The 106,784-nt window shown below is 69.4% G+C and carries 94 protein-coding genes, 1 tRNA gene and 1 pseudogene; 34 read left to right on the top strand and 62 right to left on the bottom strand.

Translation table 11 applies throughout. From position 1 onward, the window contains the following. Positions 1-502: 502 nt before the first annotated feature. The 3 genes from rdgB to ACYVDG_RS19675 form a co-directional block, all read right to left on the bottom strand. Complete coding sequence (rdgB, locus tag ACYVDG_RS19685; RefSeq protein WP_460755028.1) at positions 503-1,108, bottom strand: RdgB/HAM1 family non-canonical purine NTP pyrophosphatase; 606 nt, start codon at positions 1,106-1,108, stop codon at positions 503-505. A 77-nt stretch (positions 1,109-1,185) separates the two neighbouring features. Continuing rightward, on the bottom strand, positions 1,186-1,911 hold the full coding sequence (gene rph, locus ACYVDG_RS19680; protein ID WP_460755006.1) for a ribonuclease PH: 726 nt from the start codon (positions 1,909-1,911) through the stop codon (positions 1,186-1,188). A gap of 151 nt (positions 1,912-2,062) precedes the next feature. Further along, entirely contained in the window at positions 2,063-2,815 is a 753-nt protein-coding gene (locus ACYVDG_RS19675; RefSeq protein WP_460755003.1) for an MBL fold metallo-hydrolase, read from the bottom strand. 289 nt (positions 2,816-3,104) lie between these two features. Here ACYVDG_RS19675 and ACYVDG_RS19670 point away from each other — a divergent pair, with 289 nt between their 5' ends. Next, positions 3,105-4,145, top strand: a complete 1,041-nt coding sequence (locus ACYVDG_RS19670) for a hypothetical protein (RefSeq protein WP_460755000.1) — start codon at positions 3,105-3,107, stop codon at positions 4,143-4,145. Positions 4,146-4,296: 151 nt separating this feature from the next. Here ACYVDG_RS19670 and ACYVDG_RS19665 read toward each other — a convergent pair whose 3' ends face one another. The 3 genes from ACYVDG_RS19665 to ACYVDG_RS19655 form a co-directional block, all read right to left on the bottom strand. Continuing rightward, the gene (locus ACYVDG_RS19665; protein ID WP_460754997.1) at positions 4,297-5,244 is read right to left on the bottom strand and encodes a PLP-dependent cysteine synthase family protein; all 948 of its coding nucleotides are present in this window, start codon (positions 5,242-5,244) and stop codon (positions 4,297-4,299) included. A gap of 45 nt (positions 5,245-5,289) precedes the next feature. After that, entirely contained in the window at positions 5,290-5,568 is a 279-nt protein-coding gene (locus tag ACYVDG_RS19660; protein ID WP_460754993.1) for a MoaD family protein, read from the bottom strand. Between the two features lie 226 nt (positions 5,569-5,794). Next, entirely contained in the window at positions 5,795-6,217 is a 423-nt protein-coding gene (locus ACYVDG_RS19655; RefSeq protein WP_460754990.1) for a M67 family metallopeptidase, read from the bottom strand. A gap of 189 nt (positions 6,218-6,406) precedes the next feature. Between ACYVDG_RS19655 and ACYVDG_RS19650 the strand changes: the two genes are divergently transcribed. Together ACYVDG_RS19650 and ACYVDG_RS19645 are read left to right on the top strand one after the other, a co-directional pair. After that, positions 6,407-7,744 (top strand): nicotinate phosphoribosyltransferase, encoded by a 1,338-nt coding sequence (locus tag ACYVDG_RS19650; protein ID WP_460754987.1) that lies wholly within the window; start codon positions 6,407-6,409, stop codon positions 7,742-7,744. Positions 7,745-7,859: 115 nt separating this feature from the next. After that, positions 7,860-8,438 carry an isochorismatase family protein gene (locus ACYVDG_RS19645; protein WP_460754984.1) on the top strand — a complete coding sequence of 193 codons (579 nt, stop codon included), beginning with the start codon at positions 7,860-7,862 and terminating at the stop codon, positions 8,436-8,438. Positions 8,439-8,595: 157 nt separating this feature from the next. On the opposite strand, the gene ACYVDG_RS19640 is transcribed toward ACYVDG_RS19645, so the two are convergent. From ACYVDG_RS19640 to ACYVDG_RS19605, 8 genes are all read right to left on the bottom strand, one after another. Beyond that, the gene (locus ACYVDG_RS19640) at positions 8,596-9,603 is read right to left on the bottom strand and encodes a tryptophan--tRNA ligase (protein WP_460754980.1); all 1,008 of its coding nucleotides are present in this window, start codon (positions 9,601-9,603) and stop codon (positions 8,596-8,598) included. A gap of 701 nt (positions 9,604-10,304) precedes the next feature. Continuing rightward, positions 10,305-11,261 (bottom strand): zinc metalloprotease, encoded by a 957-nt coding sequence (locus ACYVDG_RS19635; RefSeq protein WP_460754975.1) that lies wholly within the window; start codon positions 11,259-11,261, stop codon positions 10,305-10,307. A 76-nt stretch (positions 11,262-11,337) separates the two neighbouring features. Then, positions 11,338-13,059, bottom strand: coding sequence for a DEAD/DEAH box helicase (locus ACYVDG_RS19630; protein ID WP_460754971.1), 1,722 nt, complete (start codon positions 13,057-13,059; stop codon positions 11,338-11,340). 168 nt (positions 13,060-13,227) lie between these two features. Then, on the bottom strand, positions 13,228-13,458 hold the full coding sequence (locus ACYVDG_RS19625; protein WP_460754968.1) for a hypothetical protein: 231 nt from the start codon (positions 13,456-13,458) through the stop codon (positions 13,228-13,230). Between the two features lie 16 nt (positions 13,459-13,474). Further along, on the bottom strand, positions 13,475-14,263 hold the full coding sequence (locus ACYVDG_RS19620) for a class E sortase (protein WP_460754963.1): 789 nt from the start codon (positions 14,261-14,263) through the stop codon (positions 13,475-13,477). A 39-nt stretch (positions 14,264-14,302) separates the two neighbouring features. Continuing rightward, positions 14,303-15,217: a heme ABC transporter ATP-binding protein gene (locus ACYVDG_RS19615; protein ID WP_460754958.1), complete on the bottom strand. Its 915-nt coding sequence runs from the start codon at positions 15,215-15,217 to the stop codon at positions 14,303-14,305. Next, positions 15,214-16,323: a FecCD family ABC transporter permease gene (locus ACYVDG_RS19610; RefSeq protein ID WP_460754952.1), complete on the bottom strand. Its 1,110-nt coding sequence runs from the start codon at positions 16,321-16,323 to the stop codon at positions 15,214-15,216. The genes ACYVDG_RS19615 and ACYVDG_RS19610 overlap by 4 nt, the downstream gene beginning before the upstream one ends. Beyond that, a complete protein-coding gene (locus ACYVDG_RS19605) occupies positions 16,320-17,447 on the bottom strand; it encodes a heme/hemin ABC transporter substrate-binding protein (protein ID WP_460754948.1) in 1,128 nt (375 codons plus the stop codon). Before ACYVDG_RS19605 ends, ACYVDG_RS19610 begins: the two co-directional genes overlap by 4 nt. Positions 17,448-17,685: 238 nt before the next feature. Here ACYVDG_RS19605 and ACYVDG_RS19600 point away from each other — a divergent pair, with 238 nt between their 5' ends. Together ACYVDG_RS19600 and ACYVDG_RS19595 are read left to right on the top strand one after the other, a co-directional pair. Continuing rightward, the gene (locus ACYVDG_RS19600; RefSeq protein WP_460754944.1) at positions 17,686-19,179 is read left to right on the top strand and encodes a cell wall protein; all 1,494 of its coding nucleotides are present in this window, start codon (positions 17,686-17,688) and stop codon (positions 19,177-19,179) included. A gap of 107 nt (positions 19,180-19,286) precedes the next feature. Then, positions 19,287-21,221 carry an HtaA domain-containing protein gene (locus ACYVDG_RS19595; protein ID WP_460754941.1) on the top strand — a complete coding sequence of 645 codons (1,935 nt, stop codon included), beginning with the start codon at positions 19,287-19,289 and terminating at the stop codon, positions 21,219-21,221. An 88-nt stretch (positions 21,222-21,309) separates the two neighbouring features. Here the strand turns inward: ACYVDG_RS19595 and ACYVDG_RS19590 are convergent, their stop codons facing one another. The 7 genes from ACYVDG_RS19590 to ACYVDG_RS19560 all read right to left on the bottom strand — a co-directional run bounded on the left by ACYVDG_RS19590 (position 21,310) and on the right by ACYVDG_RS19560 (position 28,571). Beyond that, the gene (locus tag ACYVDG_RS19590) at positions 21,310-21,552 is read right to left on the bottom strand and encodes a DUF3039 domain-containing protein (protein ID WP_460754936.1); all 243 of its coding nucleotides are present in this window, start codon (positions 21,550-21,552) and stop codon (positions 21,310-21,312) included. A 73-nt stretch (positions 21,553-21,625) separates the two neighbouring features. Then, complete coding sequence (locus tag ACYVDG_RS19585) at positions 21,626-22,207, bottom strand: YqgE/AlgH family protein (protein WP_460754933.1); 582 nt, start codon at positions 22,205-22,207, stop codon at positions 21,626-21,628. A gap of 52 nt (positions 22,208-22,259) precedes the next feature. Further along, a complete protein-coding gene (locus ACYVDG_RS19580) occupies positions 22,260-23,657 on the bottom strand; it encodes a malic enzyme-like NAD(P)-binding protein (protein ID WP_460754930.1) in 1,398 nt (465 codons plus the stop codon). A gap of 379 nt (positions 23,658-24,036) precedes the next feature. Further along, positions 24,037-24,771, bottom strand: coding sequence for a cytidylate kinase-like family protein (locus ACYVDG_RS19575; protein ID WP_460754927.1), 735 nt, complete (start codon positions 24,769-24,771; stop codon positions 24,037-24,039). 259 nt (positions 24,772-25,030) lie between these two features. Next, positions 25,031-25,978 (bottom strand): co-chaperone YbbN, encoded by a 948-nt coding sequence (locus ACYVDG_RS19570; protein ID WP_460754924.1) that lies wholly within the window; start codon positions 25,976-25,978, stop codon positions 25,031-25,033. Positions 25,979-26,204: 226 nt separating this feature from the next. After that, positions 26,205-27,929: an acyl-CoA mutase large subunit family protein gene (locus ACYVDG_RS19565; protein WP_460754920.1), complete on the bottom strand. Its 1,725-nt coding sequence runs from the start codon at positions 27,927-27,929 to the stop codon at positions 26,205-26,207. Between the two features lie 111 nt (positions 27,930-28,040). Further along, positions 28,041-28,571 (bottom strand): MarR family winged helix-turn-helix transcriptional regulator, encoded by a 531-nt coding sequence (locus ACYVDG_RS19560; RefSeq protein ID WP_460755025.1) that lies wholly within the window; start codon positions 28,569-28,571, stop codon positions 28,041-28,043. A 335-nt stretch (positions 28,572-28,906) separates the two neighbouring features. Here ACYVDG_RS19560 and ACYVDG_RS19555 point away from each other — a divergent pair, with 335 nt between their 5' ends. Next, the gene (locus tag ACYVDG_RS19555; RefSeq protein ID WP_460754917.1) at positions 28,907-30,586 is read left to right on the top strand and encodes a glycosyl hydrolase family 18 protein; all 1,680 of its coding nucleotides are present in this window, start codon (positions 28,907-28,909) and stop codon (positions 30,584-30,586) included. 196 nt (positions 30,587-30,782) lie between these two features. On the opposite strand, the gene meaB is transcribed toward ACYVDG_RS19555, so the two are convergent. Both meaB and ACYVDG_RS19545 read right to left on the bottom strand, forming a co-directional pair. Beyond that, complete coding sequence (gene meaB / locus ACYVDG_RS19550) at positions 30,783-31,751, bottom strand: methylmalonyl Co-A mutase-associated GTPase MeaB (RefSeq protein ID WP_460754914.1); 969 nt, start codon at positions 31,749-31,751, stop codon at positions 30,783-30,785. Positions 31,752-31,864: 113 nt separating this feature from the next. Then, entirely contained in the window at positions 31,865-33,055 is a 1,191-nt protein-coding gene (locus ACYVDG_RS19545) for an acetyl-CoA C-acetyltransferase (RefSeq protein WP_460754911.1), read from the bottom strand. 86 nt (positions 33,056-33,141) lie between these two features. Here ACYVDG_RS19545 and mce point away from each other — a divergent pair, with 86 nt between their 5' ends. Next, a complete protein-coding gene (gene mce, locus ACYVDG_RS19540; RefSeq protein WP_460754909.1) occupies positions 33,142-33,600 on the top strand; it encodes a methylmalonyl-CoA epimerase in 459 nt (152 codons plus the stop codon). A 421-nt stretch (positions 33,601-34,021) separates the two neighbouring features. Continuing rightward, a complete protein-coding gene (locus ACYVDG_RS19535) occupies positions 34,022-35,326 on the top strand; it encodes a DivIVA domain-containing protein (protein WP_460754905.1) in 1,305 nt (434 codons plus the stop codon). A 144-nt stretch (positions 35,327-35,470) separates the two neighbouring features. Here ACYVDG_RS19535 and ACYVDG_RS19530 read toward each other — a convergent pair whose 3' ends face one another. The 4 genes from ACYVDG_RS19530 to ACYVDG_RS19515 form a co-directional block, all read right to left on the bottom strand. Next, the gene (locus tag ACYVDG_RS19530) at positions 35,471-36,202 is read right to left on the bottom strand and encodes an alpha/beta hydrolase (protein WP_460754902.1); all 732 of its coding nucleotides are present in this window, start codon (positions 36,200-36,202) and stop codon (positions 35,471-35,473) included. 39 nt (positions 36,203-36,241) lie between these two features. Beyond that, entirely contained in the window at positions 36,242-36,487 is a 246-nt protein-coding gene (locus tag ACYVDG_RS19525) for a hypothetical protein (RefSeq protein WP_460754899.1), read from the bottom strand. 202 nt (positions 36,488-36,689) lie between these two features. After that, a complete protein-coding gene (locus tag ACYVDG_RS19520) occupies positions 36,690-37,907 on the bottom strand; it encodes a 3-hydroxyacyl-CoA dehydrogenase (RefSeq protein WP_460754897.1) in 1,218 nt (405 codons plus the stop codon). 56 nt (positions 37,908-37,963) lie between these two features. After that, complete coding sequence (locus ACYVDG_RS19515; protein WP_460754892.1) at positions 37,964-39,235, bottom strand: MFS transporter; 1,272 nt, start codon at positions 39,233-39,235, stop codon at positions 37,964-37,966. A 104-nt stretch (positions 39,236-39,339) separates the two neighbouring features. Between ACYVDG_RS19515 and nucS the strand changes: the two genes are divergently transcribed. From nucS to ACYVDG_RS19470, 9 genes are all read left to right on the top strand, one after another. Continuing rightward, complete coding sequence (gene nucS / locus ACYVDG_RS19510; protein ID WP_460754889.1) at positions 39,340-40,017, top strand: endonuclease NucS; 678 nt, start codon at positions 39,340-39,342, stop codon at positions 40,015-40,017. A 116-nt stretch (positions 40,018-40,133) separates the two neighbouring features. Continuing rightward, positions 40,134-41,027 carry an ABC transporter ATP-binding protein gene (locus ACYVDG_RS19505; RefSeq protein WP_460754884.1) on the top strand — a complete coding sequence of 298 codons (894 nt, stop codon included), beginning with the start codon at positions 40,134-40,136 and terminating at the stop codon, positions 41,025-41,027. After that, entirely contained in the window at positions 41,024-41,899 is an 876-nt protein-coding gene (locus tag ACYVDG_RS19500) for an ABC transporter permease (RefSeq protein ID WP_460754881.1), read from the top strand. The genes ACYVDG_RS19505 and ACYVDG_RS19500 overlap by 4 nt, the downstream gene beginning before the upstream one ends. Continuing rightward, a complete protein-coding gene (locus ACYVDG_RS19495) occupies positions 41,899-43,215 on the top strand; it encodes a sensor histidine kinase (RefSeq protein WP_460754878.1) in 1,317 nt (438 codons plus the stop codon). Before ACYVDG_RS19500 ends, ACYVDG_RS19495 begins: the two co-directional genes overlap by 1 nt. After that, positions 43,212-43,847, top strand: coding sequence for a response regulator (locus ACYVDG_RS19490; protein WP_460754875.1), 636 nt, complete (start codon positions 43,212-43,214; stop codon positions 43,845-43,847). The genes ACYVDG_RS19495 and ACYVDG_RS19490 overlap by 4 nt, the downstream gene beginning before the upstream one ends. A gap of 104 nt (positions 43,848-43,951) precedes the next feature. Beyond that, positions 43,952-44,635, top strand: coding sequence for a DUF1707 SHOCT-like domain-containing protein (locus tag ACYVDG_RS19485; protein WP_460754872.1), 684 nt, complete (start codon positions 43,952-43,954; stop codon positions 44,633-44,635). 222 nt (positions 44,636-44,857) lie between these two features. Continuing rightward, positions 44,858-46,399, top strand: coding sequence for a M20/M25/M40 family metallo-hydrolase (locus tag ACYVDG_RS19480; RefSeq protein WP_460754868.1), 1,542 nt, complete (start codon positions 44,858-44,860; stop codon positions 46,397-46,399). A 337-nt stretch (positions 46,400-46,736) separates the two neighbouring features. Beyond that, positions 46,737-47,333, top strand: coding sequence for a cob(I)yrinic acid a,c-diamide adenosyltransferase (locus ACYVDG_RS19475; protein WP_460754865.1), 597 nt, complete (start codon positions 46,737-46,739; stop codon positions 47,331-47,333). A 154-nt stretch (positions 47,334-47,487) separates the two neighbouring features. Further along, a complete protein-coding gene (locus ACYVDG_RS19470) occupies positions 47,488-47,952 on the top strand; it encodes a hypothetical protein (protein WP_460754862.1) in 465 nt (154 codons plus the stop codon). A 45-nt stretch (positions 47,953-47,997) separates the two neighbouring features. On the opposite strand, the gene ACYVDG_RS19465 is transcribed toward ACYVDG_RS19470, so the two are convergent. The 25 genes from ACYVDG_RS19465 to ACYVDG_RS19345 all read right to left on the bottom strand — a co-directional run bounded on the left by ACYVDG_RS19465 (position 47,998) and on the right by ACYVDG_RS19345 (position 73,181). After that, positions 47,998-48,303, bottom strand: a complete 306-nt coding sequence (locus ACYVDG_RS19465; RefSeq protein ID WP_460754859.1) for an MTH1187 family thiamine-binding protein — start codon at positions 48,301-48,303, stop codon at positions 47,998-48,000. Positions 48,304-48,393: 90 nt separating this feature from the next. After that, positions 48,394-48,846 carry a DUF2550 domain-containing protein gene (locus ACYVDG_RS19460; protein WP_460755022.1) on the bottom strand — a complete coding sequence of 151 codons (453 nt, stop codon included), beginning with the start codon at positions 48,844-48,846 and terminating at the stop codon, positions 48,394-48,396. Positions 48,847-48,902: 56 nt separating this feature from the next. Continuing rightward, the gene (locus tag ACYVDG_RS19455; protein ID WP_460754856.1) at positions 48,903-49,292 is read right to left on the bottom strand and encodes a F0F1 ATP synthase subunit epsilon; all 390 of its coding nucleotides are present in this window, start codon (positions 49,290-49,292) and stop codon (positions 48,903-48,905) included. Positions 49,293-49,431: 139 nt separating this feature from the next. After that, entirely contained in the window at positions 49,432-50,877 is a 1,446-nt protein-coding gene (gene atpD / locus ACYVDG_RS19450; protein ID WP_460754853.1) for a F0F1 ATP synthase subunit beta, read from the bottom strand. Between the two features lie 6 nt (positions 50,878-50,883). After that, positions 50,884-51,804: a F0F1 ATP synthase subunit gamma gene (locus ACYVDG_RS19445; RefSeq protein ID WP_460754850.1), complete on the bottom strand. Its 921-nt coding sequence runs from the start codon at positions 51,802-51,804 to the stop codon at positions 50,884-50,886. 3 nt (positions 51,805-51,807) lie between these two features. After that, complete coding sequence (gene atpA / locus ACYVDG_RS19440) at positions 51,808-53,448, bottom strand: F0F1 ATP synthase subunit alpha (RefSeq protein WP_460754845.1); 1,641 nt, start codon at positions 53,446-53,448, stop codon at positions 51,808-51,810. A gap of 74 nt (positions 53,449-53,522) precedes the next feature. Continuing rightward, positions 53,523-54,344, bottom strand: a complete 822-nt coding sequence (locus tag ACYVDG_RS19435; protein WP_460754841.1) for a F0F1 ATP synthase subunit delta — start codon at positions 54,342-54,344, stop codon at positions 53,523-53,525. Then, positions 54,344-54,883, bottom strand: coding sequence for a F0F1 ATP synthase subunit B (gene atpF / locus ACYVDG_RS19430; RefSeq protein WP_460755018.1), 540 nt, complete (start codon positions 54,881-54,883; stop codon positions 54,344-54,346). Before atpF ends, ACYVDG_RS19435 begins: the two co-directional genes overlap by 1 nt. Before the next feature lie 55 nt (positions 54,884-54,938). Further along, complete coding sequence (atpE, locus tag ACYVDG_RS19425; RefSeq protein ID WP_460754837.1) at positions 54,939-55,160, bottom strand: ATP synthase F0 subunit C; 222 nt, start codon at positions 55,158-55,160, stop codon at positions 54,939-54,941. Positions 55,161-55,282: 122 nt separating this feature from the next. Continuing rightward, complete coding sequence (atpB, locus tag ACYVDG_RS19420; protein WP_460755015.1) at positions 55,283-56,116, bottom strand: F0F1 ATP synthase subunit A; 834 nt, start codon at positions 56,114-56,116, stop codon at positions 55,283-55,285. Between the two features lie 111 nt (positions 56,117-56,227). Next, on the bottom strand, positions 56,228-56,458 hold the full coding sequence (locus tag ACYVDG_RS19415; protein ID WP_460754832.1) for an AtpZ/AtpI family protein: 231 nt from the start codon (positions 56,456-56,458) through the stop codon (positions 56,228-56,230). A gap of 105 nt (positions 56,459-56,563) precedes the next feature. After that, entirely contained in the window at positions 56,564-56,986 is a 423-nt protein-coding gene (locus ACYVDG_RS19410; protein ID WP_460754828.1) for a hypothetical protein, read from the bottom strand. A 225-nt stretch (positions 56,987-57,211) separates the two neighbouring features. Continuing rightward, entirely contained in the window at positions 57,212-58,378 is a 1,167-nt protein-coding gene (locus ACYVDG_RS19405; RefSeq protein WP_460754823.1) for a glycosyltransferase family 4 protein, read from the bottom strand. Positions 58,379-58,390: 12 nt separating this feature from the next. Next, the gene (locus tag ACYVDG_RS19400; protein ID WP_460754819.1) at positions 58,391-59,335 is read right to left on the bottom strand and encodes an L-threonylcarbamoyladenylate synthase; all 945 of its coding nucleotides are present in this window, start codon (positions 59,333-59,335) and stop codon (positions 58,391-58,393) included. A 105-nt stretch (positions 59,336-59,440) separates the two neighbouring features. Then, entirely contained in the window at positions 59,441-60,304 is an 864-nt protein-coding gene (prmC, locus tag ACYVDG_RS19395; protein WP_460754815.1) for a peptide chain release factor N(5)-glutamine methyltransferase, read from the bottom strand. Beyond that, entirely contained in the window at positions 60,301-61,371 is a 1,071-nt protein-coding gene (gene prfA / locus ACYVDG_RS19390) for a peptide chain release factor 1 (protein ID WP_460754812.1), read from the bottom strand. Before prfA ends, prmC begins: the two co-directional genes overlap by 4 nt. Positions 61,372-61,480: 109 nt before the next feature. Further along, entirely contained in the window at positions 61,481-61,690 is a 210-nt protein-coding gene (gene rpmE, locus ACYVDG_RS19385) for a 50S ribosomal protein L31 (protein ID WP_460754809.1), read from the bottom strand. Positions 61,691-61,889: 199 nt separating this feature from the next. Next, a complete protein-coding gene (locus ACYVDG_RS19380; RefSeq protein ID WP_460754805.1) occupies positions 61,890-63,716 on the bottom strand; it encodes an L-lactate permease in 1,827 nt (608 codons plus the stop codon). Positions 63,717-64,000: 284 nt separating this feature from the next. After that, the gene (gene rho, locus ACYVDG_RS19375) at positions 64,001-65,992 is read right to left on the bottom strand and encodes a transcription termination factor Rho (protein WP_460754802.1); all 1,992 of its coding nucleotides are present in this window, start codon (positions 65,990-65,992) and stop codon (positions 64,001-64,003) included. A gap of 440 nt (positions 65,993-66,432) precedes the next feature. Continuing rightward, on the bottom strand, positions 66,433-67,371 hold the full coding sequence (thrB, locus tag ACYVDG_RS19370) for a homoserine kinase (RefSeq protein ID WP_460755012.1): 939 nt from the start codon (positions 67,369-67,371) through the stop codon (positions 66,433-66,435). Between the two features lie 115 nt (positions 67,372-67,486). After that, positions 67,487-68,545 (bottom strand): threonine synthase, encoded by a 1,059-nt coding sequence (gene thrC / locus ACYVDG_RS19365; RefSeq protein WP_460755009.1) that lies wholly within the window; start codon positions 68,543-68,545, stop codon positions 67,487-67,489. Positions 68,546-68,740: 195 nt separating this feature from the next. Next, positions 68,741-70,027, bottom strand: a complete 1,287-nt coding sequence (locus ACYVDG_RS19360; RefSeq protein WP_460754799.1) for a homoserine dehydrogenase — start codon at positions 70,025-70,027, stop codon at positions 68,741-68,743. A gap of 71 nt (positions 70,028-70,098) precedes the next feature. Then, positions 70,099-71,484 carry a diaminopimelate decarboxylase gene (lysA, locus tag ACYVDG_RS19355; RefSeq protein WP_460754792.1) on the bottom strand — a complete coding sequence of 462 codons (1,386 nt, stop codon included), beginning with the start codon at positions 71,482-71,484 and terminating at the stop codon, positions 70,099-70,101. A gap of 189 nt (positions 71,485-71,673) precedes the next feature. Continuing rightward, complete coding sequence (locus ACYVDG_RS19350; protein WP_460754787.1) at positions 71,674-72,786, bottom strand: DALR anticodon-binding domain-containing protein; 1,113 nt, start codon at positions 72,784-72,786, stop codon at positions 71,674-71,676. Next, positions 72,783-73,181, bottom strand: coding sequence for a response regulator transcription factor (locus ACYVDG_RS19345; protein WP_460754781.1), 399 nt, complete (start codon positions 73,179-73,181; stop codon positions 72,783-72,785). The genes ACYVDG_RS19350 and ACYVDG_RS19345 overlap by 4 nt, the downstream gene beginning before the upstream one ends. Before the next feature lie 130 nt (positions 73,182-73,311). Between ACYVDG_RS19345 and ACYVDG_RS19340 the strand changes: the two genes are divergently transcribed. The 10 genes from ACYVDG_RS19340 (at position 73,312) to ACYVDG_RS19295 (ending at position 83,293) form a co-directional block, all read left to right on the top strand. Next, a tRNA-Arg gene (locus ACYVDG_RS19340) sits at positions 73,312-73,383 on the top strand. Between the two features lie 426 nt (positions 73,384-73,809). Beyond that, a complete protein-coding gene (locus ACYVDG_RS19335; RefSeq protein ID WP_460754776.1) occupies positions 73,810-74,550 on the top strand; it encodes an alpha/beta fold hydrolase in 741 nt (246 codons plus the stop codon). Further along, positions 74,547-75,944: a TrkH family potassium uptake protein gene (locus ACYVDG_RS19330; protein ID WP_460754771.1), complete on the top strand. Its 1,398-nt coding sequence runs from the start codon at positions 74,547-74,549 to the stop codon at positions 75,942-75,944. The genes ACYVDG_RS19335 and ACYVDG_RS19330 overlap by 4 nt, the downstream gene beginning before the upstream one ends. Before the next feature lie 28 nt (positions 75,945-75,972). Next, entirely contained in the window at positions 75,973-76,647 is a 675-nt protein-coding gene (locus tag ACYVDG_RS19325; protein ID WP_460754766.1) for a potassium channel family protein, read from the top strand. Positions 76,648-76,763: 116 nt separating this feature from the next. Next, a complete protein-coding gene (locus ACYVDG_RS19320; RefSeq protein ID WP_460754761.1) occupies positions 76,764-77,351 on the top strand; it encodes a TetR family transcriptional regulator in 588 nt (195 codons plus the stop codon). Continuing rightward, entirely contained in the window at positions 77,344-78,222 is an 879-nt protein-coding gene (locus ACYVDG_RS19315; protein ID WP_460754756.1) for an ABC transporter ATP-binding protein, read from the top strand. Before ACYVDG_RS19320 ends, ACYVDG_RS19315 begins: the two co-directional genes overlap by 8 nt. Then, positions 78,219-79,790 (top strand): fluoroquinolone export ABC transporter permease subunit, encoded by a 1,572-nt coding sequence (locus ACYVDG_RS19310; protein WP_460754751.1) that lies wholly within the window; start codon positions 78,219-78,221, stop codon positions 79,788-79,790. Before ACYVDG_RS19315 ends, ACYVDG_RS19310 begins: the two co-directional genes overlap by 4 nt. Before the next feature lie 364 nt (positions 79,791-80,154). Continuing rightward, complete coding sequence (locus tag ACYVDG_RS19305) at positions 80,155-81,324, top strand: cytochrome P450 family protein (protein ID WP_460754747.1); 1,170 nt, start codon at positions 80,155-80,157, stop codon at positions 81,322-81,324. Between the two features lie 56 nt (positions 81,325-81,380). Further along, entirely contained in the window at positions 81,381-82,004 is a 624-nt protein-coding gene (locus ACYVDG_RS19300; RefSeq protein ID WP_460754745.1) for a TetR/AcrR family transcriptional regulator, read from the top strand. Further along, positions 82,001-83,293, top strand: coding sequence for a nucleotide disphospho-sugar-binding domain-containing protein (locus ACYVDG_RS19295; protein WP_460754740.1), 1,293 nt, complete (start codon positions 82,001-82,003; stop codon positions 83,291-83,293). Before ACYVDG_RS19300 ends, ACYVDG_RS19295 begins: the two co-directional genes overlap by 4 nt. A gap of 27 nt (positions 83,294-83,320) precedes the next feature. On the opposite strand, the gene ACYVDG_RS19290 is transcribed toward ACYVDG_RS19295, so the two are convergent. Genes ACYVDG_RS19290 through ACYVDG_RS19280 form a run of 3 tightly spaced genes read right to left on the bottom strand, consistent with a single transcriptional unit; the run spans position 83,321 to position 86,591 of the window. Beyond that, positions 83,321-84,979: an ABC transporter permease gene (locus tag ACYVDG_RS19290; RefSeq protein WP_460754735.1), complete on the bottom strand. Its 1,659-nt coding sequence runs from the start codon at positions 84,977-84,979 to the stop codon at positions 83,321-83,323. After that, positions 84,976-85,902 (bottom strand): ABC transporter ATP-binding protein, encoded by a 927-nt coding sequence (locus tag ACYVDG_RS19285; RefSeq protein ID WP_460754729.1) that lies wholly within the window; start codon positions 85,900-85,902, stop codon positions 84,976-84,978. The genes ACYVDG_RS19290 and ACYVDG_RS19285 overlap by 4 nt, the downstream gene beginning before the upstream one ends. Further along, on the bottom strand, positions 85,899-86,591 hold the full coding sequence (locus tag ACYVDG_RS19280; RefSeq protein WP_460754724.1) for a TetR/AcrR family transcriptional regulator: 693 nt from the start codon (positions 86,589-86,591) through the stop codon (positions 85,899-85,901). Before ACYVDG_RS19280 ends, ACYVDG_RS19285 begins: the two co-directional genes overlap by 4 nt. A gap of 215 nt (positions 86,592-86,806) precedes the next feature. Between ACYVDG_RS19280 and ACYVDG_RS19275 the strand changes: the two genes are divergently transcribed. Both ACYVDG_RS19275 and ACYVDG_RS19270 read left to right on the top strand, forming a co-directional pair. Continuing rightward, on the top strand, positions 86,807-89,269 hold the full coding sequence (locus ACYVDG_RS19275; protein ID WP_460754721.1) for a PEP/pyruvate-binding domain-containing protein: 2,463 nt from the start codon (positions 86,807-86,809) through the stop codon (positions 89,267-89,269). Positions 89,270-89,289: 20 nt separating this feature from the next. Continuing rightward, positions 89,290-90,204: an SDR family NAD(P)-dependent oxidoreductase gene (locus ACYVDG_RS19270; protein ID WP_460754717.1), complete on the top strand. Its 915-nt coding sequence runs from the start codon at positions 89,290-89,292 to the stop codon at positions 90,202-90,204. Between the two features lie 39 nt (positions 90,205-90,243). Here ACYVDG_RS19270 and ACYVDG_RS19265 read toward each other — a convergent pair whose 3' ends face one another. The 5 genes from ACYVDG_RS19265 to ACYVDG_RS19245 form a co-directional block, all read right to left on the bottom strand. After that, positions 90,244-91,521, bottom strand: coding sequence for an FAD-dependent oxidoreductase (locus tag ACYVDG_RS19265; protein ID WP_460754714.1), 1,278 nt, complete (start codon positions 91,519-91,521; stop codon positions 90,244-90,246). Positions 91,522-91,694: 173 nt separating this feature from the next. Further along, positions 91,695-92,861 (bottom strand): NAD-dependent formate dehydrogenase, encoded by a 1,167-nt coding sequence (locus ACYVDG_RS19260; protein WP_460754711.1) that lies wholly within the window; start codon positions 92,859-92,861, stop codon positions 91,695-91,697. A gap of 102 nt (positions 92,862-92,963) precedes the next feature. Further along, positions 92,964-93,986, bottom strand: a complete 1,023-nt coding sequence (locus ACYVDG_RS19255) for a LysR family transcriptional regulator (protein WP_460754708.1) — start codon at positions 93,984-93,986, stop codon at positions 92,964-92,966. Between the two features lie 4 nt (positions 93,987-93,990). Then, on the bottom strand, positions 93,991-94,677 hold the full coding sequence (locus ACYVDG_RS19250) for a GntR family transcriptional regulator (RefSeq protein WP_460754706.1): 687 nt from the start codon (positions 94,675-94,677) through the stop codon (positions 93,991-93,993). A gap of 71 nt (positions 94,678-94,748) precedes the next feature. Further along, positions 94,749-95,966 carry a molybdopterin molybdotransferase MoeA gene (locus ACYVDG_RS19245; RefSeq protein ID WP_460754703.1) on the bottom strand — a complete coding sequence of 406 codons (1,218 nt, stop codon included), beginning with the start codon at positions 95,964-95,966 and terminating at the stop codon, positions 94,749-94,751. Between the two features lie 79 nt (positions 95,967-96,045). Here ACYVDG_RS19245 and ACYVDG_RS19240 point away from each other — a divergent pair, with 79 nt between their 5' ends. The 5 genes from ACYVDG_RS19240 to fdhD all read left to right on the top strand — a co-directional run bounded on the left by ACYVDG_RS19240 (position 96,046) and on the right by fdhD (position 103,311). After that, positions 96,046-97,068, top strand: coding sequence for a 2-dehydropantoate 2-reductase (locus ACYVDG_RS19240; protein ID WP_460754700.1), 1,023 nt, complete (start codon positions 96,046-96,048; stop codon positions 97,066-97,068). Positions 97,069-97,224: 156 nt separating this feature from the next. Then, a complete protein-coding gene (locus tag ACYVDG_RS19235; protein WP_460754697.1) occupies positions 97,225-99,174 on the top strand; it encodes a molybdopterin oxidoreductase family protein in 1,950 nt (649 codons plus the stop codon). Positions 99,175-99,495: 321 nt separating this feature from the next. Next, positions 99,496-101,487 (top strand): NAD(P)H-dependent oxidoreductase subunit E, encoded by a 1,992-nt coding sequence (locus tag ACYVDG_RS19230; RefSeq protein WP_460754694.1) that lies wholly within the window; start codon positions 99,496-99,498, stop codon positions 101,485-101,487. Beyond that, on the top strand, positions 101,484-102,425 hold the full coding sequence (locus ACYVDG_RS19225; protein WP_460754690.1) for a 2Fe-2S iron-sulfur cluster-binding protein: 942 nt from the start codon (positions 101,484-101,486) through the stop codon (positions 102,423-102,425). Before ACYVDG_RS19230 ends, ACYVDG_RS19225 begins: the two co-directional genes overlap by 4 nt. Positions 102,426-102,429: 4 nt before the next feature. Further along, positions 102,430-103,311 carry a formate dehydrogenase accessory sulfurtransferase FdhD gene (fdhD, locus tag ACYVDG_RS19220; RefSeq protein ID WP_460754686.1) on the top strand — a complete coding sequence of 294 codons (882 nt, stop codon included), beginning with the start codon at positions 102,430-102,432 and terminating at the stop codon, positions 103,309-103,311. A 1,717-nt stretch (positions 103,312-105,028) separates the two neighbouring features. Here fdhD and ACYVDG_RS19215 read toward each other — a convergent pair. Further along, complete coding sequence (locus ACYVDG_RS19215) at positions 105,029-106,576, bottom strand: aldehyde dehydrogenase family protein (RefSeq protein ID WP_460754684.1); 1,548 nt, start codon at positions 106,574-106,576, stop codon at positions 105,029-105,031. After that, a pseudogene (locus tag ACYVDG_RS19210) lies at positions 106,573-106,784 on the bottom strand (succinate--CoA ligase subunit alpha); the annotation flags it as partial. The gene ACYVDG_RS19215 and the pseudogene ACYVDG_RS19210, both read right to left, overlap by 4 nt.

Raw genomic sequence — 106,784 nt, 5'->3', positions numbered from 1 at the left:
TCCGAGCTTACATGCTCCGGGCAGTGCCCGAACCATCTCGGCTCAGCGGAGAAAGAGTGTGTCTGTGATCGCGGCCCGGTGCTGAGCCAGACCCCCAGGGGATCCGCTCGCCGTCCCGCAGCGACTCGGTGAGTCTAGGCAACTGGTTCAGAGACGTCAAATCCGCCCGGACCTTGGGGAGATCCCCGACCTGTCCGGACGTCCCGCGTTGCCTTGGAGCCCCCATCGTGCTGGGTTCCCGCCCTGGTCCGCGGTGTAACGCCCCGGTTCCGCTCGCCCTGCATGGAGGGCGGTGCTTCTCGTGGCTTGCTTGTCAGGCACAGGCAATCCTGCCCTGGCCCTCACTCTGGCAAACACGCACACCCGAAGATTCTTTGCGGAACCTGTGAGACGAGGAGGGGCGGGGGTGGCTATCCGTTTGGGCACCGCTCCCGCCCCGTCCTGCGACTAGTTCGCGACCAGTCCTCGCTCGGGCCGCACTCAGCCCGCAGTCAGGCCGAGCTCAGGCCATGTCAGCCAGCTCGCTGGCAAGCTTCCGGAAGGCGATCCCCCGGTGGCTGATCGCGTTCTTCTCGTCCGCGGACAGCTCCGCGGCGGTGCGGTTCTCCCCCTCGGGGACGAAGACCGGGTCGTAGCCGAACCCGTTCTCTCCTCTGCGCTCCCCCGCGAGACGGCCACGAAGCACCCCTTCGGCGACAGCCTCGATCCCGTCCGGCATCACCAGGACGGCGGCACAGACGAACTGTGCCCCCCTGCGCTCGGCCGGGGTGTCGGACAGCTGGTCGAGCACCAGGTCCAGGTTGGCCCGGTCCTGGTCGCCATCACCGAACCGGCCCGCCCAACGGGCGGAGAGCACCCCGGGCATCCCCCGTAGTTCGTCCACGGCCAAGCCGGAGTCGTCCGCGACCGCCGGCAACCCCGTGTGGGCAGCGATCGCCCGAGCCTTGAGCAGGGCGTTGCCGATGAACGTGGGTTCGGTCTCGGGCACCTCGGGTGCATCCGGGAACGAGTCCAAAGCCAGGACCTCCGCCTCCACCCCCGCTTCGGCGAGGATGGCACGCATCTCCGGCACCTTCTTCGCGTTGCGCGTGGCAAGGACGAGTTTCACCGTTCCTCCTCCACCGGGAACGCCGCCGATCCGAGCACCGATACCGGGCCTGGTACCCACGACGCCGTTCTCGGTACTCACTCCGACAGGGCCTTCTTCTGGATGGCCGTCAGTTCATCGCACCCGGTGGTGGCCAGGTCGAGCAGCTTGTTGAGCAGTTCGCGGTCGAAGGCCGCGTCCTGGCCCTCAGCGGTGCCCTGCACCTCGACGAACTTGCCGCCACCGGTCATCACGATGTTCATGTCGGTGTCGGCGACCGAGTCCTCGAGGTAGTTCAGGTCCAGCCGGGGCTGGCCCTGAACCACACCGACACTGACTGCGGAGAGGGAGTCGGTCAGCGGGTTGTTCTTGAGCTTGCGGCGCTTGCGCAGGTGCTTCATGGCGTCAGCCAGGGCCACGTAGGCACCGGTGATCGCCGCGGTACGGGTACCTCCGTCGGCCTGCAACACGTCGCAGTCCAGGGTGATGGTGTGCTCACCCATCGCCTTGAAGTCCACGACGGCACGCAGGGAACGGCCGATGAGGCGGGAGATCTCGTGGGTGCGCCCGCCGAGCTTGCCGCGCACGGACTCACGGGCACCACGGGTGTCCGTGGCGCGCGGGAGCATGGCGTACTCGGCGGTGACCCACCCTTCACCGGTGCCCCGGCGCCAGCGGGGCACACCGTCCTCGACGCTGGCGGCGCAGAGCACGCGCGTGTCTCCGAACTCGATGAGCACGGAGCCTTCCGCGTGGCGGAGCCAGTTGCGGTGGATGTTCACAGGGCGGAGTTGGGTCGGAACGCGTCCGTCAGGTCGGGCCATGGACACGAGCGTATATCCGGACGGTGCCGATCGGGACTGGACTCGGGACGCACCTGCCCCGATGGGACCCGTGCCACACCGGTACCGCACCGACAGGGCGCCGCGGGCCGAATGGGCCACATGCAGCAGGCCCACTGGCCGCTGGTGGTCCTCAGGCGCCGACCTCGTGGACCTGTCCGCCTCGGGCCAGCTCGATGTCGCCGCCGAAGGTGGAGCGCGCCTCGTCCATCGTGATCGTGTCGTCGTTCCACGGGACCAGGTGGGTGAGCAGGAGCTTGCGGGCCCGGGCACGGGTGGCGTGGTCGCCCGCCTCGCTACCGGTGAGGTGCATGTCCTTGGGGTGCTCGACGTGGTCGTGGAACGCCGCCTCGCACAGGAACAGGTCGGTGTCCCGGGCCAGCTCGATGAGCGAGTCGCAGGATCCGGTGTCGCCGGAATAGGTGAGGCTGACGCCCTCGTGCTCCAGACGGATACCGAAGGCGTCGACCGGGTGGTTGACCCGGTCGACCCGGGCGGTCATCGGACCGATCTGGAACTCACCGGGTGAGAGCTCGTGGAAGTCGAAGACCTCGGTCATCCCGGGATCCGGGTCCAGCCCGTAGATCTCGGCGAGGCGAGCAGCGACACCCTCGGGTCCGTAGACGGGGATGGGCGGTTTCGCACCGCCGGGCGAGTACATGCGGGCGACCCAGTAGGCACACATATCGGCACAGTGGTCCGTGTGCAGGTGGCTGAGGAAGACGGCGTCGACGGAGTAGAGGTCGGCGTAGCGCTGGAGGGCACCGAGAGCGCCGTTGCCGAGGTCGAGCAGGAGGCGGTAACCGCCGGCCTCGACCAGGTAACAGGAAGCCGGACTGTCCGGCCCGGGAAAGCTCCCGGAGGACCCGATAATCGTGAGTCGCACGTCGTCGTCGCCTTTTCGATCGGCCGCACTGTCTCCGTGGCCCCTGGGTGACGTGTGCGGGGAGCGCGGTGAGCGGCTGGTTCTGCGGATGTCCCGTAGTTACGGGTGTACCCCAATGGCCGCCTTGGTGGTACAAAATGTGTCCCGCATCTCAGGCGACGTGTATCACGTGTGAATTTTTCACACCGATTGACCAGTTATGCCTGGTTCTGGCCATCAGGGTTCGGGACACCGACTCTCTCAGGGCACAGGCACTGCCAGGACGACGGGGTCGGTCTACGGTGTGGCCATGGTAGACACCGATTCCCCGGATGGCCGCGTCCCGCTGCTGGGCCAACTGGCCGGCGAGGGCTGGTTCATGGACATGGGCGAGGTCGCAGCAACCACATCACTGACCTGGTTGGCGTCCGATCCAGGGCTCCGCTCCGCCATACTCACGCACCTCGGGAGACGGGCCGACACGGACCTCACCAGCGTGCAACAGTTCGTTCCCGAATCAGTGCAGGACGACCGGGCCCGGCCCGACATCGAGATGCGCGATGCGGACGGTCACACCATCGCCCTTGTCGAGGCCAAGTTCGGCGCACACCTGACCGAGGAGCAGGTAGCTGCCTATCTCCGCGTCCTCGACCGGCGTTCCGGCCCCCACCGCGGTGCCTTGTTCGTGCTCGTCCCGCGAAGCAGGGTGGACGAGGCGCAGCAGATCCTCGACCGAGCGATCAAGGCCCGGTCTGAGGTGACGGCACACGCTGTCGTCACCTGGGACGAGTGGCTCGATGTGTGGGACGCCGTCGCCGAGGAGTCCGCCGATACCCGACTCGCCAGCGACCTGCAGCAGGTGACGGCCATGTGCCAAACGCTGGGCGGGCACGTGATACCGCCGCTCGCTGGTACTGCCACCGGCCGGGACTGGCAGGAGCGGGCAAGCGACCTCCGCGCGACCGTGGACGTCGTCACGGGGCGGTTTCTGGGATCCTTGGGGCGCCGTGACCTGCCGGTGCAGGGAAACCTGGGTCCGGAGAAGCCGTACAGATACCGGTACCTACCGGAGATCAGCCGGACGACCTGGGTGCAGGTCGGGGTCTGGGGCTGGCTCGCGGACGAGGGGCTGACCCCGTTCTGGCTGATGCTCCACAAGGACGACGAGGGATCCGGCGGATTCCAGGCGGCCCTGCAGCGACTCATGGCTTCGGCATTGTCCCGCAAGGTCCGGCGCGACGGTCACCACGCGTGGGTGCCGCTGGAAGTGCCCGGCGACGCCAACGGGCCGCAGTTGGCCGATGCCCTCGAAGCGGAAGTGAGCGCCGTGCTGAGGATCCTGAAGCCGTAGTTACCCCTCCGCCGGCGTCGGCCCCGCTGATCGGCGCGAGCACCGCCGGGGCCGTGTGCCCCCCTTGGTCCGGCACCGGATGGAATCGGCGGAGGCCGGTCACCCGCGTGGGGTGACCGGCCTCCGCGACGGTTCCGGCGAGCCGAGGGGCTCACGCCCAGAGCTGACCGTCCAGGCGTTCCTCGGCCTCCTCGAGGGTGCCCTCGTAGGCACCCGTGGAGAGGTACTTCCATCCGGCGTCGGCGATGACGAACGCGATGTCTGCGCTCCGCCCCTCCCGTTCGGCCTTGCGGGCCATACCGAGGGCGGCGTGCAGGGCGCCACCGGTGGAGATACCCGCGAAGATGCCCTCCTTCTCCAGGAGTTCCCTGGTCCGCTTGAGCGCGGCGTCGGCGGGCACGGAGAACCTGGTGGAGAGAACGGACTCGTCGTAGAGCTCGGGAACGAACCCCTCATCGATGTTGCGCAGCCCGTAGACCAGCTCGCCGTACCGCGGCTCGGCGGCGACGATCTGCACATCGGACTTGTGCTCGCGCAGGTAGCGGCCCACCCCCATGAGCGTGCCTGTGGTCCCCAAGCCCGCCACGAAGTGCGTGATCTCGGGCAGGTCGGCCAGCAGTTCGGGCCCGGTGGTCTCGTAGTGGGCCCGAGCATTGGCCGGGTTGCCGTACTGGTACAGCATCACCCAGTCCGGGTGGGCCGCAGCCATCTCCTTCGCGACCCGGACGGCCTCGTTGGAACCGCCCGCCGCGTCGGAGAAGTGGACCTCGGCACCCCACATGGCGAGCAGCTGCTTGCGCTCGTCGGAGGTGTTCTCCGGCATGACGCAGACCATGTGGTAGCCGCGCAGCTTGGCGACCATGGCCAGCGAGATGCCGGTGTTCCCCGACGTCGGCTCCAGGATGGTGCAGCCCGGTGACAGCAGCCCGTCCTTCTCGGCCTGCTCGATCATGAAGAACGCGGCGCGGTCCTTGATCGAGCCGGTGGGGTTGCGGTCCTCCAGCTTCGCCCACAGCCGGACGTCCGGCGAGGGCGACAGTCGGGGCAGGCCGACCAGCGGTGTACCGCCGAGGGAGTCGAGTAGGGAGTCGTAGCGCATGGCGTCCTTACGGCCTCGCGGCCTAGGGAGTGTTCTTGACGCGGCCTAGCGGGAGCCGCCGGCCACGGCGGGCAGCACGGTCACGTTGTCACCGTCGGAGAGCTCGGCCTCGAGCCCGCCGACGAAACGGACGTCCTCGTCGTTGAGGTACACGTTGATGAAGCGGCGCAGCTTGCCACCTTCCACCAAGCGCTCGGCGATGCCGGGGTGCCGGCTGTCCAGGTCGGTGATCAGCTCGCTGATGGTGCTGCCGGACCCTTCGACGACCTTCGCGTCGTCCGTCAGGTTGCGCAGAATGGTGGGGATGCGGACCTCGATGGCCATGAAGGTGACTCCGTAAACGTTCGTTGTTGTGCGTTCATTTCCAACAGGCGACTCACCGCTCTCATTCCGGCCGACGCTTCGGAACGGTGCTCCCGGCCCCGGCCTCTGAGCGGTGACCACGGCGGACCCCGTCGGGGCCCTGGAGGTCACGGAGCCTGTCGGTCGCTGTGCCTGTCGGTACTCGGCGGTGCCTGGTCGTGCTTACCAGCTACTGGACACCGCTGTTCTACTGGACACCGCTGGTTTCGGTGACCTCCACCGGTTCCTCGGTGACCTCGCCGTCGATGATCCGGTAGGAGCGGAACTCCACACTGTCGGCCTCGCGTGTGGAGACGAGGACGTAGTGGGCGCCGGGTTCCGACGCGTAGGAGATGTCTGTACGCGACGGGTAGGCCTCGGTCGCGGTGTGGGAGTGGTAGACCACAACGGGTTCCTCGTCGCGATCGTCCATCTCGCGCCAGACCTTGAGCTGTTCGAGCGAGTCGAAACGGTAGAAGGTCGGCGACCGTTCGGCGTTGATCATCTCAATGAACCGCTCCGGGCGGTCGGAGCCCTCCGGGCCGGCGACGACACCGCACGCCTCATCGGGGTGGTCGCGGCGGGCGTGGGCGACGATCTGGTCGTAGATCGAACGGTCAATCCTCAGCATGGGTCCCAGGGTACCCAAGAACTTATCTCTACCAACCAGGTGGGTATTAAAGTGTGGGCGGGGTTGTGGGTGGGACGGGAGTGCACGCTGGGTCGACAGGCTCAACGGGGCGGCGTCGCAAGGCTCACCCCTGGTAGGGAGCCCCACCCGGCATCCCGAGGCGTCGGTGCAACGCATAGGCTCATTCCTATGAGCGAGGACAGCAGCAGCGCGCTGCTCACCGACCACTACGAACTGACGATGCTCCAAGGCGCCCTGCACAGCGGGGCAGCCGCACGCCGGTCGGTGTTCGAGATGTTCGCCCGAAGCCTGCCCGCCGGCCGCCGGTACGGGGTCGTCGCGGGGACCGGTCGGTTCCTGGAGCTGCTGGAGCGGTTCCGCTTCGGCACGGAGGAACTCGACTTCCTGTCCGACAACCGCGTCGTCGACGAACCCACCCTGAACTGGCTCTCGGAATACCGCTTCTCCGGCAACGTGTGGGGATACGGAGAGGGCGAGGCGTACTTCCCGGGGTCGCCGATCCTGGTGGTCGAAGGGAGCTTCGGCGAAGCTGTGATCCTGGAGACGCTCGCGCTGTCCGTGTACAACCACGACAGCGCGATCGCCTCCGCCGCCAGCCGGATGTCGGTGGCCGCAGGCGACCGCCCCCTGATCGAGATGGGGTCACGCCGCACCCAGGAGCGCTCTGCCGTTGCCGCCGCCAGGGCCGCCTACATCGCCGGGTTCGCGACCTCCTCCAACTTGGAGGCGGGCCGGAGCTTCGGGGTACCGACCGGCGGAACCGCCGCGCACGCCTTCACCCTTCTGCACGACAGCGAACAGCACGCCTTCAAGGCACAGCTGGAATCCATGGGGACCGGGACCACACTGCTCGTCGACACCTTCGACGTCGAACGCGCGGTGCGTCACGCCGTGGAGTTGGCCGGGCCGAAGCTCGGCGCGGTACGGCTCGACTCCGGGGACCTGGCGGCGACCGCTACCCGGGTCCGCGCCCAGCTCGACGGCCTTGGTGCGACTGAGACGCGTGTCGTGGTCACCGGGGACCTGGACGAACACTCCATCCAGGCCCTGGCGGTGGCCCCCGTGGACGGCTACGGAGTGGGTACGTCACTGGTGACGGGGTCCGGGTCCCCGACCGTGTCGCTGGTGTACAAGCTGGTGGCGCGCGCCCGCGGCTTGGAGCCCGGCACTCCCATGGGGCACGGCGCTTCCATGGATCGCAACGCACCCCTGGAGCCGGTCGCCAAGCGCTCGGTAGGCAAACCCAGCCGGGGCGGCCGCAAGTGGGGAGTTCGGCGACTGGACGACAAGGGGTTGGCCGTGTCCGAGGAAGTGTTCCCCCACGAACCGATCGACCTGGTCGGGGCCCGACCGCTTCTGCGTCCCCTGGTGGTGGAGGGCGAGGTCGTGGGGCACGAGAGCGTGCACGAGGCCCGCGAACGCCATCGGGCGACCGTGGTAGAACTCCCCGAACAGGCGCTGAGGATGTCGCGGGGGGAAGCGGCCCTGCCGACGGTTTTCCACTGAGCCGCTGAGCCGCGGTATTCGGTCTCCACCCGCTGAGGTCACCGCATAGCCAGATCACCGCTCTCCCACAGACCAGCACTGACCACTTCCGAACAGCGAGGAAAGAGGTGCCGACATGACGCGGGCACTCATCGTGGTTGACGTACAGAACGACTTCTGCGAAGGCGGAAGCATGGGCGTGGTCGGCGGCGCGAGCACCGCTGCGGCGGTCACGGCGTACGCGCGCGCCACAGAGAACGAGTACGACCACGTGGTGGCCACCCGGGACTACCACATCGACCCTGGGGCGCACTTCTCCGAGACGCCCGATTTCGTCGACAGCTGGCCGCGCCACTGTGAGGTGGGAACCCCCGGCGCGGAGTTCCACCCCGAATTCGACGCGTCGGTGGCCGAGGAGGTCTTCAGCAAGGGCGAGTACACGGCGGCCTACAGCGGCTTCGAGGGAGCGGCCAAGGACGGGAAGACCAACCTGGTCACCTGGCTGCGGGACCGGAACGTGGACGAGGTGGACGTGGTGGGCATCGCCACCGACCACTGTGTTCGGGCGACCGCCTTGGACGCCAGGAGCGAGGGCTTCCGGACACGGGTGCTGCTCAACCTGACCGCCGGGGTAGCCAAACCCACGGTGGACTCCGCTTTGGCGGAGCTGGGGGAGGCCGGTGTAACGCTGGAAGGTGAGCCGCTGGTTGGCTGAGGGTCCCTGGGATTCGTACCTGGGATTCAGAGAGAACACACGGAGCGGCCGTGACCTTGAGGGGTCACGGCCGCTCCGTGTGTTCGGGTGCTTGTTCGTGCCTGGGCCTTGAGTGGGCCCGAGCTTTGAGCAGCTCCGATCCCTACAGGCCCGATCGCTAGTCGATGCCGATGGCGGCCCGGACGTTGCTCAGGACGCGGCGAGCGCGCTCGCGGGCACGCTCGTAACCCGACTCGAGGATGTCGTCGAGCTCGGTTTCGGAGGCCATGAGCTCCTCGTAGCGCTCGCGCTTGGGGCCGAGTTCGGTGTTGACCGCCTCGAAGAGCTCCTTCTTGAGGTCGCCCCAGCCCATGCCCCCCGCCTCCAGGCGCTTGCGCACGTCGGCCACCTTGTCGTCGCCGGCGAAGTGGAGGAGCAGTTGGAACGGGATCGAGGAGTCCGGGGCCTTCGGGTCCTCGACCGGGGTGGAGTCGGTGGGGATCCGGTTGATGGCCTTGCGGAGCTTCTTCTCCGACAGGAAGAGCGGGATGTGGTTGTCGTACGACTTGCTCATCTTGCGGCCGTCGGTACCCGGCAGGATGCTCGCGTCGCTGTCGTCGATCACGCCCTTGGGGAGCGGGAAGGTGTAACCGTCCCCGTACCGGTGGTTGAAGTACCCCGCGATGTCGGCCGTGTACTCGATGTGCTGGGACTGGTCCCGCCCAACGGGGACGCGCTCGCCCTCCATGATGAGGATGTCGGCCGCCATGAGGACGGGGTAGTTGTACAGCCCCATGTTGATTCCGGCGTCGAGCTCGGTGATCCCCGCCTCGTTGTTGCGGTCGCGCGCGGCCTTGTAGGCGTGCGCGCGGTTCATGAGGCCCTTGGGGGTGAGGGTGTTCAGGATGGTGGTGAGCTCGAAGGTCTCAGGGATGCTGGACTGCCGGTAGAAGACCGTTCGGTCCGGGTCGAGCCCGCAGGCCAGCCAGGTGGCAGCGCCCGACCGGATGCTTTGACGGAGCTCGTCAGCGTCCTTGATGATGTTGAGCGCGTGGTAGTCCGCGATGAAGTAGAAGGTGTCGTAGACCTCGGAGGCCGCAAGGGCGGGCTTGATCGCGCCGATGTAGTTGCCCAGGTGGAAGTCACCGGTGGGCTTGATCCCGGTCAGATAGGTGTTCGCTGCCATGGGGCCAGCTTAACGGCGGGCAGTACCCGTTTTCCGCTGTGGTGGGCGTGGGAGTTGGGGTGGGAGTACGGGAGGTGGTGGGTGGCGGTGTGCGGGACACCCTCCTGTGGTTGGGCGACTTCCCGTGGGTCTGGTTGGACGTGCTTCGAAGGAGCTCCGGTGCGGCGTGCATGGCGGATCTGACCTCTTCGGCTCATGCGTTACACCGGCGAATGGTTGCTCGTGTTGCCAACGGTGACCCCTGAACTCTGCGGATAGCCGGGGCTGCCTGGGCCGGCTGGTTTTGGCGGGCGTGGGAGCCTACGCGTCCGTGGGACCTCGCCGTTGGAAAAGGGCGACCGCGCCTCCCACCATTCAGGACGCGCGAACAGAGGTGCACGACTGGCAGGTCAAAGCCAGGTACTCGGCGCTTCTCAAACAGCGCATGGTACGGACGTGTTCGAGAAGAACGGGTCCCCCCGGGCTGGCGAAGACCCCCTGTGGCTGGACGCCAGCCACCGCCCTACTGCCAACCCGCGCTCCCGTGGGCGGCCACCGGGTCCCTACGTTTTGAGACCCCCTGGGGCGCAGGTGCTCTGCGCCGTGCGGCCTACTGCGGCGGGTGGATGGGGTTCTTCCAAGGGTGCGGTTGGAGTGCGTGTTCTTTGCTGCCTGGAGTGGCGGTCACAGCAGGGTTGTGGCTGCTGCGGCTGGAGTGGCGGTCACCCGCGGGGGTTGGAGCGGAAGGCGGCCCAGTGTTCGACCATGCGTTCGGCCTGGCCCGGGGTGAAGTGGGTCATGCAGGCGTCGTCGCTGTAGTTCATGAAGTTGGTGACGGGGTCCCTGCCTGGGCGTTCCGGGCAGGTGTTTCGCCCGATGGGGCACCCGCTGGCCGCTTCGCGTTCGTAAGGGGTGTCGTCGACGTAGTCGCCGGGGCTCTGGCAGCCGTTCTGGAAGGTGTGGAACAGGCCCAGCCAGTGGCCGACCTCGTGGGTTGCCGTTTGGCCCTCGTTGAAGCGGTCCCGGTCTCCTCCGGGGAGGGTGTTGTGGTCGACCACCACACCGTCCTGGTCGGAGTAGTCCTGCGGGAACGTGGAGAATCCGAGCAGGCCGGAGTCGAGTTCGGCGGTGTAGATGTTGAGGGTTTCGGGGCCGCCTTGGCGGAGGCTGGATCTGATGGTCCCACTGTGCTGGTTGAAGTCGTTGAACCAGGTGTCGTCGGTGGTGCGTTCTACGGAGGAGAGCTGGAAGCGGAAGCCGGTGTCCGTGCCCTCGGAGCCGGTCGCGAAGTCGCCTCGGTAGGCGCGGTTGAGGACGTCGAGCTGTTCGTCGACGCGGCTGTCGCTGATGGCGCCGGTGCCGTCCTCAGCGGAGATCACGTGGACCACCACGGGGACCGTGTGGGGTGCGGAGAACTCGTGGCCGCGCAGGGGCACCAGGGCTTCACGGAGTTCTTCGTCGTACTCGGCCGCCTGTTCCGGGGTGACCTCCGTTGCTTCGGCCACACCGGGGTCGGCGACCCGTGCCGCACCGGGTGGACAGTACTCGGTTGACGCTTCCCGGACGGGCTCGGTGGGCGCAGGAGAGGCGCCCATCACGAGGCCGGTCAGTGCGAGTGAGCACGCGGCCAGGCCGGACCAGGTCGCGGTTGAGCCTCCGCGAGGGCTTCGTCCCATCATCTGACGGACTGTAGTTACGCGATTGCACAAGGACGGGTTGCCTTGCGTGGGCTTGCCTAGTTTTTGCCGGTTGTGGCTATTTCTTCCCCACGGCCCAGGCTCTGAGTTTGGCGATGCGTTCGCGGATCTGGGGCGGGGATGCCTGGGCTACCGAGGGGCCTCCGCAAGCTCTGCGGAGCTCGTTGTGGATGACGCCGTGCGGCTTTCCCGTGCGGTGGTGCCAGGCGCCCACCAGGCCGCTGAGCTCCTTGCGCAGTTCGGCGAGGACCTCGTGGGTCGGCCCCGACTCCTCCTCGGGTCCGGATTTGCCCTTCGCCTTGAGCTCCGTTGCCTTCAGGTCGGCCTTGCGCTTGCGCAGCAGCTGGGAGACCTGGTCGGGGTCCAGTAGGCCGGGGAGGCCGAGGAAGTCCTCCTCCTCGCTGGAGCCCGGTGCGCCGCTGTACTCGGTGCCGTCGTAGAGCGCCCGGTCGAACTCGGCCGCGGACTCCATCGTCTCGAAGGGGAGCTCCTCCCCCGCGTCGGGCGTGTCCTTCTTCTTGTTGGCCTCCTTGAGGAGGTCCTCCTCCGGGTACTCGTCGTCCGAGGGTGTCTTGTCGAGGACGTGGTCGCGTTCGCGCTCCATCTCGCCCGCGTACTCCAGGAGGGTGGGTACCGACGGCAGGAACACGGAGGCCACCTCGCCGCGCTGGCGCACGCGGACGAAGCGGCCGATGGCCTGGGCGAAGAACAGCGCGGTGCTGGTGGAGGTCGCGTACACGCCCACCATCAGGCGGGGAACGTCCACGCCCTCGGAGACCATGCGGACCGCGACCATCCAGCGGTCGTCGCCCTGGGCGAAGCGGGAGATCTTCTTGGAAGCCGTGGGGTCGTCGGAGAGCACCACGGTGGCGCCCTTGCCGGTGATCTGCCGCAGGATGCGGGAGTAGGCGCGGGCGTTCTCGTGGTCGCTGGCGATGACCAGGCCGCCCGCGTCCGGGTGGGTCTTGCGCACCTCGGTCAGGCGCCGGTCGGCGGCGTGCAGGACCTTCTTGATCCAGTCGCCCTTCGGGTCGAGGGCGGCCCGCCAGGCCTGGGCCAGCGCGTCCTGGGTGAGGGGCTCGCCGAGGTGGGCGGCGAGCTCGTCGCCCGCCCTGGTACGCCAGCGCATCTCGCCCGAATAAGCCATGAAGATGACCGGCCGCACCACCCCGTCCTCCAGGGCGGGCGCGTACCCGTAGCTGTAGTCCCAGGAGCAGCGGCGCACCCCGGCGGCGTCCTGGACGTAGTCCACGAACGGGATGGGGTTGACGTCGGAGCGGAACGGGGTTCCGGTCAGCGCCAGGCGGCGCGTGGCCGGGTCGAAGGCCTCGCGGACCGCCTCGCCCCAGGACAGGGCGTCGCCCGCGTGGTGGACCTCGTCGAAGATGACGAGGGTCTTGCGCGCCTCGGTGCGGTTGCGGTGCAGCATCGGGTGCGCCGCGATCTGGGCGTAGGTGGTGGCCGCGCCGACGTACTGGCGGCCGAGCGCCCCCTGGCCGTTCTTGAAGTCGGGGTCGATGGCGATGCCGAACCGGGCCGCCGCCTCGGCCCACTGCTTCTTGAGGTGCTCGGTGGGGCAGACGATGGTGATGGCGCGTACCGCGTGCCGCTGCAGGAGCTCGCTGGCCAAGGTGAGGGCGAAAGTGGTCTTGCCCGCACCCGGGGTGGCCACCGCGAGGAAGTCGCGTGGCTGCCGTCGGAAGTACTCCTCGAAGGCCTCCCGCTGCCAAGCCCGCAGGCCGCGCACGCGATCCTCGGGTGTGGTCTGCGTCACCGTCATTCGTTCCGTCCCCCGTTGCTCACCTGCTAGAGGTTAGCGTCCACCGGCCCCCCAACTGGGAGTCCCGGCAGTGGTGCCGCGCACAACGGACCACTCTGCCGCCACCCCACGACAAACGGCACGGTGCTCCCCACACCGCGCCGCGCCGCCTTCGAACCGACTGTGTTCCTAAGCTCCCTCGTCGGGGATCTCTTCCTCGTCCGGGACCGCTTCCTCCGGAACCTCTTCACCGCCGATACCCGTGGTGTCGACGGCTCCGTCGTTGAAGGGCATGTGCGGGGAGATCGCCGGGAAGGCGAAGAACCACAGCAGCGCCGCCCCTCCCGCCAGCAAGCCCACCGCCATGATGAACTTCGACGCCCAGGGACCGGGCAGGATGCGCCAGATCAGACCGTACATTCGTGTGTCCCTTCCCCTACGCGTCCGGCGCCATGTGTTCGATGCTCTCGGGCATGCCGTCGGACTTGGGCGTGGTCTCGGCCAGCTCTCCCCAGACGATGAGCCGGTGGGTGTTGTTGAGCTTGGGGGCACACGTGGTGAGCGTGAGCAGGGCCCGCTCGGGGTCCTCTTCCGAGGCCTCGTCGAAGGGGTCGGGGTTGACCACCCAGAAGTCCTCGGGCAGGACCGTCTCCTCGCGGAAGACTTCGTACGTGTAGAAGTTCTCGCCGTCCTCCAGGACCATGACGTCGCCGTCGTCCAGCAGGTCCATGTCCCAGAAGAGGCCGGGTGTGCGGTGCGCGGCGACGGCGTAGTTGCCGAGTTCGCCGGCGTCGCTCTCGTACTGGGTGTAGCGGCCGGGACTGTACAGGATGTCGTCGGGCTCGGTGCCGTTGACCACCACCCAGTCCAGGTCGAGGCTGGGGATGTAGAGGCGCGTGTCCGCGGCCCCGGGGAGGGGTTCGGAGTCCGGCCCCTGTTCCGCCCCCTCGTCGACGGCGGCCCACGCATCGTCGAGGCCGTCGGCCAGGTCCTGCTGCTCCCGGTCGGTCTCCCAAGCGGAGCCGTACACCTCGTAGGCGGCGTAGAAGAGCATCAGGAGCCCCGCGGTCAGCAGGATCTCCCCGAAGAAGCGTACGAATCCGCGCACGACGTCTCCCGGTGTGGTGCGGGGTTTGCGTGCACGGCGCCGACGCCCTCGTGGGGACCTGCCCCTCTCCTCGGAGGGGTGCTCATCGTACGACTGCCGTTCAGTTGTGGACACCAATACGACCTACTCCTGTGGACGCTTTCGTGTGCACCCGGGTTACCGGAGGGGGACGACGAGCGGGACCCCTGTACGCGGATGCGGCAGGACTTCGACCTCGTGCTGGTAGACGGAGCTGAGCAGCGACGCGGTGAACACGTCGTTGGGGGTTCCCTGCGCGGCGACCCGTCCCTCGGAGAGTACCGCCACACGATGGGCGTACGCGGCGGCAAGACCCAAATCGTGCAGGACCACGATAACCGCCCCACCATGGGACGCCAGCGTACGCGCGAGGGACAGTACGAGTTCCTGGTGCCTGATGTCCAGAGCGGCGGTGGGTTCGTCCAAGAGCAGCAGGTCCGTGTCCTGCGCCAGCACGCGCGCGAGCATCACCCTGGCCCGTTCTCCTCCGGACAGGGTGGGGAATCGGCGCTCCGCGAGGTGCGTGATCCCGGTGCGTTCCATGGCGGAGCTGATCCGGGTTCCGTCCTCGTCCGGCGAGGTCAGCCCGGCCCAGGGCGCCCTGCCCATGGCGACGAGTTCGGTGACGGAGAAGGGGAAGCTGACCGCGGCCTCCTGTGGCAGGACGGCGCGGCGCAGGGCGAGTTCGGGCGGGGTCCAGTCCCCGAGCTGCCGGTCGAAGAGGTGCACCGTGCCCGCGTCGCTCTCCCCTTTGGCGGCGCCCGTGACGTCCCCCGAGAGGGACGAGAGCAGGGTGGACTTGCCCGCTCCGTTCGGCCCGACCAGAGCGAGGAGTTCGCCCGCGCGCACGGTGAGGTCGGCCCCGTCGAGCAGGGCGCGCCCGCCCCTGCGCACGGTGACGCCCTCGGCCCGGACGACGGCTGAGCCGGGTTCGACGGCCAGGGGCCGGACCGGCACGCGGGCGAGGGGTGGGAGGGCGGCCGCGAGGCGCCGGCGCAGTGTTGTTTGTGTGGACGGTGTGGCCCCTGTGGTCTTGACGGCCCCTGCGGTCATGACCAGCCTCCTTGCTTGGCGCGGGTGCGGTGCAGCAGGTAGAAGAAGAACGGCCCGCCGATCGCGGCGGTGACGACACCGAGCGGGATCTCCGCCGGCGCGGCGACGGTCCGGGCCAGCAGGTCGGCGGCGAGGAGCAGGAGGCCGCCGCCCAGCGCGGAGGCGGGTAGCAGGACGCGGTGGCCGGGTCCGGCCACCATCCGGACGATGTGCGGGACGACCAGGCCCACGAAGGCGACGATCCCGGCGAAGGCGACCGCCGCGGAGGTCAGCAGCGCCATCGCGCCGATGAGCACCAGGCGCATGCGCTCGACGTCCACTCCCAGGTGGCGGGCGGGCCCCTCCCCCAGGGCGAGCAGGTCCAGGCGGCGGGCGTAGACGGGGATGACCGCAAGGCCCAGGAGCAGGCACGGCGCGATCGCGGCGACCTTGGACCAGGTGGCGGTGGAGACACTGCCGAGCTGCCAGAAGGTGATGGTCTGGATCTCGGCGTCCTGGGAGAAGTTGGTCATCAGGCCGATCGCGGCGCCCGCGACGGCGTTGACCGCGATACCGGTGAGCAGGAGGGTGACGACCTCGGTGCGGCCGCGCGAACGCGCGAAGACGTACACGAACAGGGTCGTGGCCAGTCCGAACACGAACGACGAGGCGATGATCGTCCAGTGGCCGAAAGCGGTCAGTCCGGTGAAGATGATGACGATCGCGCCCACGGCTGCCCCGGAGGAGACACCGATGACGCCTGGTTCGGCGAGCGGGTTGCCGAAGATCCCCTGCATCATGGCGCCCGCGCTGCCGAGGGCGGCGCCGACCATGACGGCGAGGACGACGCGGGGCAAGCGGACGTCCCACAGGACGGTCTGGGCGACCTGGTCGGGGACGGTTCCTGCCTCGAAGCCGACCGCGTGCAGGATCGAGGCGGCGACCTGGCTCGCCGGGATGGGGTAGGCGCCGATGCCCGCGGCCACGACCGCCACCACGGCCAGTCCGACCGAGAGGCCCCCGAGGAGGAGGCCCGAGCGCAGGCGGCGCAGGACGCGCCCGCCCGCTTGGTGGGGAGCGGGTTCGGCGCCGGGTGCCGGCGTGGGCCGCTCGGAGAGGGCGGTCACTCAGCGCCCTCCGTGTCCTCTACGGCCCGCAGTTCTTCGGCCATGGCGGTGATCACCTGCGGGGTGCGGGGGCCGAAGTTGAGCAGGACCCCGTCTTCGAAGTCGATGACGGCGCGGTCGCGTCCGGCCGGGGTCTGGGCGACCCCGGGGATGTCGGCCAGGCCGTCGATACCGCCGACCGACTCCAGGCCGCCGGTCATGACGAGCAGGACGTCCGGCTGGGCTTCGATGAGCGCCTCGGTGGTGATGGGTGTGAAGGGGGTGGTCAGCCCCATCTCGACGCCGGCGTCGCGGGCCCCGATCTCTTCGAGCATGGCGTCGGCGCCGGAGCCGGGGCCGCCGAGGAGGTACACCCCGGCGGTGCCGCGCAGGTAGAGGAAGGCGACGAGGGTGTCTCCGGCGGTCCCGGTCGAGTCCTCGCGGACCTCGGCCATCTGCTCCTGTGTGCGTTCGGTGAGCTGCTCGCCGGCCGCGGGAACACCGAGGGCCTCCGCGACGCGTTCGAAGCGCGGATACATCTCGTCGATGGACCAGGCCTCTTCAACGATGACGAGGGGGATGCCGCTGCCCTGGATCTGTTCGATGGCCTCCGTGGGGCCGGTCTGGGTGTCGGCGAGGATCACCGTCGGGTCGAGGGCGAGGGCGCTCTCCGCGGAGATCTCGTGTCCCTCACTGATGACGGGCAGGTCTTCCGCCTCGTCGAAGGTGGCCGCCACGTCGCGACCGACGACCTGGTCGCCGAGGCCGAGGGTGAAGACGATCTCGGCGAGGCTTCCGGTGAGCGGGAGGATGCGGCTCGTGTCGACGACCTCGACGTCCTCGTACTCCAAGGGGTCGTCACTGGTGCGGTAGGGGTCGGAGACGACCGACGGGACCGAGACCGGGAGCTCGGGGTCCGGGGTTTCGGACAGGACCTGGAGGCGGTTCTCGGAGAATTCGGGAATGCCGTCGGTGCCGGCTGACTCGTCCACGGGGGTGACGGCGCCGGTGCAGGCGGTCAGGGTGAGGACGCAGGCGGCACCGAGCAGGGCGGCGGTGCGGCCGAGAGGGTGTCCCGACCGGCCTGGTTTCGACTGGCCGGGCCTCGGATGGCCGGGGCGGGCGCGGGGGCCGACGTGGGGCATGGCGGTCGCTTTCGGTTGATCCGTGTGCCGGGGTGTCGCCGGGGAGCGGGGGCGCGACACGGTATTTATACGACATGTTGTCATTATCTTGACAACCGTCGCGGTCCAGTGGTCAACTGTTCCGGCGCGGGATCAACTTAGGTAAGGCTCACTTCGCCAAGGTAAGCATAACCTAAATTATTTTCCCCACACCTCGCGGGTGCCGGACCTCCGGCCCGCACGAGCACGAAGGCCCCTGATGCACACAGCGGATTCCCTCCGTGGACCCCTCCCACCCCTGGCGGCCGTCGCCGCCGCCACGGTCCTCGTCGCCACCGCGCCCGCGGCTGCGTTCGCCGACGGGGAAACCACCCACCCTCGGACCACCACCGTGAACCGCACCGACGGGCTCGACCCCGAGGGCGACACCGTCACGGTCTCCGGGATCGGACACGCCCCGGGCACCCGGATCGAGATCACCACCCGGGCCCTCCCCCACGCGACGGCCGGCACCGAGGACGCCGACGAGGCAGCGGTGCTGGACGACGACAACGCGGTCTCCACGGACGTGGACGCGACCGGCCGCTTCACCGTCGAGCTCGACACGGGCGCGGATTTCGCCGCCGACGCCGGCCTGGATCCGGCGGAGGACCCCTTCGAGATCGTCCTGCTCGATAGCGAGGGCGCCGAAGAACCCGCCGACGAACCCACCCGGTCTCCTTGGCCCGCCGAGGACGAGGACGGCGGCGAGGGCGGGGACTCGGAGGGCCACGATGACGGCCCTGCGTCCTCCGAAGGCTCCGAGGACCCGGGGAGCCCGGATGAGAGCGGTTCCGACCGCTCCGATGCCGCGGTCGCCTCCTCCCCCGGCCCGGGCATGAGCGCCCCCGTCACCGCACCCGCGGCGCACCGCACCGCACCCGTCGTCGGTGCGGTCCCGGTGAGCTTCGCCGCTCCGGCCGCGGACACCCCTCAGAGCCTCCCCCAGCCCCAGGCACAGCCCCAAGCGCAGACGCCGCAGACAACGCCCCGGACCACGGGGGAGCAGGAACTCAGCGTCTCCAAGACCGGCGGGATCGACCCCGACGGCGAGACCCTCACCGTCACCGGTACCGGCTACGACACCGCGAAGGGCATCTACGTCGCCCTGTGCGACACCGCCAGCGCGAGCTCCTCTCAAGCCCCCGGTCCGTGCATCGGCGGCGTGGACATGGAAGGCGAGGGCGGTGCCTCAGTCTGGGTCTCCAGCAACCCGCCGCCCTACGGCGAAGGCCTCACCACTCCGTACACGGGCAGCGGCACCAACGGCGGTTTCACCGTCGAACTGAGCGTCCAGGCCGCGGACGACAGCACCGACTGCCTCTCCGACACCACCGAATGCGCGGTGGTCAGCCGGAACGACCACACCCGCTTCAGCGACCGGGGCCAGGACGTCTTCGTCCCGGTCACCTTCGCCGGGCAGGCCGGGGATCAGGACGACCAGGGTGACTCAGACGGCTCGGACAGCTCGGGCGACCCGGACGGCTCCGGTAGCGGATCTGGCAGCGAGACCGGCTCCGGCGACGGCTCCTCCGGCGGGAGCGGCGCGGACGGTTCCGGCGGCGCGGGAGGGGGCGGCGGCAACGGCCCCCTCGCCACGACCGGCACGGCCCTGACCGGACTGGTCCTAGCCGCCCTCGTGGCCGCCCTGACCGGCCTCACAGCACTCTTGGCCACCCGCCGCCGAACCACCTCCGACGCCCATCCGGCCTGAACTCCGCGTCCGCTCCCCTTCCCCGACTCAGGCCCGCTCCCTGGACCAGGCCCTCTCCCTGGGCGACCCCACACCCATCCCCCGACATGATTGGAACCACCAGTCCCATGAGCACCATCGCAACCCGTGCGGGCGGGATCCCGGGCAGAGCCCGCCGATCCCTGCGCGCCTTCACCGCCTACGCGGGTGCGGCCGCCCTCGGCGCCTCACTCACCGTGTCCGCCGCACCGGCCCACGCCGACGAGGCGCCCGTCTCCGTCTCCGGCGGCTCGGCCACCTGGGGGATCAAGGAGTCCTTCCGCAACTACGCCTCCGGTCCGATCGCCGGCGGCGGGTACGAAGCGACCGACGGCGCCTCGGCCACCGAGGACGGCACTCTCGACTTCCCGACCGCCGGAGGATCGGTCTCCAAGGAGGACGCCTCCGGGGAGGTGAGCTTCTCCGGCGGTGTGGTCTTCACCGGGCACGACTACGGCGAGGGCCCGGCCCTGGAGGTCCGGGTCGAGGACCCGCGCGTGGCATTCGACGGCGACGGGTCGGCCACGGTCCACGCCGACGTCACCAGCCGCGAGTTCGGCGGCGCCGACCCCGACCTGCCACCCGGCGAACTCATCGAGTACGGCGAGGTCGCGGTGGCTGAGCTGACCGGTGCCGAGGTGTCGGTCGACGGCGACGAGCTCTCCTTCACCTCCGAGGCGGGCACCCTCCACGCCGACGCGGTGGAGCCCTTCGCGAGCTTCTACACGGAGGGCGACCCCATGGACCCGGTCAGCTTCACCACGGAGACCGAAGAGGTCACCGACCCCGAGGAGCCCGCGCCGCACGACCCGGAAGTCACCGTCACCCCCAGCAGCGGCCTGGACCCCGAAGGCGACACCGTCACCGTCGACGGCACCGGTTTCCGTCCCGGCGCAGGCGTGTACGTGGCCTTCACCGGCATCGCCCAGTCGGAGGGCTCCCACCCCGAGGACTGGTACGGCAGCGGCGAGTGGCTGAGCGGCGGCTCGGCGCCCGACGAAGACGGTGCGTTCAGCACCGAACTCGAGGTGGTGGGTGCCTTCGAGGACGGCGCCGGCTACGACTGCGTCGAGTCCGAGTGCTACGTCGCGGTGTTCAACGACCACCGGGACCTCGACAACCGCGACCAGGACGTGTGGACCCCCGTCTCCTTCGCCACGGAAGACGATGACGAAGACGAGAACGGGGACGGCAACGGGGACGGCCCCGGCAACGGCGGAGAGGAGACCCCCGAGGGCGACCTGACCGTGCACAACGGCCGCGCCGACTGGGGTGTCAAGGAGTCCTTCCGGACCTACATCGAGGGCAGCATCGCCCAGGGCGAGATCAGCACGAGCGACGGCGCCAGCCCGAACGACGACGGCACCTTCGCCTTCACCGGCGCCAGCGGCAGCGTGAACCTGGAGGAAGCCGCCGCCGAACTGGACTTCGGGGGCACCGTGCTCTTCGAGGGCCACGTCTACGGCGACGCGGACCCGCTCCTGTACATGACGGTCACCGACCCGCGTGTCGAGATCGAAGGCGCCGGGGGCACCCTGCACGCCGACGTGGTCAGCAAGTCCCTCACCGAAGAAGAGCTCGTCAGCTACGACGACGTCGCCCTCGCCGACCTGGACCTGTCCGGCGTGGAGTACGAGCTGGACGGGGGCGTCCTGAGCTGGGACCCGATCCCGGCCACCCTGACCGCCGACGGCGTGCCCGCCTTCGCGGACTTCTACGGCGCCGGTGAGGAGATCGACCCGATCACCCTCACCGTGAGCGTGGACGAGGACGTCCAGGTACCCGGCGGCGGCTCCGGTGGCCCCGGTGACGGCCACGAAGACGGAGACGGCGACGGCGACGGAGACGGCAAGCCCGGCCCCGGTGACGGGGACGGCAAGCCAGGCCTGCCCAACACCGGCACGGCCCTGACCGGACTGGTCGCCGCGGCCGCAGCCGCCGTGGTCGCGGGCGGAACCGCCCTGGCCGCCGCCCGCAAGCGCCGAGGCGCAGCGCATGGCGCAGAGGACCCGGCCGAGGCTTAGGCCCGCCTCGCAGGGCCCGGACAGCACGAAGGCCTTGGCTCACCCACGAGGGTGCGTCAAGGCCTTCCGTGCACGGCCAAAGGGACCGTCACTTAGTCATTTCCTCGTAGGTCCGCTTGCAGTCGGGGCACACGGGGAACTTCTTGGGGTCCCGGTTGGGGACCCAGACCTTGCCGCAGAGTGCGATAACCGGGTCTCCGGTCACCGCGCTCTGGGTGATCTTCTCCTTCTGCACGTAGTGGGCGAACCGTTCCCGGTCACCGTCGTCGTGCGAGATGTCCGGCTTGGTCTCACTGTCCGGCAGAACCTTGTTCAGGACATCCATCGACATCGTCCTCACACCTTTCAACGTCCGTGTACCACGGTATAGGGTGCCGCGGCCCACCCCACCTCGTGTGGGCCGCTCAGTTCATGGTGGGATCGTCAGGATAGGTCGACAACAGGGCCAGATCACCGCCCTGACGGCGCAGTACCCGTGACCAGAGCCCCTCGGGGTCACCGCCGAAGAGGTCGTCGGCGAAGGCGTCGACCACGTACCAGGCGCCCTCCTCGATCTCCCCCGTCAACTGCCCGGAACTCCACCCGGCGTAACCCGCGAACACGCGCAGGGCCGCCAGGGAGGAGCCGAGGACCTCGGTGGGCGCGTCCAAGTCCACCACGCCGACCTTCGCCAGCCCGAGGCCGGGATCGGCCCCCTCCAGCGGAGCCCAGCCGAGCGGCTCCTCATCGGTGGCGGCGGTGCCGAGCGCGATCCCGGAGTCGGTACCCACGGGACCACCCGAGAACATCACCGCTGGCGCGCTGGCGTAGTCGCCCCAGTCCGTCACCACGTCGTCCACCGGCAACTCCAGCGGACGGTTGAGGATCACCCCCAAGGTGCCGTCGGCGGCGTCGTCCACGACGAAGACCACCGAACGGCGGAAGGAGTCCTCCTGAAGAATGGGGGCGGCCACCAGCAGGCGCCCGGTCAGAGTCGACTGGTCCATGGTCCACCTTTACCCGCAAATTCGACCTGGTGGACGCCCCGCGCCGAATCGGCTAACCGGCCTGGCCGCGCTGAGCCACATCGCGCACCGCGGTGGCCACGTGGGCCGACAGCTCCGGGTGGAAGACGCTCGGGATGATGTAGTTCGGCCCCAGCTCGTCCTCGGTGACCACGTCAGCGAGGGCTTCGGCCGCGGCGACCATCATGTCCGAGGTGACATCGTGGCTCTGGGCGTCCAGCAGACCGCGGAAGAAACCCGGGAAGACCAGGACGTTGTTGATCTGGTTCGGGTAGTCGCTGCGCCCGGTGGCCACGACGCCCGCGTGCAAGTGCGCGATGTCGGGGTCGACCTCGGGGTCGGGGTTGGCCAGCGCGAAGATGATGGAGTCCTCGTTCATCTCGGCGATGTCCTCACCGCCGAGCAGGTCCGGCGCGGAGACGCCGATGAAGACGTCGGCACCGGCCACGGAACCCTTGAGGTCACCGCTGTAACCCGCGGGGTTGGTGTTCTCCGCGATCCAGCGCAGATTGTCGTCCAGGTCGTCCCGGCCCGCGTGCACGGCCCCGTGGACGTCGCTGACGATGATGTCCTGCGCACCGGCGTGCATGAGCAGCTTGAGGATGGCTGTGCCGGCCGCGCCCGCACCGGACATGATGATGCGGGACTCGGAGAGCTTCTTGTTGACCACGCGCAGGGCGTTGCGCAGGGCGGCGAGCACGACGATCGCGGTGCCGTGCTGGTCGTCGTGGAAGACGGGGACGTCCAGGAGCTCGCGCAGGCGGGCCTCGACCTCGAAGCAGCGCGGGGCGGAGATGTCCTCCAGGTTGATGCCGCCGAAGCCGGGGGCGAGGAGCTGGACGGTGCGGACGATCTCGTCCACGTCCTGGGTGTCCAAGGCGATGGGCCACGCGTCGATGTCGGCGAAGCGTTTGAACAGTGCCGCTTTACCCTCCATGACGGGCATGGCCGCCTCGGGGCCGATGTTGCCCAGGCCCAGGACGGCGGAGCCGTCGGTGACCACGGCGACGCTGTTGCGCTTGATGGTCAGGCGTCGGGCGTCGTCCTTGTTCGCGGCGATGGCCTGGGAGACACGCGCCACACCCGGGGTGTAGGCCATGGAGAGCTCGTCACGGTTGCGCAGCGGCACCTTGGACTTCATCTCGATCTTGCCGCCGAGGTGCATGAGGAAGGTGCGGTCACTGACCTTGTGCACCACAACGCCGTCGACCGCCCCGAGGGCGTCGACGATCGCCTGGGCGTGGTCGGTGTCGCGGGCGGCGCAGGTGACGTCGATACGGATGCGTTCGTGCCCAGCGGCCGCCACGTCCAAGGCGGTGATCATACCGCCGACCTGCTCCACCGCGTTGGTGAGGCTGCCGACCGCGCTGCCTCCGGCGTCCAGTTCGAGACGGACGGTGATGGAGTACGAAACGCTGGGAAGGGTGGCCACGTATTGCTCCTTGGCTTTGCTGATGTCATGCGTCCGCGGGGCACACCGGCGGCCCCTCCCGTGGACATACGGACCGACGCCGGGGACCTCCACCGGGGTCGGACGAACGGCCCTGCACTCCGTGGCCTGGCCCGGTGAAACCTCGTCGGCGCCTGCGCGCCGACCGGGCTCCGGGCCCGTGGCGGTTGCGCGTCCCGCCGTTGGACACCCGATCATCGGTTGTCCTTCGAACAGGTCTCAGTTGGTGGCCGGGGGCTGACCGAGAACCCACAACCGAGTCGCCTCACCTTACCCGAGTCAAGCGGGTAACGTCAGCACAAGGTGACAATTAACGCTTTCGGAAAAAATCGCATTAATTCATGGTGTATTGGCGGCCTTCTCAGCCCGGCCGTGCCGCCCCCGCTTCCCGGTCGGCGGCGGCGCGCGCCACCACGTCTGCGCAGGCGTCGGTGGAAAGAACCGTGGAGTCGATCACCAACTGGTACTGGTCGGGGTCGGCTGGGTCGACCCGGTAGAAGCGGCGCACGTAGGCGGCCCGGGCCCGGTCGTTCTCGTCCAACAGCCTGAGTGTGGGCGGACTGGCACCCCAGCCGTGTCCACCGCACTCGTCCCGGTCACCGGCGTCCCAGAGACGGCGCGCCCTCCTGAGCCGTGCCTCCCGGTCCCCGTCCAAGCGGACGTGGAGTGCGTTCGGGTGGTCGGCCAGGACCACGGCCGCGGCGCGCCCCAGGATCACGCCGCCGACCCGGGCGACCTCCCGGATCACGCCTTCGGTCCGCTCGACGAACTCGTGGTCGTAGAGGAGGCGGCCCGCGTCGTTGGTGGTGCCGATGAAGGCGGTGTCCACGCTGCCGAGCGTGACGGTGGGCAGCCGAGCCGCGCTGGAGAGCAGCCGTTCCAGGCCACCGGGTGCGCGGTCGTCGCGCTGGAGTGCCTCGTCCAGCGAGCAGCCGATCTCCGCGGCGACCGCGCTGGGTACCGCACGGTTGAGGAAGGGGACGTTGAGCCGGGCGGCAACGGCCGGACCGACCACGCTTCCGCCCGCCCCGAAGGTCGCCGAGATCGTGACGACGGGGCCGCCTTCGTGGGCGCCTGGTGCGTCGTTCGTGGCCATAGGGCACCTGCCGGGTCTGCCGCGCGGTCCGGTTTCCACGGACCGCTGTCGCCGGTCTCCTACCCGGTGCGCGAGGCCCTATCCCAGCGTTCTCCACTCTGGTAAATACGTGCTGTTTTGCCACGTCCTGCCGTGATTGGGTATCCGAAAAAAATGTGCCGGCGCCGGAGGAGACCTCCGACACCGGCACCGGGTGTCACCGCGGACCAGCGTTCCGTAGTCCTCGGTCAGTAATCCTCGACGGTGTTCAGAAGAACGTCTAGAACAGCGCCGAGGTGAGCTTGCGGCGGGCCGCCCCCACGCGGGGGTCGCCCGGGGGCAGCAGGTCGAAGAGGGAGACCAGGTGCTCCCGGACCCGGTCCCGGTCCTCGTCCCTGGTCTGCTTGACCGTCTCGATGAGGCGGTCGAAGGCCTCGTCGAACTTGCCCCCGTACATGTCGATGTCGGAGACGGTGATCTGCGCGTCGACGTCCGCGGGGTTGTCGGCGGCGGCTTGGCGCACAGCGGGGCCGTCCACGTCCTGGAGGCGGCCGATCAGCCGTACCTGGGCGAGCTTGGCCTTGAGCTCGGTGTTCTTGGAGTCGGCGCCGAGCGCCTTTTCGAACACGGCCGCGGCACCCTCGAAGTCACCGCGTTCCAGGGCGGCCTGGGCCTCGGCGGTCACCGGGTCGCCCTCGGGCTCGGCTTCGGCCTCCTCCTCGGGCATGTCCGCGGGGTCGCCCTCCACGGTGCCGGGATGGCCCTGGGGCAGCATGCCCTTCTGGGCGAGCGCCCCGAAGACCTGGGTCAGTCCGTCGCGCAGCTGCTCCTCGGTGGCGGGCCCCTGCATGAGGGGCATGACCTGCCCCTGGACCGCGATGATGATCATCGGGGTACCGGAGACCTGGAGCGCCTGCACCAGTTGCGGGCTGGCGTCGCTGTCGATCTTCCCGAGGAGCCAGTTGCCGCCCGAGCGCTTGGAGAGCTTGTCGAGTACCGCCTCGACCTGCTTGGACTGCTCGGACCAGCTCGCCAGGACGGCCAGCACGACCGGGGCGGCCATGGACCGTTCCAGTACCTGCTGGAAGTTGGCTTCGTCGACGTTGACGGCGTAGGGGTTGGTTCGACCGGCCGACTCATCGGCGCGCTGCTTGGCCTCACGCTCCAAGGCCGCCTTGCGCGCCCCGAGATCAACCGCACTGTTCGGTGAAAAGTCCGAAGGCTGCATGCTCTCTATCCTGCCGTATCCCGGAGCAGTACGGAGACTGACCCGGGACCGCAATGGGCACCCTCCCGCGAAGGGCAACCACAGGGGGTGCCCGTTCGAGCGCCGGAGAGCCTGGGTTGCAGCAAGCACAGCGCAAGAGGAGTCAAGCCGCTAGCCCTGGCAAAGACCGCGCCGTAGGCGTCCGTTGAGGGTTGGTGGTGGGCGACGGGCGGGCGGAGGCCCAAAACTAGAACTGCGGGGCCTCCGTGTAGGTGCCGAATTCCTCTCCCATGGTGGCGCAGATCTCGCCGAGGGTGGCTTCCGCGCGGGCCGCGTCCATGATGAGCGGGATCAGATTGCCGTCGCTGGCCCGGACGCCCTCCAGTAGTCGGGCCAAGGCCTTGTCGACGACCGCCTTGTCGCGCTGGGAGCGCCGTTCGGTGAGGGCGCGCTTCTGCTCGCGCTCGATCTCGTGGCTGATCTTGAGGACGTCCAGCTCGCCCGAAACGGTGTCCGTGTGGCAGTTGACGCCGACGATGCGCTTGTCGCCCTTCTCCAGGGCCTGCTGGTACTGGAAGGCGGACTCGGCGATCTCGGAGCTGAAGTAGCCGTTGTCGATCCCGGCGAGGATGCCGGAGGTCATCGGGCCGATGGTGTGCTCGGCGTCCTCTCCCCCGCCCATGCGCATGATGTGCGCGAAGATCCGTTCGGCTTCGGCCTCGATCTCGTCGGTGAGTGCCTCCACGTACCAGGAGCCGCCGAGCGGGTCGGCGACGTTGACCACGCCGGTCTCCTCCATGAGGACCTGCTGTGTGCGGAGCGCGATCTCGGCGGACTGCTCCGTGGGCAGGGCGAGGGTCTCGTCGAGGGCGTTGGTGTGCAGCGAGTTGGTGCCGCCGAGCACGGCGGACAGGGCCTCGACCGCGGTGCGGACCACGTTGTTGTAGGGCTGCTGGGCGGTGAGGGACACCCCCGCGGTCTGGGTGTGGAACCGCAGCCATTGCGCCTTCTCGGTCTTCGCGCCGTAGGTGTCGCGGATCCAGCGGGCCCAGATGCGGCGCGCGGCGCGGAACTTGGCGATCTCCTCGAAGAAGTCGATGTGGGCGTCGAAGAAGAAGGACAGCCCGGGGGCGAAGCGATCGATGTCCAGGCCTCTGGACAGGCCGAGTTCCACGTAGCCGAACCCGTCGGCCAGGGTGTAGGCCAGCTCCTGCGCGGCCGTGGCTCCGGCCTCGCGGATGTGGTAGCCGGATACCGACAGCGGTTTGAAGGCGGGGATGTGCTCCGCGCAGTACTCCATCAGGTCACCGATGAGGCGCAGGTGGGGTTCGGGCGGGTACAGCCACTCCTTCTGGGCGATGTACTCCTTGAAGATGTCGGTCTGGAGCGTGCCGTTGAGGCCCCCGATGTCGACGCCTTGGCGTTCCGCGGCCACCAGGTACATGCAGAAGGCCGGGATGGCGGGCCCGCTGATGGTCATGGACGTGGTGGTCTGGCCGAGGGGGATGCCGTCGAAGAGCAGGTCCATGTCGGCGACCGAGTCGATCGCCACCCCGCAGTGGCCGACCTCGCCGAGTGCGTGCGCCGAGTCGGAGTCGTAGCCCATGAGGGTGGGCATGTCGAAGGCCACCGAGAGCCCGCCCCCGCCCTGGGCGAGGATCATCTTGTAGCGCTCGTTGGTCTGCCGGGCGTTGCCGAACCCGGCGAACTGGCGGATGGTCCAGGCGCGGCCGCGGTAGCCGGTGGGGTAGAGCCCTCGGGTGTAGGGGTACTCGCCGGGCCAGCCGATCCGTTCGAAGTCGGGGACCTCGGCACCGGGACGGGGCCCGTAGACGGGTTCGAGGGGCCGTCCGGACAGTGAGGTGAAATCGGCGTCGCGCTTGCGTGCGGAGTCGTAGCGGCGCTGCCAGCGGTCGCGCCCTGCCTCGATGTCGCGTACCCGGCTGGTGGGATCGCCTGTGGAGTTCGCCATACCAAAATAGTAGGACGTCCAACTATATATGTACAGGCCGGGAACTCCTGGCGGCCGCGCACCCGGAGCGTGCCTGGTCAGCGCGGGTGCCTCTGCCGCCCGCGCCTCGGGTCAGCGCCCTTCGGCCACCTCGGCGGCCTCGGAAGCCCGCGCGGGGAAGTCACCGAAGTCCACCCTGAGCCGGGTGAACATCTCGTGCATGCGCCAGCGCTCCTCTTCGGAGTAGCAGCCCAAGCCGAAGTCCATACCGAGGAGTGCCTGGCTGGCCTCCTCGGTGACCTCGCGCCCGGCTTCGGTGATCTCCGCCAGGACACCCCTGCCGTCACTCGGGTTGGGGCGGCGGAGCACCAGGCCCTGCCCCTCCAACCGGTCGATGGTGTTGGTGACGCTCGTGGGGTGCACCATGAGGCGCTCACCGATCTTGCCCAGCGGCAGCGCCCCGGAGGCACTGAAGGTGAGCAGGACCAGCGCCTCGTATCGGGCGAAGGTCAGGCCGAACGGCTTGAGGGCGCCGTCGAGCTCGCCGATGAGGATCTGCTGTGCGCGCATGAGAGAGGTGACCGCCGCCATGGCGGGCGAGGCACCCCATCTCTGACTCCAGTTGTCGTGTGCGCTCTCGATTGGGTCGAACGAAAGGTTCAATGGGTTTCCCACGCCGTCACTCTAGGGTGTCGGCGCTGGCACCCCATCCCACTTCCCGGCGCCCGCAACCCGCGTGGATGCGAAGGCCAGCGGACGCCAGTGGCCGCTTGGGGCCAGCCGGCCCCGGAACCTACTGGTCCGGCCCCCAACGCCACCCATGCGCCGAGGGGACAGCGCCTCGCGCCGCGGCGGCGCAGGGGGAGGCCGCCCGCCCCAGAAATTTCGGTACGGGCATTGACGCCCTCCGGAATTATTAGTTAAGTTTCCTAATAATTTCCTCCCAGGGGCTCCGGCCCCGGGCTCCCTGACCGACCCCCATCAGGAGACCTCCCGACGTGAGCTCACGACGACTGAGAAACCGACTCGCGGTGGTGGCCGCCGCAGTGCTGGTGACACCGCTCGCACTGTTCGTGTCCCCCGTGACCGCTGAGGAGGCCGACGCCTCCGATATCACGGTGACCTACGTGGAATCCGCCCGCTGGGACACCGGCTACACGGGCGAGTTCACCGTCCACAACGCCTCCGGGACGGACCTCACCGACTGGGACATCGAGTTCGAGCTCCCCGAGGGCAGCAAGATCCACGAGCTGTGGAACGCCGCCCTCGAAGGAACGGCGGAGGACGGCTACACCGTGACCCCGCCGCACTGGGGCGCCGTGGTGCCCGCCGGCGGAACCTACGAGTTCGGCTACAACGGCATCCACACCGACGGCAACAGCCACCTGGTCGACTGCACCGTCAACGGCTCGCCCTGCGCCGGTGAGCCGGGCGAAGGACCCCAGCACGACAGCCTCAACGTCGCCTACTTCACCCAGTGGGGTGTCGAGGAGCGCGACTACCATGTCCGAGACCTCATCGAATCGGGCGCCGCGGAGCAGCTCACCCACATCAACTACGCGTTCGGCAACGTCGGTGCCGACGGCGAGTGCTTCATGACCAACGAGCCCGAAGAGGGCGACGCCGAGGCGGACTACGGCCGGGCCACCCCCGCCGAGGAAAGTGTCGACGGTGCCGCCGACGGGCCGGACCAGCCCCTGCGCGGCAACTTCAACCAGCTCCGCAAACTCAAGGAGCTGTACCCGCACCTGGACATCAGCGTCTCACTGGGCGGCTGGAACTGGTCGAAGCACTTCTCGGACGCCGTACTCACGCCCGAGTCGCGCGAGAACCTGGTCAGCTCCTGCGTCGACCTGTACCTCAAGGGCGACCTGCCCGAGATCGACGGCGCGGGCGGCGAGGGTGTCGGCTACGGCATCTTCGACGGCATCGACCTCGACTGGGAGTGGCCCGGCTCCGAGGGCAACCCGCACAACGTCGTCCGCCCCGAAGACCGGGAGAACTTCACCGCCCTCGTCCAGGAGTTCCGCGACCAGCTCGACGAGCTCGGCGAGGAGACCGGCCGCCACTTCGAGCTCAGCTCGTTCATGCCCGCGGGCGCCTGGCGCGTCGACGCAGGCTACGAGCTGGACGAGATCATGCCCAACTTCGACTTCATCACGGTCCAGGGCTACGACTACAACGGTTCCTGGGACGAGTCCACCAACCACCAGTCCAACCTGGTCGCGGACCCGGACAGCCCCGGCTACCCGGACGAGGTGATCACCACCGAGGGCAACGTCGAGGCCTACCTGGAGCGCGGCGTCGACCCCGAGAAGATCGTTCTGGGCGTCCCGTTCTACAGCCAGGGCTGGACGGGAGTGGAACCCGGCCCCGAGGGTGACGGCCTCTTCCAGCCCGCCGAAGGCCCGGCACCGGGAAGCTTCGAGGACGGCACCGAGGACTGGAAGGTGCTGAAGGAGCTGTCCGGCTTCGACCTGTACCGAGACGACGACCTCGGTACGGCCTGGCTCTACGACGGCGAGACCTTCTGGACCTACGACGACGAGGTCTCCATGACCCAGAAGACCGACTGGGCCAACGAGAACGGCCTCGGCGGCGTCATGATCTGGTCCATCGACGGCGACGACTCCGAAGGCAGTCTGCTGACCGCCATCGACGCGGCGCTCGGACGATAGGACCACAGACCCCCGGGCCGCCTACGGGCGCTCGGGAACGGGCGGCGTCGGTGCTCTGATCCGGGGAGCACCGCCGCCAAGGCCGGGGCGGACCGACGTGCGACGGTCCGCCCCGGCTCCCATTTCGCAGCCGAACCCCCGATGATCTTGCCCCTGTCTCCACCCTCGGCGGCCGAGGGTTGAGCCAGGGGCAAGATCATTCCGGTTGGGGGGTAGCGTCCGCGCCGAGTTCCTTCAGCAGCAGGTCCGCGGCGGCGTAGGGGTCCCGCTCCCCCGCCGCGACCTCGCGGGCCAGGCCGTCCAGTCCGCTGTCGGACCCCACCCCGCCCATACGGGCGCGAAGCAGGTCCACCACGATCGCCTGCACCTCGTCCCGGGCCCGATCACGGCGCCGCGACGCCAGCTCGCCGGACCCCTCCATGTGGGCGAAGTGCTCCTCGACCCGCCCCCAGAGCTCGTCGGTCCCCTCGTCCTTGGCCGCCACCATCATCGTGATCGGCGGCTTCCACTCCTCGTCGGCGCGGTCCTTCATCGCGATCATCTGACGCAGCTCGCGCAGGGTCACCTTGGCGCCGTCCCGGTCCGCCTTGTTCACCGCGAACACGTCGGCGACCTCCAGCACGCCAGCCTTGGCCGCCTGCACCGAATCACCCATGCCGGGCGCGCACAGCACGACGGTCGTGTCGGCCTGCCCCGCGATCTCCACCTCGGCCTGGCCCACCCCGACCGTCTCCACGAGGATCACGTCGAACCCCGCGGCGTCCAGCACCCGCAGCGCGTGCGGGGTCGCCCAGGACAGACCGCCCAGGTGCCCCCGGTTGGCCATCGACCGGATGAACACGCCCGTGTCAGTGGCGTGCTCCTGCATACGGACCCGGTCACCGAGCAGGGCGCCGCCGGTGAAGGGCGACGAGGGGTCCACCGCCAGGACCGCGACCGAAAGCCCACGCGCGCGCACCGCGCGCACCACCGCGTTCGTGGTGGTGGACTTGCCCACCCCCGGGGAACCGGTGAACCCGACCACGCGGGCCCTTCCGGTGTGGGGGGCCAGTCCCGCCATGATCTCGCGTAGTTCGTCGGCACCGTTCTCGACCAGGGTGATCGCGCGGGCCAGCGCCCTGCGGTCACCCCCGCGAACCCGTTCGACCAGCTGGGCGGCGTTCATGGGACTCCTCGATTGTGACGAGCAGAAGGATGAGGGCGGGAACTTGTGGTTCCCGCCCGTACGCTCTCACCTCACCCTGATCCGCATACGGACCGGGGCGGTGCCCGCGTCCGCTACTCGGCGGCGGGGACCGTGAACAGCAGGGCGTCGCCCTGGCCGCCGCCACCGCACAGGGCGGCCGCACCGAGGCCGCCGCCGCGGCGGCGCAGCTCATGGACCAGGTGCAGGGCGATGCGGGCGCCGGAGGCCCCGATCGGGTGACCGATCGCGATGGCGCCACCGTTGACGTTGACGATCTCCTCGGAGACCCCCAGGTCCTTGGTGGACTGGATACCGACCGCGGCGAAGGCCTCGTTGATCTCCACGAGCTCCAGGTCCTCGACGCTCTTGCCCGCCTTGTCCAGGGCGTGCTTGATCGCGTTGGAGGGCTGGGAGTGCAGCGAGTTGTCCGGGCCGGCCACGTTGCCGTGGGCGCCGATCTCAGCGAGGACCGGGGCACCGAGTTCCTCGGCCTTGGCGCGGCTCATCACGACCACCGCTGCGGCGCCGTCGGAGATCTGCGAAGAGGATCCGGCGGTGATGGTGCCGTCGCGGTCGAACGCCGGGCGCAGCTTGCCCAGGCTCTCCGCGGTGGTGCCCGGACGGACGCCCTCGTCGGCGTCGAAGACGACCGGGTCGCCCTTGCGCTGGGGGACCTCGACCGGGACGATCTCCTCGTCGAAGCGCCCCTCGGCGGCAGCGGCGGCGGCCCGCTGGTGGGAGCGGGCGGCGAAGGCGTCCTGTTCGGGGCGCTCGATGCCGGTCTTGGCGTTGTGGCGCTCGGTGGAGGCGCCCATCGAGTCGCCCTCGAAGGCGTCGGTGAGGCCGTCGTGCGCGGTGGCGTCCAGCACCTCGACGGAGCCGTACTTGTAGCCCTTGCGCGCGTTCGGCATCAGGTGCGGGGCGTTGGTCATGGACTCCATGCCGCCGGCGACCACGATGTCGAACTCTCCGGCGCGGATGAGCTGGTCGGCCAGGGCGATGGCATCGAGGCCCGACAGGCAGACCTTGTTGATGGTCACGGACGGGACGTCCATGGGGATACCGCCCTTGACCGCGGCCTGGCGCGACGGGATCTGCCCTGCACCGGCCTGCAGAACCTGTCCCATGACCACGTATCCGACCTGGTCACCGCTGACCCCGGCGCGCTCCAGCGCCGCCTTGATCGCGAAGCCGCCCAGATCTGCGGCGGAGAACCCGGCGAGGGAGCCGAGGAGTCGGCCGGTGGGGGTCCGAGCCCCACCGACGATGACGGAACCGGGCATCTTAACTGGCCTCCAAGTGATGGGTGACGCACCTGGTCTGCAACGATACCCACACAGATCACACCGACGTCCGAGAGGTTCGCCCAGTGAGTGACGCACCCAGCCCCACCGGCCCGTTCTCCGGTCTGACCCGCTTGGACCACGTCGGGATCGCGTGCCGCGACCTCGACGCGTCCATCGAGTTCTACCGGACCACGTACGGCTTCGAGGTGGAGCACGAGGAGGTGAACGAGGAGCAGGGGGTCCGCGAGGCCATGCTCCGAATCAACGGCACCGACGATGGCGGCGCCACTTATCTGCAACTCCTCGAACCGACCCGTGCGGACTCTCCCGTGGCCAAGTTCCTTGACCGGAACGGAGAGGGCGTGCACCACATCGCCTTCGGGACGGCGGACGTCGCGGCGAGCGCCGCGGGGGTGGGCGCGGAAGGCGTTAGGGTTCTGGGTGACGGGCCCCGGACCGGAACGGCCGGATCCCAGATCGTTTTCCTGCACCCGAAGGACTGTGGCGGCGTTCTCACCGAGTTGGTACAAAGCAGCCACTAAGGACACGCCGAGAGCATGATCAGGCCGGAAAACGTCACGGGGACGTTCCGGACACATCACAGCTTGAGTTCCTCAGGCGTGGATGACCTCCGACCCCACCGGAAGTTACCCGAAACCCCCTTCCCAGAGGTTCCACGCTTGATAAAGTCTGCTAGTTGCCGGATGTGCTTTTTCTTCCGGCGTTGGTCCATGTCTTGCAGTCCGGTACGTGAGCCGGGTCGGCCGTTCCCGCTGCGGCACCGCACCGGGTCGGCCGTCGGAGGCGGTCAGGGTCACCAGAACCCGTCACACCGGTCCGCCTGCACCTTTGGCTCGCTCACCCCGGAAAACAACCCGTCCACCGGGGGTACAGCAGCCGCCCTCCTGCCACCCCCGGCAGTTTTGCAAGTAGCCGTCTCGCACCCGTTCAGGATTCCGCCACATGTCGTCAAACAACATTGACACCCAGCTCAACAACATCTTCGACGAAGACAACACTCCGCCCGAATTCGACGTAGTGCTGCGTGGCTATGACCGCACCCAGGTGACGGACTACCTGGAGGGCCTGCGCAACGAGGTCAAGCAGTCCACCAAGGAGATCGACAAGGTCAAGTCGGAGCTGTCCGCGAAGAGCCAGCAGCTGCAGGAGCGCGAGCGCCCCTCCTACTCCGGTCTCGGTTCGCGGATCGAGGAGCTGCTGCGCCTCGCCGAGGAGCAGGCCAACGAGCTGGTCCAGAGCGCGCAGATCGACGCCAACGACATCCGGTCGGCCTCCAAGATCGAGGCTGCCGAGATGCGTGCTGCCGCCGAATCGGAAGCCACCGAGGTCCGTACGCTGGCCCAGCGCGAGGCCGACGAGCAGCGGCAGAGCGCCGAGACCGAGGCCGAGGAGATCAGCACCACCGCCCGCCGCGAGGCCGACGAGCTGGCGTCCACCACCGAGCGCGAGGTGCAGAAGAAGCGCTCCGCCGTCGACCACGAGATCGCCGAGAAGCGCGCCACCTTCGAGGGTGAGATCGGGAAACTGCGCACCACCACCGAGCGGGAGTGCGCCCAGGCCCGCGCCGCCGCCAAGCGCGAGCGCGACGAGACCATCCAGTCGGCCAAGAGCCAGGCCGAGGAGCTGCGCAAGAACGCCGAGCGGGCCTTCGCCGAGTCCGAGGCGCGCCGTACCGAGACCGAGGACCAGTTCGAGCTGCAGCTGGCCGACCGCCGTGCCGAGGCCGAGCGCCAGGACGCCGAGCGCCTGGCCGGTGCGCAGGCCGCCACGCAGAAGATGGTCAACGAGGCCGAGGAGCGTGCCGCCAGCGCCGAGCAGCGCGCCACCAACGCCAGCCAGCAGGCTGAGCAGACCCGCCGCGACGCCGAGAACCACGCCAAGCAGCTGGTCAGCAACGCCAAGAAGAACGCCGGTCAGATCGAGGCCGAGGCCAAGGCGAAGGCCGACCACCAGCTGAGCGACGCCAAGTCCGAGGCCAACCGGGTCATGACGGCCGCCAACAAGGAGGTCGACGAGCTCAACCGCCAGCGGGACAGCATCCAGTCGCACCTCCAGCAGCTGCGTCAGCTGCTCGGTGGCGGCGGTGCCGCGGCCGCCCCGGCCGCTGGTGCGCCCGCCGCGATCCCGGAGTCCGGTCAGGCCGCCGCCGCAGCACCCGCCGCTCCGGCCGCGCCCGCCGCCGAGGAGCCCAAGCAGCCGGCCGCCGCCGGTAAGGGCGCCGACGACGAGGACTGGTGGCAGGAGTAGCGGTCAGCCGCCGCTGAACGCGGCCGAACGCGGCTGAGCCGTCCTGAGCACGGCGAAGGGCCCGGTTCCCGAGTTATCTATCGGGCCGGGCCCTTCGCCGTGTTCGGTGAGCAATGAGCACAAGGTCACCGAGCACAAGTCGAGCTACACGGTGTCCTTCTCCCAGGGGCCGTCCCACTCGGTGGGCAGGGGGTGGGCCGCCGGATTGACCTGTTTGACGACCTCGTTGAGGACCCGGCGCACGTAGGGCTCACCCACCCACAGGTGCTTGGCGCCGTCGACGCCGATGATCTCGGCCTGGGTGAGCGGCGCGAAGCGTTCGCGGGCCTCGTCGGGCTGCAGGAAGTCGTCGTGCTCGGGGACGAGCGCCACCACGGGCTTGCCCGAGTCCGCCCACACCTTCATGTCGGCCTCGTCGGCCCGGTGCAGGGGCGGGGACAGCAGCAGCGCGCCCTGGACCTGGGGGTCGCAGCCCCATTTCAAGGCGAGTTCGGTCCCGAAGGACCAGCCCAGCAGCCAAGGTTGCGGGAGCTCCTCGAACTCGGTGAACTCGATGGCGGCGAACACGTCGTGCTTCTCGGTCTCGCCCTCGCCGAACTCTCCCTCGCTGGTGCCGTGGCGCGAGGTCGTCCCGCGCGTGTTGAAGCGCAGGACGGCGATGTTGGCGAGCGCGGGCAGCCGGAAGGAGGCCTTGCGCATGACGTGGCTGTCCATCATGCCCTCAGCGGTGGGCAGCGGGTGCAGGCACACGAGCGTGGCCGCGGGTTCGCCGCCCTCCGGGAGGGCCAGCTCGCCGATCAGTTCGAGGCCGTCACCGGTGTGCAGGGTGATGGGTCGGCGCACGGCGGGAAGCACCGTGGTGGCTCGGATCTCCATGGCTCCTCATAAGTTGTTGGGTGGCCCGGCAGCTCCGGGTCAGTATCTGGGGGCCCTGGGCGAGCGCTGAGTACGCCGGTCCCAGCAGGAGGAGTGCCAGTGCCGCCGGTCCCCGCCGTCGCCGTACGGGCGCCATGCCACGACGTGGGCCATACCGACCGGGATCTCCTGCGCGCAGCCGGGACACCGGTAGGACTTGGTAGCGGCCGCACCGGGGATCCGGCGCGTCACCCACTCCCCGTCCGGTCCGGTCTCTCGGCGCTGCCCGCCGGTGACGCGCAGCATGAGGGCGTCCTCGTCAGGGGGGCCACTGGGGGCGTTCCGACCCCGGGAGGTCTTACGGCGGGGGCTGTTACGGCGCGGACTCACCCTTCAAGGGTAGGAGAAAAACGACTGTGGCCGCCGTCACACCACGGGAGGGTGTGACGGCGGCCAGGTGACCGCGTCCGGGGTCACTTCGGGTCGGCTGCCGCTCGGCGGTGGGCCTTCAGTGGCTGCCGCAGGCGCAGCCGCCGCCCTGCGGGGCGGCCTCGTCTGCGTCGGGCAGCAGGTCCATGAGCAGCGGGGCGGGCACCGCGATGGTGGTGAGGCTGTACTCCGACATCGCCACCAGGGTGGTGATGACGGACTCGGCCCCGCGCTCGTCGAGGAGCTCGGTCGGGCCCTTCGGGTAGCCGCAGCCGAAGCGCATGGCGGTGTCGATGTCCTTGGCGGAGGCGTAGCCGTCGCCGATCATGCGCAGGGCGTCGTCGATCTGCGGCGCGATGAGCATCTCGCCCAGGTCGAGGGTCTCCTCGTCCCGCACCATCTCGGCGAAGCGGCCGGAGCGCTTGGGCTCCGCCGGGTCGTCCTTGCCCTTGTAGAAGCCCTGGCCGGACTTGCGGCCCAGGTGGCCGGCGGCGACCAGTCGGCGCAGCAGCGGCGCCGCGACGTAGCGCGGGTCGCGGAACTCGTCCCACAGGACGTCCATGACGGCCAGGCAGACGTCCAGGCCGACCATGTCCGCGAGGGTGAGCGGGCCCATGGGAAGGTCGGCGGCCTTCTTGACGGACTCGTCGATCTCCTCGCGGGTGGCGATGCGGCGCTCGTAGAGGCGGATCGCGTCGTTGATGTAGGGCACCAGCAGCGCGTTGGCCACGAAGCCGCTGCGGTCCCCGACCGTGATCGGGCTCTTGCCGATGCGCTTGGCGACCTCGGTGACGATGTTGACGGTCTCCTCGCCGGTGGAGACCGTGGTGATGACCTCGGCCAGCTTCATGACCGGGGCCGGGTTGAAGAAGTGCAGACCGACGACCTTCTCGGGGCGGCCGGTCAGCGCCGCGATCTCGGTGACCGACAGCGAGGAGGTGTTGGTCGCCAGGATCGTGCCGGGCGCGCAGATCCGGTCCAGGTCGCCGAACACGTCACGCTTGATGTCCATGCGCTCGGGGACGGCCTCGACGACGAAGTCCGCGTCCGCGAGGTCCTCGCGGGACGTGGAGAACGTGAGGCGGGCGTCGATCCCAGCGCGCTCCTCCTCGGTGAGTTTGCCCTTGCTGACCGCACGCGAGAGGGACTTGTCCACGTGACCACGGCCGCGGTCGAGGGCGGCCTGGTCGATCTCGACCCCGACGACGTTGAACCCGGCTCGGGCGAACACCTCAGCGATGCCCGCACCCATCGTGCCCAGTCCTACGACGCCGACCTTGTCAAATTCCTGCACCATGGGCCCCACCTTAGACGCCCTTCGGACCCTGGTCGTGCGCGGGGACCAGAACTTTACTACTGACCAGTAGGGCCGCGTCGTCCTGCTCCGCTCCCGGTAGGCCCTGTTCCGCGCCCGGTCGGTACCAGGGCGATGGCCAGCGCGGAGAACACCGCGCCCACCGCGAACACCGCGGGCAGGCCCGCGAGCGTGATCACCGCCGCCATCAGCACGGGGGTCAGCGTCGTGCTGACCCCTTGGAGCCAGTTCTGCACGGCCAGGGCCCGGCCGGCCCACGCGGTCCCGGCGATCTCCGCCACGGAGACGAAGGTCAGCCCGTTGTGCCACATCGTCATGACCAGGCAGGTCAGGAGCAGCGGTACCGCCGTCCACTCCCAGGCCTCCGGCAGGAAGGTGAGCAGGACCAGCGCGACGCCGGACACCACAGCGAGCCACCGCACCGGCCGCATCCGGTCTCCGGTCCGGTCCGACCGGGCGCCGAGTAGGAGCCGACCTGCGGCTCCGGGGATCTGGGCCGCCGCGACCACCGCACCGGCCGCGGGTGAACTCCACCCCTGTTCCTGAACCAGGTAGATCACGGCGTAGACCATCAGTGTGACTTGCGGGACGCCGAGGAGCATGCTCACCCCGTGCACCCGCCAGATGGCCCACCGCCGGTACGGGGAGCCGCTGAGGGCTGACGGCTGCGCTTCCGGGTTCCCCGCTGGGCCCCGGTCACCGGTGACCGCTCGCTTGGCTTCCCCCTTGGCCTCCGAGGCGGTACCCGAGGGTGGTGCGGTGGCCATCGCGAGCACGAGCGGAACGGCGAGGAGGGATAGGACCCCCGGGAGCGTCATCGCTCCCACGAACCCCCACGCGTCGGCGGCCCAGGGCAACGCCAGAGCTGAGACCCCCACGCCCAGCGGCAGCGCGGACTGCCGGACCCCCATGGCCAGTCCGCGCTCCCCGCGCGCGAACCAGATCAGGACCAGGCGCCCGCTCGCCGCGTTGACGGGGCCGCCGACCGCTCCCAGGAGCAACAGGACCACCGCCACGCTCCACAGCTCCGACACCGTCCAGAGCAGTCCCAGCGCGCCCGCCGTCAGGGTCAGGCTCAGCGCCATCGTGGAGCGCTCCCCCACGCGGTCGATCACCACACCCCACGCAAGGAGCGTCAGCAGCAGCCCGAACGAGGGCAGCCCCGCCAGCACCCCGGCCTGAGCCGTGGTGACACCGAAGGCCTCGCGCAACTGCGGTAGGACGATCGGCACCCCGAACATCGCCGAGACACTGGCCACCTGCGCCACCATGCTGACGGTCAGGATCATCCAACGATTACGCACGACCATCCCGACAGCCTAGAGAGACGCCCGCAGACGCGTTGCCCCGGCTCGGCCCGGGATCACCCCGAACCGACCTCAGCCGCACCCGGAAGGCGGTAACGTGACGTCCCGTGCGTCTCGTCATCGCGCGGTGCAGCGTCGACTACGTCGGCCGACTCACCGCCCACCTGCCCATGGCTCCCCGGCTGATCCTCATCAAGGCCGACGGGAGCGTGTCCATCCATGCCGACGACCGGGCGTTCAAGCCGTTGAACTGGATGAACCCGCCGTGCAAGGTCCGCGAGGAGACGGTAGAGGACGGCCCCGACGTGTGGACGGTCACCCACAGCAAGTCCGGGGAGAAGCTCGTGCTGACGTTGGAAGAGATCATGCACGACTCCTCCCACGAGCTGGGCAAGGACCCCGGGCTCCAGAAGGACGGCGTCGAGGCCCACCTCCAGGAGCTGCTCGCCGAGCACATCACCACCCTCGGCGATGGCTACTCGCTCATCCGCCGCGAGTACCCCACCGCCATCGGCCCCGTGGACATCCTGTGCCGCGACGGCGAGAGCAACACCGTGGCGGTCGAGCTCAAGCGCCGGGGCGACATCGACGGCGTCGAGCAGCTCACCCGCTACCTCGAACTCCTCAACAGGGACCCCGCACTGGCCCCGGTGACCGGTGTGTTCGCCGCCCAGGAGATCAAGCCGCAGGCCAAGGTCCTCGCCGAGGACCGCGGCATCAGCTGCGTCGTCCTGGACTACGACGAGCTGCGCGGTATCGAGCCCGACACCCTGCGCCTGTTCTGACCCGCACCCTGAGATCCGTGCCCTCCCGACCCTGAACCCGTGTCCTCCACTCGGAGGACACGGGTCCGTCTTCGAGGCGGATACCCCCGGAACCCGTGCCACGGGACGCTCGGGGTATGAGCACACCAGTCATCGAGGCCAGCGGCCTCCGGAAGCGGTACGGCGACACCCAAGCCGTCGCCGGGGTCGACCTCCGCATCGAACAGGGCGAGATCTTCTCGTTCCTCGGCCCCAACGGCGCCGGGAAGAGCACCACCGTCGAGATCCTGGAGGGCTTCCGCCACCGGGACGGCGGATCCGCCCGGGTCCTGGGCGAGGACCCCGGCAAGGCGGGCCGCGCCTGGCGCGCCCGCGTGGGCATCGTCTGGCAGAAGGAGACGATGGTCCCCAAGCTGCCGGTGCGCGACCTCGTCCGGCACTTCGCGGGCTACTACCCGCTCGCCCACGACCCCGACGAGATCATCGCGTTGGTCGGGCTGGAGCACAAGGCGAAGCAGCAGGCCGAGTCCCTCTCCGGCGGGCAGCGGCGCCGCCTGGACGTGGCCTTGGGCATCGTCGGCCAGCCCGAACTCCTCTTCCTTGACGAGCCGACCACGGGGTTCGACCCCAAGGCCCGGCGCGAGTTCTGGGCCCTCATCCGGGACCTCTCCGACCGGGGCACCACCATCGTCCTCACCACCCACTACCTGGAGGAGGCCGAGGAACTGGCCGACCGCGTGTGCGTGATCGCGCAAGGCCGGATCCGGGCCGTCGACACCCCCGCGGCGCTCGACGGACGCGCCTCCGCCCAGGCGACGGTCGGCTGGCTGGAGGACGGCCGGCGCCGCGAGGTCCGCACCGACGAACCCACCCGGGTGGTCTCGGAACTGACCGGGCGCTTCACCGGCGAGGTCCCCGAGCTGAGCGTGCACCGCCCCACCCTGGAGGAGACCTACCTCAGGATGATCGACGACGGGGCCGACGACCAGAACGACAAGCACGGCGACGACCGGAAGGAAGGCCGGGTATGAGCACCCCCACCGCCGCACCCGACAACACAGTGGCGGCTTCCCCGCGCGCCAACGTCCCCAACGGCTCCCGGGGGCGGCCCCCCGGGCCGGTCCGCGTCGGCCTCTCCAGGGGATGGATGGAGGTCCGCACCTTCGTCCGCGAGTGGGAGAGCGTGGTCTTCACCTTCTCCCTGCCCACGCTCATCCTGGTCCTGTTCGCCTCGATCTTCGACGACCTGATCGACGTGGGTATGCCCGCGGTCGACTACTACCTGCCCGGTCTGATCGCCATGGGCCTGATGTCGGTGAGTTTCCAGAACCTGGGCACGGTGATCGCCACCGATCGCGAGTACGGCGGTCTGCGCCGCCTGCGCGGCACGCCGATGCCCGCCAGCGCCTACTTCATCGGCAAGACGATCCTGGTGCTGTTCCTCGCCCTGGGCCAGGTAGCGGTACTGCTGAGTGTGGCCTACCTGTTCTTCGACGCCACCCTGCCCACCACCATGGAGGCGTGGGCCACCATCGCCTGGGTGCTCGTTCTCGGCACCATCGGCTGTTCCCTCCTCGGTATCGCGGTCAGCTCACTGGCCAGAACCGCCCAGGCGGCCTCGGCCGTGGTCGTCGTCCCGTTCCTCGTCCTCCAGTTCACCTCCGGTATCTTCGTGCCGATCAGCGTTCTGCCAGAGTGGGTCCTCAACGGTGCCTCGCTCTTCCCGCTCCTGTGGATGGCCCAGGGCATGCGCGCCGGGTTCTTCCCCGAGGAGATGGCCCAGTTCGAACCGTCCGGGGCCTGGGACCTGCACCTGGTCGCGCTGGCACTCGGCGCCTGGTGCGTGGTGGGCCTGGTACTGACCCTGCTGACGTTCCGCTGGAAGACACGCAAGGACGGGTAATGACCGAGTCGAAGCGGGCCCCGGACGCGAACACCACCGGCAGCAGCTCGGGGCCCGTCCCGCAGACCCCTCGCGCCCTCAGGGCGCTACCCACCGAACAGCACGCCTGGGATCTGGGATGGGGCTGGGAGGTCTACTTCGTCGCGGTGATGGTGCTGGTCTCCCTGATCGGTCTGCTGTCACCGGGCACCCCTTGGCTCAGCGCCGCGCTTCCCGGCGCCCTGTTGGCCCTGTACCTCATGGCCGGCCGCCGCCTGGTGAAGTCGGACGACTGGGAGCGCGGCAACCGGCTGCTGTTCGTCGCCCTGGTGGTGCTGATGCTGCTCCCGGCCATCACCCTCGACGGGAACGTCCAGTTCATCCTGGTCGCCGTCGCGCCGCTGCTGTTCATGGTCACCGGGCTGAGGTACGCCGTCGCCGCGATGGCGCTGATCCTCCTCGTCCCCGCACCGGTGCGCGGGCTCCTGGGGTGGCAGGACTGGACGGGTGTCGGTCTCAACCTGCTCATCCACTCCGTGATCCTGGCCTACGCCATGTGGTTCGGCACCTGGATGTACCGGATCGTTGAGCAGAGCTACGAGAGGTACGCACTCATCGAGGAACTGCAGCACACCCGGGAGGAAGCCGACCGCCTGTCCCAGGAGGCCGGTGCCGTGGCCGAGCGCGAACACCTGGCCCGGGAGATGCACGACACCCTCGCCCAAGGGTTCACCAGCATCATCACCCTCACCCAGGCAGTGGAGTCCGAACTGGACAGCGAACCCGAGACCGCCCGCCGCCACCTGGCGCTCATGCGCGAGACCGCGGCGGAGAACCTCGCGGAGACCCGCGCCATGGTCGCCGCCCGCCAACAGATCCGGGTGGCCGACGAAAGCCTGGACGCCTCGGTCCGGCGGATCGCCGAACGCCTCGGACAGGAGCTGGGCATCTCCGTGACGGCTGACGTCACCGGAACCCCCGAGGAACTCCCGAACCACCACCAGGTCTGCCTCCTGCGCACCGCCCAAGAGGCGCTGGCCAACCTCCGCAAGCACGCCGGCGCCGACGGCGCCCGGGTCACCCTGGCCTACACCGACGTGGGTGTGCGCCTCACTGTGGCGGACGACGGGAACGGCTTCGACCCGGCACGGCCCGCGAACGGCAACGGCCTGGCGAACATGCGCCACCGGGCCGAGAGCGTCGGCGGTCTGCTGGAGGTCGACTCCGTCCCCGGCACCGGCACCACCGTCCGCCTGTCACTGCCCCACGACGAAACCGAGGCCGATGCCGATCCCGGAAGCGGGACCGACGAGCGGCGAGAGGAACCCGCACCATGATCCGTGTCCTGTTGGTGGACGACCACCCCGTGGTCCGCGAGGGCATCCGCGGCATGCTCAGCGCCGAGGCCGACCTCGACGTCGTCGGCGACGCGGGATCCGGCCCGGAGGCCCTGGTACGGGTCGCCGAGCTGTCCCCCGACGTGGTCCTGATGGACCTGCGCATGCCCGGCGGCGACGGGGCCGAGGCCACCGAGCGCATCCGCGCCGGGCACCCGGACGTGCACGTCCTGGTCCTCACCACCTACGACACCGACTCCGACATCCTGCGCGCGGTCGAGGCGGGGGCCACCGGCTACCTGCTCAAGGACACCCCGCGCGCGGAGCTGGCCAACGCCGTCCGCTCGGCGGCCCGGGGCGAGACCGTGCTCACCGGGCGCTTGGCGGGCAAGCTGCTGACCGGCGTGCGCCAGCGCTCCGAACCGGAGGGCCCCGCGCTGTCCCCGCGCGAGGTCGAGGTGCTGCGTCTGGCCGCCGACGGACGCACCAACGCCGCGATCGGCCGGACCCTGCACATCAGCGCGACCACGGTGAAGACCCACCTGATGCGGGTCTACGAGAAGCTCGGGGTCGGCGACCGGACCTCCGCGGTGTCGCAGGCGCTGCGCAGGGGCCTGCTCCCCGAGCAGTAACGCCCCGGGCTGCCCGCGCCCCCGAGCCGGGCAGCCCGGAGTTCAGGGGAGACTCAGGGGCCGCCCCCGATGCCGCACCCTGCCGCGCGGAGAAGAATCGGAATATGCTGGAACAGATGAGCCAACTCACCCCCCACGAGGACGGGAACGGCCGGATGCGCGCCTCCGACGCCGACCGTGACGCCGTCGCGCACCTGCTCCGGGAAGCCCTGGCCGAGGGCCGTCTGGATCCCGACGAACACAGCGACCGGTTGGACGCGGTATACCGCGCCAAGACCGTCGGCGAACTCGTCCCCATCACCAAGGACCTCCCCGGCACCGTCCAGGACGGCGCGGTCCCGGCACGTGCCCCCTCCGACTTCCGTTCTCCCCGTCCGGTGTACGGCGCGGGCCGGATCATCGACCAGCCCGCCACCAGCCACAGCGCTCTCGTCGTCATGGGCGGCGCCGACCGGTCCGGCGACTGGGTCGTTCCGGGCACGTTCGTCGCTGCCGCGGTGATGGGCGGCATCGAGCTCGACCTGCGCGAGGCCCGGTTCACCCAGCGCGAGACCACCATCTGGATCTGCGCGGTCATGGGCGGCATCGGGGTCGTCGTGCCCGACGACATCCAGGTGCGCGTGCACGGCCTGCCGATCATGGGCGGTTTCGGGATCGAGGGGAACACACCCAGCGTGGTGGAGCCGGACGCCCCGATCGTGCACATCCGCGGTATCGCGGTGATGGGCGGCGCCGGGGTCGAGTACCGGGCACGCAAGCACCAGGAAGACGACGAGGACGACGAGTAGCCCCGCAACCCCTCGCACCAAGACGATTTGTGCTTTTTGGGCCGTCTATGAAACCACATTGCCTACCCGCTGCGTAAGGTCTGTGGCTGAATGTGGCAATGTCCCGCGGCATGCCTTGCCTCCGCCCCGGGCTGATGCGACGCTTCTCCGGAACCTCGCCCACCCCAGGTGTCCATCCCCCGCACCACGGAGCGATGGACCCCCGTGCACCGGAGGAAGATCGTGCATCCAAGCCACCCCGGGCAGCCGCTCCACGGAGCGGACGCCCCCGCATCCCCCTCCCCATCCCCCGCTTCCCGACGGCGGCTGAGCGTCACGGCCGGAGCCGCGGCCCTGCTGATGACCGCGGGCACCCTGGGTGCCTCACCGGCACAGGCCGACGAGGTCGCGCTTCCGGACCTGGTGACCGTGGACGCGATCGAAGACCACCTGGTCAACCTCGACACCATCGCCGAGTACAACGGCGGCAACCGGGCCACCGCCACCCCCGGTTACGACGTGGCGGCGCTGTACGTGGAGGACCAGCTCGAACGCGCGGGTTACGAGCCCTACCGGCACGAGTACGACTACGAGGCCTGGCGGGAGACCACGCCCGCGGTCCTGGCACAGACCAGCCCGGAGGAGCACCCGTACGAGCTCGGCGAGGACTACGTCACCATGAGCTACTCGGGCTCCGGTGACGCGAGCGCCCCCGCTGTCGCGGTCAACGCCGACAGCGAGGAGAGCGCCTGCTCCGCCGACGACTTCGCCGACTTCCCCGAGGGCGCGATCGCCATCACGCTCCGCGGGACCTGTCCGTTCGGGGAGAAGGTCCAGAACGCCGCCGACGCCGGCGCCTCCGCGGCCCTGGTGGTCAACGACGAGGACGCGGTCTTCGAGGGCACCGTCGAGGAGCCCTCCGACATCCCGGCCATCGGCGTCTCCGGCCTGGTCGGGGCGGAGCTCCTGGACACCCCGGAGCTGGAGCTCGAGGTCTCCGTGGACTCCGAGATCACGGAGGAGAGCTCCTACAGCATCCTCGCTGAGACCCCGGCGGGCAGTGACGACAACGTGGTGGTCGTCGGCGGCCACCTGGACAGCGTCGAGGAGGGCCCGGGCATCAACGACAACGGCAGCGGCGTGGCCTTCCTCCTGGAGACCGCGATCCAGATGGCCGAGCAGGAGGACCCGAACAACCAGGTCCGCTTCGCCTTCTGGGGCACCGAGGAGTCCGGGCTGATCGGCTCCAACGAGTACGTGGCCGGGCTGACCGAGGAGGAGCTGGACGACATCGCGCTCTACCTCAACTTCGACATGATCGGCTCGCACAACTACGGGCGCTTCGTGCTCGACGGCCGGATGGAGCTGCCGGACTCCGAGGGCGCCCCCTCCGGTTCCGGTGCGATCGCCAAGGTCTTCGAGGACTACTTCGACGACCAGGGCCAGGTCAGCGAGCCCGGCGTACTCAGCGGCCGGAGCGACTACCTCGCCTTCATGCAGGCAGGTGTGGCCTCGGGCGGCCTGTTCAGCGGCGCCGACGGGATCAAGTCCGAGGAGCAGGCCGAGTGGTACGGCGGTACCGCGGGCGAGATGTTCGACCCGTATTACCACACGGCCGACGACACCCTGGAGAACATCAACTGGGACTCGGTGGCCGAGCTGTCGGCCGCGGGCGCGCACGGCGTGGAGTTCTTCGCCGAGAGCACGCTCCCGGTGAACGGTGTGCTGTCCATGTCCGACGTGAACGTGGACCTGCCCCGCAAGGGTGAGGCCTGGGTCCGCTAGGGCGTATCCGCCTAGCCGCACAGGGAGTGCCAGGCTGGGCACATCCGCGCACGAAAGGGGGCGGGTGGCGTGAACCCCCCGGTTCCACGCCGCCCGCCCTTCGCGGTGTCTCCCCCTCCGCCACAGTTGCCCGGGCAGTCCCCCTCTGTTCCACCCAGGCGAGTGTCGCACGGACACCGCCGGAAACTACGGTGTGTAGCTCCCTTGTTTCCCAAGGTATCAGTGAGCCACGTCACCTTCACCCCCTGATACGGAACAGTTATCCTCTGTGACTCCTCCGTGTTCGGGCCACCCCTCACCCACGCCCATCGTCGCGCGTCCCCCTAGGCTGAGGACCATGACCAAACGGGACACGGACAAGCCGGTCGTACTGTCGAAGATCTACACGCGCACCGGTGACGCCGGAACGACAGCGCTCGGCGACATGAGCAGGACCTCCAAGAACGACACCAGGCTCGTCGGCTACGCCGAGACTGAGGAGGCCAACGCCGCCATCGGTGTCGCGCTGGCCATGGGCGACCTCCCCCAGGACGTCCGCGACCTGCTGCAGCGGATCCAGAACGAACTCTTCGACCTGGGGGCGGACCTGTCCACCCCGATCGTGCCCGACCCCGAGTTCCCCCCGCTGCGCGTCCTCCCCGAGTACGTCACCCACCTCGAGGAGGCCTGCGACACCTACAACCAGGACCTGCCGACCCTGCGCAGCTTCATCCTGCCCGGCGGCTCCCCCACCGTGGCGCTGGTACACACGGCCAGGATCGTGGCCCGCCGGGCCGAGCGCTCGGTCTGGGCGGCGATCGAGGAGCACGGGGACACCGTCAACCCGCTCACCGCGCAGTACCTGAACCGCCTCTCCGACCTTCTGTTCATCCTCGGCCGGTACGTCGCCAAGGAGGGCGAGGAGGTCCTCTGGAAGCCCGGCGGGGAGCGCTAACGGGCCCGCCCGGGGCCGAAAGCGCTGGCCCCCGGCGACGGATCCACCCCCTGCCAACTGCGCAGACGCAAGGGATTGCGCCGATCGTGTGTGCTTCGCCCCCGAACGGCTAGGGCTTGGGACAAGCGATTCCCCCGAGCAGGAGGACAGACGCATGACCGCAAGAGCAAAGCCCGGCAGTGTCATCGCCGTTCTGGTACTGCTGATCCTGATCGCGGTGTACCAGCTCTTCTACGGGATGTTCGGCCTCATCGGGGCCGTGACCATCGACTCGGGTGCGCTGATCGACATGCTCCCGGCCGGTCAGGCCGAGCAGATGGAGGCGCTCGGCGAGCAGATCTGGGCCGCCTACGTGGGGGCGGCCGTCGCACTGGTGTACGGCATCGCCGCCGTCGCGCTCGCGGTGATGGTCGGCAAGGGCGACGCCCGGGCGCGGACCGCGACGCTCGGTGTCAACGCCGCCGCCGGTGTGATCATCCTGGGCCTGGCGATCAGCCCCGTCTACAGCTTCGGTGCGCTCATCTCGGCAGCTTTCGCCTTCACCGTGGTGGCCCTGCTCTACAACAAGTCCTCGAAGGACTACTTCTCCACCAGGACCGCCGATCCGGCAGTGGACTGACCGGAACCGGGGCGGTATCCAGCGACGGGTACCGCCCCCGGAGTTCTAGCTGGGGCCGTCGAGTTCGCGCTCGACGGCCTCCACCTTGCTGTGTAGACCGTCGGAGACACCCTCCCGGATGTCGGCCTTCAGGGTCAGGCTCACCCTGGACTCACCCTCACCGGCGGCCTCGACCGCGCGTTTGACGACGTCCATCACCTCGTCCCACTCACCCTCGACGGAGGTGAACATGGCGGAGGTCTCGCTGGGCAGTCCGCTCTCGCGCACCACCTTGACGGCGCGGGCCACGGCGGGAGCGACGGACTCGCCGTTGCCGAGCGGGGACACTGAGAAAGCCACGATGGTACTCATGCCGCCATGGGAACACACCGGCTCCGCCTCTGTGAACAGGCGCGGTGGAGGACCAAGAGAACACGCGCGCCACCCCGAAGGGATACCGCTTCAGGCCTCCCAACGGGTGCCCGGGGGCATCGACTCCACCCACGAAAGGAAACCGGTGAGCACGCTCTCCCCCATCGCGACCTCGTAGGAGGCCTCCTTGGGGTCGCTGCCGTCCTCGGCGGCCCACCCGATCTCCAAGACCGTCAGATCGGCCGGCAGGTCGTCGACCTCGTCGGGGGAACGGCGCCCCACAACGACAAGACCGCGGCGCGACAGCTTCGCTGTCGGCCGCGGTCTGAGCGAGAGGACGGGGAACCAGGCCAGGTTCTCCGTGCCGTACCGGCCGAAACCGATACGCCAGGAACCCCGACGGCCTTTCCCCTCTCGCGCACGCAGATAACACTCGACGGCACCGCCGCTGCGCAACAGCACGAACCTTCGTGCCATTCCGGCGACCACCGCCAGCAGAACGGCGACGCACAGGGTGAGGACCACCCACCACAAGGATTCCAACAACGGCGTTCCCTGCAGAGGTCCCACTCCCACGTCCGTTCCGCCTTCCGGCTTCGCTAGGCGACTTCCTCGCCCGCAGCACGCAGGCGGCTGCGCGCACGGCCGACGGCCGGGCTGTCACCCGACTCGGTCGCGCTCGTCAGCGCCTTGCGCGCACGGTCCACATCGATGTCCTCGGAGAGCTCGGCGGTCTCGGCGAGGATGGAGATCCGACCCTCACCCGAAACCGAGACGAACCCGCCGTGGGCGGCGGCCCGGACCTCGCCGGTCTCACGCGCGCCCAGAACGCGAACGACCGCGTCCTCGGCCAGAAGCGACAGCACCGGGACGTGCCCGGGCTGGACGCCGATCTCGCCCTCGACGGTCTTCGCGATGACCATGTCGCCTTCGCCCGCCCAAACCTCACGGTCCGGAGAGACGATCTCGACGAAAAGCTTCTTCGACACTGCCACAAACTCCTCGGCTAGCGGGTGGGTTCGGCGGGGTCGAGCACGAACCGGTACTCGACCCCGCCTGGGAACTAGCCCCGCCCGTCGCCCTCCCTCCCCGGAAAAGCCCGCAGAGGGAGGGCACTGACGTGCAGTCCTAGCCTTCCTGCAGCTTCTTGGCCTTCTCGACGGCCATCTCGATGTTGCCGACATCGAGGAACGCCTGCTCGGGAAGGTGGTCGTACTCACCGTCGCAGAGCGCCGTGAAGGAAGCGATGGTCTCCTCCAGCGGCACGAACACGCCCGGGTTGCCGGTGAACTTCTCGGCGACGAACATGTTCTGCGAGAGGAAGCGCTCCAGGCGACGGGCCCGGTTGACGATGATCTTGTCCTCTTCGGACAGCTCGTCCATACCCAGGATGGCGATCTGGTCCTGCAGGTCGTTGTTGCGCTGCAGGATCTCCTTGACGCGCTGGGCCACCTGGTAGTGCTCCTCACCCACGTACTGCGGGTCGAGGATGCGGGAGGTGGAGGCCAGCGGGTCCACCGCCGGGTAGATGCCCTTCTGCGAGATCGGCCGGGAAAGCTCGGTCGTCGCGTCCAGGTGGGCGAAGGTGGTCGCCGGAGCGGGGTCGGTGTAGTCGTCCGCGGGGACGTAGATCGCCTGCATGGAGGTGATCGAGTGACCCCGCGTCGAGGTGATCCGCTCCTGGAGCTGACCCATCTCGTCCGCCAGGTTGGGCTGGTAACCCACGGCCGAGGGCATACGGCCCAGCAGCGTGGAGACCTCCATACCCGCCTGGGTGAAACGGAAGATGTTGTCGATGAAGAGCAGCACGTCCTGGTTCTGGACGTCGCGGAAGTACTCAGCCATCGTCAGGGCCGAGAGCGCCACGCGCAGACGGGTGCCCGGGGGCTCGTCCATCTGGCCGAAGACGAGCGCGGTGTCCGGGAGGACGCCCATCTCGTCCATCTCCAGGAAGAGGTCCGTACCCTCACGGGTGCGCTCACCGACACCGGCGAACACGGACACACCACCGAAGTTGCGGGCGATACGGGTGATCATCTCCTGGATGAGCACCGTCTTGCCCACACCGGCACCACCGAAGAGGCCGATCTTCCCACCGCGGACGTACGGGGTGAGGAGGTCGATGACCTTGATCCCCGTGACCAGCATCTCGGTCTTGGACTCGAGCTGGTCGAAGGCGGGGGCCTTGCGGTGGATCGGCCAGCGCTCGGTCACACCGAGCTCGGCGGTGGGCACGTCCATGGACTCGCCCAGGGTGTTGAACACGTGGCCCTTGACGATGTCGCCGACGGGCACGCTGATCGGCGCGCCCGTGTCGCGCACCTCGGCGCCACGGACCATGCCGTCCTGCGGGGCGAGGGAGATGGCGCGGACCAGGTTGTCACCCAGGTGCTGGGCGACCTCCAGGGTGATGACCTTCTCCTCGCCACCGATGCTGACATCGGTGTGCAGGGCGTTGTAGATGGCAGGCAGGGAACCGACGGGGAATTCCACGTCGAGAACCGGGCCGGTGACCCGGGCGATGCGGCCGGTGGCGGTGCCAGCGCCGGCCGAACCTTCAACTGTCGCAGTCACTTTTCGTTACTCACTTCCCGCGCTGGACCCAGAGAGTGCATCGGCACCGCCGACAATCTCACTGATCTCATTGGTGATCTCGGCCTGACGTGCCTGGTTGGACAGGCTGGTCAGGTTCTTGACGAGTTCTTCCGCGTTGTCGGTCGCGGCCTTCATGGCCGCGCGACGGGACGCCTGCTGGGAGGCGGCGGACTCGAGGAGGGAGGCGTAGATCCGGTTGACCACGTACTGCGGGAGCAGCTGGTCCAGGACCTCCTCCGCGGACGGCTCGAACTCGTAGAGCGGCAGCGCGTCGCCGCCGTGCGACTCCTCGAGCTCGTCCTCCTCGACCTCTTCCACCTCCAGCGGGAGGGCGCGAACCGCCCCGGCCCGCTGGGTCAGCATCGACACGAACTCCGTGGAGACCACGTGAATCTCGTCGACACCACCCTCGGCGGTGTCCTGGGAGAACTTCTCCATGAGAGTGGAGCCGATCTCCTGGGCGTGCGCGTGGGTCGGACGCTCAGTGAAGCCTTCCCAGCTCTCCTCGACCTTGCGGTCGCGGAACTTGTAGAACGCCGCACCCTTGCGACCCACCATGTAGGTGAGGACCTCCTTGCCCTGCTCCTTGAGGAGCTGGGTGAGGGCCTCGGCCTCCTTGATGACGTTGGTCGAGTAGGCGCCGGCCAGACCCTTGTCGCTGGTGATGACCAGGACGGCCGCGCGGGTGGGGTTCTCGGCCTCGGTCAGCAGCGGGTGATCACTCACCCGGCTGGCCAGGGCCGACACCGCCCGCGTGATCTCCCGTGCGTAAGGGTTGGCAGCCTCGGCCGCGCGCTGCGCCTTGGTGATGCGCGTGGCGGCGATCAGCTCCATCGCACGGGTGATCTTCGCCGTCGCCTTCGTCGCGCGGATCCTCCGGCGATAGATGCGAAGCTGTGCACCCATGGGTTACTTCCCGCCCTTGGCGACCTTGATGGTCTCCTGGCCGACCTTCTCCTCAGTGAGCGCCTCTTCCTCGGCCTCAACACCGAGGAGGGTGCCGGCCGAGGTCTGGAAGCCCTGCTTGAACTTCTCGATGGCGCCCTGGAGGGTCTTCTGGCTCTCGTCCTCGAACTTGCCGGTCTCCCGGATGGTGTCGAGAACACCCTTGTGCTCGCGCTCCAGGAAGGACAGGAAGTCGTCCTCGAAGCGGCGAACATCGTCGACCGGGACCTCGTCGATCAGGCCGGTGTTGCCCATCCAGATCGAGACGACCGTCTTCTCCATGGGGAAGGGCGAGTACTGGCCCTGCTTGAGGAGCTCCATCATCCGGGCACCGCGCTCCAGCTGCTGCTTGGAGACGGCGTCCAGGTCCGAACCGAAGGCGGAGAACGCCTCGAGCTCGCGATACTGGGCCAGGCCCAGACGCAGCGTGCCGGAGACCTTCTTCGTGGCCTTGGTCTGGGCCGAACCACCGACACGGGACACGGACACACCGACGTCGATCGCCGGGCGCTGGCCCTGGTTGAACAGGTCCGAGTTGAGGAAGACCTGGCCGTCGGTGATGGAGATGACGTTGGTGGGGATGTACGCCGAGACGTCGCCCGCCTTGGTCTCGATGATCGGCAGAGCGGTCATCGAACCGGCACCCAGCTCGTCGGAGAGCTTCGCGCAGCGCTCCAGCAGACGGGAGTGCAGGTAGAAGACGTCACCCGGGTAGGCCTCACGGCCCGGCGGGCGGCGCAGCAGGAGGGAGACCGCACGGTAGGCCTCGGCCTGCTTGGTCAGGTCGTCGAAGACGACGAGGACGTGCTTGCCCTCGTACATCCAGTGCTGGCCCAGGGCCGAACCGGTGTACGGGGAGAGGTACTTGAAGCCGGCCGGGTCGGACGCCGGGGAGGCCACGATGGTGGTGTAGTCCATCGCACCGGCCTCTTCGAGGGCGCCCTTGACGCTGGCGATGGTCGAGCCCTTCTGGCCGACTGCAACGTAGATGCAGCGCACCTGCTTCTTGGGGTCGCCGGACTCCCAGTTGGCCTTCTGATTGATGATCGCGTCGATGCCGACCGCGGTCTTACCCGTCTGTCGGTCACCGATGAGCAGCTGGCGCTGCCCGCGACCGATGGGGGTCATGGTGTCGATCGCCTTGATACCGGTCTGGAGGGGCTCCTCGACCGGCTGGCGCTCCATCACCGTCGCGGCCTGGATCTCCAGGTCGCGGCGCTCGGTCGTCTCGATCTCGCCCTTGCCGTCGATGGGGGCACCCAGGGGGTCCACCACGCGGCCAAGGAAGTTGTCGCCCACCGGCACGGAGAGGAGCTGGCCGGTGCGGCGCACCCGCTGGCCCTCCTCGATACCGGTGAAGTCACCCAGCACCACGACACCGATCTCGCCGATCTCAAGGTTCTGGGCCATGCCCAGTGTGCCGTCCTCGAACTCCAGCAGCTCGTTCGCCATCGCCGAGGGAAGGCCACCGACGCGGGCGATGCCGTCACCGGAGTAGGTGACGGTTCCGACCTCTTCCGCGCGGGTGGCGTCAGGCTCGTACGACTGGACGAAGCGCTGTAGCGCGTCCCGGATTTCATCCGGCCGGATCGTCAGCTCCGCCATCTCTACGTTGTCCTTGCTCTCAAATGGCGCCGGGCTGGCGCCGTGCGTGCTTGCCTTGCGTGTATTCGCGTGTGTCAGCCAGCCAGACGGCGCTGGACCTCAGCGATTCGCCCGGCGATGGTGCCGTCGATGACCTCGTCGCCCACCTGGATGGAGAGTCCGCCCACGATCTTGGGGTCGACCTCGGTGTTCAGGTGGATCTCACGGCCGTATTTGCGCTGGAGGAGCGTCCGCAGACGGTCCTGGTGTGCCTCACTGAGCGGAACCGCGCTGCGCACCACCGCGATGTAGCGCTGGGCGCGCTCGGCGACCAGCTGCCCAAAGTTGTCGAGGGCCTGTTCCAGGGTACGTCCCCGGGGCCGGGTGACCGCTTCGCTGACCAGAGCCAGCGTCGCGGAGTTCACCTTGCCCGAAAGCAGGTTCTCGACGAGGGTGTGCTGGTGCGAGACGGCCACACCCTCACGGGTGAGGGCCGAACGCAGGTCCGGCTCCGCGATGACGATCCGCTGGAAGCGGAAGAGTTCGTCCTCGAGCTCGTCCAGGCGGGTGCCCTCCACGGAGGCCACGGTCGCGTAGACCGCGAGGCGCTCCAGGGCGTCCACCATGTCGCGGGGGCCGGCCCAGGGCTGGGACACGACGTCGTTGACCACGATGACCGTGGACGGCGACACCTTGCCCTCGAGGACCTGGCCGATGAGGCCGGTCTTCTTCTCCGCAGGGGTGGCCTGGTCCGCGAGCCAGCGGCGCAGGGAGTGCTCGCTGCCCATCAGGGCGACGACCTCGAAGAGCTCGCCGCCGAGCGAGACCGCGTGCTGGGCGGCGTCCGCCGACGCCAGGACGTTGTCGTCCAGGCGCCGGGTCACCTCAGCCAGGGAGCTGCGGCTGATACCACGCATCAGCGCACCTCTTGCTTCGCGCTCTCGTCCTGCTCCAGCTCCGCCAGGAACCGGTCCACTACTCGGGTCTGAGCGGCGTCGTCGCTGAGCGTCTCCCCCACGATGCGGGTGGCGAGCTCAGTGGACAGGGCGCCGATCTCGCCGCGCAGCTGGACAACGGCCTGCTGCCGGTCGGCCTCGATCTGGGCCTTGGCGGCCTCGATGATCCGGTTGGCCTCGACCTGGGCCTCCTCGCGAGCCTCGGCGATGATCGCCGCGCGCTGCTCCTTGGCCTTCTCGAGCTCCTGGGCGTACTCGCGGTGCGACTCTTCGAGCTTCTCGCGGTACTGCTGGCGGATCTCCTCGGCCTCGGCCTCAGCGTTCTTGGCCCGCTCGATCCCGCCCTCGATGGCGTCGTGACGCTCGTCGAGGACCTTCATGACCTTGGGAACCGCCTTGCGGGCCACAAAGAAGTAGACCACGGCGAGCGTGATCGCGCCGAAGCCGAACTTGACCCAGTCGATCCGCAGAATGTTTGGTTCGGCTGCCAACTCCACCAACATGGTCAGCCCTCCTTCACGTCAGTTGCCATCAAAAACGGTCGGCAGATACTGATTAACCGATGGCGAACGCGAGGACGAAGCCCAGAATGGCGAGGGCCTCGATGAGCGCGAAGCCCAGGAAGATGTTGGTCTGCAGCGGACCGCGGGCCTCGGGCTGGCGGGCGATGGCCTGCATACCCATACCGAACACGAGGCCGACACCGATACCGGCGCCGATGACGCTGATGCCGTAACCGACGGTGTTGATGCTGCCTTCGATGTTGGCGATGTCCATTGTGTTTCCCTTTACTCGACGTCCGGCGTCGCGGTTCGCGATTGGTCAGTGCGCCGGGGTGGGCGGGTCTTTACACCTCGCGTCGGCCCTGCCCGGGCGGGGCCGGGCGACGCACAGGGGTTCTAGTGGGCTGCTTCGAGGGACTGGTTGATGTACAGGCTGGCCAGGAGGGTGAAGATGAACGCCTGGACGACCATGATCAGGACCTCGAAGAGGAAGAAGGCGATGTAGCCGAGCAGTGCCGCACCGGAGTACAGCGTCGAGAGCGCGACCAGGGCCGGCTCGGCGCCGATGCTCAGCATGTACCAGCCGCCGTAGGAGAACACGGCCAGCAGCAGGCTGCCCGCGAACATGGTCGCGAACAGACGCAGGGCGTGCGTCACCGGGCGGATCATGAAGACCGAGAGGAACTCGATCGGGGTGACCAGCACGTAGATCGGCTTGGGCATGCCCGGGGGGAAGAGCTGGTTCTTGAAGTAGCCCCAGCCGCCCTGGTTGCGCACACCGATGATGATGGTCAGGAGGAAGATGAACCCGGCGAACATGGCCGGGAACGACAGGTCGCTGTTGACCGGCAGCATGCCCGGGATCAGACCCGTGATGTTCATCATCAGGATGATCGTGAAGATCGAGGTCATCAGCGGGATGAAGCTGTCACCCTTGGCGCCCATGGTGGGGCGGGTGATCTGGTCCCGGATGAACAGGATGAACATCTCTCCGACGCTCTGCCTGCGCCCGGGGACGAGGCTCAGCTTCTTGCTGAACCACGACCACAGGAGCAGGGCCCCGCCGAGAGCGACCAGCAGCAGGACCAGGTACAGGTCGATGCCGTCGCTGCCGGGGATACCGTCGATCCACGGCTCGGGGAAGAACATCCCGATGGTGGGGGCCTTGAACCCGCACTCGTCACCGAAGAGGTGGCCGATGCAATCCGTTTCGGCCGCGAGAATGCGCACGTCAGCACCCACGGCGAATCCTTTCGTCGTGACGCAAGAAAGCATCGTTGATGGTTGTGGCAGAGCTCAGACCCGCGGTCGCCCGCGGTGACGTCGCTCTAGCGGAAGAGTTCAGGCCTGGCGGGTCTTGGCGACGATCAGAATGATCGCGCCGACCATGCCCAGAACCGCCCCGATGGGCAGGAAGAGTGCCTGGAAGCCCAGGATGTAGTCCAAGCCCCAGCCGATCCCGCTCCACACGAGAACGCCCGCGAGCAGAGTGGAGAAGAGCGCCCAACCATCGGACTGGCGCGGTGCCGGGGGCTCGCGACGCTCCGTCTTCCCGGTTGGTTCGGTGCTCATCTCGCTCCGGAATATAGCATGTGGGGCTGGGCTGGAACGTGTGCGCCCGCCTGCCGTAGGCCAGGGTATAACGCCCGTTCCGACGGGCCGCGGCGGGGCACCCCATCACGTGTTCTCCGAACTCTCGTCCGGTTCCACGTGCGGGATCTTGGCTTTGGACATCGCCCGGACCTGCCCGCCCAGCCAGACCAACACCACCGCCAGCGCGCTGAACACGAAGGCGTTGTTGTTCAGGTCCTCCATGAGGGGGCTCTGCCCGAGGGTGACCAGCAGGACGCCCAGCAGCGCCATCTTGACGACGAAGCCGAGCAGGTTGGCCGCCATGAACAGGTCCTTGTTACGGCGGCTGATCGCGATGACCGCCCACTGTCCAAGACCGAAGCAGGCGAAGACGATCACGGACCCGAGGGCCGCGCTCATTGCTCCTGCGGCACCGGCGACCAGGGCCGCCACGGCAACGGCCAGGACCCCGCACACAGCGCTGGGAAGCGCGGCGCCGCGAACGATCCCGGCGTCGTGTTCCTGCATGACAATGCTCCGTGGGGTTCCGTGGGTTACCTGCTCGTGAAAGCTATCACAAGGTTTTTGGTGCCAAATCCAGGGGTTCCTTAACGCGGTCTTAATGCCCGGCGAAAGGCCCGATTCGCGGGCCCTTCGCCCCCGGTGTCACCTTGGCCACACAGCGCACGACCACGGCATCGCAGGTCACCAATGCCCCTTGCGGGGACGCTGGTCCCGAACGTGACCGCGCATTTATCCATCGGTTGACGGATGGTGATCTGACTTCTTCTCCGCACCGTTCTTTCGGTCCCACGGCAACAATCCGCGACGACGCAGTCGCGGAAGAACGATGAGACCGACAGCACAGACCGCGACCAGACCGGCAACGGTCAGGACGATGAAGGGGGAGTCGAAGATCGACAGGGACACTGCGGCGAAGGCGACGATGCCCGCCCACAGGTACATGAGCAGAACCGCGCGCGTGTGCGAGTGCCCCATGTCGAGGAGGCGGTGGTGCAGGTGCCCCCGGTCCGGTGCGAACGGGGACTTCCCTGCCAGGGTCCGGCGCAGGACCGCCAGGACCAGGTCCGCCAACGGGAGGGCGATCACCAAGAGGGGCAGGGCGATCGGCAGGAAGACGACCAGACCGGAGGAGTTGAACTCCTCGCGGGCGGTGTTGGCGTCGAACTGGCCGGTCACCGTGATGGTGATGGAGGTCAGCAGCAGGCCGAGCAGCATCGACCCGGTATCGCCCATGAACACCCGGGCCGGGTGGAAGTTGTGGAAGAGGAATCCCGCACAGGCACCGGCCAGGATGATGGCGATCATCGCCGGATAGGACTGGCGGACGAACCCCTGCTCGACCGCGACCACGTAGTAGTACGCGAAGAACGCCAGGGACGAGATACCGACGATGCCGGCGGCCAGGCCGTCCAGCCCGTCGGCGAAGTTGACCGCGTTGATGGTGACCACGATCAGCAGGATCGAGACCATCGCGCCGAGCCAGGGACCCAGGGAGAGCTGTGTACCGGGCAGCGGCAGCCACAGCAGCTGCACGCCCTGCCAGACGAGGATGCCCGCCGCGGCGATCTGTCCGGCGAGCTTGCTCAGGGCGTCCATGCCCCACCGGTCGTCGATGACGCCGATGATCGTGATGAGGCCGCCCGCCAGCAGCAAGCCGAGCCAGGTGTCGGCGACGAACACGTTCTGCAGGTGCGGCAGCTGGGCGGAGATCAGCAGCGCGGCGGCGAAACCGCCGTAGATGGCGAGTCCGCCCAGCCGAGGGATGGGTTCGGTGTGCACGTCGCGGTCGCGCACCGCGGGGGCGGCGCCGAAGGCGATGGCCAACCTGCGCACCAACGGCACGAGCAGGTAGGTCACCGCTGCCGCGATGACGAAGGTGAGCGCGTACTCCCGCACGGCCTGGCCCCTCTAGCTCTCGGAGCGGTCGGTGCCCTTGGGCCCGTCGGGCTCGGGCGTTGCCTCGGGCCCGGATGGTGCCTCGGGCTGCACCGCGGGTTCGGACTGCGCCGCGGACCCGCTGCCGGTCGGCTTCTCCGCCGCTTCGGTGCCGGCCGAACCCCCGGTGCCGACGGCGTCCTCCGCACCGACCGTCTTGGGGTCGGCCGTGTCAGTGCCGGCCGCTTCCTCGGTGCCTTCGGTCCCCGGCTCGGCTGCCTTCTCGGTACCGTCCACCTGGGACTTCTTGGGCCTGGTACGGCCCTTGCGGAGCTCACCGATCACGGTGCCGCACACGGAGCGCAGCTGTTCGATGGAGATCGCACCGGAACGCAGGACCCGCGGCACCGCGTAAGTGAGGTCGACGATCGTGGAGGCCACCGGGCTTTCGCTCTCGCCCCCGTCGAGGTAGACCGCGACGTCCTCGTCCCCGAGCTGCTCGATCGCTTCGCCCACCTCGCTCGCGGCGGACTGCCCGGACCGGTTGGCGCTGCTCACCGCCATGGGCCCGGTCTCCTTGAGGAGCTCCAGGGCCACGGGGTTCATCGGCATCCGCACGGCCACGGTGCCCTTGGTGTCGCCCAGGTCCCAGGACAGGCTGGGGGTGGCGGTACACACCAGGGTGAGCGGGCCGGGCCAGAACTCCTCCATGAGGTCCCGGCCGTGGTTGCCGAGGTCGTCGACGAGCGCGGTGGCCGCGCGCATGGAGCCCACGAGAACCGGCGGCGGCATGTCCCGGCCGCGGCCCTTGGTCTCCAAGAGGTTGGCCACGGCCTTGGGGCTGAAGGCGTCCGTACCGATGCCGTACACGGTGTCCGTGGGCAGGACCACCAGGTCGCCCCGGCGCACCGCGGACGCGGCATCGGCGATGCCGTCCTTGCGAGCGGCGTCGTCCGCACAGTCGTAGATGCGGCTCACCAGCGTTCACCTCTGTCTCGAACGGGTCGACCGTACTGGATTGTCGGTCCGACGGTGGGGTGTTGGGGGCGGGAACACGCGACTCCTGGGGTTCGGCTTCAGCCCCTACGTGTCTTCCTCTGCCCTGCGCATGACCACGAAGCGGTCGCGCCGGGCCATGTCCTTGCGGTTGAGGACGTCGCGCCAGCCCCGGTCCTCGGGGAACAGCCAAGGGATGTCGATGCCCTGGCCGTCGTGGTGTTCGACGGCCATGGCGCCGCCGGGGCGGAGCAGCCTGCGGCCGACCGCTTCCATCTCGCGGATCATGTCCAGCCCGTCCTCTCCGGACCAGAGCGCGGGGGCCGGGTCGAAGTCGCGCACCTCGGGCGGGATCACCCCGGCCTCGTTGGTGGGGACGTAGGGCGGGTTGCTGATGAGGAGGTCGACGCGGCCGTTGAGCTCGGGCAGGGCCGTGCGCATGTCACCTTCGTGGGCGGTGACCCGGTCGGCGTGCCCGCTGGCGTCGACGTTGCGGCGCGCCCACTTTAGGGCCTCGAGGTCGATCTCCACGGTGTGCACCCGCGAGCGCGGGACCTCCTGCGCGATGGAGATCGCGATGGCGCCGGAGCCCGAGCCCAGGTCGACGACCAGGGGGTCGGCCACGTCCATGGAGCGGAGGGTCTCGATCGCCCAGTCCACCATGATCTCGGTTTCCGGCCTGGGGACGAAGACACCCGGGCCGACCCGGAGTTCCAGGTAGCGGAAGTAGGCGCGCCCGGTGATGTGCTGCAAGGGCTCGCGGGCCTCGCGGCGGGAGACGCACTCCCAGTAGCGGGCGTCGAACTCGGCGTCCCGGACGGCGTGGAGTTCCCCTCGACGGACACCGTGCACGAACGCCGCGAGCTCCTCGGCGTCCGTGCGTGGTGAGGCCACGCCCGCCTCTGCGAGCCTGAGCGTGGCGCGGGCGACCTCGTCGAGTAGGAAGTTCATGAGGACTGTGCGGCTTCGAGCCTCTCCTTGGTGTCCGCGTCCACCAACGCCTTCACTACGCCGCTCAGGTCCCCGTCGAGGACCTGGTCGAGGTTGTAGGCCTTGTAGCCGACCCGGTGGTCGGAGATGCGGTTCTCCGGGAAATTGTAGGTGCGGACGCGCTCGGAGCGGTCGACGGTGCGGACCTGGCTCTTGCGCTCGGCGGAGGCCTCCGCGTCCACGCTCGCCTGGGCCTCGGCATAGATGCGGGCCCGCAGGATGCGCATGGCCTGCTCCTTGTTCTGGAGCTGGCTCTTCTCGTTCTGGCAGGAGGCGACGATGCCGGTCGGCACGTGGGTGATGCGGACCGCGGAGTCGGTGGTGTTGACGCTCTGCCCGCCGGGCCCGGAGGAGCGGTAGACGTCGATGCGCAGGTCGTTGTCGTGGATGACGACCTCGATCTCCTCGGCCTCGGGTACGACCAGTACCCCGGCGGCGGAGGTGTGGATACGGCCCTGGGACTCGGTGACCGGGACGCGCTGGACCCGGTGGACGCCGCCCTCGAACTTGAGCATGGGCCACACGCCCGCGCCGGGCTCGGGGGTGCCCTTGTTCTTGAAGGCGATCGTGATGTCCTTGTACCCGCCCAGGTCGGAGTGGGTGGCGTCGATGACCTCGGTCTTCCACCCGACGCGCTCCGCGTAGCGCAGGTACATGCGGACGAGGTCGCCCGCGAACAGGGCGGACTCCTCGCCGCCCTCCCCGGCCTTGACCTCCATGATGAGGTTCTTGTCGTCGGCGGGGTCTCGCGGGACGAGCAGGACGCGCAGGCGCTCGGTGAGCTCCTCGGCCTCCTCGGTCAACCGGTCGGCCTCCTCCGCGAAGGAGGGGTCCTCGGCGGCCAGCTCACGCGCGGCGTCGATGTCGCTCTCGACCGCCTTGAGCTGGCGGTAGGCCTCGATGATCGGGGTGAGCTGTGAGTAGCGTTTGCCCAGCGTGCGCGCCTTGGCCTGGTCGGCGTGCACCTCGGGGTCGGCGAGCTGCTGTTCCAGCTCGTAGTACTCCCCGAGGAGGTCGTCCAGCTTCACTTTCCCACGTTCCCGTCTTGTTGCTCGCCCTGTGCGTCTCCCCTGCTAGCCGACCGGCGGCACCGGCGCCCCGTCGTGGGGCGGCGGCACCGCCGGACAGCGGACAGCACTAGCTGCGCTTGCCGAAGCGCTTCTCGAAGCGGGCAACCCGGCCACCGGTGTCGAGGATCTTCTGCTTGCCGGTGTAGAACGGGTGGCACTCGGAGCACACGTCGGCGCGCAGCTTGCCCTCGGTATTCGTGCTGCGGGTCACGAACTTGGCCCCGCAGGTGCAGGTGACCTCGGTCGGGACGTATTCGGGGTGGATGTCGGCCTGCATGTGTGTCTCCTCGCTAAGGGCGCGACCGCCGGACGCATGACGACCGCACCACCGTCGGGGGTGGGGCGGTGTTCTGTGGCCATGCGCGAACCGGTGCCGCGGCGATCCAGGTAAGAGGGTGGCGTGCTCTCCCTCGACGGGAGGACGGCCAGTCCCTTGTACCAGTTTGCCAGACCCACAACCATGCCGGGACCAGTGCCTATTCCTTGCCCCCCTCCGGCGCCTCTCTGTCGCGCATCGTGCTGGGCATGGGCTTGTTCCGGTCGTTGTACCGCATCCACCAGAACACCGCCGCCAGACCCACGATGGTGAGGGAGAGCACCAGGGCACCGGCGTTGGCTCCCGGACCGTGGATGAACAGGTAGGCCACCGAGCCGACCACCAGCAGGTAGTAGGTCATCGGGAGCACGGTCTGCCGGAGGATGTCGCCCTCCCGGCCCACCAGGCCGACCACCGCGGAGGCGGCGACGACGTTGTGGACGGTGATCATGTTGCCGGCTGCGCCACCCGCTGCTTGGGCCGCGACGACGGTCTCCGGCGGGGCCCCGATGCGTTCGGCGGTGGAGTGCTGGAACGGGGAGAACATCAGGTTGGAGACGGTGTTGGAGCCCGCCACAAAGGCGCCGAGGGCACCGATCCAGGGCGCGAAGAGCGGCCAGTTGTGCCCGCCGACTTCGGCGGCTCCGGTGGCCAGGGTGAGCGGCATGCTCTCCAGCGTGGTCGCGCCGAACTCCTCGCCGGTGTTGATGAAGACCCGCACGAGGGGCACCGCGAAGAGCAGGGCCACGGCGGCCCCGGCGAGCTGGGATCCGGCCATCTTCCAGGAGGCGAGGATCTCCCGCCCCTTCATCCGGTGCAGACCGTAGGTGACGAGGCACACCACGATGAAGGTGGCCCCGGGAGAGAAGAACGGCTCGACGGTGTCACCGATGGAGGTGCCGAAGATGTCCTCGGCGCCCACGGAGATGCCCTCCAGCCAGTTCGTGAGGGGGTCGATGGTGCGGGTGGCGATGAGGATCCCGGCGACCAGGACGTAGGGCATCCAGGCGTTGAGGAAACCGACGCGCTGCCCCTCCTTGAGTGCATCCTCACCGTTGCCGGACTCGATCTTCCCGGTCCAGCGGGCCAGCCAGTCCTCGCGGGGCGGGAAGTCCCAGACCTTCTTCGGGATGAGGAAACCCTTGCGGGCCGCCAGGACGACGATGACCAGCCCGGTGAGGCCGCCGAGGAGGCTGGTGAACTCGACACCGAGGAAGTAGTTGTACAGAACGGACGGGATCGTCAGGGCGAACGCGGCGAAGAGCGCGAACTTCCAGACGGCCAGGCCGTCGGAGAACCGGCGGTTCTCACCGTAGAAGCCGCAGAGCATGCAGCAGATGAGCAGGGGGATGAGGGTTCCGGCCGAGGCGTGCAGGAGCACGGTCTGGAAGCCGATCTCGCTCACGTACTCGGGGAAGCTCATACCGAGCTCGGTGGCCCGCTGCTCGACCCCGCCGCCGCCTTCCAGGCCTCCGGCGACCCCGACGAGGATCGGGGTACCGACGGCACCGAAGCTGACCGATGTGCTCTGGATGACCATGCCGACCATGACCGCGGCCATGGCGGGGAAACCGAGGGCGAGCATGAGGGGCGCGACGACGGCGGCGGGGGTCCCGAATCCGGAGGCACCCTCGATGAAGCTGCCGAACAGCCAGCCGATGATGATCGCCTGGATCCGGCGGTCGGGGGTGATGTCGGTGAAGGTCCGGCGGATGGTGGCGATGGCGCCGCTCTTGGTGAGGGTCGAGAGCAGCAGCAGCGCGCCGAAGATGATGTACAGCAGGCCGGCGGCAAGGATCAGGCCTTGGAGGGTGGAGGCCGCGACGGCCATCCAGTCGGTCTGCCAGAAGAGGACGGCGATCCCGACCACGACGACGTACCCGGCGGGCATCGCGTACATGGCCGGCAGCCGGAACCCGACGAGCAGGACTCCGACGAGCAGGATGGGGACGAGGGCTAGGAGGCTGAGCAGGGCGAGATTGTCCATCCAGACGGCTCCCTGGATTGGGGGTGTGCACTGCGAGTGGCGCGACCCTAAGCCTGTGGAAGCCCTCCCACCAGTCCTCCTGTGTGATCTGCAACACAAGTGATATTTGTGTTCCGCGATTCGAAAGGTAAGGCGGCTATTCGGCGCTGAACTGGCCTTCTTTACAGGAACCTCCGCCGAAGACCCCTGCCAGAGAAAAAGCCCCCTCCCCGGTTGGGGAGGGGGCCGAAGCCGGGTGTCACCGGACCGGATGCTGTCCGGACCGGGGTGACCGGTCGGGATGGTTACCGTTCGGGGCCCACCGTGGTCTTCTGGATCTGGAGCAGGAACTCCGCGTTGCTCTTGGACTCCTTCATCTTGTCCAGGAGCAGCTCGATGGCCTGCTGTGTGTCGAGCGCGTGCAGCACCCGGCGGAGCTTCCAGACGACGTTCAGCTCCTCGCCGGACATCAGGATCTCCTCCTTGCGGGTGCTGGAGGCGTCCACGTCCACGGCCGGGAAGATCCGCTTGTCCGCCAGGGACCGGTTGAGCTTGAGCTCCATGTTGCCGGTGCCCTTGAACTCCTCGAAGATCACCTCGTCGGCGCGCGAACCGGTCTCCACCAGCGCCGTCGCCAGGATGGTCAGCGAGCCGCCGCCCTCGATGTTGCGGGCCGCACCGAAGAAGCGCTTCGGCGGGTAGAGGGCGGTGGAGTCCACACCACCGGACATGATGCGCCCGCTGGCGGGAGCGGCCAGGTTGTAGGCACGGCCCAGACGGGTGATGGAGTCGAGCAGGACCACCACGTCCATGCCCATCTCCACGAGCCGCTTGGCGCGCTCGATCGCCAGGTCCGCGACGACCGTGTGGTCCTCCGCCGGGCGGTCGAAGGTCGAGTGGATGACCTCGCCCTTGACCGTGCGCTGCATGTCGGTGACTTCTTCCGGCCGCTCGTCGACCAGGATCACCATCAGGTAGCACTCGGGGTTGTTCTCGGTGATCGCGTTGGCGAGCGACTGCAGCACCATCGTCTTACCCGCCTTGGGCGGCGAGACGATGAGCCCGCGCTGGCCCTTGCCGATGGGCGCCACGAGATCGATGATGCGGGTCGTGAGGATGCTCGCCTCGGTCTCCAGCCGCAGGCGCTCCTGGGGGTAGAGCGGGACGAGCTTGGAGAACTCCTGGCGGCCCTTGGCCTGGTCCGGCGACATACCGTTCACCGAGTCCAGGCGCACCAGGGCGTTGAACTTCTCGCGCCGTTCACCCTCGCGGGGCTGGCGGACCGCACCGATGATGTGGTCGCCCTTGCGCAGGCCGTTCTTGCGCACCTGGGCCAGCGAGACGTAGACGTCGCTCTGGCCGGGCAGGTAGCCGGTGGTGCGGACGAACGCGTAGTTGTCCAGGATGTCGAGGATCCCCGCGACCGGAAGCAGGACGTCGTCCTCGCCGATCACCGGCTCCGCTTCCTGGCCCCCGCCGCGCCCGCCGCGGCGGTCCCTGCGGTCCCGGCGGCGTCCGCGCCGACGGCCACCGCCACCGCCGCCGAAATCGTCGTCGTCGTTGCCGCGGCCCTGGTTCTGGCCGCCACCGCCGCCGCCCTGCTGGCGGTCGGAGTTGTTGTTCGAGTTCTGGTCGTCACCGCCTCGGTTGCGGTTGCGACGGTTGCGCTGGCGCTCGCGACCCTGCCCGGACCTGGTGTCACGGTCCTCGGAGTCGGGGCCGTTCTTCTGGGGGGTGCTGGATGTCTTGGTCACGCTGCTCGCGGAGGTTGAGGAGTCGGTGCCGTCCACCGATCGGGTCTGGTCACCGGACTCGTCGCCGCGCCTGCGGGACGAGCGGCGGTTACGGGAGGGCCGGTCGGCCTTCCCACCCTGGGTCTCGGTCACGGCCTGGTCCGACGGCCGCTGACCCGCACTCTTGCGCGGGGCCTCGTCCGTGCCCGACTTGGCGGGAGACTGGGGTTCGGCCTGGCCGTCAGTTGTATCGACCTTACCGGCCTTGGGCGCGGTGTCGGCGTGCTTTGCCGATTTGGCCTTGTCCGGACCGCCGACGGGGCCGCCCTGCTTGGCCTCGATCGCGGCGATCACGTCGCTCTTGCGCATGCGCCCCGTGCCGGTGATGCCCATGCTCGACGCGAGCTTCTGGAGCTCGGGGAGCTTCTGGGCGGCGAGCCCGGTACCGCGCGAGGCCGTACGGGGCCTTGACGAGGTCGCGGCTTCGCCGGCCTCCGAGGAGGCGTCGGCGCTCTTCTTGCTGTCGACCGCCGCGTCCGTTCGGAGTTCGGTGGTGTCGCTCACTAAGGGTCCTTCCCAAGGAGCGGGCATCGGCCGTCAGCTGTTTGCTTGAGCGGCCGGCCCGGTGGTGCGAACCGGCAGAGGCCGGGTAGGGCGTGCCCCACGTGGATGTTCGGAAACCGGCGAAAAACGGTCACCTACCCAATCGCGGCGGGCTCTGGGTACAGCCAGACGTCGGGGCGGATGGCTCGGAGGTGCTGCCCGTCAACCCTCCAGGCACGCTCATCCACGGGGGAAGAGCGGACTTTGGAGACGTGGGCACAGCGGTCAAACCGCTGACACGACACTTTGGCCACCGCCTCCGACAGGTCAAGAGATCGGACCGCCGAAGTATGGGACGCGGAAGCCGTTGTGGCGGATGAGCACACGCCCCGCAACGGGGCATCTGGTGCTTCACCCAGCCTAACATCACCAGAGGCCACGGCTATTCCTCGACACAGATGCTACGGATGGGGAGATGGGGTCCGCACCCCCGCCGGCTCGATGTGCAGGGGGCGTATGTCCCAATCATTACCCGCCCGCTGACGGATCGAATCAACCTGGCGGGCGATTTCCGGTGAATCCTCCCGCGCGGCACCCTCGGTCGTCGCGCACAGCACCAGCACCGTGGGCCCCGCCCCGGAGACCACCGCGGGCAGGTTCTCCAGTTCACGCAGGTCACCGATGAGGTTGAGGGTGCGCGGCATCGCGGGGGCCCGGTAGGACTCGTGTAGCCGATCCTCGGTGGCCGCGTACAGGGCCGCGGGTTGGCCACAAACGGCCGCCGTCATCAGCGCTGCACGGCCCGCGTTGAAGGCCGCGTCGCCGTGGGTGACGGTCTCCGGCAGGATCCCGCGGGCGCGTTCGGTGGAGAGCTTCCACCCCGGCACGCACAGGACGGGCAGGATCCGCTCGTCCGGGATGAGCCGCGCGACGCCCCAGGAACCGCTCTCGCGGAAGGCGACGGTGTAGCCGCCGTAGACACAGGGGGCCACGTTGTCCGGATGCCCCTCGATGTCCGCGGCGACCTGGTAGATCCAGTCGCGGTCCGGGCCTCCGTCGGCACCGGACCGGCCCAGGAGGGCCGCCGCGGCCGCCACCCCGCCGACGATCGCGGAGGACGACGAACCGAGGCCGCGCGCGTGCGGGATGTGGTTGGCGCAGTGCAGATCCAGGCCGGGCAGCTTCTCACCGTCCCGGTCGAAGGCCTCCCGCATGGCGCGGACGACGAGGTGGCGCCGGTCGAGCGGAACCTCACCCGAGCCTTCCCCCTCGACCCGGATGCGGAGTTCGTCGTCCTGGCGGAGCGAGACGTCGAACTCGTTGTACAGCTGGACGGCCATCCCGAGGGCGTCGAAACCCGGACCGAGGTTGGCGCTGGTGGCCGGGGCACGGACAGACACCCGTTCGGGGCGCGTTGAGGTCAAGATCGCTCTCCAAACAAGCGATGATCTTGCCCCTGTCTCCACTCTCGACGGGCGAGCATGGCCCTGGGGGCAAGATCATCGCGGTAAGCGGCTAGGCGAGGTCGAGGGCCTTGGCGGCGGCTTGGGCGTCGACGGGGACGGTGGTGGCGGAGGAAGCTCCGGCCAGCGCCCAGTCGGGGTCCTTGAGGCCGTTTCCGGTCACGGTGCACACGATGCGGCTGCCCTTGGGGATGTGCCCGGCCTCGGCGGCCTGGAGGAGGCCGGCGACGCTCGCGGCGGAGGCGAGTTCGACGAACACGCCCTCCTCGGCGGCGAGAAGCTTGTAGGCGGCCATGATCTGGCGGTCGGTGACCTTGTCGATGCTGCCGCTGGACTCGTCGCGGGCCTGCTCGGCAAGCTTCCAGGAGGCCGGATTGCCGATGCGGATCGCGGTCGCGATGGTGCTGGGGCTGGGGACCGGGGCGCCGTTGACGATGGGCGCCGACCCGCTGGCCTGGAAGCCGAGCATGCGCGGGGCCTTGCTGGAGACACCGTCCGCGGCGTACTCGGTGTAGCCCATCCAGTAGGCGGTGATGTTGCCGGCGTTGCCCACCGGGATGCAGTGGATGTCCGGTGCGTCGCCGAGGGCGTCCACGATCTCGAAAGCCGCGGTCTTCTGGCCCTGGAGGCGGTAGGGGTTGACCGAGTTCACCAGCGCGACCGGGTAGTCGACGCTGAGCTTGCGGGCGAGTTCGAGGCAGTCGTCGAAGTTGCCGTCCACCTGGAGCAGGCGGCCCCCGTGCACGAGGGCCTGGGCGAGCTTGCCCATCGCGATCTTGCCCTGGGGCACCAGCACGGCGCAGGTCATACCCCCGCGGATGGCGTAGGCGGCGGCGCTGGCGCTGGTGTTGCCGGTGGAGGCGCAGATAACGGCCTTGGCGCCGTCCTCGGCGGCCTTGGTGATGGCCATGGTCATCCCGCGGTCCTTGAAGGAGCCGGTGGGGTTGAGGCCCTCGACCTTGAGGAAGACCTCGCAGCCCGTCAGCTCGGATACGCGCGTGGCAGGCAGCAGGGGCGTGCCGCCCTCCTGGAGGGTGACGACGGGGGTGCTCTCGTTGACGGGAAGGCGGTCGCGGTATTCCTCGACGATGCCTCGCCACGCCCGTGCCATGCTCACGACGGTTTCCCTTTCGGGTGGAAGCGGTTTCGCTTGACGCGATGGAATGGGGTGGGGCTTACGCGGAGGCGATCGCCCCCACCTGCTACGAGTCTATGACCCGGCCCGGACTGTCTTGCATCCCGGGCAGATATTTCTCACTATTCGGACGCCGGGATCCGTGCTGGGACGGATCCCGGCTTGTCGCGGCTACTCCTGGAAGGTCTCCACACGCATAACGCTGGCGACCTCGCGGACCATCGGGTGCACGCTGAGCTCCTCGACGGTGGCGCTGAGCGCGGCGTCGGGGGCGGGGTGGCTGACCAGCACGAGCTGGGCGTCGTCACCGGTGCCCTCCTGGCGCACGTTCTTGATGGACACCCCGTGGTCGGCGAAGATCTCGGCGACCTTGGAGAGCACACCAGGGCGGTCGGCGACGTCCAGCGCCACGTGGTAGCTGGTGATGGTGTGGCCCATGTCGTGCACCGGCAGACCGGTGTCGTGGGCGCCCTCCCCCACCGAGGTGCGGGCGAGGCGGTTGCGCGCCACCGCCACCATGTCGCCCAGGATGGCGCTGGCGGTGGGGGTGCCCCCGGCGCCGGCGCCGTAGAACATGAGGCTCCCGGCGGACTCCGCCTCGACGAACACCGCGTTGTAGGCCTCCTTGACGTTGGCCAGCGGGTGCTCGACCGGCAGCATCACCGGGTGGACCCGCACACCCACGGACTCGCCGTCCTCCGAGCGCTGGCAGATCGCCAGGAGTTTGACGACGCAGCCCATCGCGCGGGCACTGGCGATGTCGGCGGCCGACACCGCGGTGATGCCCTCGCGGTGGACGTCGGCGGCCGTGACCCGCTGGGTGTGGAAGGCCAGGCGGGCCAGGATCGCGGCCTTGGCGGCGGCGTCGAAGCCCTCGACGTCCGCCGTCGGGTCGGCCTCCGCGTACCCGAGGGTCTGGGCCTCCTCCAAGGACTCGGTGAAGCCGGCCCCCTGGGAGTCCATGCGGTCCAGCACGTAGTTCGTGGTGCCGTTCACGATGCCGAGGACCCGGTCGACCCGGTCCCCGGCGAGGGAGTCGCGCAGCGGGCGCAGCAGCGGGATCGCACCCGCCACGGACGCCTCGTAGTACAGATCGACCCCCGCCTCGCGCGCCGCAGCCTGTAGCGTCTGCCCGTCCTCGGCCAGCAGCGCCTTGTTGGCCGTCACCACGGACTTGCCCGCCTTGACCGCCGCGAGCATCAGGGAACGGGCGGGTTCGATCCCGCCGATGACCTCGACCACGACATCGATGTCCGGGCGGGTGACCAGCGCCGTGGCGTCGGTGGTCAGCAGCGCCGGGTCGACGCCGCGATCGCGGTCCAGCCGACGGACCGCGATACCACCGATCTCGATCGGCGTGCCGATCCGCGCGGCCAGTTCCTCGGACTGCTCGTTGACCAGGCGGACGACTTCCGAACCCACAACGCCGCATCCGAGCAGCGCCACCTTCATCGCCATTTGGGCGTGACTCCCACTTCTCTCGTGTCCGGCCTGCCGGACGCCGGTACGACGCCCGTCGTACGGACGGTTCAGCCTACGTCGAGGCGGAGGAGGTCCTCCTCGTTCTCCCTGCGCACGATGGCCCGTGCCTCCGCGTCCCGGACCGCCACCATGGCGGGGCGGGGCAGGTGGTTGTAGTTGCTCGCCATGGAATAGCAGTAGGCGCCCGTGGCGGCCACCGCCACCAGGTCGCCCGGCCGAAGGTCGGCGGGCAAGTAGAGGTCGTGCACGATGATGTCACCGCTCTCGCAGTGCTTGCCGACCAGACGGGAGAGCATCGGCTCGGCGTCGCTCTCCCGGGACACCAGCTGGCTGGTGTACTCCGAGCCGTACAGGGCGGTGCGGATGTTGTCGCTCATCCCGCCGTCGACACTGACGTAGGTGCGGATGCCCTCGACGTCCTTGACGGTACCGACCTCGTAGACGGTGATCCCGGCGGGACCGGCGACGGCGCGCCCCGGCTCGACGGCGATACGCGGCACGGGAAGCCCGGCGTCCGTGCACTCGCGCCGCACGATGGCGGTGAGGCTGGCGGCGATGGTCTTGGGGTCCAGCGGATCGTCACCGGAGGTGTAGGCGATGCCCAGGCCGCCGCCGAGGTCGAGTTCGGCGAGCGTGACGTCGAGTTCTTCGTGGATCTGCGTGAGGAACCGGGTCACCCGGCGGGCGGCGACCTCGAAGCCCGAGGTGTCGAAGATCTGCGAGCCGATGTGCGAGTGCAGGCCGACCAGGTCCAGGTGCTCGGCGGCGAGGACGCGGCGGACCGCCTCCGCGGCGGCGCCAGTGCTGAGCGCGAAGCCGAACTTCTGGTCGTCGTGCGCGGTGGCGACGAACTCGTGGGTGTGCGCCTCCACTCCGGTGGTGACGCGGATCAGGACCTTGGGGCTGGCGCCGAGCTCGGCTGCCACGGCCTCCAGGCGGTCGATCTCGTCCAGGGAGTCCAGGATGATCCGGCCGACCCCGGCCTCCACCGCGCGGCGGAGTTCGCCGACGGACTTGTTGTTGCCGTGCATGGCGACGCGGTCGGTGGGGACTCCGGCGGCCAGGGCCACTGCCAGTTCACCGCCGGAGCACACGTCGAGCTTGAGCCCCTCCTCGACCACCCAGCGGGCGACGGCCTTGGTCAGCAGGGCCTTGCCCGCGTAGTAGACGTCCGCGTCGGAGAAGGCGGTGGCGTAGTCCCGGGCGCGGGCACGGAAGTCCTCCTCGTCCATGATGAAGAGAGGAGTGCCGTATTCGGCGGCGAGGGTGCGCACGCCGATGCCGCCGACGGTGACCTCGCCGTCCGACCGGCGCGCGGTGGCGGGCCAGACCTTCGGGTCCAGCGTGTTGAGGTCCTCTGGCGGCAGCGGCGGGTTGTCCTCCGGCAGGACCTCCGCGTGGCGGGATCCGGCAGGGTGGGCGTAGCGGCTCATGGCGGTCTTTCGGCTGGGACTCTGTACGTCTGGCTGTGCTGTGCCGATGGGGCTGCTGCAGGAGCGGTAGGAATCGCACCGCACGGCACCGTGCCGGGCCGTGGGCGCACCCGCACCATTCCATTGTCCATTAAACAGATCGGAACACAGGTGTTGGGCTCGTTCCACCGATCGGTGGCAACGGGATGTCTACAGCCTTGTGGGCGCTGACACCCCGAGCAGGAAGAGGCCGGTGTTGAGGACACCGGCGACGGCGGCGGGCAACGCCGGGTCGAGGGCGGCCCGCATCGGTTCCGGCCCCGCCCCGCCGACGGCGGTGGAACTCGTCCGCCACTCATCGTAGGCACTGGTCAGTGCTTCCAGGTATCTGACCAGGATATGGGGTTCCTCTCGGCGCGCCGCGGTGTCGAGGACACTGGGCCCGTCGAAGAGGAGCCCGCGAACCTTGCTGTTGCCCCCGTGTTGGCAGTCAGTGCGCTGGACGAAAGCGCCCTCGGCCGCCCAGCGGAGGCTGCTCAGCGCGTGCGCGTGTGCGTAGCGCAGCCGGAAGGCGGGGTTGGCGTCGGTGAGGCGGACCCACGCCCCTGGGCGCTCGGCGGAGGGCAGGACCGGCAGGCCCTGGCCGGTCGTCTCGGTGTCGTGCGGTCTCTCGGGGATCGAGCGGCAGAACGCGATCCGCGCGCTCGCCTCGCCGATCCGGCCGAGCGCCCGGCCAGAGGGGGTGAACAGTTCGGAGCGGTCGGTGTCCAGGTAGCGGTCGCGCCAGGAGACCTCGCCCCCAGGACCGGGCGGCGGCACCCGCTCACCGACGGCCATGGCGATGCGCGCCCGCGCGTCCGCCCTGGCGTACCGGCGGGCCTGGGCGACCGGACCGGCCTCGTGCAGGGCGGAGCGCGGCCAGTCCCCCGTCCCGGTCCAGTCGCGGCCGGTCAGGAAGCTGGGGCCGTCGGCGGCCGCGTACAGGAGGTTCTGCCGCTGTGCGCAGGTGAAGGTGAAGTTGGCGAAACCGCGCTTGTCCTCCAGGACCCGGGCGAAACCGGCGTCCGGTTCGCCCTTGTCGGCCATGGCGCCGACCTGCGCGACGATCCGCCCGGACACCAAGTGCCGGTGGGCGTTCTCCCGGCCCGTGGGCAGCTGGCTCCGGACTCTGCCGACCAGGCGCGGGGCCAGTGCGACGGCGGCGTCGGCCTCCGAGCCCGTGTGGCCGGCACGCGGCCACACGAACGGGATGTCGGCGTCGCCGAGGTCGAAGGCGCGCAGCGCGGCGCGGCGGACGACTGATTCCAGCCTCCGAGGGGTCACGCCGCTCCCCCGATCCCGCCGTCGCCCTTTCCGGGGAGGGCCCGGATGAGGTCGACCAGCTCGTCGGGGTCGAAGGGTTTGGTGAGGTAGTCGTCCACGCCGATCCGCTCACCGCGTCTGCGGTCGTCTGACTGGGCCCGAGCGGTCACCATGACGATGCGCCGGTCGTAGCCGTCCGCCCGCAGGCGCTCCACCGTGGCCCACCCGTCGAGTCTGGGCATCATCACGTCCATGGTGATGACGTCGGGGTCGACGTGTGCGAACCGGTCCAGGCAGTCCTGCCCGTCCGTCGCGGTGAACACCTCGAACCCCTCCAGTTCGAGGTTGAGGCGGATGAGTTCGCGGATCACCTCGTCGTCCTCGACGACGAGAACCCGTGTGGGAAGGGCGTTCACGACCGTGACACTACCCGTGCCGGGCGAGAGGGCACCACTGGATTCGGGTATCCGGCCGGCCTTGGCACCCCCGCCCCACACGAGTGGACGACCACACCGCAACCACTGCTACAGTTGTTCACGCAGCAGCGCCCCCTTAGCTCAGGGGATAGAGCACCGGCCTCCGGAGCCGGGCGCGGAGGTTCGAATCCTCCAGGGGGCACCGAGCAGATGGGAACACTCTACGAGTGTTCCCATCTTGTGTGTCTGGCCCCTGTTCGCTACCAGCGGCCTGTTCAACCGCTTGGATCGAGTCATCCAAGAACCCATCTGCATCGCCCCCGGTCGGTTGGAGACCCAATCTCCGCGGGTGAAGCAGATCCCTCCCCGGTACCAGTGGTCAAGTACCGGGGCGAGGCGTACAGTTGCCCGAAGGTGAGTCGGGAAGTCTGGTCGACAGTAGTCCGCCCTCTACCTGAAACCAGGCAACATGCGTCCCTCCGCACCCACCCCTGCCCAGTCTGTCTACCGGTCCGGGTCGGCTCAGCGCGACATCCAGGACTGGTGCTCGGATCGCATCGCGGCATACGCCGCTGTACATGCGCGCCCGACGATTCCCACCTCACTGGGGCCCACCCGAGTGTTCAGCGTGGAAGGGGGAGCTGGAACGCCGGTCTTCATCCTCCCCGGCGCCGGGCTCAACACGGCCACGCTCCTGGAAGCCGTTCGTGTCCTGTCCGAGGACAGGCCCGTCCTGGTTGCCGACCTTCCCGGACACCCCGGGCTGAACGACGGCACCCGGCCGGCCCGCCCCCGAATGGCCACCTATGGTGACTGGTTGGACGAGACCCTCCCACAAGCCACAGGCCAACCAGTGATCCTCCTGGGAAGCGGAGCGGGCGCAGCCACCGCGTTGTGCTCCACTCCCAGCCCCCTCATCCGTGGAATCTGCCTGGTCAATCCCGCGGGACTGGTTTCGGCTGGACCGGGGACCGGCCTGATGGGCGCTTTCCTGAGGTGGAGGCTCGACCCGGCAGCGGAGTCCAGCGCGTCCATGCTTCGGCTCCTGGGATTTCCCTCCATGACGGAGCCCGGCCATGCCGTGTTCGTGGAGTGGATGACCTTGGTGGCGCGCTCCTGCCGGGTCCGCGCACTGTTGCCCCCTCGTCCTCTGCGGTCAGGCGTCTACCAGCGGTGGGAGGGCGTTCCGACCAGTGTCGCCACCGGGTCCGAGGACCCGCTCTTTTCCCCGTACTTGCTTGACAGTCCCACTCGGCTCTTTCTGAACACCCGAGTACAGACGCTGCACGGCTCCGGACATCTGGCACTCCGCGACCGGCCGGACCGGATCCGCGAGCTCCTGCGCGGCTTCCCAGCCACCGTGGGATGAGATCTCGTCGCTACCGGCGGCTGGGCTGGCCACAGCCCAGGGCGAACCTCCGGTCCACTAAGGAATCCCGGTCCTGGCAGAAGCCCGCGAGGGTGTTCCTCCTGCTGTTTGTGACCGTGGATCTGATCGGTACCGGCCTGCTCATGACATCGTGGTCAACGACGGGCGGCCAAGGGCTGGACTTCACCTCCGCCCTCTTCACCGCCACCACTTCGCTGGCCGTCTGCGGGCTCAGCGTCGTCTCCATCGGCGACGACCTCAGCGGCTGGGGGCAAGGCGTCGTCTTGGTGCTGATGCAGGTCGGCGGCATGGGGATCATGACGTTGGCCGCGCTGCTGGGTACCGCTGTCATCCACCGATTCGGGTTACGGATGCAGCTCAACGTGCAGGCCGAGACCCGCAGTCTGTGGATCGGTGACGTACGCGGGGTCGTCAGCAGGGTCCTCATCATCTTCGCCGTGATCCAGGGCGCCACGTTCTTACTGATCACCCCACGGTTGTGGCTCGGCTATGAGATGAGCTTCGCAGAAGCGGCCTACACCGGGCTGTTCCACTCGGTCTCGGCCTTCAACAACGCCGGGCTGTCCCTTTACGACGACAGCCTCGTCAGATTCTCCGGCGACGCCCTGGTCCTCCTACCTGTCATCTGCGCCGTCGTCCTCGGAGGGATCGGCTTTCCGGTGCTGATCGAGCTGCGCCGCCACCTCCGCACACCGCACAGGTGGAGCCTGCACACCAAGATCACGGTCACGACCACTCTCGTACTCTTTCTCGCCGGAGCGGTCCTCATCACCCTGATGGAATGGGACAACCCCGACACGCTCGGGCAGCTGAGCGGGTGGGCCAAGGTCACCGACGGCATCTTCCACGGCGTTATGCCGCGCAGCGGAGGCCTGAACGTTGTCGAAACGGGTCAGATGCAGGACTCCACTCTCCTACTGACGATCATGCTCATGTTCGTCGGCAACGGCAGCGCCGGCACCGCCGGAGGCATCAAGGTCGCCACACTCGCGGTGATCTTCCTCGTGATCCTGGCCGAGTTCCGGGCCCACGACAAGGTGCACGTCTACGGCCGTCAGCTCCCAGCCGAGGTGATCCGCCAGGCTCTGAGCCTGATGTTCCTGTCCGCGACCATCGTCGCCTTCAGCACGATACTGCTGGTGCACACGACACAGTTCAGCCTCATGCAGGTGATGTTCGAGACCGTCTCCGCATTCGCTGTGGTGGGTCTGTCCACCGGTATCACCGGCGACCTGCCCCAATGGGCCCAGATCCTCCTGGCGGTACTCATGGTGGCCGGGAGGATCGGCCCCATCACGTTCGTCACCGCGTTGGCCTTCCGGGAACGCCACCGCCGCTACGAACTGGCCGAAGCCCGGCCGATCATCGGTTGAGACCCCCAATACGAAGAAGAGGGGCATGATGTCCCGCAGAAGCAGAAAACTGGACAAACGCGCTCTGGTCATCGGACTGGGCCGCTTCGGCAGCTCACTCTGCCTGGAGCTCGTCGAGCGCGACTGGGAAGTCCTCGGAGTAGACACGCAACCGCGGTTGGTGCAGACCTACGCCGAACAGCTCACCCACACCGTCGTCGCCGACGCAACCGACGAGGCGGCACTGCGCCAAGCGGGCGCTCACCAGTTCCACCGGGCCGTGGTAGCCATCGGCGACCACCTGGAGGAGAGCATCCTGGCCACCTCCCTCCTGGTCGACCTGGGTGTGCAGGACATCTGGGCCAAGGCCATGAACCGCAGGCACGGACGCATCCTGGAGCAGATCGGCGCCCACCATGTCGTGCTTCCGGAGCACGACATGGGCGAGCGCGTCGCACACCTGTTGTCCGGACGCATGCTCGACTACGTGGAGTTCGAGGAAGGGTTCGCCCTTGGCACGACCAAGGCACCACGGGAACTGGTCGGCAAGCCGCTCGGGGAGACCAGGGTCCGGCAGAAGTACGGGGTCACGGTGGTCTCGGTCAAGCGCAGGGGGAAGACCTTCACCTACGCCACTCAGGAAACGCGGCTGCACACGGGCGACGTGATCGTCGTGGCGGGCCGGACCGACGATGTCGAGCGGTTCGCCGAGTCGACGCCCTGAGTCCAGCTCCGCGGTCGTGGGCCGGTGCCTGCGTCGGAACTCTGTACACGGAGTACCGGTACGGATAATGTTAGAAAGTAACTTGTTACCAACTAACATCTCATTGTGCGGGAACCATGGTGCACCGGCGGGAAAGACAGCGGGCGAACACCCGGAACGCGCTGCGTGGCGCGGCGTTCCGCCTGTTCACCGAGCACGGGTACGAGAACACGACTGTCGCGCGGATCGCGGCCCAGGCGGGCGTCTCTCACATGACGTTCTTCCGGTACTTCCCCACCAAGGAGGACGTGGTCCTGCAGGACGACTACGACCCGATGCTCGAAGAGCTGATCCGCGCCCAGCCCTCGGAGAACCCTCCCCTGCGACGTGTCCGCGACGCGCTCATGAGCGCGATTCCGGAGGTCTACGCACAGGAGAGGGAAGATCTGCTCCTGCGTTCCCGTCTGCTGTTGAGCACCCCGGCCCTCCGTTCCCGCATGGGCGAGAGCCTGCGCGGTTCTCAGACGGCGTTCGAGAGAGGGCTCTGCGATAGGCCCGAGTCTGAGGACCCGCCGATGACCGTACGTGTCGTGGCCTCGGCATGTGTCGCCGCGCTCACGACCGCCATCACCGTCTGGGTCGAGGAGGGCGGCACAGGGGACCTGCCGACGCTCATGGAGCAGGCCTTCAACGCCCTCGAACCACCTGGAGCACCGGATGTCTGAGAGCAACGCCACCGACGACGTCATCTCCGTATCGGACCTGCGCGTGCGCTACCGCAGAGCGAGCAGGGACGCGGTACGGCAGATGGGCTTCACCGTGGGGCCGGGTGAGGTCTTCGGGTTCCTCGGCCCTTCGGGGGCGGGCAAGTCCACGGTCCAACACGTGCTGACCCGACTGCTGCGCGGCTACAGCGGCCGGGTCCGGGTACTCGGCCACCCGCTGCCGGAGTGGGGCAGGGACTACTACGAGCGGATCGGCGTCGGCTTCGAGCTGCCCGCCGAGTTCACCCGTCTGACCGCGACCGAGAACCTGGAGGTGTTCGCTTCCCTGTATCGGGGACCGGTGACCGAGCCCGCCGAACTCCTGGACCGCGTTGACCTGGCAGAGGCCGCGCACCAGAGGCTGAGCACCTTCTCAAAGGGGATGAGGATGCGCCTGAGCCTGGCACGGGCTCTGCTCAACCGCCCCCGGCTGCTCTTCCTGGACGAGCCCACCTCGGGCCAGGACCCTGTGCGCGCGGCGCGCCTGCGCGAAGTCATCCGGGGCGAGGCGGACCGGGGCACCACCGTCTTCCTGACCACCCACGACATGCGCACGGCCGAGTACCTGTGCGACCGGCTGGCCTTCGTCGTCGACGGTCGGATCGCCGCCGTCGACACCCCGGACGGATTCCGCCGCCGCTACGGTCGGCCCGGCGTCGTGGCAGAGTACGTGACCGACGGCCGTCCCCACCGGCGCACCTTCGACCTCGCGGACCTGGGCACCCAAGGTGAGCTCTCGGGCCTGGTTGCCTCGGGCGCGGTCACGGCCCTGCACACACGCGAGGCCACACTCGACGAGGTCTTCGCCGAGGTCACCAGGGTCCGGCTGTGAGCCGGCTCACCGGCGCGTTCGCGCTGGAGATGAAGGTGATGTGGCGGTACGGGGTCGTGGCGATCGCCACCGTTCTCGCCGTGCTCTGGACCGGGCTGCTGCTCGCCCTGCCCACGGCGGGAGCACAGGCACTGGCCCCCTACCTCCTGTTCCTGGACACGGCCGGGTTCGGGGCGCTGTTCGCCGTCGCCCTGCTCATGTTCGAGCGGACCGAGGGCACCGATGCCGCCCGGGCGGTCACCCCCGTCAGCCCGCGGGAGACCGCGCTCTTGCGTGTGGGGGTACTGACCCTGCCGGTCGTCGCAATGGCGATCCCCATGATCGTGGTAACCGCGCCGGAAGGGAGGCTTTGGGGAGCGCTCGGATACGGCACAGCCGGGGTCACGCTCACCTCGGTCCTTCTGGTGGCCGCGTGCATGGGGCTGGGCGCGCTCACCCGTACCTTCCAGGGTGCCCTGCTCGCCACGGCTCCGGCCATAGCCCCACTGATCGCGGTCCCGGCACTGCACCTGGCCGGTGTGGCCCAGAGCCCGCTGCAGTGGATCGTTCCCACCACAGCGGGCGCCGAGCTGATCAACCGTGGCCTGACCGGCCAGACGGGGAGCCCGGAGACTCCCGGTGGGGAGATCGTGCTGCTGTACGCGGCGGGGTGCGCGGTGGCCCTCTGCTGGTGGGCCGCCCGGCGGAACGCCGTCACCGGAGAGGGGGCCGCTCTCCACAGCGACCGCGGTTCCGCGGGGGCCGGGCTGGACGCCGGCCGCCGCGCACGCCGGAGCTCCACCCCTCGGTACGCTCGGGCGCGCTCACGTCCCGCGGCCGAATCCATGCGGGGGCTCCACCCGGTCCTGAGCCTCGCCCGGTTCGAACTCGTCGGCGGGCGACGCGATCCGCTCCTGTTGGCCGTAGCCCTGGCGCCCCTGCCCCTGTCACTGGTGCTCCGGTGGGCCTATCCAGCGCTCGCCGAGTACCTCCGGTCCGCCCACGGGTTCGACCCCGCTCCGCACGCCCCCGCCGTGTTCGGCGCACTGGTCCTGCTGCACGTCCCGATGATGGTCGGCTCGGTGGTGGCGCTGCGCGTCACGGAGGACGTGGACGACCGCACCCTGCTGGTACTGCGCGTCTCTCCGCTGTCCCTGACGGCCTACTTCGGTTTCCGAGTGGGGACGGCATTCCTACTCGCCCTGATCGGGCTGACGATCGCCGCGCCCCTGTCGGGCCTGGCCCCGGAGATATCGCCGGGCCTGGTCGCGGCCGTGCTGCTCGCTGCGCTGTTCGCGCCCCTGGTGGTGCTGGCCACCGCGGCGTTCGCGAGTAACAAGGTCGAGGCCCTCGTCGTGCTCAAGGCGGTGGGGGCCGTGTCCGTCCTGACCCCCGTGCTGGCCTGGGTACTACCCGACCTCTGGTGGTCGCCGATGATGGCCCTACCGCCCACGTGGTCGCTGCTGGCCCTGACCGGGTACCCGGGCGATGCGGTCGCTTCGCCGTTGATCCTGCTCGGTGGGTCAGTGACCGCGCTGGTTGTCGCCCTGTCCCTGGTCCGGCGAATACGGTCACGCCTGATCTCATAACGCTCCGTCCGGTCGCTGCCCGGAATCCCGGGATCGGGGTTCCGGTGCTCTTCCGCCAGAACAGCCCGCCCCACCTCCACACCTCCACCACCGGACTAGGGCATTTCGAGATGCGATCCCCATCCCTGATCACGGTGCTGCCCAGGCCAGGTCACGCGGCCTACCGGTGGAAACCGGGGCGGGGCGCCGCACTGGTCACGGAGTTCTCCGATGCCCTGGCTGCGCCCGGAAAGGGTGGTAGAGGGTAGAGCTGAGACGAGTACCGGAGGTCCATCCGGTCACCGATGTCCTTGACTTCCGGCGCTCAGACTGATTCTCTATGAACAAATAACCCTTTTGTTTTTATAGTCGCCGGAGGCGTCGCATGGACGTCGATCTCGTCACCGCACTCACCTCACCGAAGCGCGACAGCGCACTCGAGCGCCTGTGCGCAGGACCACCGGTCAAGACCGCCAGGTACTTCGACGGAACCGTGATCACCCTGGTCACCGGCCACGAGGAGATCATGACGGTGTTGAGCGACCCCCGGTTCAGCAACGATCCGAGTAAACAGACCAAGTTGGATTTCTCCAGCGCGGTGGGGCTCCCCGAGGACGTACGGCCCTACTTCACGGCGGCACTGGGTGCCCAGGACGCACCGGACCACACGCGCCTGCGCCGACTGGTCTCCAAAGAGTTCACCTTCCGCCGGGTGGAGCGACTCAAGCCGCGGATCCGGCAGCTCACCGACGAACTACTGGACGCGCTGCCACGGGAGGCCGACCTCGTCTCGGAGCTGGCCTACCCGCTGCCGATCCGGGTGATCTGCGAGCTCCTCGGGGTGCCCTTGGCGGACCAGGACCGCTGGCGCCAGTGGGCACGGGGGATGAGTTCCCTGGACCCGGAGACGATGGGCGCCAGTTCCCGGGGCCTGGTCGCCTACATCCGGGAGCTGGTCGCCGCCAAGCGCGCGGCCCCGGGAGAGGATCTGCTGTCCGCCCTCGTCGCACACGATGAGTTGACCGAGCACGAGATTGTGTCGCTGTCCCTGAGCATCCTGCTCGCCGGGCACGAGACCACCGTCGCGATGATCGCCGGCGGTGTGCTGATGCTGCTGAACCACCCCGAGCAGCGAGAGCGGCTGACCACCGACCCGGAGTCCGTGGCCGAGGCGGTGGAGGAGTTCCTGCGTTACAACGGGGCCGCGGACGCGGGGGTGTTCCGCTACACCTTGGAGCCGGTGGAGCTGGGAGGCACCACCATCCCCGCCGACGAGCCGGTGATGCCCCTGTACTTCGCGGGCAACCGGGACCCTCGGAAATACCCACAGCCGTTCGAGCTGCGACTGGACCGCGGACATGCCGACCACCTCGCCTTCGGGCACGGCATGCACTACTGCCTCGGCGCCGCGCTGGCCCGTGCAGAGCTGCGGATCGTCTTCACCGAGCTGCTGCGCCGTTTCCCCGGCCTCGCCCTCGCACACCCTGAGGAGCCGCCCACCTGGCGGCCCGGCCCGTCGCGGGCGCTGGACACCCTCCACGTGCGACTGCGCTGACCACCTGAGTACCCGAAACCCCGAGCGATCACGCTGCCAAGGAGAGGAAGACACCCGTGCCGCCCACGTTCACCCCGAAGGAAAGGGAGCGCGTCACCGGCCTCCTCCTGGAGACGGGCCTTCGGTTGTTCACGACGCAAGGCCTGCGCAAGACCTCCCTGGCGGAGCTCGTCGCCCCGGCGGGTATCGCCAAGAGCAGCTTCTACGTCTTCTTCGACTCCAAGGAGGCCCTGTACCTCACGCTCATGGAACGCCGGACGGGCAAGGTCAGGAAGCGGGTGATCGACGACGCCCTGTTGAGCACGCCGGACACCCGGGAGGCGCTGCGCCGCTTCCTGCACGCCACGGTCGCCGAACTCTCCACCGATCCCCTCTACCGGCGCCTTGCCACCCATCCGGAGGAGATGGCCGCGGTCGCCTGGAAGGTCTCGGCGGATCCACATTCCGCGGGGCCGGACAGCCCGCTCACCGAACTGCACGCGTTCATCACCGCCCGCCAGGCCGAGGGGGAGCTGGTCGGAGCCGATCCAGCCGCGATCGTGGGGGCCATCCAGAGCGTGCTGCTGCTACCCATGAACACCGAACACCTGGCCTCTCCCGAGCACTACCCGCAGACCCTCGACCTCGTGATCGACCTCGTCGCCTCAGGGCTGACCGCCACGGAAGGTCCCGGAACATGAGAGCGCTCCTACTCACCCAAGGCACACGCGGGGACGTCCAGCCCTTGCTGGCTCTGGCCCGGGCCTTGGAGGCCTCCGGGCACACGGCCCTGGTCGCCGGTCCCGCTCACTGCGCCCGACTGGCCGCCGCCCAAGGTGTCGACTACCACCCCACCGACGACGGGGTCACCGGGCTGACGGGCGATCCGGACCTGCCCGGTGTCATGGACACCGGGCTGCGGGGGGTGCGCGGAACCGCGCAGGCGGTTCGGCTACTGCGACGCATCAAGGGGGCCACGGGCCGGGTGTATGAGGACATGGCGGACGCGGCCGAAGACGGTGCCGACATCGTCGTCCACACCGTGGGACTACCCGGCCAGCACATCGCCGAATACCTCGGGGCCCGGGCCGTGCCGGTCGCCTTGCAACCATCCTGGATCCCCACCCGCGCCTTCCCGGTCCCCGGTGCACCGTGGCCGAGGTGGGTGCCCAGCGCGTTCAACCGGCTCAGCTACCGGCTGGTCGCTCTGGCACTGCGCGGACAGCGTGGGGCGGCGCTGCGGCTGCGCCGCGAAAGGCTCGGCCTGGGCCGCCCAGGTCGGCACGTCCCGCCGGATCTGCCCGACGGCCGCCGCACCCCTCTACTGCAGGCATTCAGCCGGCATCTCCTTCCTGAGAGGGTCGATTACCCGCCAGGCGTGCACACGACCGGGTTCTGGTTTCCGCCCCCGGACGAGGACTGGACACCGTCGCCGGGGCTGGAGGACTTCCTCGAGGCGGGCGAGGCCCCCGTGTTCATCGGGTTCAGCAGCACCCCCACGAAGGACCCGGCCGCTTCGTGGCGGCTGATCACGGGAGCGGTCCGGCGGGCGGGCGTACGCGCGGTGATCGCGACGGGCTGGGGCGGTATCGCCCCGGACGGCACACACGAAGGCATTCTGGCCATCGACGAGGCACCGCACGAACGCATCTTCCCGCGCTGTGCGGCCGTGGTGCACCATGGCGGCGCGGGCACCACCGCGACAGCGCTGGCCAGTGGCCGTCCCCAGGTGGTCTGTCCCTTCTGGGGCGACCAGCCCTTCTGGGCCCAGCGGTCCTATGCCGCCGGGGCCGCCACCCCGCCCCTGCGGGGCCAGGATCTGACTGAGGGCGCACTCGCCGCCGCGATCGGCGACGCGGCGTCCGACCAGGTGATGGCCTCCACCGCGGAACGGATAAGAGCCCGGGTGCGGCAGGAGGAGGGGGTGGCCGGCGCGGTGCGCTTCCTGGAGGACGCGGCGGCGAGTGCCCCACCCCACAGCGGTGGGTGAAGGAGGCGGGGCCGTCTCGCGTCTGTCTCAGACGGGCAGGTCCCGTCGGCGCAGCGCCCACACCCCCGCGGCCAGGAGCGCGGCGGCCAGCACCATGAGCAGCGGGTAGGTTGCAGCTGTCTCCCGGTAGAAGGGGTTGACGTGCGCGAAAGGTGAGAGCAGTAGGAACAGCAGCTCCGGCACCAGGCCGATCTTCACCGCGATCTCGGTCACGATGCCCACACCGAGCGCGGTCCAGCCGACCGCCGCGCTCAGGCGCGGCACCAGCCCTTGGACCAAGACGGTCGCCCCGACCACGACCCACACGGCCGGTGCCAAGGACAGGGTCAACACGGTGAACCGAGCGATGTCAGCGCCCGTCTGTCCTCCGGCGAGCCCGGAACCCAGACCGACGGACGTCCCCAGGGCCGCCAGCAGCACGACCGGAGCAGCCAAGGCCGCGCCCACGTGTGCCACGGCCCAAGCACTGCGCCCGGTCGGCCCGGACAGTAGTAATTCGGCCGTGCCCGCGGTCTCCTCCCGGCGGATGCGCAGCGCCGTGAACAGCGCATGCGCGGCGACCGGGAAGACGAACACGAAGATGACGTAAGTGAAGAAGGTGTCCGCTGGAGCCACGCCCATTTCGGAGGCCATGGCACGCACCCACGGCATGTCCGCGTACTCGGCCATCGCCCCGGTCCCGACGTAGCCCATCGCCAGTCCCATGGTTGTGACGGCCACCGCCCACCCGGCTAGCGGGGCGCGATCCAATCGCCAGGTCAGTGCCGATACCGACCGCAGCCACCCGGCTCCCCGCGCACGGCCGGGACGCTGCGGCAACACACCCACTCCCAGATCGCGCCGGTCGGCCAGGACGAATGCCGCGGCCACGGTCAGCAAGATCCAGGCCAGGGCGGGGAGCAGTACCCACCACTGTTCGTCGGCGAAGGGGCGCAGGTTCTCCCACCACCCCTGCGGCACCAACCAGGTCATCCAAAGTGCGCCCTCGCCCGTCATCGCGCCCAGACCTCGGAACAGGTGCAGGCAGTAGAACGCACCGAAGGCCAGACCCACCGCCCGTCCAGTGCCGGTGGTGAGCTGCGCCGCTAGAGCGGCCAGTCCCGCCCCCGTCCACACCGCCATACCGGTGACAAGGGCCAGGGCGACGGAACCGGCCACCGGCATCCCGGAGACGAGTAGTCCGCATGCGATCAGCGCGGCGAGTACGACACCCGCGCTCAGAGCGATGGTCAGCGCCGCGGCCAGGTCCGCGTGCCGCCCCAGGGGCAGCCCGCCGAGCAGTTCGCGCCGACCGGAGGATTCCTCCGCTCGGGTGCCCCGCACGACCAGCAGCACCGCACCCAAGGCCGCGCACATCGTGCCGACCGCGAAGGCCTGCTGTGCCGCCAAGGCCTCGGCGGTGTCGGCGAAGGCCCTGCCCTGGAACAGGACGAACATCGGCACAGTCTGGAGCTGCTCCCACCTCTCCTGCCGGTCCTGGGCCGTGGGATAGGTGATCTCGGCCGCGGCCACCCCGCCCAGGACGCCCCCGGCGGTGACGGCCGTCCAGACCGCGATCAGGAACCGGTCGCGGCGCAGTGCCAAGCGGGCCAGGTGCCCCGTGCCCAGAAGCGGGCCGGGCCGCCGACCCGGTCGAGCCACCCTCGTGGTGCCGGGCCTGCTCGCCGGGCTCGTGGGGGCGTTCATCGTGTCTCCCCGACAGCGGCACCGTCACGGGCGTCCGCGGCGTAGTGGCGCAGGAACAGCTCTTCAAGGGTGGGTGGTCCGGCGGCGAGGTCGCGCACACCCACCCTGGCCAGGTGAGCGAACAGCGTGTCCAGGGCACCCGGGTCGGCGTGCAGGCGCACACGCGCGCCGTCCTCCGATACCTCGTGCACCCCGGGCAAGTCGGCGAGCCCGTCGGGGGAACCGGTGAGTTCGGCGGTGACGGTAATCCTGGACAGGTGGCGTAGTTCGGCCAGGGTCCCGCTCTCCGCCGTGCGCCCGGCGCGAATGATGCTCACCCGGTCACAGAGCGCCTCGACCTCGGAGAGGATGTGGCTGGACAGCAGGACAGTACGTCCGCGGTCCCGCTCCTCGGCGACGGTCTGCCGGAAGACCGACTCCATGAGCGGATCGAGCCCGGAGGTGGGTTCGTCCAGCACCAGTAGTTCGGTGTCGGCGGCCAACGCTGCCACCAAGGCGACCTTCTGCCGGTTGCCCTTGGAGTAGGCGCGCCCTTTGGTGCGAAGGTCCAGGTCGAAGCGGTCCGCGAGTTCGGCGCTGCGCCTGGGATCGGCACCGCCGCGGATCCGGCCCAGCAGGTCCAGGATCTCGCCGCCGGACAGGCCCGGCCAGAGGGTGACGTCACCGGGGACGTAGGCCAGACGGTGGTGGAGTTCGGCCGCCTCGTGCCAGGGGTCTCCGCCCAGCAGACGGACGGTACCGGCACTGGCACGCATCAGGCCGAGCAGGATACGCAGGGTCGTAGTCTTCCCGACCCCGTTCGGCCCAAGGAAGCCGTGGACCTCCCCGGTGGCCACGTTGAGGTCCAGGCCGTCCAGCGCGGTGGTGGCTCCGAAGCGCTTGACGAGCCCGGTGATCTCCAACGCGCTGGCGGTCGTGCTCATCCTCCCTCCCTGTGGCGAGGATCCGTAGGTGCGCCGGTGTGAGTTCCGGTATCGCTCAGGGAGCCGGTGATCTTCCGGCCCTGGTCGTGTTCGAAGAAGTCGGACACGGATGTGTAGACGGCGGCCATGGCAAGACCCACCCGCGGGGCGTGTTCGGGATCAAGGGTGTCGGCCTCCATCCGCCTGGACAGGTGGGTGTGCAGGACCAAGGGCCCCAGATGCATGGCCCCCATGACCGCGGCGGCGTCCCGGACGGCCTCGGAACCCGGGGGGAAGCGGTCGGGCCACCGTTCGGACAGGAAGCGCTCGGCGAGATCGGCGCCCGCCTCGAACAACCCGTCAGCCGACACCGACCCCTCCACCAGGGCACGGGCCAGGTACCGGGAGCTGGCCTGGCTGGAGAGGTACATCGAAGTGGCGAACCCCGGTTCGGAGACCCCTTCTTCCAGCGCCCGGTGGGCCTGATCGAGCAGGGTGCCGACCGCATGGGCGTCGCAGGCCTCGCGCAGCCCTTCCTTGGATCCGAAGTGGTGGCGGATCAGGCCAGTGGAGACGTCGGCCTCGGCGGCGATCAGCTGCACGGTGGCACCCTTGGCGCCGTGTTCGGCGAAGACCTTCAGGGCGGCGTCGCGGATGCGGGCGCGCCCGGTGAGATCGGAGCCGGGTTCCGGTCGTGTGTTGGGGTTCATACGACAAGACTACACGCTTGTGTAGTTAATTATAAGGATGTGTAGCGCTGGGTTCCGGCACCCGGACTTCCCGTGGTGCGTTCGCGAACCGCACCGGACAGCGGTGTTACCCCGGGCCGCAGGCGGGAAGGCCTCCTCGCGGACGCGCCCCGAGCCAACACCTGACGCGGAGCCGCCCGTGACCGCAACCGGGGACACCGAGGGAAGGCTCAGGGATGGCCACACAGGACGACACAGTCATCGACCTTGGCGAGGTCCGCCGGGACACGGGGGACCTCGTGGGCGGCAAGGCGGCCAATCTCGGCGAGATGATCGCGGCCGGTGAACCCGTACCCCCCGGGTTCTGCGTCACCACGATCGCCCACGCCTCAGGGAAGGTGCCCGCCGAGGAGATCGTCCGGGCCTATGAAGCCCTGGGCGGCGGCAGAGTCGCGGTGCGCTCCAGCGCCACGGCCGAGGACCTGCCCGACGCCAGCTTCGCCGGGCAGCAGGAAACCTACCTCGACATCGAAGGTGCCGACGCCCTCGCGGACGCGGTCCGACGCTGCTGGGACTCCCTCGACAACGAGCGCGCCGTAGCCTACCGCGAGGCCAACGGCACCGACCGGGCCGAAGTGCGCATGGCTGTCGTGGTGCAGAGGATGGTGGACGCCGCCACCGCCGGCGTCATGTTCACCGCAGACCCCCTCACCGGGTCCCGAGACCGCACCGTGGTCGACGCGGTCCGCGGCCTGGGCACCGGGGTCGTTGACGGGTCGGTCGAACCAGACCGCTACGCCGTCGAAGCCGGGCGCCTCCCTAGCGACGTCGAGGGCTGTCTCACCCGTGACCAGGTGGCCACCTTGGCCGCCGCCGGACAACGGCTCCAGAAGCTGTACGGCTCTCCGCAGGACGTCGAGTGGGCCCACGACCGCGACGGGGCCCTGTGGCTGCTCCAGTCCAGACCCGTCACGACACTGTTCCCCCTGCCTCCGCAGGACCTGCCCGACCTGCCCCGCCTCTACATGGAGATCGGGCACATGCAGGGCATGCTGCGCCCCTTCACCCCCGTGGGCGTTTCGATGCTCCAGGAGGTGTGGACCCGCTGGTGGGCGGTGGCCGGGTTCCCCGCCAACACCTCCGATCGCGATCCCCTCATGGTCGACATCGGCCGACGGCTCTACATCGACATTTCCGCCTTCCTGCGCAGCGCCCCGGTCCGGCAGAGAATGGCCGCGGGCATGGAGGTGTACGGTCCGCACGTGCGGGCGGCGGTGGAGCACCTTCTCGACGACCCGCGGTTCGCACCCCGCCACGGACTGCCGTTCTCCGCGCGCACAGGGCTCGCTGTGGCCGCCGCCGTCCTTCCAGCCGCCGCGCTCGGCGTCTGCAACGCCCTGGCCCGCCCCCCGGCAGGACGGGCCCGCGCCCATGCCGCCGTGAGACGGCTGCGCGCACTGCGGGGCCCGGGATCGAAGGCGGGCGCGCGGGAGCGGCTGGACTGGGTCGCCGGGGACGCCTTCAAAGAGATGCTCGGCCCGGACCTCCTGGAGGTGATGGGCCCGGTCTTCGCCGGGATCATCACCGGCATGGTCCCGGCGGTCCTGCTCGACGGCGTCGCCACCAAGGAGGAGACCGACACCGTTCTGGGCGGCCTACCGCACAACGTCACCACCGAGATGGACCTGGCCCTGTGGCGGATCGCCGAGCGTGCGCGGGTCCACGGTGACCTGTTCGCCCGGACACCCCCTGACGAGCTCGCCACCCGATACTGGGACGGGGACCTGCCCGACATCGGGCTGGACGCCTTCCTGGACGCGTACGGGCACCGGGCCGCTGCCGAGGTGGACCTCGGTGTACCCCGATGGCGCGAGGACCCCGCCCCGATCTTCGGGTCGATCGCCAACTACCTGCGCCTGGAGGATCCCGAACAGGCTCCGGACCGCCGGTTCCAGCGGGCGGCTGCCACCGCCGAGGCCAAGCTCGCCGAACTCAGCGCCCGAGCGGTGCGTGCCCGCCCAGTGCGCGGGCGGCTCGCGGCCTTGCTCATGCGCCGCTCCCGCGAACTCACGGGTATGCGCGAGTACGCCAAGTTCGCCTGGCTGGTGCCGTTCGCAGAGATGCGCCGCCAGCTGCTCCTGGCCGGGGAGGACCTGGTCGGCAGGGGTCTGTTGGAGGAGCCGGGCGACATCGTGTTCCTGGAGATGGACGAAGCCCGATCGGCCGCAGCCACGAGCACCGACCAGCGGGCCCTGGTGGCCGACCGTCGCCGCTTCCACCAGCGCGAGCTGCGGCGCCGTTCCGTTCCAGGGACGCTTCTGACCGATGGCACGAATGTGGAGGCCACCCTGCCCGCTCCGCCCGTGGAGGCGGGCGGGCTGCCCGGGTCGCCCGCCGCGCCTGGACGCGCGGAGGGCAGGGCCAGGGTCGTTATCGACCCGAGCGGCGCCCGATTGAAACCGGGAGAGATCCTGGTGGCTCCGACCACCGACCCCGGCTGGACCCCGCTGTTCATGACCGCCGCCGGGCTGATCACGGAAACCGGTTCACCGATCGCGCACGGCCCCACGGTGGCCCGCGAGTACGGCCTCCCCGCGGTGATCTGCGTACGGAACGCCACCACCGTCATCCGGACCGGAGACCTCCTACGGATCGACGGCACAGCGGGAACCGTCACCGTGGTCGACGAGAACCCCTGAAAACCCTCCGGGAGACCACCGTGTCCCAAGCACAGCTCACCATCGCGATCACCGGGGCCAACTCTGGGATCGGTCTCCGCGCGGCCGAACAGCTGGCTGCTGACGGGCACCGTGTCCTCGCCCTGTGCCGTGACGCGGTTCGGGGCGGGACCGCGCTGGACCGTATCAACAGCCGCGCGAAGTCCCCGGCTCGGTTGGTCGTCACCGACCTCGCCGACCCAGAGTCCATCCAGGCCGCGGCGGATAAGCTCACCAGCGAGCTGGACCACCTCGACGTCCTGATCAACAACGCCGCTGTCTTCGACCAGACGATGCGCGCACCCCGGTTCACCTCTGACGGACACGAACTCTTCTGGGCCACCAACCACCTGGGGCCGCACCGACTCACCGCCGCTCTCAGCCCACTAATGGCCGCCGCTCCCAAGCCCCGCCTGGTCACGGTCGCGAGCAAGGGACTCGTCTCCATGCCGTGGGTGAAGATCCGTTTCGATGAACTCGACTCACCCCGCTGGTACAGCCCGACCCGGGCCTACTACCACGCGAAACTGGCCCAGGTCATGGCAAGCCTGCGCATCGCCCAGCACGCCCGGGGCACGGTCGACGTGGTCTGTTTACGCGTTCCGGCGGTACGGCTCGACGCCGACAGGCTGGCCGCCATGCCCTGGTTGCTTCGCACCCTGTACGCGCCGAAGAACCGGGCCGCGCTCGCACCGGACCAGCTGGCCAGGACCTACGGCCGCGTCGCCACCCGCCCGGCTCCCTGGAACGGCCGCGTTGACGCGGGGCCCGGCGATCGGAACGCCTTGCGAGGGGTCTACCGCGACGAAGGGTGCCGCCCCGTTTCCGCGCCACCGTTCGCCAACGACCAAGGAGCCCGCGAGCGCCTGTGGCAGGTCAGCCAGCAGGAGACCGGGCACCCGGAGTGGGCCTGGTGAGAAGGGGTTCGCGCCGTTCTCCGCGGATACGGGCACGGGTCAGCCTCCCTCGGGAACGGCGGGAAGCAGGCCGACCTGTCGGTAGACCGACCGCAGATACCACTCCGCTTCTGCGATGTCCAGGGGCACCGGCTGCAGAACACGGTAGATCACGGCGCCGACCATCATGTCGATGAGCGCGTCGGGCCGGACCAGCAACAGGTCGGAGAGCCCTTCCGCTGCGGGCCTGAGGACGACGATGTCGTCCCCGAGGGGGTCACGGACGGTTGCGCCGCCGCGCGGGTCGGTCGTGGGTGCCAACAGGACCCAGTGTGATCCGAGTTCGCCGTGCAGGCGGGTCCGGCTTCCGTCCTCGCGCAGGCATGCCAGGTCCGGAAACCGGTCACCCGGCTCAGTGCTTTTGGATGTCGTGAGGGGACGGCGGCCGCCCAGAGGGCCCTTGCGGTAGCTCACGCCCAGCTGGGAAGCGACAGCAGTGGCCCAGCGCTGACCGATGGCAGGTCGACGAGTGAGCAGCACGTGCTCACGCAGTACCGCGCCCTCGCCCAGTTGAAGTCTGGAGGTCGCGGTGGTCGTGTGTAGAACCGTTTCGGCCAGTGGCCGCCGCTTGGCTTGATAGGTGTCCAGCAGTGCCGACGAGGCCTTGCCGCGCAGGACGAGAGCGAGCTTCCAGACGAGGTTCTCCGCGTCCCCGATTACAGTCTTCATCCCCTGGCCGCCCATAGGCGAGTGGAGGTGCGCCGCGTCCCCCGCGATCAGGACCCGGCCGTGGCGATAGGCGTCGGCCAGCAGCCGCGTATCGGCGACCGGAGCTCCGGGGAACGCCTCGCCGACGAGCTTGCCTGTGGCGGAGTGGGCCCCGCCGACCCCCACGAGCCACCGCGCCCGAATCTGACTTCCGCTCTCCACCAAGGCGACGACCCTGTCGGATTCCTGCTGAACCTCCTCCCACCGCCTGCCCCACTCCACCGCGCCGCTCAGCTCCGCGAACCGTTCCCGTAGGGCTTCCTCAATCCGCGACTGCGGGGCGGCTGGTGCGCAGTCCGGCATCACCGAAGCGCACCACCGAGACGGGCTCGCCTGCCACGTGCACCGTGATGGTGAGCGCCGATACCGCCTCCTTCGGCAGATCCCCCAGCGCCCCAACCGGTCGAGCACCTCGGCACCCCGTGCGTGCAGGAAGTTCGCCCGCGAACTCTGCGAAGGGCCGCACGCGGAGTCGATCACCCGAACGGAGGCGCCCTGGAGTGCGAGCGCGCACGCTGCAGTCAATCCGGTGGGCCCAGCCCCCACCACCAGCACATCGATGTCGTCCATGGCCACCTCGGCCACAGATTTGAGGTCGGGATCGTGTGGGGCCGGGCACACAGCGCGAAAGAAGACCGGCGGGGACGGCATCCCGCCGGTCTGCATCGTTTCCGCCTGCGTTGGCGTTCCAGCCCCCGCATCCGGTGCCGCACCCGTCGGCGGGCCCCGGACCCGAGCCGCGGTCAGCTCTTGGTGTTGGTGGAGTACGAGTGCGCTCCGGTACCCGCGAGCTTGCCGCCGTCGACGATGAGGTACTCGTCGCGGATGGCCGAACCGGCGAACCACGACTCCAGGATCTCCCTGGTCCCCGCCGCGTAGCGGGTCTGGGCGGACAGCGAGGAACCGGAGATGTGCGGGGTCATGCCGTGGTGGGGCATGCGGCGCCACGGGTGCTCCGGACCTGGGGGCTGGGGGAACCACACGTCACCCGCGTACCCGGCGAGCTGGCCGCTCTCCAAGGCGCGGACGATGGCGTCCTGGTCGCAGATGCGGGCGCGGGCGGTGTTGATGAGGTAGGCGCCGCGCTTCATGGTGGCGAGGAGGCGGTCGTCGAAGAGCCCTTCGGTCTCGGGGTGCAGCGGCGCGTTGATGGTCACGACGTCGCAGACGGGCACCATCTCCTCGGCGCTGGCGTGGAAGGTGAGGTTCAGTTCCTCCTCGACCTCGCGCGGCAGGCGGTGCCGGTCGGTGTAGTGCAGGTTCACGTCGAAGGGGGCCAGCCTGCGCAGGACCGCCAGGCCGATGCGGCCGGAGGCCACCGTGCCCACGTGCATGCCCTCCAGGTCGTAGGAGCGCTCCACGGAGTCGGCGATGTTCCAGCCGCCGTCGAGCACCCAGTTGTGGGCGGGCAAGTAGTTGCGCACCAGGGACAGGATCATCATGACCACGTGCTCGGCCACGCTGATGCTGTTGCAGTAGGTGACCTCGGCGACGGTGACGCCGTGCTCGATGGCGGCGTCCAGGTCGACGTGGTCGGAGCCGATGCCCGCGGTGACGGCCAGCTTGAGCTTGGGCGCGCGGGCGATGCGCTCGGCGGTGAGGTAGGCGGGCCAGAAGGGCTGTGAGATGACGACGTCGGCGTCGGGCAGCTCGCGGTCGAAGACCGAGTCGGCCCCCTCTTTGTCCGAGGTCACGACCAGGGTGTGTCCCTGGCTCTCGAGGAACCTGCGGAGTCCGAGTTCCCCGGAAACGCTGCCCAGCAGCTCTCCGGGGGTGAAGTCGATGTCGCTCGGGGTGGGCAGGGTCTGGCCGTCGGGGTACTGGTCGATGCGGGGCAGTCCGTCGCGGGCGTAGGTTTCGGGTTGGCCGCTGACCGGGTCTGCATACAGTACACAGAGAATCTTCGCCATGGTGTCCTCCGCTGTGGCGTTGCGGGGTGGGTACACCTCCAGGCTCACCCGCCCGCCGGCCGACGGTCAAAGCGAAAGTACCTATGCGGCGATAGCCCCCGCCTATGCGCCCCGCTCAGGCGCCCGCGGTGCCGGTACGCCGAGCCGGGTGTCGGCGCGCCTTGCCAGGTGCCGCTGGAGCAGGCGCTCCAGGTCACCGCGCACGTCCAGCCACCGAACGACCTCCAACAGCGCGCCCGCCAGCAGCGACCCTGGGTCGCGATCCGCCACGACCAGGCCGACCCTCGGGAACCTGCCGGGATCCGCCATCCGCACGAGGCACATGCCCTCGGGCACCCCGAACATGTTCAGCCAGGCGTGGGAGACCACACTCGACCACTGCCGCGTGGCCACGTGCGCGTAGAGCGCCGCGACCGTGTCGGTCTCGATCGCCGGGACCGCGGCGGCGCCCGCCTCGGCGAAGAAGCCGTCGAGGATGCGCCGGTTGCGCATGTCCGGGGTGAGCATGCACAGCGGCAGTTCGGCGGCCTCGGCCCAGCGCACCGTGCCTCGGTCGGCGAACCTGCCGTGCAGCGGGGTGAGGAGCAGGTAGCGCTCCTCGTACAGCGGTGTGATCCGCACGTCGCCCACCTCGCCGTCGTCGACGTAGGTGACGGCAGCGTCGAGGTCGAACTCCCCGAGCCGACGGGAGATCTCCTGCGACGGAAGCGATTCGAGCGCCACCCCGGCGTCCGGGTGGCGCTCGCAGAAGGGGGTGGTGAGCAGGGGCGCCACAGGGAGGGCCGTCGGGATCGCCCCCACGCGCAGTACCCCGGACAGGCTGCCCGCCATGGAGGACAGGTCCTCGTGCAGGGCGTCGCACTCGGCGAGGATGCGGTGCGCCCACCACAGGACGCGCTCCCCCTCCTTCGTGAGCCCCTCGTAGCGGCGGCCCCGGTGCACGATGGACACGCCGAGGTCGCGCTCCAGCTTGCTGATCCCGGCCGAGAGCGAGGGCTGGGAGACGTGGCAGGCGTCCGCCGCCCGTGCGAAGTGCCCCTCTCGGGCGAGCGCGGACAGGTACTCCATCTGGCGCAGGAGTACCGAGGAGGCCCGGCTGCCCATGCGCCCGTCCGTGGTGGTCACCCCGTCATAGCTCCTCTTCTCCGCCCGCGTACTCGTTGTAGGTCAGCCGGGTCCGTTCGGTGTGTTGGTTCATCAGCGCGGTGGCCGCGTTGACGTCGCGCGACTCGATGGCCCAGAGGAGCTCCTCGTGCTCGTCCCACGAGGCGGAGCCCCGGATACGGGCGACGGGGGTGTAGTACCAGCGCACCCGGCGATCGACCTGGGCGGCCAGTTCGGTGAGCACCTTGTTGCCGGAGGCGACGGTGATGGTGCGGTGGAACTCGGCGTTCAGCCGGACCACGGCCTCGGTGTCGCCCGTCTCGGTCGCCCCCCGGCCCGTGGTCACCAGCTCCTTGAGGTGGGCGATCTGCTCTTCCGTGGCGTTCTCCGCAGCCAGCCGGGCGGACTCGGTCTCCAGCAGGGAGCGGACCACCAGCAGCTGGTCGGCCTCGGTCTCGGTGGGCGTGTGCACGAACGCCCCGTAGCCGGGATGCAGGTCCACCCACCCCTCGTTGCTCAACCGCTGCATCGCTTCACGCACCGGCTGGCGGGAGACCCCGAGCTGCTCGGCGAGTTCGGTCTCCACCAGGTGCTGCCCCGGGGACAGCGCCCGGGTGGTGATGAGGTCGAGGATCGCTTCGTAGACGGCCTCACGTAGAGGCACGGGCCTCTGGATCCTGCCTGCGGCGGGTTTCAGCCCCTGCGTTGACATGGGACGGCTCCTGGTCTCTCAGATCTGGGGTTTTCTCAGAAGTGTAGACAGTGTACGAAATCCTTTCCGGATCACCCCGGCAGTTCCACCAACTCGACCCTCCCCCAGCCCCTGCGGGGCGGCACGACCGCGTACCCGTCGGCCACCCCGGCGGCGCGCAGATCGGCCGGCCCGCTGTGCGGCACGGGCGCGGCCAGGTCCCGACTGACCCGCACCGGGACCAGGGTGGTCTCGTGCGCGCGCGCCCGGGGCGCCCCGACCAGGCGGACCCTGCGCCCGGTGTGCGCGGGGTCGGGGCGGCCGGTGATCCCGCTCAGGAGCGGGACCAGCAGGGTGAGCGCGGCGACCAGCGCGGCGTTCGGGTTGCCAGGAAGACCGACGACGAAGGTGCCTGACTCCAGGGAGGCCAGCAGCTGTGGATGGCCGGGCCGGCAGGCCACCCCGTCGATTCGGACCTGGGCACCCGCGTCGTCGAGCGCCCCGCGCAGGTGGTCGGCCGGACCGGCCGAGGAAGCGCCGCACACCACGATCACGTCGGCGGTCCGACCCCCTTCCAGTGCGGCCAGCATCGCGGGGCGGTCGTCACCGATCAGGGTGGTTTCCTCCAGGGCACCTCCGGCCCAGGCCACCAGGCCGGGCAGCACGGGCCCGATCGCGTCCCGGACCGTCCCCGGCGCGGGGACCCCGTGCTGGGCGACCTCGTCCCCGGTGACCAGGGCGCGGACCACCGGGCGCACCACCGGGATCGTGTCCCGTCCCAGGCTGGCCGCCAGCCCCAGCAGCGCCGGGGTGACCGGTGAACCGCCCGGGGCGACCAGCGCGCCGGTCGGGGTGGTCTCGCCCCGGCGCCGGACGTGCCGCCCCGGCTCGGCTTCGCCCCGCAGGCCGCCACCGTCGACGGCGGCCTGTTCGTACGGGATCACGGAGTCCGTGCCGAGAGGGACGACGGCCCCGGTGGCCACCTCCACCGCCTCGCCCGCTCGCAGCCGGTCCACCGGCCCGCGGTGCCCCGCGAGGGCGTGCCCCCGCAGCGCCCAGGGTCCGCGGCCGGCGACCGCGTAGCCGTCCATGGCCGCGCTGTCGAGGGAGGGTACGTCGATGTCGGAAACGAGGTCCTCGCTGAGGGTGGCTCCGAGCGCCGCTGCCAGCGGTACCTCGACGCCGGACACCTCGGCGCCCTGCGCGAACGCCTGGGCCGCACTGCGCGCCAGGTGCCAGGGTTCGGGGGTGTAGGGGCGCGGCTCAGTGGGAAAGATCGGCGAAGTTCTCGAAAGGCTCCGGTCGGACATCTCTTCTCACCTCTGGGGGGTGTGGCCGGGCACGAAAGAGAAGCATACTGTATACAGTATGGAGAAAGAAGGTGTACCTATGCGAATCGCAGTTCTGGGCGCCGGCGCGATCGGAGCCTACGTGGGCGCGGCACTCCACCGGGGAGGGGCCGACGTCCACCTGATCGCCCGCGGACCGCACCTGCGCGCCATGCGCGAGCACGGCGTGCAGGTCCTGAGCGACCGCGGTGACTTCACCGTGCGCCCCCACGTGACCGACGACCCATCCGAAGTCGGACCCGTCGACTTCATCTTCCTCGGACTCAAGGCACAGCACTACGCGAGCAGCGCGGCCATGCTGCGGCCCATGCTCGGCCCCAACACAGCCGTGGTCGCCGCGCAGAACGGCATCCCCTGGTGGTACTTCCACGGGGTGGACGGCCCCCTCGAGGGCCGCAGGATCGAAAGCGTCGACCCCGGGGGCTCCGTCAGCCGGGCCATCCCGGTCGAGCGCGCCATCGGCTGCGTCGTCTACGCCGCCACCGAACTCGAAGGCCCGGGCGTCGTGCGCCACATGGAGGGCACCCGCTTCTCGATCGGCGAGCCGGACGGCTCGGACTCCCAGCGCTGCCGGGACTTCCAGGCCGCCATGACCGCCGGCGGCCTCAAGTGCCCGGTCGAGGCGGACCTGCGCGAGGACATCTGGGTCAAGCTCATGGGCAACATCGTCTTCAACCCCCTGAGCGCCCTGACCCGGTCGACGATGGCGCAGATCTGCCACAACCGCTCCACCCGCGGCCTGGCCCGCACCATGATGGCCGAGACCCTGGACGTGGCCTCCCGGCTCGGCGTGCACACGGGGATCTCCATCGACCGCCGCCTGGCCGGGGCGGAGCGGGCCGGGGACCACCGGACCTCAACCCTCCACGACCTGGAGCGGAACCGTCCGATGGAACTGGAGGTCATCCTGTCCGCGGTGGTGGAACTGGCCGACCTGACCGGGGCGGACGTGCCCGCCCTGCGCGCGGTCGACTCGGTGGCCTCGCTCCTCAACGCCCGCATGCTCGACCTGCCCGCCGTGGGGACGCCGGCTCCGGCCCCCGCCGAGGCCACCAGCGGCTGAGGCCGCACCCCAGCTATTGACGGAAACACGGCGGCAACAAATACTGTATTCAATATTCATGTAAGCGTCGCCTCCCGTCGCCCCACCGCAGTGCACACGCCGAGGCAGGAGATCCCTGACCCCGCTCCCGACCCCGGCACGACCTAGCGAGGCCCCATGCGCTCCAAGGCGTCAAGCACACCCATGACCCGACTCACCCAGCCCCTCGTCCGCGAGGACGGCGAGCTGCGCCCCGCCTCCTGGGAGGAGGCGCTGAGCCGAGCCGCCGCCGGCTTCCGCGACGGCGTGGACCGGCACGGGCCGAACTCCTTCGGCATGCTCTCGTGCGCCCGCGCCACCAACGAGATGAACTTCATGGCCCAGAAGTTCACGCGGGCGGTCATCGGCACCAACAACGTCGACTCCTGCAACCGCACCTGCCACGCGCCCAGCGTCGCCGGTCTGGCGGCGGCGTTCGGTTCCGGCGGAGGCACGTCCTCGTACGCCGAGATCGAGGACACCGACCTGATCGTGGTGTGGGGCGGCAACCCCCGCTTCGCGCACCCGATCTTCTTCCAGCACGTGCTCAAGGGGGTCCGCAACGGCGCCAAGCTGTTCGTGATCGACCCCCGGCGCACCTCCACCGCCGAGTGGGCCGACCGCTGGCTCGGCCTGAACGTGGGCACGGACATCCCGCTCGCCCACGCCGTCGGCCGGGAGATCCTGCACTCCGGGCTGGCCAACGAGACCTTCCTCAAGCGCGCCACCAGCGGCCTCGAGGAGTACCGCAAGCTGGTCGAACCCTGGACCCTCTCCGCCGCCGAAGCCGAGACCGGCGTCCCCGCCGAAGCGATCCGCGAACTCGCGCACTCCTACGCGCTCGCCGACCGCGCCCAGCTGTGCTGGACCCTCGGTATCACCGAGCACCACAACGCCACCGACAACGTCCGCTCGCTGATCAACCTCTCACTGCTCACCGGGCACGTCGGGCGCCACGGCGCCGGGCTGAACCCGCTGCGCGGGCAGAACAACGTGCAGGGCGGCGGCGACATGGGCGCGATCCCGGACCGCCTGGCCGGTTTCCAGAACATCCTGGACGACGAGATCCGCGCACCCTTCGAACAGGCCTGGGGCCGCTCCATCCAAGGCAGCAAGGGCAAAAACCTCACGCAGATGTTCGAGGCCATGGAGGAGGGCGAGCTCAAGACGCTCTACGTGATCGGCGAGAACCCCGTCCAGTCCGAGCCTGAGACGCACAAGACCACCAGTCGGCTGCGCAACCTCGACCACCTGGTCGTGCAGGACATCTTCCTCACCCGGACCGCCGAACTGGCCGACGTGGTGTTCCCGGCCAGCGCGTCCTGGTGCGAGTCCGACGGGACCTTCACCAACAGCGAGCGCCGCGTGCAGCTCGTCCGCAAGGCCCTGGACCCGCCCGAGGGGGCACGCGACGACATCGACATCCTGTGCGACATGGCCTCCCGGCTCGGCACCGACTGGGGCAGGCCGTCGGCGGAGGAGATCTGGGACGAACTGCGGTCGCTGTCCCCCATCCACCGGGGCATGAGCTACGCGCACCTGGCCGAACGCCAGGGCATCCAGTGGCCCTGTTACTCCGAGGACGCCGTCGAGCCCAGCTTCCTGCACGCGCGGCTGTGGTCGGAGGATCCGGAGGAGCGCGGCGAACCCGCTCCCTTCGGGATCGTGGGGCACTCGCCCCCGGTGGACCTCTTGGACGAGGACTACCCCTTCCGGCTCACGACCGGGCGCCGACTGGACGACTACAACACGGGCGTGCAGACCTCGGGCTTCTCCTCGCCGATGCGCCGGGGCGAGCTGCTGGACCTCTCCCCGGAGGACGCCGACAAACTCGGGATCCGCGACGGGGAAACGGTCCGGGTGTCGTCGCGCCGCGGGTCGGTGCTGGTTCCGGCCTCGGTCACCGATGCCATGCGGCCGGGGCTGGTGTTCATGACCTTCCACTTCCCGGACCAGGTCGACACCCAGCTGCTGACCATCGACGCCACCGACCCCATCGCCGGAACCGCGGAGTACAAGGCGGCGGCGGTACACATCGAGCGTGTGGAAGAGGGTGCGGTCACCACCGAAGAACTGATGACGTCCTGACGGCCCGCAGACAGCCCGTGACTGACGACCCGTGACCGACGCCGGGCCGCCGACCGCTGACACCCGGTCCGGCGGCGGCCCGGCAGCGGGTTTGACCGGTGGTGGGTCGGCCCGTCTCCCCAGCCCTTGAGCGGAGACGGTCCGGCCCGTCGCGCCTGGTCACGGCCGCACCGCGGGTGACCGGGCACCACCGGAGCGGATTGATATCGCTTCAGGAGCGAGGGTTGTCAATCCGACACCTGGAGCTTACCGTTTTCTGCATACAGAATACTGTGATCTGCCTTACAGGCGAGACAACAGGCGATACGAGGTGATCGAAGCGTGGACCTGCTATTCCGGGACGAGCCACCCACCGAGGCCGAGCGTGCGGCGGTCGAGAGTGTGCTCGGCCCACCCGCGTCCGGCTGGGAAGGCGGGATCCGGCAGGACTCGGACCTGCGCTACGCGGAGGGCGGGCACGAAGCCCGTGGCCGCCGCGACCTCCTGCTCCCCGCCCTGCACGCGGTCAACGACCGGATCGGCTGGATCAGCGAGGGGGCCCTCGACCACATCTGCCGCAGGCTGACCGTGCCCCCGGCCGAGGCCTACGCCGTGGCGACCTTCTACGCGCTGTTCGCCATGCACAAGCGCCCCCGGCGGGTCCTGCACCTGTGCACCGACATCGCCTGCGCGGCCTCCGGCTCCGGCAAACTGCGCGACCGGCTCGCCGAGCGGCTCGGGCCGGCCGGCGCAGAGGAAGGCGCAGAGGACGGCGCCACCACGTGGCACGAGAGCCCCTGCCTCGGGGTGTGCGAGCGCGCACCCGCCGCGCTGGCCCTGGAGGCCGGGAACCAGCCCCGCTACGCGCTCGCCGCCCCCGCAGAGGCCGCCGACGTGGACGCGCTGGCCGAGGCCAACGACCTGGGCCCGGAGGCCACGGGGCCCAACGGAACCCCCCTCCCGCGCCACGACACGACCTTCGCCACCGAACCGCTGGCCGGGCCCTCCCCCGAGCCACCGGTCCGGGAGGCGGTACCCGACGCGGGCGACCCCTCGCACGTCCTGCTCCGCCGGATCGGCAAGGTGGACCCGCTCAGCCTCGACGACTACCGCGCCGAAGGCGGGTACGCCGCTCTGCGCGAGGCCCTGCGCCTGGGGCCGGCCGGGGTCATCCGCGAAGTGACCGACTCGGGCCTCCTCGGCCGGGGCGGCGCCGCTTTCCCCACCGGGCGCAAGTGGCAGGCCACCGCCTCCCAGCTCGACACCCCGCACTACCTGATCTGCAACGCCGACGAGAGCGAGCCCGGCACCTTCAAGGACCGCGTACTCATGGAGGGCGACCCGTTCGCCCTGGTGGAGGCTATGACCATCGCCGGGTACGCGACCGGTGCCCAGCTCGGATACCTCTACATCCGGGGCGAGTACCCGAGGGCGCTCAACCACCTGGAGAACGCCATCGCCCAGGCCCGCGAACGCGGTTTCCTCGGCGAGGACATCCTCGGCTCCGGGCTCACCTTCGACATCGAGATCCGGCGCGGCGCCGGCGCCTACATCTGCGGCGAGGAGACCGCGATCTTCGGGTCCATCGAGGGCGAGCGGGGCGAACCCCGCGCCAAGCCGCCCTTCCCCGTGGAGAAGGGCCTGTTCGGCAAGCCGACCGCCGTCAACAACGTCGAGACCCTGGTCAACGTCCTGCCGATCGTGCTGAACGGCGGCGCCGCCTACGCCCAGGTCGGCACTTCCGGGTCGGCCGGACCCAAGCTCTTCTGCCTCTCCGGCTCGGTGCGCAGGCCCGGGCTCTACGAGCTCCCCTTCGGGGCCACCCTCGGCGACCTCGTCAACGCGGCCGGAGGGGTACACGAGGGCCGCAGCATCCAGGCCGTCCTGCTCGGCGGCGCGGCCGGTTCCTTCGTGCGGGGCGACGAACTCGACATCCCGCTCACCTTCGAGGGTGCCCGGGAGGCGGGCACCACCCTCGGCTCCGGCGTGGTGCTGGTCCTGGACGAGACCTGCGACCTGCCCGCGACCCTGGCCAGGGTCGCCGCCTTCTTCCGCGACGAGTCGTGCGGCCAGTGCGTGCCGTGCCGGGTCGGCACCGTGCGCCAGGAGGAGGCACTCCAGAGGATCAGCCGGGGCGGCGACCCCACCAGCGATGTGGAGCTGCTGCGCGAGGTCGGCTGGGCGATGCGCGACGCCTCGATCTGCGGCCTGGGCCAGACCGCGTGGAACGCCGTGGAGTCGGCCATCGACCGGCTCGGGCTCTTCCAGACCGACACCAGCGACGAAGGCGGCACCGGCGCCGCGAACCAGAACTTGACCAAGGAGGGCCGATGACCGCTCCCGTGTTCCTGTCCCCACCCAAGCGCCTGATCGACGCGACCATCGACGGCCAGGAGGTCCGTGTCCCCGAGGGGTCGAGCATCCTCGAAGCATGCGAGGACCGCGGCACCGAGATCCCCACCCTCTGCTACGGCGACACCCTCACCCCGCGCAACGCCTGCCGGGTGTGCGTCGTCGAGGTCGAGGGGTCGCGCACGCTCCCGCCCGCCTGCTCCCGAAAGCTGGAGCCGGGGATGAGTGTGCAGACCGACTCCGAGCGCGTACGGCACAGCCGCAAGCTGGTTCTGGAACTGCTGGGCTCCTCGGTGGACCTGTCCACCACCCCCAAGGTGCCCGAGTGGAACGAGCGCTACGAGGCCGACCCCGACCGGTTCGGCCAGCGCGCCGAACCCGCCCGGCTCGGCGAACGCGACTCCCGCCGCGCGGGCGAGCACGAGGCCGGCGACGGCAGCGTGGCCGCCACGGTCGAGCAACCCGTCAAGCGGGACAACGAGCTCTACGTGCGCGACTACTCCAAGTGCATCATGTGCTACAAGTGCGTGGACGCGTGCGGCGACCAGTGGCAGAACACTTTCGCCATCGGTGTGGCCGGGCGCGGCTTCGACACCCGGATCTCCACCGAGCACGACGCCCCGCTGCCCGACTCCGCCTGCGTGTACTGCGGCAACTGCGTGGAGGTGTGCCCGACCGGTGCGCTGTCGTTCGTCACGGAGTTCGACATGCGCGAGGCGGGCACGTGGGACGAGGAGCGCCAGACGGAGACGACGACGGTCTGTACCTACTGCGGGGTCGGTTGTAACGTGACCCTGCATGTGCAGGACAACGACATCGTCAAAGTCACCTCCCCGCACGACAACCCGATCACGCACGGCAACCTGTGCGTCAAGGGCAGATTCGGCTTCCAGCACGTACAGAACCGCGGCGACGGGTGAGGCCATGGGACGGGTCACCGTAAGGGAGAGGATCCTGCGCCTCAGGGACGGCGCCGTGAGCGAGCGCGTCGACACGCTGGTCGCGGAGGAGCCCCTGGAGATCAGGGTGAACGGCGCCCCGCTCAGCGTCACGATGCGCACCCCCGGGCACGACTTCGACCTGGCCGCCGGTTTCCTGGCCGGCGAGGGGGTGGTGCGGAGCGCCGCGGACATCCGCGCCATCCGCTACTGCGCCGGGGCCACGGAGGACGGGGTCAACACCTACAACGTCCTCGACGTCGACCTCGCCCCGGAGGTCCCGCCCCCGGACGCCTCCCTCGAACGCAATTTCTACACGACGTCGTCCTGCGGGCTGTGCGGCAAGGCCAGCCTGGACGCGGTACGGACCAAGGCCGCGTGGTCCGTGGCCGAGGACGACGTCCGCATCACCGCCGAGACCCTGACGGAACTGCCGGACCGCTTACGCGAGGCACAGCGGGTGTTCGACCGGACCGGAGGGCTGCACGCGGCCGGACTCTTCACCGAAAGCGGCGAACTCGTCGCTTTACGTGAGGACGTGGGTCGGCACAACGCCGTCGACAAGGTCGTCGGCTGGGCCGTGCGCGAGAACCGGTTGCCGCTGCGCGCCAGCGTGCTGATGGTGTCCGGCCGCGCGTCCTTCGAACTGGTGCAGAAGGCCTGGATGGCGGGCATCCCCGTGATGTCCGCGGTCTCCGCGCCCTCCTCGTTGGCCGTCGACCTCGCCCGCGAGGCGGGCAGTACCCTCGTCGGCTTTCTCCGCGGTGCATCCATGAACGTCTACGCCGGACGACAGAGAGTCCTCTTGGAGAAGGCGTTGATCCCGCCTTTGACGGCCCCAGGAGGGCTTGGACGTCCGGGACGGTAGACGCGGGCCCGCCCCGGTGCGATCCAGCCCCCCGCACCGGGCGGGCCCGACAGCTTCAAAGACCCATGGCTGAAGCCGCGGGCTCGCAGGTAGGTGCCCACCTGGGTGGTGGGGGACCTCCCGCGTCCGGCACCCTCCTACTCATCTGGAGGGGCGGGGGCGGGGGCGGGGGCGGGGGCGGGGGCGGCTGACTGGCGCCCCCGCGATCCACGCACCCTCACCCCGACAGGCGAGTTTGCGCCAAGCATCCACATCGGCGGGCAACACCGCACCACAGCCCCGGCAGACAAGTGGCTGGGAGCTTGCTGTTGGTTGCGGGGTCTGCGTGGGTGGAAGCTCCCCGCGAGAGGAAGCTCCGCGCGAGAGGAAGCTCCGCGCGAGAGGAAGCTCCGCGCGAGAGGAAGCTCCGCGCGAGAGGAAGCTCCGCGCGGGTGGGGGTTTGTTGTTGGGTGCGGGTTGCCCCGTTTCCTGCCGCTTGATGGTGGCCGTCTCCGCTGCGCGCGTCAAGGTCGTCGCCATCGAGCGCTTCGCGCGTCATTGGCGCTCCACCTTGACCCGCTTCGCTGCGACGGCGGGTCGGCGGCAGTCAGGAAACGGGGGGCGTGTGGTCGGGGTGGCGACGGGTCCGGCCTTCGGCCGGGTACTGCTCCGAGCCTGCGGCCCGGTCCGGCCGTGGCCGGCCGGGTTCCTTCCCGTGGGTCTGGTTGTGTCGGCAGGCGCGTCGCAATCTAGTGGCCAGTGGGCGACGAAGGGCCCGATCAGGCCGGGCGGGTGGCTGGGCGCGTCCCACCGGTCTTGCGGCTCGGTGGGTGGACCGGTCGGGGCGGGGTGGTGCTGTTGGACCGGTCGGGTGTGGGTTCCAGGGCATCGAACCCCCCTGCTGGAGTCATTTTGGGCACCGAGATTGCCTCCAGGGAGGGGGTTCACCGGCCCCCGGGTGCTTCTGGGCGGGGGTCGGTGTCCCGGGTGCCTCCACCGGGGGTAGCGGCCGCCCCCCGGGGGGGGGCGGTCTCGGTGTCCGAAACCGGCCCGGTGGGGGTGTCCGTTGCGTCCGAAACCGGTTGATCCCCGATGATCTTGCCCCTGTCTCAACCCTCGGCCGTCGAGGGTTGAGACAGGGGCAAGATCATCGGGGAAGGGGGAGCTGAGTCCGACCGAAAGCCCGGTGGGACGCGCTCGGCCATGCGCCCGGCCTGTTCGGGTCCTTCGTCGCCGGCTGGTCACTGGATTGCGACGCGCTGGCCGAGGAAGCCAGACGGACGGGCAGGAATCCGGCCGGACACGGCCGGAGGGCCGGGGCACCCGGCCCGGCCGGGCGAAGCCCGGCCCACCGGGCCGAAGGCCCGGGGCCCGAAGGGCCCCTTGGGGCCCCGACCACACGCCCCCGTTTCCTGACTGCCGCCGACCCGCCGTCGCAGCGAAGCGGGTCAAGGTGGAGCGCCAATGACGCGCGAAGCGCTCGATGGCGACGACCTTGACGCGCGCAGCGGAGACGGCCACCATCAAGCGGCAGGAAACGGGGCAACCCGCACCCAACAACAAACCCCCACCCAGCGAGCCCACAGCGCCCACAGAGCCCACAGCGCAAAACCCCCAGTGAACGCCTAGCTTCCTCGCCCAATATCGGTGAAAAAGGCCCCGGAAGCGGGTCACTCCGCTCCGGGGCCTCTTTTTCATGTCCCCCTCAACCGGCTGGGGTGCCTGCCCGCCCTCCGAGTCAGAACCGCCCCTCCGGGTGCAGGGAGTGGTGGGGGAAATTACCGGGCAGCCGTTCGCCCGCCGGACCGCGGGTCACCGCGTGCACCAGGAGCTCGCCGCCGACGAAGGCGCCCCGCCAGGACTCGCCCCAGCCGCCGAACAGCTCGTCCTTGTCACCTCGCGATCGGGGCCGGTTCACCCCGACCTTGAAGGCGCGGACACCGGCGGCGATCCGCTCGGCGGTGTCGACGTCGTCGCACGAGAGGGTCGCGACCAGCGCCCCGTTGCTGGCGTTCATCTCCGCGAGCAGCTCGGCCTCGGTGTCCACCAGGACGATGGAGTCGACCGGGCCGAAGGGCTCGGCGTGGAAGAGCGGTGAGGGGCGCGGCGGCTCGAGGAGGGCCACCGGGGCCACGTAGGCGTCCGCGTTCTGGCCGGGGAGCAGCCGGGCGTCGTCGAGGGAGCCGCGGTGGATCGGCACCGCTCCTCCCGCGACCGCGGCGGCGACGCGCCCGGTGAGGTCCTTGGCCTTCGAGGCGTTGATGAGCGGGCCGAAGTCGAGTTCTGGCAGGTCGTCCCCGGGCGAGTCGACCGCCAGGGGGTGACCGAACCGGACGGCGGAGACCGCGTCGAGGTAGGCCCTCAGGAACCCGTCGAAGTGGGAGCGCTGGACCACGAAGCGGGGGTAGGCGGTACAGCGCTGCTTGGCGTAGTCGAAGGTCTTGCGGATCTGGCCGGTCAGGGTGTCCCAGTCCGAGTACTCCCACACGCCCCAGCAGTTGAGGCCCTCCTGTTCGAGGATGTGGGGGCGCTCCAGGTCGGCCAGGTCAGACGCGACCCGGCCGCCCGAGTCGCGTCCGCCGACGAAGGAGACGCACCCGATCCCCGGGCCGCGCACCAGGACCGGGGACAGTTCGCGACCGCCCCCGCTGAGCAGGGTGAAGGGCAGACCCTCGCGCACGGCCAGGGCGGTGGCCAGGGTGAGGCAGACGAGTCCGCCGTCTGTGGGGGTCTTGGCGACGACGGCGTTGCCCGCCAGCGCCTGGACGCACATCGCGTGCGCGAGGACGCTCATGGGGTAGTTCCAGCTGGCGATGTTGCTGACCGGCTCCGGCAGGGCCTCCCTGCCCTCGAGCATGCGGTCGATCTCCGCGGAGTACCACTCCACGCCGGTGACGGCCCGGTCGACGTCCTGGCAGGCGAGCCGCCACGGCTTACCGATCTCCCAGACGAGCGCGAGGGCGAGGGTGTCCCGGTGCTCCCGCCAGGCGCGGACGGTGGCGTCCACCCGGCGCTTGCGTTCAGCGAGGGGGATCGTGCTCCAGGAGCGGTGCTGGCGCCCGGCCTCGGCGACGGCGGTGGCCGCGGTCCCGCGGTCGAGCAGGGGCGGTGCGGAGCAGGCGGCGCCGTCGACGGGGTTGAACGCGACCTGGGGCTCCCCGTCGTCGTGCCACTCGCCACCCCAGTGGTTGTGCACCCGGTGGGCGCCGAAAGCCTCCGGTGCGATCTCACGACAGCGGGCGTACACGGACGCCCACTCGGTCCCCGGCTTGAGCGTGCGTGTCATCGGCTGGTCGGCACCGCCCCGGCCTGGGAGGGGGTGCCCGCCTCCTCTCCGGTGCCGTTCCCGCTTCCGGGCACGAGGACGCGGGCCAGCTGGGCGGTCTCGGTCGGGGTCTTGCCGACCTTGACACCCACAGCCTCCAGAGCCTCCTTCTTGGCCGCAGCCGTACCCGAAGAACCCGACACGATGGCACCCGCATGGCCCATCGTCT

The sequence above is a fragment of the Nocardiopsis oceani genome (assembly GCF_054777395.1).
The sequence above is the reverse complement of the archived record's forward strand: the minus strand, read 5'-3'. Positions and strand labels throughout refer to the sequence as shown.

Coding starts and splice junctions, on each gene's coding strand:
- rph (WP_460755006.1), bottom strand. CDS start 1,911: ATGGCCCGACCTGACGGACGCGTTCCGACCCAACTCCGCCCTGTGAAC.
- ACYVDG_RS19670 (WP_460755000.1), top strand. CDS start 3,105: ATGGTAGACACCGATTCCCCGGATGGCCGCGTCCCGCTGCTGGGCCAA.
- ACYVDG_RS19665 (WP_460754997.1), bottom strand. CDS start 5,244: ATGCGCTACGACTCCCTACTCGACTCCCTCGGCGGTACACCGCTGGTC.
- ACYVDG_RS19660 (WP_460754993.1), bottom strand. CDS start 5,568: ATGGCCATCGAGGTCCGCATCCCCACCATTCTGCGCAACCTGACGGAC.
- ACYVDG_RS19655 (WP_460754990.1), bottom strand. CDS start 6,217: ATGCTGAGGATTGACCGTTCGATCTACGACCAGATCGTCGCCCACGCC.
- ACYVDG_RS19650 (WP_460754987.1), top strand. CDS start 6,407: ATGAGCGAGGACAGCAGCAGCGCGCTGCTCACCGACCACTACGAACTG.
- ACYVDG_RS19645 (WP_460754984.1), top strand. CDS start 7,860: ATGACGCGGGCACTCATCGTGGTTGACGTACAGAACGACTTCTGCGAA.
- ACYVDG_RS19640 (WP_460754980.1), bottom strand. CDS start 9,603: ATGGCAGCGAACACCTATCTGACCGGGATCAAGCCCACCGGTGACTTC.
- ACYVDG_RS19635 (WP_460754975.1), bottom strand. CDS start 11,261: ATGATGGGACGAAGCCCTCGCGGAGGCTCAACCGCGACCTGGTCCGGC.
- ACYVDG_RS19630 (WP_460754971.1), bottom strand. CDS start 13,059: ATGACGGTGACGCAGACCACACCCGAGGATCGCGTGCGCGGCCTGCGG.
- ACYVDG_RS19625 (WP_460754968.1), bottom strand. CDS start 13,458: ATGTACGGTCTGATCTGGCGCATCCTGCCCGGTCCCTGGGCGTCGAAG.
- ACYVDG_RS19615 (WP_460754958.1), bottom strand. CDS start 15,217: ATGACCGCAGGGGCCGTCAAGACCACAGGGGCCACACCGTCCACACAA.
- ACYVDG_RS19605 (WP_460754948.1), bottom strand. CDS start 17,447: ATGCCCCACGTCGGCCCCCGCGCCCGCCCCGGCCATCCGAGGCCCGGC.
- ACYVDG_RS19600 (WP_460754944.1), top strand. CDS start 17,686: ATGCACACAGCGGATTCCCTCCGTGGACCCCTCCCACCCCTGGCGGCC.
- ACYVDG_RS19595 (WP_460754941.1), top strand. CDS start 19,287: ATGAGCACCATCGCAACCCGTGCGGGCGGGATCCCGGGCAGAGCCCGC.
- ACYVDG_RS19590 (WP_460754936.1), bottom strand. CDS start 21,552: ATGTCGATGGATGTCCTGAACAAGGTTCTGCCGGACAGTGAGACCAAG.
- ACYVDG_RS19585 (WP_460754933.1), bottom strand. CDS start 22,207: ATGGACCAGTCGACTCTGACCGGGCGCCTGCTGGTGGCCGCCCCCATT.
- ACYVDG_RS19575 (WP_460754927.1), bottom strand. CDS start 24,771: ATGGCCACGAACGACGCACCAGGCGCCCACGAAGGCGGCCCCGTCGTC.
- ACYVDG_RS19570 (WP_460754924.1), bottom strand. CDS start 25,978: ATGCAGCCTTCGGACTTTTCACCGAACAGTGCGGTTGATCTCGGGGCG.
- ACYVDG_RS19565 (WP_460754920.1), bottom strand. CDS start 27,929: ATGGCGAACTCCACAGGCGATCCCACCAGCCGGGTACGCGACATCGAG.
- meaB (WP_460754914.1), bottom strand. CDS start 31,751: ATGAACGCCGCCCAGCTGGTCGAACGGGTTCGCGGGGGTGACCGCAGG.
- ACYVDG_RS19545 (WP_460754911.1), bottom strand. CDS start 33,055: ATGCCCGGTTCCGTCATCGTCGGTGGGGCTCGGACCCCCACCGGCCGA.
- ACYVDG_RS19535 (WP_460754905.1), top strand. CDS start 34,022: ATGTCGTCAAACAACATTGACACCCAGCTCAACAACATCTTCGACGAA.
- ACYVDG_RS19530 (WP_460754902.1), bottom strand. CDS start 36,202: ATGGAGATCCGAGCCACCACGGTGCTTCCCGCCGTGCGCCGACCCATC.
- ACYVDG_RS19525 (WP_460754899.1), bottom strand. CDS start 36,487: ATGCTGCGCGTCACCGGCGGGCAGCGCCGAGAGACCGGACCGGACGGG.
- ACYVDG_RS19520 (WP_460754897.1), bottom strand. CDS start 37,907: ATGGTGCAGGAATTTGACAAGGTCGGCGTCGTAGGACTGGGCACGATG.
- ACYVDG_RS19515 (WP_460754892.1), bottom strand. CDS start 39,235: ATGGTCGTGCGTAATCGTTGGATGATCCTGACCGTCAGCATGGTGGCG.
- ACYVDG_RS19505 (WP_460754884.1), top strand. CDS start 40,134: ATGAGCACACCAGTCATCGAGGCCAGCGGCCTCCGGAAGCGGTACGGC.
- ACYVDG_RS19500 (WP_460754881.1), top strand. CDS start 41,024: ATGAGCACCCCCACCGCCGCACCCGACAACACAGTGGCGGCTTCCCCG.
- ACYVDG_RS19495 (WP_460754878.1), top strand. CDS start 41,899: ATGACCGAGTCGAAGCGGGCCCCGGACGCGAACACCACCGGCAGCAGC.
- ACYVDG_RS19490 (WP_460754875.1), top strand. CDS start 43,212: ATGATCCGTGTCCTGTTGGTGGACGACCACCCCGTGGTCCGCGAGGGC.
- ACYVDG_RS19485 (WP_460754872.1), top strand. CDS start 43,952: ATGCTGGAACAGATGAGCCAACTCACCCCCCACGAGGACGGGAACGGC.
- ACYVDG_RS19475 (WP_460754865.1), top strand. CDS start 46,737: ATGACCAAACGGGACACGGACAAGCCGGTCGTACTGTCGAAGATCTAC.
- ACYVDG_RS19470 (WP_460754862.1), top strand. CDS start 47,488: ATGACCGCAAGAGCAAAGCCCGGCAGTGTCATCGCCGTTCTGGTACTG.
- ACYVDG_RS19465 (WP_460754859.1), bottom strand. CDS start 48,303: ATGAGTACCATCGTGGCTTTCTCAGTGTCCCCGCTCGGCAACGGCGAG.
- ACYVDG_RS19445 (WP_460754850.1), bottom strand. CDS start 51,804: ATGGGTGCACAGCTTCGCATCTATCGCCGGAGGATCCGCGCGACGAAG.
- atpA (WP_460754845.1), bottom strand. CDS start 53,448: ATGGCGGAGCTGACGATCCGGCCGGATGAAATCCGGGACGCGCTACAG.
- ACYVDG_RS19435 (WP_460754841.1), bottom strand. CDS start 54,344: ATGCGTGGTATCAGCCGCAGCTCCCTGGCTGAGGTGACCCGGCGCCTG.
- atpE (WP_460754837.1), bottom strand. CDS start 55,160: ATGGACATCGCCAACATCGAAGGCAGCATCAACACCGTCGGTTACGGC.
- ACYVDG_RS19415 (WP_460754832.1), bottom strand. CDS start 56,458: ATGAGCACCGAACCAACCGGGAAGACGGAGCGTCGCGAGCCCCCGGCA.
- ACYVDG_RS19410 (WP_460754828.1), bottom strand. CDS start 56,986: ATGCAGGAACACGACGCCGGGATCGTTCGCGGCGCCGCGCTTCCCAGC.
- prmC (WP_460754815.1), bottom strand. CDS start 60,304: ATGAACTTCCTACTCGACGAGGTCGCCCGCGCCACGCTCAGGCTCGCA.
- rpmE (WP_460754809.1), bottom strand. CDS start 61,690: ATGCAGGCCGACATCCACCCCGAATACGTCCCGACCGAGGTCACCTGC.
- ACYVDG_RS19380 (WP_460754805.1), bottom strand. CDS start 63,716: ATGGACAATCTCGCCCTGCTCAGCCTCCTAGCCCTCGTCCCCATCCTG.
- thrC (WP_460755009.1), bottom strand. CDS start 68,545: ATGGCACGGGCGTGGCGAGGCATCGTCGAGGAATACCGCGACCGCCTT.
- ACYVDG_RS19360 (WP_460754799.1), bottom strand. CDS start 70,027: ATGGCGATGAAGGTGGCGCTGCTCGGATGCGGCGTTGTGGGTTCGGAA.
- lysA (WP_460754792.1), bottom strand. CDS start 71,484: ATGAGCCGCTACGCCCACCCTGCCGGATCCCGCCACGCGGAGGTCCTG.
- ACYVDG_RS19330 (WP_460754771.1), top strand. CDS start 74,547: ATGAGATCTCGTCGCTACCGGCGGCTGGGCTGGCCACAGCCCAGGGCG.
- ACYVDG_RS19325 (WP_460754766.1), top strand. CDS start 75,973: ATGTCCCGCAGAAGCAGAAAACTGGACAAACGCGCTCTGGTCATCGGA.
- ACYVDG_RS19320 (WP_460754761.1), top strand. CDS start 76,764: ATGGTGCACCGGCGGGAAAGACAGCGGGCGAACACCCGGAACGCGCTG.
- ACYVDG_RS19315 (WP_460754756.1), top strand. CDS start 77,344: ATGTCTGAGAGCAACGCCACCGACGACGTCATCTCCGTATCGGACCTG.
- ACYVDG_RS19305 (WP_460754747.1), top strand. CDS start 80,155: ATGGACGTCGATCTCGTCACCGCACTCACCTCACCGAAGCGCGACAGC.
- ACYVDG_RS19295 (WP_460754740.1), top strand. CDS start 82,001: ATGAGAGCGCTCCTACTCACCCAAGGCACACGCGGGGACGTCCAGCCC.
- ACYVDG_RS19290 (WP_460754735.1), bottom strand. CDS start 84,979: ATGAACGCCCCCACGAGCCCGGCGAGCAGGCCCGGCACCACGAGGGTG.
- ACYVDG_RS19285 (WP_460754729.1), bottom strand. CDS start 85,902: ATGAGCACGACCGCCAGCGCGTTGGAGATCACCGGGCTCGTCAAGCGC.
- ACYVDG_RS19280 (WP_460754724.1), bottom strand. CDS start 86,591: ATGAACCCCAACACACGACCGGAACCCGGCTCCGATCTCACCGGGCGC.
- ACYVDG_RS19275 (WP_460754721.1), top strand. CDS start 86,807: ATGGCCACACAGGACGACACAGTCATCGACCTTGGCGAGGTCCGCCGG.
- ACYVDG_RS19265 (WP_460754714.1), bottom strand. CDS start 91,521: ATGGACGACATCGATGTGCTGGTGGTGGGGGCTGGGCCCACCGGATTG.
- ACYVDG_RS19260 (WP_460754711.1), bottom strand. CDS start 92,861: ATGGCGAAGATTCTCTGTGTACTGTATGCAGACCCGGTCAGCGGCCAA.
- ACYVDG_RS19250 (WP_460754706.1), bottom strand. CDS start 94,677: ATGTCAACGCAGGGGCTGAAACCCGCCGCAGGCAGGATCCAGAGGCCC.
- ACYVDG_RS19245 (WP_460754703.1), bottom strand. CDS start 95,966: ATGTCCGACCGGAGCCTTTCGAGAACTTCGCCGATCTTTCCCACTGAG.
- ACYVDG_RS19240 (WP_460754700.1), top strand. CDS start 96,046: ATGCGAATCGCAGTTCTGGGCGCCGGCGCGATCGGAGCCTACGTGGGC.
- ACYVDG_RS19235 (WP_460754697.1), top strand. CDS start 97,225: ATGCGCTCCAAGGCGTCAAGCACACCCATGACCCGACTCACCCAGCCC.
- ACYVDG_RS19225 (WP_460754690.1), top strand. CDS start 101,484: ATGACCGCTCCCGTGTTCCTGTCCCCACCCAAGCGCCTGATCGACGCG.
- fdhD (WP_460754686.1), top strand. CDS start 102,430: ATGGGACGGGTCACCGTAAGGGAGAGGATCCTGCGCCTCAGGGACGGC.
- ACYVDG_RS19215 (WP_460754684.1), bottom strand. CDS start 106,576: ATGACACGCACGCTCAAGCCGGGGACCGAGTGGGCGTCCGTGTACGCC.